A 115,343-nucleotide genomic window follows, 5' to 3' on the forward strand; every position below is an offset into this window, starting at 1 on the left:
GCCGCCGGACCTCTTGGCGACCAGGGGGCGACGGCCAAGAGGGCGACGACCGGGGACGGGGCCCGGCCGCTCCCAGCCCGTGGCCGCTCCCGGCCCGCGGCCCCGCCCGGCCCGCTCCCCGGCGCACGGCCGCCCGGAGACCGGGGCCCGGGACCGGCGGCGAGGACGGTCCGGGGGTGCGCTTACCCTCATGGGGACCCACTTCCGCCCCGAGGACGACCGTCGTGAGCCCCAGCCCCTCCGCGGCGCCGGACAGCCCGGAACGCGGCGCAGCCCGCACCGCCGGCGCCCGCGGCCGGCGCTGGACACCGCCGTGGCCGCTCGACCTCGCCCGCACCGTGGGCGTGCTGCGCCGCGGCCCGGGCGACCCCGCCTTCCGCACCGAACCCGACGGGTCCGTGTGGCGGGCCAGCCGCACGCCCCTCGGTCCGGGCACCCTGCGGCTCGCGCGGCTCCGCACGGGCGAGGTCGAGGCGCACGCCTGGGGCCCCGGAGCCGCATGGCTGCTCGACGGCGTGCCGGCCCTCTGCGGCGCGGAGGACGAGCCGGAGCGGTTCACCCCCCGCCACCGCCCGGTGTACGAGGCGCACCGCCGCCACCCCGGCCTCCGGCTCGCCCGCACCGGGCTCGTCCTCGAATCCCTGATCCCGTCCGTTCTCGAACAGAAGGTCACCTCCGACGAGGCGTACCGCGCCTGGCGGATCCTGCTGCGGCGGCACGGCGAACCGGCCCCCGGCGCCGGGCACATGCGGGTCATGCCCGACCCCCGCGGCTGGGTGATGCTGCCCTCCTGGGAGTGGCACGCGGCGGGTGTCGACGGCAAGCGCTCGGCGGCGATCGTACGGGCCGCCCGCGTCGCCCGCCGGCTGGAGGAGGCGACCGCCATGGATCTCGCCGCGGCCTCCGCGCGGCTCCAGCTCATCCCCGGTATCGGCCCCTGGACGGCCGCCGAGGTCCTCCAGCGCAGCAACGGCGCGGCGGACGCGGTCACGGTCGGCGATCTGCACCTGCCGGGGATCGTGGGCTACGCGCTCACCGGCGCCCGCGGCACCGACGACGCCCGGATGCTGGAGCTCCTCGCCCCGTACGCCGGACAGCGCCACCGGGCCTGCCGGCTGATCCTGCTGTCGGGGCGCGTGCCGCCGCGGCGCGCCCCCCGTTTCCCGGTCGGCGACATCCGCCGGCTCTGAGCCGCGCCGGTACACGACTCACCGCGCCCACGACTCACCGCGCCCCACGCGGGCCGCGCCGTACGGCCGGACCCGTCATGCCACCGGCCCCCGCCACGGCACCGCGGCCCCGCACGCGGGCATCGGGCCCGGCGCCCCGTCAGCGCACCTCGACGAACGCCCCGGCGTCCCGCGCGGGCCGCTCGCGGGGCGGGGCCGCCGGGTGGCCGACCGCCACCGCGCCCATCGGATCCCAGTCCGCGGGCAGCCCGAGCACGTCCCGGACGACGTCCCGGCAGAACATCGTGGACGAGACCCAGGCCGAGCCGAGCCGTTCCCCGGCCAGCGCCACCAGGAAGTTCTGCACCCCGGCCCCGGCCGCGACGACGAACATCTCCCGCTCCGCCGTGTTCCGCCGTTCGTCCGGATAGGTGTGCGAGCCGTCCATCACCAGGCACGGCACCACCAGATACGGCGCCCGGCGCAGCACATCGCCCCGCCGGATCCGCCGGGCGATGCTCTCCTCCGGGAAGCCGTCTCCGCGCAGGTCGGCGATCCAGGCTTCGCGCATGGCGTCCAGCAGTTCGACGCGCGCGCTCTCCGACTCCAGCAGCACGAACCGCCACGGCGTCGTGTGGTGGGGTGCGGGCGCCGTCACGGCCGCCGCCACCGCCCGGCGCACCGCGGCCCCGTCCACCGGTTCGGCCGTGAAGTCGCGGACGGTGCGCCGCAGCGTCACCGCCTCCCGTACGGCCTCGGAGGTGCCCAGCCGGAACATGTCGTCGGCGGGATCGCGCACGAGTTCCCGCGCGCCCCGTTCCGGCTCCGCCGCCCCGCCCGCCCCGCCCGCGCCGTCCGTCAGCACATGCGGCAGCCCGCGGACGACGGCGACGGGCAGCCCGCCCGCCTTGCCCTTCACCAGGTCCCCGGCGGCGGCCAGTTCGTCGGCGGTCGCGGTGACGGTCGCGCTGAGCCGGTTGCCGTGCGCGTCCTCCCCGCCCCGCAGATCGTCGAGGACCCGGACCCCGGCGGCCCCGATGGCGACATCCGTGAGACCGGTCCGCCAGGGCCGGCCGAAGGTGTCGGTGACCAGCACGCCGACGTCCACACCGAGGGCCTCCCGCAGCCCGTCCCGGATCGCGCGTGCCGAGGCGTCCGGATCCACGGGCAGCAACAGCACGGTGCCGGAAGGGGTGTTCGAGGCGTCGACGCCGGCCGCGGCCATGACCAGACCGTGCCGGGTCTCGGTGATCCGCAGCGGCCCCCGGCGGGCCACCACCCGTACGGTCTCCGCGTCGATGGCGGCCTCGCGGTCCGCGGCCTCGCTGACCCGGCCCTCCGCCTTGCTGACGATCTTCGAGGTCACCAGCAGGACGTCACCGTGCGCGAGCCCCGGCATCCCGGGCGCGGTGGCGGCGTCGGCGATCAGCTTGACGAGATCGTCCCCGGTGCGCACCTCCGGTATCCCGGGCAGCGCCCAGACCCGGTAGGAGGGGCAGGAGGGGACGGCCGCGGCACCGCTCATCCCTGCACCTCCCCGGCCAGGGAGAGCGCCTCACGCGCCATGGCCGCGGTGCTCTCGCCGTCGGTCATCAGCAGCGGCACGGCGCGGCAGCGGATACCGGCCGCCTCCACGGCCTCGACGGCGTCCGCGTCGGCGGTGTCGACGAGCCAGCCGTCGAGCAGGCCGGAGCCGTAGTGCTGCGCCACGGCGGCCGCCGTGGACTCGACGCCCACCGCGGCGAGCACCTTGTCGGCCATGCCGCGCACCGGCGCACCGCCGATGACGGGGGAGAGGCCGACGACCGGCACGCCCGCGTCGGCGATGGCCTCGCGGATGCCCGGGACGGCGAGGATCGTGCCGATGCTGACCACCGGGTTGGACGGCGGGAAGAGCACGAGGTCGGCCGCGGCGATGGCGTCCAGGACGCCGGGCGCCGGCTTGGCCTGCTCGGCGCCGACGGGCACGACGGCGTGCGCGGGCATGGCCGCCCGGTGCCGCACCCAGTACTCCTGGAAGTGCACGGCCTTGCGCCCGCCCCGGGCGGCGGCCCCGTCCCCGGCCGTCCCGCCTGCTCCGGCGTCGGGGTCGTCGATCAGCACATGGGTCTCGACGCGGTCGTCGGTCATGGGCAGCAGCCGCACCCCGGGCTTCCAGCGGGCGCACAGCGCTTCGGTGACGGCGCTGAGCGGATAGCCCGCGGCGATCATCTGGGTGCGGACGATGTGCGTCGCGAAGTCCCGGTCGCCGAGCCCGAACCAGTCGGGCCCCACGCCGTACGCCGCGAGCTCCTCCTTGACGGAGAAGGTCTCGTCGGCCCGGCCCCACCCCTGCTCCTCGTGGATGCCGCCGCCGAGCGTGTACATCACGGTGTCGAGGTCCGGGCAGACCTTCAGCCCGAACAGATGGATGTCGTCACCGGTGTTACCGATGACGGTGATGTCGGAGTCGGGACTTGCCGCTTTGAGACCACGGAGAAAGCGGGCGCCACCGATACCCCCGGCCAGAACCACAATGCGCATGAGGACAGTCTGTCAGCCGAAGGCTTCCGTTGAGGGCGGTGGTGGGTGACGGGTGGGACAGTCTGTCAGCCGAAGGCTTCCGCTGAGGGTGGTGGTGGGTGACGGGTGGGACAGTCTGTCAGCCGGCCACCGTCGTGCCGAGGCAGGCCCGGGTCCCGGCGCGGACGGTGCCGGCGTCGTGCATCGGCATCTCGGTCAGTCCCGGGAAGTAGACGTGCAGGCTGACGGCCGGGACGAGGGCGTCGTTGACCACCTCGTGGACGTACCCGGGGGCGAAGACACGCTGTGCCCCGGACCCGAGCACGCGCGGCGCGCTGCCCGAGCGTTCGGTCAGCTCGCCCCGGAGCACGGTCAGCACACCGGAGGAGGGCCCGTGGCCGTGTGCGCCGCTGCCCTGTCCGGGGAGCCAGCTCAGCAGCCAGACCTCGTATCCGGGGCCGGTACGCAGCCGGTGGTACCAGCGGCTCGTGGGGTCGTACCGGACGAGCGGTGCCCAGGAGGCGTGGTCGTCGGCGACGGCGCGGGCGAGTCCGGCGAACTCGGCGACCGTGGCGGGGTGCGCGGGCGCGGGCGGCAGGAGGTGGGGGATGGCGAGCGGGTCGCCGGCGATCTGGACGTCGCTGTTCATGGGGTGTCGGGTTCCTCGGCGTAAGGAGAGCTGACGGGCTGGGGCAGGGGTGATCAGCGGTGAGGGCGGGTCACGGTGAGGATCGGCCCTGCCGGTCGGCGGCTTCCGCCGGTGGCCCGGGTGGCCGGTGGTCAGGACCGGCCGGGGGGAACGGCGGGAGCGAGCGGCGGGGTTGTTCCGCGGCGGTGACGCGCGGTGGGAATCAACAGCCGGAACGCGGTGGCGATCAACAGCCGGAACAGCGACAACAGCAGCGACGGGCGCCCGGGGCACAGCGGAGCGCGACACCGCACGAGAGGCGGGAGCGGGTCCGGGAGGGCGCGAGCGTCACTGGCATGGCACCCAGAAGACCCGGTGCGCTCCTTCCTTGTCAACCTGGGGCCCGCTGCGGAGGCGAGGGTTCACCCCTTCCGGCGACTCGGCGCGGTGAAAGGTTTGTGCACCCCGATTCGGGGACACACGGCGCAGCAGTCGCCGGGGTGCCGCCGCTGTGTTTCTGTGATCCGACTGTGATCAGCTCCGTCCCGCGGAGCCGGATGGGCAACGGGACGGCGGGTGCCGGCGTCTCTTCTGCGGAGGGGGTGATCACGTGCGGGCGCGGCGAACTGTCATGCTTTAGGACGATTTGAACACTTTCCGCAAAGCCTTGGTTCCCCAGAGTGAATAAGGGGCCCAATAGCAGATCTCGGCTTGACTGGCCCGGATCGGCACACTTGTAATTTCACTCGTGTCGTTCGGCCGTTATCGATAACGGCAGCATCACGGGGACGCAAAGACAGACAGGGGCGCACATGACCGAGCTGTTCCAGCAATTGCTGGTCGAGGAGGCGGATGAGGAGCTCGGATGGCAGGAGCGCGCACTGTGCGCCCAGACCGATCCCGAGTCTTTCTTCCCGGAAAAGGGCGGTTCCACCCGTGAGGCGAAGAAGGTCTGCCTGGCCTGCGAGGTGCGCTCCGAGTGCCTCGAATACGCCCTCGCCAATGACGAGCGCTTCGGCATCTGGGGCGGGCTCTCCGAGCGCGAGCGCCGCCGGCTGAAGAAGGCCGCCGTTTGACCGCCGGGCCCTACCGCGGATTTCCCCGGCGCCCGCGCGTACCGCACATACCCATACCGCACATACCGCGACGTCACATACGCGGACCGCGCATACGTGAACATTCCTCATCCCGCCTCCCCCGCAGCCGCGTGGGAGGCGGATCGCTGTGCGGACGGCCGGACCGGCGCCCCGCTCCGAGCCGTTAGTGTGGGGGGCCGTCCGAGACTCACCCGCCTCCTCGCGAGCGCGTGCGTCCACCGCAGTCCAGCGAACCGGGGCCCGTACCTCGATGTCCGTGCACAGCCACTCGGCGCACAGCCGGCCGGCAGCCCCCTCCGGAGCCGCCGCCCCCGAATACCCGCGGCATGTCGTCACCGCCGTACTGGTCTCCCACGACGGTGCCCGCTGGCTGCCACAGGCGCTCGCCGGACTGGTCGGCCAGGAACGCCCCGTCCAGAACGTCATCGCCGCCGACACCGGCAGCGCCGACGAGTCCGCGGCGCTGCTCACCGACTCCCTCGGGGCCGAGCGGGTGCTGCACCTCGCGCGCCGGTCCGGCTTCGGCACGGCCGTCGACGAGGCCGTCCGCACGGCCGGTGTGCTCACCCCCGACGACCTGCCGTATCTGAAGCGCCCCAGCGGCTGGGACCCGGAGACCCGCACCTGGCGCGACGACGCCTACGACATGCCCGAACTGCCGCACGGCGAGCCCGTCCAGTGGCTCTGGCTGCTGCACGACGACTGTGCTCCCGAGCCGGACGCCCTGGGCGAGCTGCTGCGGGTGGCCGACTCCTCCCCGTCCACCGCGATCGTCGGCCCCAAGCTGCGCGGCTGGTACGACCGCCGGCAGCTCCTGGAGGCGGGCGTCAGCATCGCCCGCAGCGGCCGCCGCTGGACCGGCCTCGACCGCCGCGAGCAGGACCAGGGCCAGCACGACCAGGTGCGGCCGGTGCTGTCGGTCTCCACCGCTGGCATGCTGATCCGGCGCGACGTCTGGGACGAACTCGGCGGCTTCGACCGGCGGCTCCCCCTGATGCGCGACGACGTCGACCTGTGCTGGCGCGCCCAGGCCGCGGGCCACCAGGTCCTCGTCGCCCCCGAGGCCGTCCTCCGGCACGCGGAGGCCGCCGCGCGCGAACGGCGGCCCATCGACTGCGCCGGCCGCTCGGCGGCCAACCCGCACCGTGTCGACAAGGCCGGCGCGGTCTACACGATGCTCGTCAACTCCCGCGGCGCCGCGCTGCCGTACGTCCTGCTGCGCCTGGTGCTCGGCACCGTGCTGCGCACCCTGGCCTATCTGGTCGGCAAGGTGCCCGGCCAGGCGCTGGACGAGATCGCGGGCCTCCTCGGCGTGCTGCTGCGGCCGGGGCGGATCCTCGCGGGGCGGCGCCGGCGCGGCCGCCCGGCGGTCGAACCGGCCGAGCTGCGGCCGCTGTTCCCGCCGCCCGGTGCGACGGTGCGGGCGACGGCCGAGGCGGTCGTCGGCAACTTCAGCGGCCGCTCGGAGCCCGAGCTCGCCTCCGGCGGCCGGCACGGCGCCGTCGAGTCCGGACCGGGCGGTGACGACGCCGACTTCCTGGAGATCGAACAGTTCGCCCGGCTGAAGCGCGTCGCGCGCAAGCCCGGGCCCGTCCTCTTCCTCCTGCTGCTGGTGGTCTCCCTCGTCGCCTGCCGCGGACTGCTCGGCTCCGGCACGCTCGCCGGAGGGGCCCTGCTGCCCGCCCCCGCGGACGCCTCCGGCCTCTGGGACCGCTATCTGTCCGCCTGGCAGCCCGTCGGCACCGGCGGCACCGAGGCGGCACCGCCCTACCTGGCCGTCATCGCCGCCCTGTCCACCCTGCTGCTCGGCAGCACCGGCGCGGCCCTGACCCTGCTCCTCGTCTGCTCGGTGCCGCTGGCCGGGCTGAGCGCCTACTTCGCCTCCCGTCCGCTGGTCGAGTCGCGCCTGCTGCGCGCCTGGGCGGCTGTGGCGTACGCCTTCCTGCCCGCCGCGACCGGCGCGCTGGCGGGCGGCCGGCTGGGCACCGCGGTGCTCGCGGTACTGCTGCCGCTGATGGCCCGTGCGGCCGTCGCCGCCGCCGGGGCGGCCCTGCCGTCGGGCCGCGACAGCGACGACGGCGAGCGTGACGGGGACGCGGCTCCGGGCGCCCGCCCGAGCTGGCGCGCCGTCTGGGCCTACACGCTGCTGCTCACCTTCACCACGGCCTTCACCCCTGTCGTCTGGCCGCTCACCCTGCTGCTGGGCATCGCGCTGCTGGTGACGCGCACCGTGCGCCACCAGGGCGGTACGGCCGCGTACGGGATCCGTCTCGCCCTGGTGCTCGTCACTCCGCTGGTGGTCCTCGCTCCCTGGTCGCTGTCGCTGCTGACCTCGCCGTCCGGCTTCCTCCGCGAGGTCGGACTGGAGTACGGCACCGGCTCCGCCACCGCGCTGGACCTGCTGATGGTCAGCCCCGGCGGGCCGAAGGCGGCGGGCGGGTTCCTCCTCGCCGGTGTGGTGCTCGCGGCCCTGGCCGCCCTGCTCCGCGGCGACCGGCAGCGCGCGGTCCGCACCGCCTGGGCCGTGGCGGTCGCCGCTCTGCTCCTGGCCGCGCTGTCCAACGGCTCCGCCTGGGCCGGGCCCGCCACCCTCGTCTACGGCATCGCACTGCTGTCCGCCGCCGCCGTCGGGGCGGAGAACGCGCGCGAACGCGTGGCCGCGCAGAGCTTCGGCTGGCGGCAGCCGGCCGCGGCGCTGATCGCCCTGGCGGCCGCCGCCGGCCCGCTGCTCTCCGCCGTCGCCTGGATGTACGGCGGGGCGGCCGGCCCGGTCGAACGGCGCGACCCCGTGCAGGTGCCGCCGTTCGTCGCCGAGGAGAGCCGCACCCAGGACCAGGCGCGCACCCTCGTGCTCGGCGGCGAGCCGGGCCGGGTCTCGTACACCCTGGTGCGCGGTTCGGGCGCCCGGCTGGGCGACGCCGACCTCGCCGCGGCGAGCGGCGGGGACATCCGGCTGGACGGCATCGTCGCCAACCTCGTCGCGGGCTCCGGCGCCGACCAGACCGACCAGCTCGGCGGCTACGCGGTGCGCTACATCCTCGTCCGCGACGGGGCCCCCCGCGAGATGGGCCGGGTGCTGGACACCACCCCCGGACTGACCCGGCTCAGCCAGGAGGACGGCAGTTCCCTCTGGCGGCTCGACCGGCGCGTCGCCCGCGTCACCGTCGTCGGGAACCCCGACGGGGGCGGGGGAGCGGCGGAGGACGCCGGGCCGGTCCCGGTCGCCGCCGGGCCCGTCGAGGCCCACACCTCACTCCCCGCCGGGCCGGAGGGCCGCGTGCTGCGCGTCGCCGACCGGGCCGCCCCCGGCTGGACCGCCACGCTCGACGGCAAGCCGCTGACCCCGACCACGGTGGACGAGTGGGCCCAGGGCTTCGAACTGCCCGCGAACGGCGGCCGCCTCGACCTGACGTACGAGTCGCCGCTGAGCCACACCCTGTGGCTCGGGGCACAAGGGCTGCTGGCCGTCGTCCTGGTGGTGCTCGCCCTGCCCGGCCGGCGCCGCGAGGTCGACGACGACCTGCCCGAGACCGCACCGGAGCCGGCCGTGCCCGCGCAGCCCGTGGACGGCGAGGGCCGCCGGGCCCGCAGGCTGCGGGCGGCCGCGGAGGCCGAGGCCGCGGCGCAGGGCACGGAGCCGGAGAGCGCGCCGGAGCAGCCCGTGCCGGCCGGGACCGCACCGGCCGCCGCGGCCGAGGACGACCCGTTCGAGGCGTTCGACGCCTTCCGCGCCTCCCAGGCGGCCGAGTCCGCGGACCGGGCGGCGCAGGGGGCGGATGCCTCCGGGGCACCGGCCGGGCCGTACGCGGAGGGCGTGCCGCAGCAGGTCCCGCAGCAGCCCTACGGCACCTGGGACCAGCAGAGCTACGCCCCCGGCGGCGGACAGCCGTACCCGGGGGAGCAGTACGGGGGCGAGCCGTACCAGGGCCAGGGGGAACAGCAGTACCAGGGCTATGGCGACGGGCAGTACCAGCAGTACGGCGCCGGCCAGTACACCGGTCCGTACCAGCCGGACCCCTACCAGGCCGCCCCGTACGGCGACGGCCGGCAGCAGTACGACCCGCAGCAGCAGTACGACGGGCAGCAGTACGACGGTCAGCAGCCGTACGACGGTCAGCAGCCCGGCCCGTACGGCTACCCGGCCCAGCCCTACGCCGGCGGCGATCCCGCCCGGAGTGAGACGGTCCACGGGGAGGACGGCGAGCCCGCCCCCCGCCGCGACGGGAGCGATCAGCAGTGAACCGCACCACCCTCTCCCTGCTCGCCGCCACCACGGCCCTCGCCGCGGTCACCGGGGTGGCGGCCCTGGCCGCACCCGGCGGGACACCGGATCGACCGGCGGCCGAGGCCGAACGGCTGCCCGTGGAGCGCTCCGAGCTGCTCTGCCCGGAGCCGTCCCTGTCGGAGCTGGCCGAGACCGGCTACACCTCCTTCACGCCCGAGGACGGGGCCGCCGGCTCCAAGGGCACGGCCGGACTCCTGCCCGCCGAGGAGGAGGCGGAGACCGGCGGCGGCAAGGACGGCAAGGACGGCGAGGACGGCGAGAAAGACCAGGACGAAGAGGCAGCCGAGGACGAGAACGGTGGCGAGAAGGCCGGCCCCGACCCCGTCGCCCCCCTGAAGAAGCCGGGCGCCCCCGCGGTCGCCTCCGTCTCCGGGGCCGGCGCGCCCGCCCTCATCGGTACCGCCGACGGCGCCCTCGCCCCCGGCTGGACCGCCCAGCAGACGACCGTGATCGGCTCCGGTGAGGGACGCGGCCTCCTCGGCGTCTCCTGCACCGCCCCCGACACCGACTTCTGGTTCCCGGGCACGAGCACCGCCAAGAGCCGCCAGGACTATGTCGAGCTGACCAATCCCGATGACGCCGCCGCCGTCGTCGATCTGGAGCTGTACGGCAGGAAGGGCCGGATCGAGACCGAGACGGGTGAGGGCATCACCGTCCCGCCCCGCTCCGCCACCTCCGTCCTGCTGTCCACGCTCACCTCCGAGAAGGCCGACGACGTCGCCGTGCACGTCGTCGCCCGTTCCGGCCGCGTCGGCGCCGCTGTCCGCGCCACGGACAGCGGGACGGGCAGCGACTGGCTGCCGCCCTCGACGGTGGCGGCCGGCAGCGCCGTGCTCCCCGGTATCCCGGAGGACGCGGTCTCCGTGCGGCTGGTGGCGGTGGCGACCGGCGACCGCGACGCCGATCTGAAGGTGGAACTCGCCGGACCGACCGGCTCGTTCACCCCCGCCGGGCACGAGACCCTGACCCTCAAGCGCGGCATGGTGACGTCCGTGGACCTGGACGACATCACCAAGGGCGAGCCCGGCTCCCTGGTGCTGTCCCCGGCGGACGGCGGCGACACCGCCCCGTACGCGGTCGCCCTGCGTGTCGTCCGCGGCAAGGGCGGAGACCGGGAGATGGCGTTCATTCCGGCCACCGCGCGGATCGAGGCGCGCGGTACCGCGGCCGACAACCGCGCCAAGGGGTCCGTCCTCTCCCTCGTCGCGCCCGGGAAGGCCGCCAGGGTCAAGGTCACCGCCTCGGCGGGCAGCGGGGGCGGCAAGCCGGTGAGCAAGGAGTACACGGTCAAGGCCGGTACGACGCTCAGCGTGCCGGAGCCCCCCGTCCCCTCGGGCGGCAAGGGCACCCACGCGCTGACCGTCGAGGCACTGTCCGGCGGGCCCGTGTACGCCTCCCGGACGCTCGAACGGCCCAAGGGCGGGGTGCCGATGTTCACCGTCCAGCCGGTTCCCGACGACCGGGGCACGGTCGTCGTTCCCGAGGCCGCCGAGGACCTGTCCCTGCTGATGCGCTGAGAGCAGGCGGGAGCAGATGGAAGCAGGTGGAGCAAGCGGGAGTTAGCTGAGGGCCCGGGCCGGGCGCGTCCGGCCCCGGCCCGGTCTCAGTCCTGCCCGTACCGCGGATCCACCGACTCCGGTGCCAGCCCCAGCAGTTCGGCCACCTGCTCGACCACGATCTCGTGCACCAGCAGGGCCCGCTCGTCGCGGTTCTTCGTGCGGATCTCCACCGGGCGCCGGTAGACGACGATCCTGGCCGGCCCGTCCCCCCGGGCGGAGGTCACCCGGCCCAGCGGCACCGTCCCCTCGTCCTCCCAGCCCTCGGCGCGGTCCTCGCCGCTCTCACCGAAGGACGGGACGTCCAGAACGGCGAACTCCACCTCGGAGAGCTGCGGCCAGTGCCGTTCGAGCCGCTCCACCGAGTCGTGCACCAGATCGGTGAAGGCCGCGGCGCGGCTCAGGGCGAGCGGCACCTGCGGCGGCGCGATCGGTCCGCGCATACCGCGTCCGTGGCGGTCCCGGCGCCGCGGACGGGGCTCGGAGGGGCGGGGTGGTACGGAGCTGCTCATCACCTCCGAGAGTAGCCGCCGCCCCGCCGCCCCGAGAGATGGACGAGCGGGGCCCGCACGGATCACGAACCGGCATGACCCGGATCATCCGGACAGCGGCTCCGCCCTCCGTGGTGAAACGATGTGGTGAAACGATTCCGGGCGAAGTGCCGTCAAGCGGGACGAGCCGCCGTGCCACCCCGCTCGCAAGGCCCCGCTCCGCCGGGTGCCGGCCGCAGGTCAGACCTCGCGCCCGCAGGTCAACACCCTTGTCCCCAGGGGCGCGACACGGTGGACGGGCTCGGGGAGAGTCGTCGCGGCCCGCTCAAGAGTGCGGTACCGTCCAACCTCGTGAGCCCTGTACGCCGATGTTCGCGCACCGCGTGCGGTCGTCCCGCCGTCGCGACGCTGACGTACGTCTACGCGGACTCGACCGCCGTTCTCGGGCCACTCGCCACCTACGCCGAGCCGCACTGCTACGACCTCTGCGCCGAGCACTCCGAGCGGCTCACCGCGCCGCGCGGCTGGGAGGTCGTCCGGCTCGCCGTCGACACCGGCCCGGCCCGGCCCAGCAGCGACGATCTCGAAGCCCTCGCCAACGCCGTCCGTGAAGCCGCCCGCCCGCAGGAGCGCGCCGCCGGGGCGCAGGGCGGCGCGGGCGGACCCGGCGGCCGCGAGGCCGACCCGAGAGAGGTCGCCCGCCGCGGGCACCTGCGGGTCCTGCGCTCGCCCGAGCCCTGAGCCGGACCCCGCCGCCCCCCCCCCCGGTGCGCCGCCCCGCCCCCGGGCCCGTTTCCGCACGTGTACCGTCCGGACCCCGGGCCGCCTGCCGCGTCCGGCGCCGATCCGGGTAGGTTTGTCGTTCCGATAGGACTCCCGGAAGGGGTGGGCAGTGCCCGACTTGTCGCAGATCGTGAAGGCGTACGACGTGCGCGGTGTGGTCCCGGACCAGTGGGACGAACCGCTCGCGGAGCTCTTCGGCGCGGCCTTCGCCCGGGTGACCGGGGCGGAGGCCATTGTCGTCGGACATGACATGCGGCCCTCGTCCCCCGGCCTCTCACGGGCGTTCGGCCGCGGAGCCGCCGCCCTCGGCGCGGACGTCACCGAGATCGGCCTGTGCTCGACCGACCAGCTGTACTTCGCCAGCGGCCGGCTCAACCTGCCCGGCGCGATGTTCACCGCCAGCCACAACCCGGCCCAGTACAACGGCATCAAGATGTGCCGGGCCGGTGCCACCCCCGTCGGCCAGGACACCGGCCTCGCGGAGATCCGCGCCCTCGTCGAGGAGTGGAGCGAGAGCGGCGCCCCCGCCCCCGCCGGGACCCCGGGCACCATCACGCAGCGGGACGTCCTCGCCGACTACGCCGCCTGCCTGCGCGGCCTGGTCGACCTCACGGGCATCCGCCCGCTGAAGGTCGTCGTGGACGCCGGCAACGGCATGGGCGGCCACACCGTGCCCACCGTCCTCGACGGCCTGCCCGTCGAACTGGTCCCGATGTACTTCGAACTGGACGGCACCTTCCCCAACCACGAGGCCAACCCCCTAGCGCCGGAGAACATCGTCGATCTCCAGGCGAGGGTCCGGGAGCTCGGCGCCGACATCGGCCTGGCCTTCGACGGCGACGCCGACCGCTGCTTCGTGGTCGACGAGCGCGGCGAACCCGTCTCGCCGTCCGCCGTCACGGCCCTCGTCGCCGCCCGCGAACTCGCCAAGCACGGCGGCGGAACCGTCATCCACAACTGCATCACCTCCTGGTCCGTCCCCGAGGTGGTCAAGGAGAACGGTGGCATCCCCGTGCGCACCCGCGTCGGGCACTCCTTCATCAAGGGGGAGATGGCCCGCACCGGCGCCATCTTCGGCGGCGAGCACTCCGCGCACTACTACTTCCGCGACTTCTGGAACGCGGACACCGGCATGCTCGCCGCGCTCCACGTCCTCGCCGCGCTCGGCGGCCAGCCCGGCACGCTGTCGGAGCTGGTGGCGCAGTACGACCGGTACGCCGCCTCCGGGGAGATCAACAGCCGCGTCGAGGACCAGGCCGGCCGCGCCGCCGCCGTCAGGGCCGCCTACGCCGGCCGCCCCGGCACCGAACTGGACGAACTCGACGGCCTGACGGTCACCACCGCCGACTGGTGGTTCAACCTGCGCGCCTCGAACACCGAGCCGCTGCTGCGCCTCAACGTCGAGGCACGCGACCGGGCCACCGCCGACAAGATCCGCGACGAGGTCCTGGCCATCGTCCGCGCCTGAGCGGCCCCTCGGCTGCCGGTCCTCTCCGGCCCGGCGGCCCGGCGGCCGCCCACGGACCGGGCCGGGCCGCACGCCTCGCGGTGTGCGGCCCGGCGGTACGCTGACGAGGCCGAACGCCCTCTCCCACCGCCCCGCCGGACGGGAGAGCCCACCGAAAGGGACGTCCCATGCCGCTCGAAGCCGGTCTTCTCGCCATCCTCGCCTGCCCGGCCTGCCACGCCCCGCTCCGCGAGGAGTCCGGCGGCGCGAGCACCGGCCCGTCCGGCGAGACGTCCGGCGAGACGTCCGGCGGCGAGGTAGGCACCACCGAACTGGTCTGCACCGGCTGCGGGCTGGCCTACCCGGTCCGGGACGGCATCCCCGTGCTCCTCGTCGACGAGGCCCGCCGCCCCGCCTAGGTTCCGTCCGGCGTGCGTGCCGGCATGACGCGGTGTCCGGTGCCGTGTGTCGCAGGCGGTGAAGTCAGCGGGGGCGCCCGCCCACGGGACGTGCGGGGCGTGCCCGGCCACGCGGCCGGACGCGGTGCCGGGGCCCCGCGGACCCGGCGGGAACGGCCGGACAGGCTCTAGGCTCGGACCCGCCGGTCCGGACGGACCGGCCGGACCGGGCCGGCGTACTCCCCCGAGCACGGCAGGCCCGCCGCACGGCGATCGGAGGCTCCACCAGATGCTCGACGAGTCGCTTCTCGACGCACCCGAGGCACTCGCCCGCGCCGACACCCGGGGCCTGCTGCGCGGCGCCGCCGGTTCCGGCGCCCGGGTCCGCACCGCCGCCCGGGGCGCCCTGGAGACCGGACTGGCCGACCTCAAGCCCGACGGGCGGCCGCGGAGCCTGCTGATCGCCGGCTTCGGACCGGCCACCGCCTGCGTCGCCGACCTGCTGGCCGCGCTCAGCGGCGGCAACACCCTCGTCCACCCGATCCACCCGGCCGGTGCCCTGGCCGCCCCCGGCGCGCTGCGCTGGACCCTCCCCGGCTGGGCCGGTCCGCTGGACCTGCTGATCGTCCTCACGACCGACGGCACCGAACCGGGCCTGTCCGCCCTGGTCGAACAGGCGTACCGGCGTGGGTGCTCCGTCGTCTCGGTCTGCCCGGCCGACGCCCCCCTCACCGGCGACGTCGGCGGACGGCACGGCCTGGCGGTGCCGCTCACCGCACCGGTGAACGAGACCCCGCTGCCCGGGGACGCGGACGACAGCAGCGCCTGGCCCGCCCGCCGGGCACCGGCCGGCGAGGTGTCCGGGGAGCGGCCCGGGACGGTGTGGGCGCTCCTGGTCCCGCTGCTCGTCCTGCTCGACCGGACCGGCTTCCACCCGGCGCCCCCCGCCACCGTCCAGCTCGTCGCCGACCGGCTCGACCGGACCGCCGAACGCTGCGGCCCCGCCGTCGCCACGTACAGCAACCCGGCCAAGACCCTCGCCGCCGAACTGGCCGAATCCCTGCCGCTGCTGTGGAGCGACGGACCCGTGGCCGGTGCCGCCGGCCGCCACTTCGCCCGCTCGCTCGCGGCCGTCGCGGGGCGTCCCGCGCTCGCCGCGGCCCTGCCCGAGGCCCTCACCGAGCACGCCGCGCTGCTCTCCGGCGCCTTCGCCGCGGGCGCCGACCCCGACGACTTCTTCCGGGACCGCGTGGAGGACCCCGCCGCGCTCCACGCGCGCGTGGTGCTCCTCCGCGAACAGGGACTGACGGCCGGCTCGCCGACCCCCGCCGCCCGCGAGTTCGCCCTGGCCCACGAGAGCCCCGTCAGCGAACTCGAACCCTCCGAGGGCAGCGCGCTGGAGGCGGCCGCGGAGCTCCTCGCCATCACGGATTTCGCCTCCGTTTACCTGGCGCTCGCATCCGGGGACCGATCATGAGAGGCCGGGAGCGCGCGGAAGACCCCGCACGCTCCCGGCGCCCCTGAGACCCGCCGCCGGAACCCGCCGGCCCGTACGCGGCCCGACGCCGCCACGGGCCGGCCGGCCCGTACGCGACCCCCGTACGCATCCCGCAGAAAGCACCGAGCCATGGACCGCCTCGTCAACACCGTGCGCCCCTACGCCTGGGGCTCCACCACCGCCATCCCGGAACTGCTCGGCACCGAACCGACCGGTGAGCCGCAGGCCGAACTCTGGATGGGCGCCCACCCCGGAGCCCCGTCCCGGCTGGACCGCGGTGCCGGCCCCGTACCGCTCTCCGAGGTGATCGACGCCGACCCGGCCGGCGAGCTGGGCGAACAGGTGGCCGAACGCTTCGGCCCGCGCCTGCCGTTCCTGCTCAAGCTGCTCGCGGCGGCCTCACCGCTCTCCCTCCAGGTGCATCCCGACCGCGCACAGGCGGCGGCGGGCTTCGCCGGGGAGGAGAGCCGCGGCGTCCCGGTGGACGCCCCGCACCGCAACTACAAGGACGCCAACCACAAGCCCGAACTGATCTGCGCCCTCTCGCCGTTCGAGGGCCTGTGCGGCTTCCGCCCGGCCGCCGCGACCGCCGCGCTGCTCGACGGCCTCGGCGTGGACTCCCTCAAGCCGTACGGGGACATCCTGCGCGCCGAGCCGGAGAGCGGCGCCCTCCGCGAGGTTCTCACCGCCGTCCTCACCGCGGACCGCGAGGAGATGGCCGAGACCGCCCGCCAGGCCGGGAGGGCCGCCGAACGGCTCGCCCAGAGCCCGGGCCCGCACCGCGAGACCTACGCTGCCCACGCCTCCATCGCCCGGCACCACCCCGGCGACCCCGGCGTCATCGCCGCCATGCTGCTCAACCACGTGCGGCTCCAGCCCGGTGAGGCGCTCTACCTCGGTGCCGGGGTGCCGCACGCCTACCTCCAGGGGTTCGGCGTGGAGGTGATGGCCAACTCCGACAACGTCCTGCGCTGCGGTCTCACCCCCAAACACATCGACGTGCCGGAACTCCTCCGCGTCACCCGCTTCGAGGCCACGGCCCCCGGCATCCTCCGCCCCGAGGCGGTGAACGGCGAGGAGACCTACGAGACCCCGGCCGAGGAGTTCCGGCTCTCCCGCTTCGCCCGCGCCGAGGGCGGGGCGCCCCGCCAACTCCCCTCCGGCGGGCCGCAGATCCTCCTCTGCACGGCCGGGTCGGTGCTGCTCACCGCTGATAACGGCCGCCGCCTGGAGCTCCGGCCCGGCGACTCCGCGTACGCGGCGGCGGGTGAGTCCGCCGAACTCTCCGGTGCCGGAACCGTCTTCCGGGCGACCGTGGCGCCCTGACGCCGCCGGGGCTCTCCGGGACTGCAACAATGTGCGGCCGTACCGCGGCGCCCGTGCCGCGCCACGAGGGAAGGACACACAGCACCCATGAGTGCGTCAGGCGGAACCAAGGCGATCGTGGCCGCGCTGGCCGCGAATCTGGCCATCGCGGTGGCCAAGTTCGTGGCCTTCATCTTCAGCGGTTCCTCGTCGATGCTCGCGGAGAGCGTGCACTCGCTGGCCGACTCCGGCAACCAGGGACTCCTGCTGGTCGGCGGGAAGAGGGCCCAGCGCGAGGCGACCCCGCAGCACCCCTTCGGCTACGGCCGCGAGCGGTACATCTACGCCTTCCTCGTCTCCATCGTGCTCTTCACGGTCGGCGGCATGTTCGCGCTCTACGAGGGCTACGAGAAGATCAAGCACCCGCACGAGCTGGACCACTGGTACTGGCCCGTCGGCGTCCTGGTCTTCGCGATCATCGCCGAGGTGTTCTCGTTCCGGACCGCCATCAAGGAGTCCAACGCGATCCGGGGTGAGCAGTCCTGGACCCAGTTCGTCCGCCACGCCAAGGCCCCGGAGCTGCCGGTCGTGCTGCTGGAGGACCTGGGTGCGCTCGTCGGCCTGATACTCGCCCTGGGCGGTGTCGGCATGGCCCTCGCCACCGGCGAGGGCGTCTGGGACGGCATCGGCACCCTCTGCATCGGCGTGCTGCTGATCCTGATCGCCATCGTGCTGGCGGTGGAGACCAAGTCCCTGCTGCTCGGCGAGGCCGCGGGCACGGACGCGGTCGAGAGGATCAGCAAGGCCCTGGTCGACGGCGAGACCGTCACCGGCGTCATTCACATGCGCACCCTGCACCTGGGCCCGGACGAGCTGCTGGTCGCCGCCAAGGTCGCGGTCGGGCGGGACGACACCGCCCAGGAGATCGCCGCGGCCATCGACGCCGCGGAGGCGCGCGTCCGCGAGGCCGTGCCCATCGCCCGCGTGATCTACCTGGAGCCGGACATCTACCGGGCCCCGGCCGTCAAGTAGCCCGGCGGGCACGCCGGTACGGCACCAGCACGGCGGTACGGCACCCCACGCCGGTACGGCACCAGCACGGCGACGGCCCCGCGGACCATCCGCGGGGCCGTCGCCGTCCCCCTGCGCTCTCCCCTCCGCCCCGGCACCCGGGCCGCCGGACGCGTGCGGAAGGGCTGCCGGTCAGCCGACCTCGGCCAGCACCCGCAGGATCTCCCCGGGGCCGGAGGCCTCCAGCAGCCGCTCCCGGAACCCCGGGTCCATCAGCTTGCGGGACAGCAGGGCGAGGATCCGCAGATGCTCGTCCCCGGCCGCCGCCTCCGGTACGGCGATCATGAAGATCAGCCGGGCCCCGGTGCCGTCCGGCGCCCCCCAGTCGACGCCGTCCGCCGACCGCGTGAAAGCCACCACCGGTGCGGTCACCGCGTCCGTTTTGGCGTGCGGCACGGCTATCCCCTCGCCGAGCCCGGTGCCGCCCTGCGCCTCGCGGGCCAGCACGGCCGCGGTCAGTGCCTCCTCGTCGGCCACCCGGCCGGACGCCGCCAGCAGCCCGGTCAGCTCCCGGATCGCCGCCTCCTTGCCGTCGGCGGTGATCCACTCGCGTACGGTCCGGGCGTCGAGATGGCCGGACAGCACCCGGCGGCCACCGGGGGAGGCGGCCCCCTCACCGGGTCCGGACGGCTCTCCGGGCTCCCCGGCGCCCGGCTCGGCGGACTCGTCCGGCTCCGCGCTCCCCGTCTGACGCGGGAGCGCGGCCACCCGGGGAGCCCCGCCGGTCCGGGCCGGCTCCCCGGCCCCCGCCCCGGAACGGGACGGTGCTCCGGCACTCACTCCCGTGTTCGTCCCCGTGTTCGTCCCGGCAGCGCCGCCCGCACCGGCCGCCGCCAGCGCCCGGCCCGGGACCGCCCCGCCACGGCCGCCCACCGACATCAGGCCGACGGTGACCGCCGCCGTCACCACGGTGCCGAGCAGGACCGCGAGGAAGAACATCCCCACACCGCCCACGGCGCCCAGCACCGCCACGATCGGGCCGCCGTGCGGCACGCTGTCCGTCACCGCCGCGAGCCCGGCGACGGCGCCGGCCACGGCGCCGCCGGCCATGTTCGCGGGGATCACCCGGGCCGGGCGGGCCGCCGCGAACGGGATCGCACCCTCGGTGATGCCGAAGAAGCCCATGAACAGGGCCGCGAGGCCGGTTTCCCGCTCCTGCTCGTCGTAGAACCGGCGCCGGATCAGAGTGGCCAGGCCCTGGCCCAGCGGCGGCACCGGAATGGCCGCCGCGCACATCCCCATGATCTCCGGGTTCTTCGACACCAGCCCGGCCCCGAACAGGAAGGCGGTCTTGTTGACCGGGCCGCCCATGTCGAAAGCGATCATCAGTCCGAGAAGGATGCCCAGCAGCGCGGCGCTGCTCCCGGTGAGACCGCTCAGCCAGTCGGTCAGATGCTCGAACACCCAGGAGATCGGCCGGCCGATCACATGGATGAAGAACAGCCCCAGCACCGTGGTGGCGACCACCGGGATGACGATGATCGGCATGATGGGCCGGGCGAACTTCGGCACCGGAAGCTTCTTGATCCACCGCACCAGGTACCCGGCGAGGAAACCGGTGACGATCGCCCCGATGAAACCGGCCCCCGACTCGGAGTCGTACAACGCGCCGGTGTTCGCGATCCAGCCGCCGATCATGCCCGGCACGAGCGCCGGCCGGTCGCCGATGGCATAGGCGATGTAGCCGGAGAGGATCGGGATCATCAGCGTGAACCCGATCACGCCGATGTCGTTGACCGGCTTCCAGAACGAGTCGTCCGGGATGACCAGACCGCCGTCGGCCTGCGGCGAGCCGCCGAGCGCCAGCGAGAGCGCGATCAGCAGACCGCCCACCACGACAAACGGGATCATGTACGAGACGCCGTTCATCAGCGCCTTGTAGGTGACCCCGCGATCCCTGCCGCCCGCGCCGCCCGCGCCGCCCGCGGCCGCTCCGGCGTCCTCCGGTCCGCCGCCGTCCCCGCCGGGCACCACCGGGGCGGTCCGTACCCGTTCGATCAGTTCCTCGGGATGGCGGATCCCCTCCGCGACACCGACGACCAGCACCCGCTTGCCCGCGAAGCGGCTCCGGTCGACCTCCTTGTCGGCGGCCACGATGACGCCGTCCGCCTCTTTCACGTCGTCGTCGGTGAGGACGTTCTCGGCTCCGATCGAGCCCTGGGTCTCCACCTTCATGCTGTGGCCGAGCGCCTCCGCGGCCCGGCTGAGCTTCTCGGCCGCCATATAGGTGTGGGCTATACCGGCGGGACAGGCGGTCACCGCGAGCAGCTTCAACCGCCGGTCCTCCGTTCGCTTCTCGGTGGGGGGAACAGCCGGACTGGACACTGGATCTCCTTACCGCCGTGCGGGCACGCGCCGTGCGGGGCGCGTCCTCCGGGCCTCCTGCCCGCGGAGGAGGGACACGAAATGCGCCGGGGCGGAGCCATACCGGCCCGGCCGCCGGGCAGGCGACTCCAGGGCGGGTCGAGGTTGCGCACTACGGTCGCTGCTCCAATCGGTGTAGATTCGTGACCGGACAGACGTCGCTGCTGATGGCGGTCGGTCGGGCCCTCCGGGAGCCGGCCGAGGGAGAGAGGGCCTCCGACGGACTGCGCCGCGGCCGTGGGACCCGTATGCCCTGTCGCGGATCAGCCCCATCCATCGCACTCGATTCACCGAGGAGCAGCTCGTAATGACGACAGCCGCCAACGGCCGGGACTTCAAGGTCGCCGACCTGTCCCTGGCCGCCTTCGGCCGCAAGGAGATCGCCCTCGCCGAGCACGAGATGCCCGGCCTGATGGCGATCCGTGAGGAGTACGCGGCTTCGCAGCCGCTGGCGGGAGCCCGGATCACCGGCTCCCTGCACATGACGGTGCAGACCGCCGTGCTCATCGAGACCCTGGTCGCGCTGGGCGCCGAGGTCCGCTGGGCCTCCTGCAACATCTTCTCCACCCAGGACCACGCCGCCGCCGCGGTCGCCGTCGGTCCCGAGGGCACCCCCGAGGAGCCGAAGGGCATCCCGGTCTTCGCCTGGAAGGGCGAGACGCTGGAGGAGTACTGGTGGTGCACGGAACAGGCGCTGACCTGGCCGGGCACGGTCACCGGCGGCCCGAACATGATCCTGGACGACGGTGGTGACGCCACCCTCCTCGTCCACCAGGGCGTCGAGTTCGAGAAGGCCGGCGAGGCCCCGGACCCGTCGACGGCCGACAGCGAGGAGTACGGCCACGTCCTCACGCTGCTCAACCGCACACTGGCGGAGAACCCGCAGAAGTGGACCCAGCTCGCCTCGGAGATCCGCGGCGTGACGGAGGAGACCACCACCGGCGTCCACCGCCTGTACGAGATGCAGCAGGCCGGAACGCTGCTCTTCCCGGCGATCAACGTCAACGACGCGGTGACCAAGTCGAAGTTCGACAACAAGTACGGCTGCCGCCACTCGCTGATCGACGGCATCAACCGCGCCACCGATGTGCTGATCGGCGGCAAGACCGCCGTGGTCTGCGGCTACGGCGACGTGGGCAAGGGCTGCGCGGAGTCGCTCCGCGGCCAGGGCGCCCGGGTGATCGTCACCGAGATCGACCCGATCTGCGCGCTCCAGGCCGCCATGGACGGCTACCAGGTGGCCACGCTGGACGATGTCGTCGAGACCGCCGACATCTTCATCACCACCACCGGCAACAAGGACATCATCATGGCCTCCGACATGGCCAGGATGAAGCACCAGGCCATCGTGGGGAACATCGGCCACTTCGACAACGAGATCGACATGGCCGGCCTCGCCGCGATCCCCGGCATCGTCAAGGACGAGGTCAAGCCCCAGGTCCACACCTGGGCCTTCCCGGACGGCAAGAAGATCATCGTGCTGTCCGAGGGCCGGCTGCTGAACCTGGGCAACGCCACCGGGCACCCCTCGTTCGTGATGTCCAACTCCTTCGCGAACCAGACGATCGCGCAGATCGAGCTGTACACCAAGCCCCAGTCCTACCCGATCGGCGTCTACGTGCTCCCCAAGCACCTCGACGAGAAGGTCGCCCGGCTCCACCTGGAGGCGCTCGGCGCCAAGCTGACCACGCTCCGCCCCGAACAGGCGGCGTACATCGGCGTACCGGTGGAAGGCCCCTACAAGCCCGACCACTACCGCTACTGACAGCACCGGCACCCATCCGGCGAGACGGGCCCCCGCGCACCGTGCGGGGGCCCGCCCCGTCAAGGAAGCTCCATGCCCCGCGGCCGCTACTCGCTCCACGACCCCCACGACCGGACCCCCCTCGGTGAGGAACATTTCCACTGCGCCCCCGGCCCCTCCGGCTGGCGCTACACGGCCCGGACCACCGGCCCCTCCGGCGAACCCTCCGGCTCGGTCGACCTGACCACCGACCACCTGGGCCGGCCGCTCCGGCTCGAACTCCACGCCGGGGACTGGCGTGTCCGCGGCGCCGCGCTCGACGGCGTCACCTGGGTCCGCACGGACCCCGAAGGCACCCGGGCGACCGAGGGCAACGTCCCCGCCCATGCCTTCACCGGCGCTTCCCCCGCCTTTCTCGTCGCCACGGCCCGGCTGCTGCGGCTCGCCCCCGGCGGGCCCGCCACCCGCGTCCGCCTGGTCGCCCTGACTGCCCCGGTCCTGGCCCCGCGCACCCTCGACCAGTCCTGGGCGCTGCTGAAGAGCGAAACACACCCCACCGACAACGGCCCGCTGACCGTGGACGCGTACCAGGTCACGGACCTGGACACGGGCGAAGGGCACCCCGTGCACATCGCCGGCGACGTCGTCCTCGCGGCCCCCGGCATCGAACTCGAAGACCTCGACACCCCGCCCTCGGCCTTCCCCTGACCCCGCCACGGCCCCGCGCCCCCGCAGGGCCGCACCGCACCGAGCCCTCCGGCGGGCAACGGCGCAACGACCCGCACCCAGCGCGTTCCTACCCCGGCGGCACGAACCCCGTACGAGGACCGGAACCGCCCCCGGAGCCCCCGCGACCAGCCGCGCCCTCATCGCCGGCCGCGCCACCACGGCCCGCGCTCCCACTCGCGACGCCGGCGACCCCCGGCGATCCGGCGGGAGCCGGCGCCACCACCCCGCCGGGGCCGGCCAATCCGCCCGGGCCCGGTGCCGCACCGGACGGAGCCGCCCAGCCGGACATCCCCCCGACCGAGGCCCCGCCGGGTCCCCCGGACCCGGGTTCCCCGTATCCCTGCGCCCCCGCGGCGACCGGCAGAACCCGCTGCGCGTCCCGCGTCTGCCGCTCGCTCACCACCCCCGCCAGATACATCGCGGGCGGTACGTCCGCCGGCACCGGCGCCCCCGTGGCTGCCGCGAGATCCGCCGCCAGCCGCTGCGCCAGCGGCCCGCCCACGTCCGGGTCGAGTTGGTCCATCCGGGTCAGGTACTGGCGTATCGCCAGCCACAGCGCGTCGGGCACCCGGGACAGGTCCAGCCCCGTGAAGCGCCCGTGCAGCCAGGGCGGTGCCTGCGGAACGGCCCCCGTCCGCTGAGCCGGCACCCGTTCCCGTACGACGAGCGTGCCCGCGAAGACGTCACCGAGCCGCCGCCCCCGTGCCGACACCAGTGAGGCGATCACCGCGATCACCCCGAACGTCATGATGATCTCCACGGCCCCCACCGCCCCCCGCACCAGCGCGTGCCGGAACCGGATCGGACCGCCGTCATCCCGTACCACCCGCAGACCGCACACCAGCTTTCCCAGCGACCGGCCGCGGGTCAGCGTCTCCACGGCGATCGGCACCCCCACCAGGATCAGCATGAAGGCCGCCACCGACACCGCCGCCTGCGCCGCCTCGTCCAGCGAGGACACCGCGGCGGTCAGTGCCATGGTGACGGCCACGTACAGGGCGAAGGCGACCAGCAGATCGATGACGACGGCCAGGGTGCGACTGGGCAGCTTCGCGGGACGCAACCCGAGCACCACCGCCTCACCGGTGACGAGCTCACTCACGCGGGTGTCCTCCCTCAGACCTGGAGCCGCCCGACGGCCCGGCTCTTCCCCACCAGTCTGCCGCCGCCCCTCGCCCGTCTGCCAAGCTGGGGAGCGGATACGGTCCCGAACATCCCCAGGAGCAGCGTCCATGGACCTCGATGTCTTCGTGACCGCCCACCGCGCGGAATGGGACCGGCTGGACGCCCTGCTGCGCCGGCGCGGCAAACTCACCGGCGCGGAGGCCGACGAACTGGTGGCCCTCTACCAGCGGACCGCCACGCACCTCTCCCAGCTCCAGTCCAGTGCACCGGACCCGCAGCTCACCGGTCGTCTCACCCAGCTCACCGCCCGAGCCCGCAGCACCGTCGCCGGCACCCGGCGGGCGAGCTGGCGCGATGCCGGCCGTTTCCTCGCGGCCGGCTTCCCCGCCGCGCTGTACCGCACCCGTCACTGGTGGCTGACCACGGCCCAGGTCTCCGTCCTGGTCGCGGCGGCGATCGGCTGGTGGATCGGCACCCACCCGGAGGTGCAGGCCGCCATCGGGGCACCCGAGGAACTCCGCGAGATGACGCGCCCCGGCGGCCAGTACGAGTCGTACTACTCCACCCACGCCGCCACCTCGTTCGCCGCCCAGGTCTGGACGAACAACGCGCAGGTCGCCGCCCTCTCCCTGGTGCTGGGTGTCTTCCTGGGGCTGCCCGTTCTGTGGGTGCTCCTCCAGAACATGCTCAATCTCGGCATCGGCATCGGCCTGATGTCCGGGGCCGGCCGCCTCGACGTCTTCCTCGGCCTGATCCTGCCGCACGGCCTGCTGGAGCTGACCGCGGTCTTCGTCGCCGCGGGCACCGGTCTCCGCCTCGGCTGGACCGTCATCGACCCGGGTGACCGGGACCGGCGCACAGCGCTGGCCGAAGAGGGCCGCGCGGCGCTGGGCATGGCGATCGGCCTCGCCGTGGTCCTCTTCCTCTCGGGCGTCATCGAAGGCTTCGTGACCCCGTCGGGCCTCCCGACCTGGGCCCGCATCGGCATCGGAGTGGCCGCCGAACTGCTCTTCCTGGCCTATGTGTACGTGCTCGGAGGCAAGCACGCCCGGGCGGGGGAGACCGGGGACGTGGCCGCCGCAGACCGCAGCCCCGGGCAACCCGCCGCCGCCTGATGTGCGTCGGGCCCGGCCGAAGTGCTAGCCTCCTCTTCGCCCAGGGCTCCCGTTTGACACGGGGAACGTGGGGAGGTAGCTTTACAGGGTTGCCATGACGGCTTGGACAAGCTGGTCGGCAGTCGATAAGATCACCTCCGCTCCCGGTCGAAAGCAGATCTCGACGGAGCGCCCCGATATTCATCAGCGGAAACGCAAGCCGATTAGCTTCGGCCGAAACGCGTCTGATAACGTCGGGTCAGCCGAAAGGCAAGGCCATTCCAACGGCCACTGGATACGGAATTCGGGCCGGGAAATCGGTTCGGAAAGTGTCTGGTAGGGTTGGAAACACCGAAGGGAAGCGCCCGGAGGGCCCGGAGACGGGGCCGAAGGAAGCGTCCGTTCCTTGAGAACTCAACAGCGTGCCAAAAGTCAACGCCAGATATGTTGATACCCCGTCCGGGCGGCAACTTCTGTTTGCTGCCGGGATGAGGTTCCTTTGAAACAAGTCCTTCCGTGCCACCGTTTCGGCGGTGGTGGTCGGGAGGCAATTGACAGCGAGGACGCTGTGCGCGGTCCGGATTATTCCTCCGGGCTGCGCCGCTCTTGCGTGAAGCATTCACGGAGAGTTTGATCCTGGCTCAGGACGAACGCTGGCGGCGTGCTTAACACATGCAAGTCGAACGATGAACCTCTTCGGAGGGGATTAGTGGCGAACGGGTGAGTAACACGTGGGCAATCTGCCCTGCACTCTGGGACAAGCCCTGGAAACGGGGTCTAATACCGGATACGACCATCTCGGGCATCCGATGGTGGTGGAAAGCTCCGGCGGTGCAGGATGAGCCCGCGGCCTATCAGCTTGTTGGTGGGGTGATGGCCTACCAAGGCGACGACGGGTAGCCGGCCTGAGAGGGCGACCGGCCACACTGGGACTGAGACACGGCCCAGACTCCTACGGGAGGCAGCAGTGGGGAATATTGCACAATGGGCGGAAGCCTGATGCAGCGACGCCGCGTGAGGGATGACGGCCTTCGGGTTGTAAACCTCTTTCAGCAGGGAAGAAGCGCAAGTGACGGTACCTGCAGAAGAAGCACCGGCTAACTACGTGCCAGCAGCCGCGGTAATACGTAGGGTGCGAGCGTTGTCCGGAATTATTGGGCGTAAAGAGCTCGTAGGCGGCTTGTCGCGTCGGATGTGAAAGCCCGGGGCTTAACCCCGGGTCTGCATTCGATACGGGCAGGCTAGAGTTCGGTAGGGGAGATCGGAATTCCTGGTGTAGCGGTGAAATGCGCAGATATCAGGAGGAACACCGGTGGCGAAGGCGGATCTCTGGGCCGATACTGACGCTGAGGAGCGAAAGCGTGGGGAGCGAACAGGATTAGATACCCTGGTAGTCCACGCCGTAAACGTTGGGAACTAGGTGTGGGCGACATTCCACGTCGTCCGTGCCGCAGCTAACGCATTAAGTTCCCCGCCTGGGGAGTACGGCCGCAAGGCTAAAACTCAAAGGAATTGACGGGGGCCCGCACAAGCGGCGGAGCATGTGGCTTAATTCGACGCAACGCGAAGAACCTTACCAAGGCTTGACATACACCGGAAAGCCGTAGAGATACGGCCCCCCTTGTGGTCGGTGTACAGGTGGTGCATGGCTGTCGTCAGCTCGTGTCGTGAGATGTTGGGTTAAGTCCCGCAACGAGCGCAACCCTTGTTCTGTGTTGCCAGCATGCCTTTCGGGGTGATGGGGACTCACAGGAGACTGCCGGGGTCAACTCGGAGGAAGGTGGGGACGACGTCAAGTCATCATGCCCCTTATGTCTTGGGCTGCACACGTGCTACAATGGCCGGTACAATGAGCTGCGATACCGCGAGGTGGAGCGAATCTCAAAAAGCCGGTCTCAGTTCGGATTGGGGTCTGCAACTCGACCCCATGAAGTCGGAGTCGCTAGTAATCGCAGATCAGCATTGCTGCGGTGAATACGTTCCCGGGCCTTGTACACACCGCCCGTCACGTCACGAAAGTCGGTAACACCCGAAGCCGGTGGCCCAACCCGTAAGGGAGGGAATCGTCGAAGGTGGGACTGGCGATTGGGACGAAGTCGTAACAAGGTAGCCGTACCGGAAGGTGCGGCTGGATCACCTCCTTTCTAAGGAGCACTTCTCACCCGGTTCTGCCGGGTCAGAGGCCAGAACACCGGCGAGTGTCCGGTGCTGGTTGCTCATGGGTGGAACGTTGACTATTCGGCGCATCACGGTTGCTGCTGCTAGTACTGCTCTTCGGGGCGTGGAACGCGGTGGGGGCCGGGGTGTGCCGGGCGCGCTGTTGGGTGTCTGAGGGTACGGGCTGTTTGCTTGTGTCTTCGGTTGCCGGTCCCGGTGAACCGCACGGTTGGTGTGGGTGGCGGGTGGCTGGTCGTTGTTTGAGAACTGCACAGTGGACGCGAGCATCTGTGGCCAAGTTTTTAAGGGCGCACGGTGGATGCCTTGGTACCAGGAACCGATGAAGGACGTGGGAGGCCGCGATAGGCCCCGGGGAGCTGTCAACCGAGCTTTGATCCGGGGGTGTCCGAATGGGGAAACCCGGCAGTCGTCATGGGCTGTCACCCATACCTGAACACATAGGGTATGTGGAGGGAACGCGGGGAAGTGAAACATCTCAGTACCCGCAGGAAGAGAAAACAACCGTGATTCCGGGAGTAGTGGCGAGCGAAACCGGATGAGGCCAAACCGTAGGCGTGTGATACCCGGCAGGGGTTGCGCTTACGGGGTTGTGGGATCGCACTTCGGTGGTCTGCCGGCCATCGGGCGAGTCAGAAATTGTTGGTGTAGGCGAAGGGCATGCGAAAGGCCCGGCGTAGAGGGTAAGACCCCCGTAGCCGAAATGTCAGCAACTTGCTTGTGCGACACCCAAGTAGCACGGGGCCCGAGAAATCCCGTGTGAATCTGGCGGGACCACCCGCTAAGCCTAAATATTCCCTGGTGACCGATAGCGGATAGTACCGTGAGGGAATGGTGAAAAGTACCGCGGGAGCGGAGTGAAATAGTACCTGAAACCGTGTGCCTACAAGCCGTGGGAGCGTCGCGCATCGGACTTGTCCGGTGCGTCGTGACTGCGTGCCTTTTGAAGAATGAGCCTGCGAGTTTGCGGTGTGTTGCGAGGTTAACCCGTGTGGGGAAGCCGTAGCGAAAGCGAGTCCGAATAGGGCGGTATAGTAGCGCGCTCAAGACCCGAAGCGGAGTGATCTAGCCATGGGCAGGTTGAAGCGCGGGTAAGACCGTGTGGAGGACCGAACCCACCAGGGTTGAAAACCTGGGGGATGACCTGTGGTTAGGGGTGAAAGGCCAATCAAACTCCGTGATAGCTGGTTCTCCCCGAAATGCATTTAGGTGCAGCGTCGTGTGTTTCTTGCCGGAGGTAGAGCACTGGATAGGCGATGGGCCCTACCGGGTTACTGACCTTAGCCAAACTCCGAATGCCGGTAAGTGAGAGCGCGGCAGTGAGACTGTGGGGGATAAGCTCCATGGTCGAGAGGGAAACAGCCCAGAGCATCGACTAAGGCCCCTAAGCGTACGCTAAGTGGGAAAGGATGTGGAGTCGCAGAGACAACCAGGAGGTTGGCTTAGAAGCAGCCATCCTTGAAAGAGTGCGTAATAGCTCACTGGTCAAGTGATTCCGCGCCGACAATGTAGCGGGGCTCAAGCGTACCGCCGAAGTCGTGTCATTGGCACATATACCCCTAACGGGGGTGCTGATGGGTAGGGGAGCGTCGTGTGCCGGGTGAAGCCGCGCCGGAAGGCAGTGGTGGACGGTTCACGAGTGAGAATGCAGGCATGAGTAGCGATACACACGTGGGAAACGTGTGCGCCGATTGACTAAGGGTTCCTGGGTCAAGCTGATCTGCCCAGGGTAAGTCGGGACCTAAGGCGAGGCCGACAGGCGTAGTCGATGGACAACCGGTTGATATTCCGGTACCCGCTTTGAAGCGCCAGCGCTGAACCTTCTGATGCTAAGTCCGTGAAGCCGCCGGCTGAGTCTTCGGACGAGGTCGGAGTGGTGGAGCCGACGGCCCGAGGGGGTAGTAGGTGAGTGATGGGGTGACGCAGGAAGGTAGTCCAGCCCGGGCGGTGGTTGTCCCGGGGTAAGGGTGTAGCCCGGAGGGTAGGTAAATCCGTCCTCCGTGTAAGGGTGAGACCTGATGCCGAGCCGATTGTGGTGAAGTGGATGATCCTATGCTGTCGAGAAAAGCCTCTAGCGAGTTTCATGGCGGCCCGTACCCTAAACCGACTCAGGTGGTCAGGTAGAGAATACCGAGGCGTTCGGGTGAACTATGGTTAAGGAACTCGGCAAAATGCCCCCGTAACTTCGGGAGAAGGGGGGCCATTGCTGGTGATCACCCTTGCGGTGTGAGCTGGTGGTGGCCGCAGAGACCAGCGAGAAGCGACTGTTTACTAAAAACACAGGTCCGTGCGAAGCCGTAAGGCGATGTATACGGACTGACGCCTGCCCGGTGCTGGAACGTTAAGGGGACCGGTTAGTCATGATCCGTCATGGCGAAGCTGAGAACTTAAGCGCCAGTAAACGGCGGTGGTAACTATAACCATCCTAAGGTAGCGAAATTCCTTGTCGGGTAAGTTCCGACCTGCACGAATGGCGTAACGACTTCTCGACTGTCTCAACCATAGGCCCGGTGAAATTGCACTACGAGTAAAGATGCTCGTTTCGCGCAGCAGGACGGAAAGACCCCGGGACCTTTACTACAGCTTGATATTGGTGTTCGGTTCGGCTTGTGTAGGATAGGTGGGAGACTGTGAAGCCCGGACGCTAGTTCGGGTGGAGTCGTCGTTGAAATACCACTCTGGTCGTGCTGGATGTCTAACCTGGGTCCGTGATCCGGATCAGGGACAGTGTCTGGTGGGTAGTTTAACTGGGGCGGTTGCCTCCTAAAGGGTAACGGAGGCGCCCAAAGGTTCCCTCAGCCTGGTTGGTAATCAGGTGTTGAGTGTAAGTGCACAAGGGAGCTTGACTGTGAGACCGACGGGTCGAGCAGGGACGAAAGTCGGGACTAGTGATCCGGCGGTGGCTTGTGGAAGCGCCGTCGCTCAACGGATAAAAGGTACCCCGGGGATAACAGGCTGATCTTCCCCAAGAGTCCATATCGACGGGATGGTTTGGCACCTCGATGTCGGCTCGTCGCATCCTGGGGCTGGAGTCGGTCCCAAGGGTTGGGCTGTTCGCCCATTAAAGCGGTACGCGAGCTGGGTTTAGAACGTCGTGAGACAGTTCGGTCCCTATCCGCTGTGCGCGTAGGAGTCTTGAGAAGGGCTGTCCCTAGTACGAGAGGACCGGGACGGACGAACCTCTGGTGTGCCAGTTGTCCTGCCAAGGGCATGGCTGGTTGGCTACGTTCGGGAGGGATAACCGCTGAAAGCATCTAAGCGGGAAGCCTGCTTCGAGATGAGGACTCCCACCCCCATGAGGGGTTAAGGCTCCCAGTAGACGACTGGGTTGATAGGCCAGATATGGAAGCACTGCAAGGTGTGGAGTTGACTGGTACTAATAGGCCGAGGGCTTGTCCTCAGGTGCTCGCGTCCACTGTGTTGGTTCTGAAACAACGAACTGTGTTGCCGTCCGGTTCGTATGGTTTCATAGTGTTTCGGTGGTTATAGCGTGAGGGAAACGCCCGGTTACATTCCGAACCCGGAAGCTAAGCCTTTCAGCGCCGATGGTACTGCAGGGGGGACCCTGTGGGAGAGTAGGACGCCGCCGAACAATTCTTGAGAATGAAGAAGCCCTGTGGGGGACTCCGGTCCCCCACAGGGCTTTTTGTGTGTGTGGAGTTGTTCTCCGGGTTCGCCAACCCTCGTGTGGGATGGCGGAAGACAGCATGGGGCGGCGGGCGGGCGTGGTTCTGTTCTCGTTCGCCGGTCCCTCAGAGGCGGCCGGCTGCCTTGAGGGCGAGATAGGCGTCCGCCAGGGCGGGAGCGAGCTCCTCGGGGGTGGCGTCGACCACGGTGACGCCGTGGCGGCGGAGCCGGTCTGCTGTACGAGTTCGCTCCGCCTGTGTGCGGGTGCCGGCGGCTGCTTGGTAGACGGCTTCGACGGTGCCACGGGTTTCGGTCATCTGCTGGATGCGGGGGTCGGCCACCGCGGCCAGCAGAACCGTATGACGGTGCGTGAGTTGGGGCAGTACCGGTAGCAGGCCTTCCTCCACGGGGGCGGCGTCCAGCGTCGTCAGCAGCACGATCAGCGAGTGGCGCGGGGCGGTCCGCAGGGCGGCGGCGGCCAGACCCCGGGCGTCCGTCTCGACGAGTTCGGGTTCCAGGGGGGCCAGAGCGCCGACCACGGCCGGCAGGAGGTCGCCGGCTGTGCGGCCCTGTACGGAGGCGCGGACGCGGCGGTCGTAGGCCAGAAGACTCACCTGATCCCCGGCCCGGCCCGCCAGGGCGGTCAGAAGCAGGGCGGCGTCCATGGCGGCGTCGAGCCGGGGGATGTCCCCCACGCGGCCTGCCGAGGTTCTTCCGGTGTCGAGAGCCAGGAGGATGTGGCGGTTGCGCTCCGGGCGCCAGGTGCGGACGGCCACGGACGACTGGCGGGCCGTGGCGCGCCAGTCGATGGAGCGGGTGTCGTCACCGGGGACGTATTCCCGGAGGCTGTCGAACTCGGTTCCCTCACCGCGGGTGAGGAGACTGGTGCGGCCGTCCAGTTCGCGGAGTCTGGCCAGCTTCGCGGGGAGGTGCTTGCGGCTGGGGAACGGAGGCAGGACGCGGAGGCGCCAGGGCACCCGGTGATGGCCCTGCCGGGCGGCGAGCCCGAGCGGGCCGTAGGACCGTACGGTGACCCGGTCGGGCCGGTGGTCGCCGCGGCGCGTGGGCCGGAGCGGGGTGGTAATGCGGCGCTGTTCGCCGCCCGGGACGGTCAGCCGGTGGCGGGTCAGGGCCGTGGTGTGCTGCGTGGGCAGCACACTGGGGGGCCACGCGTCGCGGACGAGGGCGCGCAGCGGGCGTCCCGCGGGGTTGGTGACGGTGAGATGGGCGGACGCCTGTTCGTCGAGCCGAACTGACGTCTCACCGGATCGGGTGAAGTGCAGCTTGCGCACTGGCGCGGCGAGTGCGAGGTCGCCGAGAATTGCCAGCAGCAGGGGGATGTTCACGAGGAGCAGCCCGGTGGTGCTGGGCATCAGCAGGCCGGTGACCAGGGCGCCGAGAGCGGCGATCAGAGCTGTTCGTCCGGTGAGAGCCATGGTTCCTCGCGCCGTTCAGCGGGGGACGGGGACGTTGGCGAGGATCGCCTGGATCACCGAGTCGGGTGTGATGCCCTCCATCTCCGCCTCCGGGCGGAGCTGGACCCGATGGCGGAGTGTGGGCAGGGCCAAGGCCTTCACATCGTCGGGGATGACGTAGTCGCGTCCGGTGAGCCAGGCCCAGGCCCGAGAGGTCGACAGCAGAGCGGTGGCGCCCCGCGGGGAGACACCGAGTGAGAGGGAGGGGGAGTTCCGGGTGGCACGGCAGATATCGACGACATAACCGGTGATCTCGGGGGACACGGACGTGCCGGCGACGGCGGCGCGGGCCGCTGCCAGATCGGCGGCGTTCGCCACCGGGCGGAGGCCGGCGGCCTGCAGATCACCCGGGTTGAATCCCTGTGCATGGCGCATGAGCACGTCCATCTCGTCCTCGCGGGACGGCAGGGGCACGGTCAGCTTCAGCAGGAAACGGTCGAGCTGGGCTTCGGGCAGCGGGTAGGTGCCCTCGTACTCGACGGGGTTCTGCGTGGCCGCCACGAGGAACGGCTCGGGCAGGGGTCGGGGGACTCCGTCGACGGTCACCTGGCGCTCCTCCATGGCTTCCAGGAGCGATGCCTGGGTCTTGGGCGGAGTGCGGTTGATCTCGTCGGCGAGCAGCAGGTGGGTGAAGACGGGACCGGGCTGGAAGGAGAACTCGGCTGTGCGCGCGTCATAGACCAGGGAGCCGGTGACATCGCTGGGCATGAGATCGGGGGTGAACTGGACGCGTTTCATGTCGAGTTCGAGCGAGGCCGCCAGGGCGCGGACGAGCAGGGTCTTGGCGACTCCGGGCACGCCTTCGAGCAGGACGTGGCCGCGGCACAGTAGCGCGACGACCAGGCCCGTGATGGCCGGATCCTGGCCGACCACGGCTTTGGCGATCTCGGTCCTCAGCGCCTCCAGGGAGGCACGGGCGCTGTCGGCGGTCGGGGCACTCACGAGGTGGTGTCCTTTTTCTTGGTGGGAGCTGCGTCAGGAGGTGCGGTGGGAGAAACGGGGGTGCCTGCGGTGACGGTCCGTTCGAGGCGGTCCAGTTCGTCGGCGAGGCGGATGAGGGACTGGTCGTCGGGTGGCACCGGCCCGAAGAGCAGCGTGGGGAGATCCGGGCCGGTGTCGGGGACATGGGAGGCCAGAGCCGGGCAGAGCACCTCGGGATGGTGGGCCCGGGCGGCGGCCACACCGACGACCGGGGCCAGCCGAGTTCTGGTGGCGGAGCGGAGGATCTCGGCGGCGCGGTCCCGGGCGCGAGCCTGGTGGTACAGGCGGGCCCGGCCCTCGGTGGTCTCCGAGGCCCTGATGGTGACCGGAAGCCGTTCCGGGGTGAGCGGTCCCAGGCGCCGGGCCCGCCAGAGCGCGGTGAAGACGGCCGCGATGCCCAGTTGCGCCACTGCCCAGTTCCAGCCGGAGGGCAGGAGTTGGAGGAAGCCGCGTTCTTCGCCGTCGGATGCGGCGTCGTCGAGCGAGGGGAGATACCAGACCACGTGGGCTCGGGAGCCCAGGAGTTGCAGGGCGAGGGAGGCGTTGCCGCGTTCGGCGAGCCGGTCGTTGAAGAGGATGTCGGGTGAGCCGAGCAGGACGGTGTCGCGGTTGTCGGTGTCCGGGAGCCGGACCAGGGTCGGCAGGCCGTCGCTGAGGTAGCAACTGTCGGCGTCGGGCGCCGTCGAGGAGGGGGCGTAGCGGATGCCGCCGAGTTCGGCGTCTCCGGCCCGGCGGGCGGCGGGGAGGTCGCAGTCCGGGGAGCGGGGGGAGACCTCGGCCGGTTCGGCCACCTGCACGGCCGGTGCCAGGGTGCGGGTGGCGGCGGGCCCGGGGGCGAGGAGCACGGTGCGCACCCCCGGTGCGGTGGCCGCGTTCCTCAGGGCCTTCCGCCGACGCTCGGTGAGGAGGTCGGGGTTGGTGATCAGCAGGGTGGTGTCCGGACCGGTCGCGGCGGCGGCCTCTGCGGTGGTGGTGACCACGGTGGTCCGTACACCTCGGTCGGCCAGCAGCTCGGCGACGGCGCGGCTGCCGTAGCGGTCCGCGGAGCGCGGGTCGAGCCGGCCGTGCTGTTCACCGGAGCGCACGGCGGCGAGGGCGATGCCCGCCAGTACGAGAACGGCGAGGGCGAGCAGCAGGCCGCGGGAGCGGGTCCAGAGCTGGTGGGCGGTGGGAGTGGCCGAGGTCCCGGCGGCGGCTGTCCGGCTCATGCGGCTCCCCCGGGTCCGGACCCGGCGCCGGCCGCGACGGGCTGCGGTTTGCTGCGCCGGAGGTCGGCGTCCAGGTCCCGCAGCCGGCCGTAGACCTCCGGAGTGCCGGGGCGCCCGCCGTAGGTGATGTCGTCGAAGTCCCGGGCCGCGGTGCGCAGCCGGGCCGCGTGGCCGGGCAGCGGACGTCCCGCCTCGGCGGCGGCCTCGTCGGCGGTGCGGCCGGGGCGCGGGTCGAGCACGGCACGCTCCTCCAGGGACCGGACGAGGGCTCTCATCCGTTCCCGCACGGCCAGGTCCCATTCCTGGGCGGCGGCATGCTGTTCGGCGGCCGCCCGGTGTTCGGCGGCGCTCCGCGGCCGGTCGTCGAAGAGTGGCGCCGCGCCGGCGGGGGCGCGGTGCAGCGGGCCGAGTCGCAGACGGAGCGCCACGACGAGGAGGAGGAGTACGGCGATGACGACGGCCAGGCCCACCGGGCCGCCGGGGGTCACCCCGGCGGCGGCGTTGAAGAGGGTGTCGAGCCACTCCCAGAAACGGTCGAGGGCGCGCCGGAGGAGGCTCGGCTGGTGCTCCTGGTACATCCGCTTGGAGAGTTCGTCCTCCGCCGCCTCGCGGGCGGGCAGACGCGGGATCCGCACGGGGACGTCGTCCTCCGCGCGGATCCCGTACCACGTCGCCGCGAGACCGCCCGCTGCCGCGATCACCGCATCAGCTCCCCGGGGTGGTTTCGTCGGCCCGGCCGTCTCCCGGGCCCGGTGTGCCGTAGCCCGGACCCCGTGTGCCGTAGCCGGGGAGGCCGGCCGCGCGGCCCAGTTCCAGGTCGAGGGCTTCCCGGCGGATCCGCTGGTCCATGTAGAGGAGAGCCGTGACACCGGCGCTGATGGGGAAGGTGATGGTCGAGCTGATCACCGCGCCGATGCCGAGGACGATGAGGAAGAGCCAGCCGGTCTCCGCGGTCTCGCCGGCCATCCAGTCGGTGGCGCTCTCGCCGCCGACGACCACGGCGATCAGACTCGTCGGGATCTCGATGACGGCCGCGACGAACAACAGCAGCACCAGGGTCAGCAACTGGATGCCGAAGACCCGCCACCACGCGCCCCGGACGAGCTTGGCGGAGCGGCGCAGGGAGGCGATGACGCCCTGCCGTTCCAGCATGAGGGCGGGTGCGGCCAGGCTGAAGCGGATCCAGAGCCAGACCGCGAGGACGAGGGCGGCCAGCCCGCCCGCCAGGGTGAGAGCGGCTGCGGCGTCGGTGGGGTCGGCGGCGGTCAGGATGAGCCCGGGTGCCACCGCCACGGCGCTGATCGCCAGGATGATCAGCGGGATGAGGAAGAGCAGCCCGAAGAGGCGCAGGAGCTGGGGGCGTGCGCTGTGCCAGGCGTCGCCGGTCGTGACCGGGCGCCCGAGGACGGCCCGGCTGACGACCATGGTCAGCATGGCGGTGGCGATGATGGTGCCGAGCATGCTGACGAATCCGGTGACGGCGCTGCCGGTGAGGGCTCCGCTGAGGGCGTCGAGGATCTCGTCGGGGGTCGGAGCGGGGTCGTTCTCCAGGGCGGCCAGCCCGGCCTGGTCGTTGAACCAGAGGCCGGTGGTGACCGTGGAGACGGCCTGGGTGATCACGGCGACGGCGAGGGAGATGCCCAGCACGGTGCGCCAGTGGGCGCGCATCGTCGAGACGGCGCCGTCCAGGATCTCGCCGATGCCCAGCGGGCGGAGCGGGATGATGCCGGGTTTGGCCACGACGGGCGGCGGGGCCCAGCCGGTGCCCCAGCCGCCCGGGGCGCCGGGGCCGCCGCCTTCCGGCGGCGGGGTCGGTCCGGATCCGGCGGGCGCGGCCCACCGGCCGCCGGGAGGCTGCTCCTTGGACCAGTTCACCGGAGGCTCGCTGCTGCTGCCGCTGCCGGTTTCGTCCCGGTCGGGGCCGGCGGGGTTCCCGCCGTCTCGGCCCGGGTCGCCGGAGGGGGCCGATCCGGGCGAGGCCCAGCCCGGAGAGTCGTTCATCATCGCTCCTTCGCGGTGCCGTCCGCGGGCCGCCCGGCGGTGCCGGCGAGTGCCGGCCCGGGCACGCGGTGACGGCCGGTTGGCTGCCATCGTGCCACGGGGCCCACCCGGCGCGGGGCGGGCCCTGCCTTCGGGAGCCGAGGGCACCTTCTGATCTCTCCATCGCACGGGCAGACTGGACGGATGGTTGATCAGAACGCGGTATTCGCGGCGGCCGGCGACCCCACCCCCCTTCCCTCGCTGCGCTGGGACGAGCCCCCGGAGGGCCCGGTGCTGGTGCTGCTCGACCAGACCCGGCTGCCGGGCGAGGAGACCGAGCTGGTGTGCACGGATGTGCCCGCCCTGGTGGAGGCCGTCCGCACTCTCGCCGTACGGGGTGCTCCGCTGCTGGGGCTCGCGGGGGCCTACGGTGTCGCGCTGGCCGCCGTACGCGGCTACGACGTGGAGGAGGCGGCCGGTCTGCTCGCCGGAGCCCGTCCCACCGCGGTCAACCTCGGCTACGGGGTGCGCCGGGCGCTGGCCGCGTACCGGAAGGTGGCCGGTGGCGGAGGCGGACCCGAGGAGGCCGGGGCCGCGGCCCTCGCCGAGGCGCGGGAGCTGCACCGGCAGGACGCGGAGGCGAGCGCGCGGATGGCGGAGCACGGGGCGGTGCTGCTGCGCGAGCTGCTGCCGGGCGGTGGCTACCGGTTGCTCACCCACTGCAATACGGGGAGGCTGGTGTCCGGAGGTGAGGGCACAGCTCTCGCGGTGGTGCGCAAGGTGCACAGCGCGGGGGAGCTGCGGCGGCTGTGGGTGGACGAGACCCGCCCGCTGCTGCAGGGCTCGCGGCTGACCGCCTGGGAGGCGGCGCGGAGCGGCATGGCGTACACGCTGCTGTCGGACAATGCCGCCGGCTCGCTCTTCTCGGCCGGTGAGGTGGACGCGGTGCTGGTCGGTGCGGACCGGATCGCGGCGGACGGGTCGGTGGCCAACAAGGTCGGCAGCTATCCGCTGGCGGTGCTGGCGCGCTACCACCATGTGCCGTTCATCGTGGTGGCGCCGAGCACCACGGTGGACCCGGAGACCCCCGACGGCGCCTCGATCGAGGTGGAGCAGCGTCCGGGGCACGAGGTGACGGAGTTCGTTCCGCCCCAAGTCCCCGGCGGCGCACGGGAAGCGGGTATGGGCATACCGTTGGCCCCGTTGGGGACTCAGGCGTACAATCCGGCCTTCGACGTCACTCCGCCGGAATTGGTGACGGCGATCGTCACCGAGCACGGTGTCGTATCGCCCGTCACGGGGGACGCAATCGGGGACCTGTGCTCCAGGTCACGCCAGGTCACGATCAGCTAATGGGATGATGTCGGTATGAAGGGACGCGTTCTCGTCGTCGATGACGACACCGCACTGGCAGAGATGCTCGGCATCGTGCTGCGCGGCGAGGGCTTCGAGCCGTCGTTCGTCGCGGACGGTGACAAGGCTCTGGCCGCTTTCCGCGAGACCAAGCCCGATCTGGTGCTGCTCGATCTCATGCTGCCCGGCCGGGACGGCATCGAGGTGTGCCGGCTGATCCGGGCCGAGTCCGGGGTGCCGATCGTCATGCTGACGGCGAAGAGCGACACCGTCGATGTGGTGGTGGGCCTGGAGTCCGGCGCCGACGATTACATCGTCAAGCCGTTCAAGCCCAAGGAGCTGGTGGCGCGGATCCGTGCGCGGCTGCGGCGCTCCGAGGAGCCCGCGCCGGAGCAGCTCGCGATCGGCGATCTGGTGATCGACGTGGCGGGTCACTCGGTGAAGCGGGACGGGCAGTCGATCGCGCTGACCCCGCTGGAGTTCGATCTGCTGGTCGCGCTGGCGCGCAAGCCCTGGCAGGTCTTCACCCGGGAAGTGCTGCTCGAACAGGTGTGGGGCTACCGTCACGCCGCGGACACGCGGCTCGTCAATGTGCATGTGCAGCGGCTGCGCTCGAAGGTCGAGAAGGACCCGGAGCGGCCGGAGATCGTGGTGACGGTCCGTGGTGTCGGATACAAGGCGGGACCAGGCTGACATGGCCGGGCACGGTGCTGCTCCGGAGCGCAACGAGGGGCGGCCCGTCGATCCGGTGGGCAGGATCTCGCTCTACGACCGCCTCCGGCAGGGCGGCGGGCTGCTGCAGGACGGGGCGCCGGGCGGCCCCGTCAACCCGCTGCTGCGGATGGTCCTGCGCTGGGTGCGGCGGCCGCTGCTGGCGGCGCTCAGGCTGTGGCGGCGCAACATCCAGCTGCGGGTGGTGGCGAGCACGCTGCTGATGTCGCTCGGTGTCGTCCTGCTGCTCGGCGTCGTGGTGATCGGCCAGGTGCGCAACGGGCTCCAGGATGCCAAGACCAGTGCCGCGCAGTCGCAGGCGGCCGGTGGTTTCCGGGTGGCCCAGAACAAGGCGGACGCCGATGCCCGCGGGGAGCCCGGCGCCACCGCGGGCAGCCGGGTCCAGCTGAACTCCGGCGTCTGGCTGACCGACCTGGTGCAGCAGCTCGCGAGCGGTGGCCAGGGCGTCTACTCCGTGGTGGCGCTCGGCTCGGACACCGAACAGCCTTTCGTGGACGACAGCTCCGGCACCCGTGCGCCTCGATCCTCCGGCGATGTCCAGCCCGAGGAGAGCGTGCCCCAGGCGCTGCGGGACTCCGTCGACGCCGAGCCCGGCACGTACATGCAGCACACCCGTATCGTCCGGAGTTCCGGGGCGGGGGAGCCGGCGCTCGCGATCGGCAAGCAGCTCAACGACGTCAACGGCAATCCGTACCAGCTCTACTACCTCTTCCCGTTCACACAGGAGGAGAAGTCGCTGAGCCTGGTCAAGACGACGCTGGCGACCGCGGGCGTGTTCGTCGTCGTGCTGCTCGGCGCCATCGCCTGGGTGGTGGTGCGGCAGGTCGTGACCCCGGTGCGGATGGCGGCGGGGATCTCGGAGCGGCTCGCGGCCGGCCTGCTCCAGGAGCGGATGAAGGTCACCGGCGAGGACGATATCGCGCGGCTCGGTGAGTCCTTCAACAAGATGGCGCAGAACCTCCAGCACAAGATCCAGCAGCTGGAGGAGCTCTCGCGGATGCAGCGGCGTTTCGTCTCCGACGTCTCGCACGAGCTGCGCACCCCGCTGACGACCGTCCGGATGGCCGCCGAGGTCATCCATGATGTGCGGGAGGACTTCGACCCGGTGACCGCGCGCTCCGCGGAACTCCTCCGCGGCCAGGTGGACCGCTTCGAGTCGCTGCTGTCGGATCTCCTGGAGATCAGCCGGTTCGACGCCGGAGCGGCGGCCCTGGAGGCCGAGCCGATCGATCTGCGGACCGTGGTCGACCAGGTGATCGAGGGGGCCGAGCCGCTCGCCGAGAACAAGGGCAGCCGCATCGTCGTGCGCGGGGCGGAGCAGCCGGTGATCGCCGAGGCCGATCCGCGGCGGATCGAGCGGGTGCTGCGCAATCTCGTCGTCAACGCCGTGGAGCACGGTGAGGGGCGCGATGTGGTGGTGCGGCTGGCAGCCGCGGGCGGCGCCGTCGCCGTGGCCGTACGGGACTACGGCGTCGGGCTCAAGCCGGGCGAGGCGACCCGGGTCTTCAACCGCTTCTGGCGGGCGGACCCGGCCCGTGCCCGGACGACCGGTGGAACGGGACTCGGCCTGTCGATCGCCGTCGAGGACGCGCGGCTGCACGGGGGCTGGCTGCAGGCCTGGGGCGAACCGGGCGGCGGCTCCCAGTTCCGGCTGACGCTGCCGCGCACGGCCGACGGTACGCTCCGCGGCTCGCCCATCCCGCTGGAGCCGGAGGACTCCCGGCGCAACCGGGAGCAGGCGCAGGACGGCGCCCCGGCGGAGCAGGGAGCCACCCGGGCCGCCGCCCCGGGGGCGACGCCCGCGCCGCGCCCCGCGCCGGCGGTGGCGGACCCCGCGGCGCTTCCGGGCAGCGGCACCCGGGTCGTGGCCCGGGGCGAGGGCGGGCGGCCGACGGCAGGGCGGGGGGCCGGTACCGGCGGCCGGCGGCAGGGCAGGGCTGACGACGATCGGGAGGACGGCTCGGGTGATGCCTGACCAGCGTCGGTGGGGACGGAGGAGGCCCGGCGGCCCGGTGCGCGCAGGTGCGCTGGTGCTCTGCGGGGGACTGCTGGCCGGGTGCGCCTCGATGCCCGACAGCGGCGGTGTGCGCCAGGTGGACGTGTCCCAGCGGGCCGACGCCGACGCCCAGGTACGGGTGTTCGGGTTGCCACCGCGGAAGGGTGAGCTGCCGGCCGACATCGTGCGGGGCTTCCTGGAGGCGACGACCAGCGACGAGGCCGACTTCCGCACGGCGCGGCAGTATCTGACCAAAGAGGCGTCACGGCGCTGGCGGCCCCTCTCGGTGACGACGGTGCTGGCCGACGGGCCCGTGCCCCGTATGGATCCCCGGGCCGGCGACCGGCAGGACGACTCCGCCGTGGCGGTCCTCAGCGGCGATCAGATCGCCTCGGTCGACCAGGACCAGGCGTACCGGCCGGCGGAGGCCGAGTACGAGACGCGGGTGCGGCTGGCGAAGGTGGGCGGCGAGTGGCGGATCGACCAGCCGCCGGAGGGGCTCGTGCTCGGCCGCTCCGACTTCGAACGGATCTACCGTCCTGTCAACAAGTACTACTTCGCGGTGCCCGGCTCCCAGGAGGACAGCGGGACCGGCGGGGACGTGCTGGTCGCCGACCCCGTCTATCTGCGGAAGCGCATAGGAAAGCGCGAGGATCTCGTCACCTCGACCGTCAAGGCGCTGCTCAAGGGACCGAGCAGCTGGCTCGACCCGGTGGTCGAGTCGAAGTTCCCCGCGGGGTCGCGGTTGGCCGACGAAACGCTCTCACTGGACGACTCCAACGGGCTGAGGGTCCGGCTCAACGACCGCGGTGCGCGGGTGGGCCCGGTGCAGTGCAACCAGATGGCCGCGCAGCTCCTCTTCGCCGTGCAGGATCTGGCATCGGCCCAGGTCAGCCAGGTGGATCTGGTTGATCCGAAGGGGGCGCGGCTGTGCGTGGTCAACCGCGGCCAGGCGGACGCGTACGCCCCGGCTGGGTTGCGGGAGCCGTCCGAACGCCAGTACTTCCTCGACGCCCGCGGGCGGCTGGCGAGCCTGCCGCCCGGCGGTGAGGTGCCTTCGCTGGTCGCCGGTCCCTTCGGGGACGGGCAGGTGGCGTTGCGGTCGGTGGCGGTCGCCCGCAGCGAACGGCTGGCGGCCGGTGTCTCGCAGGACGGGCGCTCGCTGTACATGGCGCCGATCGAGACCGGGGCCGAGCCCGGTGAGGTGCTGCTGCGCAGCCGGGCCGGCCGGGCGGAGGACGGGCTGTCCCGGCCCAGCTGGGACGGGAGCGGCAATCTGTGGGTCGCGGACCGTGACCCGGAGAGCCCGCGGCTGCTGTATCTGGCCCGGGGGGCGGAGGAACCGCGGGAGATCGTGGTCCCCTCCCTCGGGGACGGACGGATCGAAGCGCTCCGGGTCGCCTCGGACGGCGTGCGGATCGCGCTGGTCGTGCAGCGCGGTGAGCGCACCTCCCTGGAACTGGGCCGGATCGAACGGACGGGCGGCGGACCCGGGACGCCGCCGCTGTCGGTGAACGACCTGCGCCCGGTGACCCCGAGACTGGAGCACGTGGAGTCGGCGTCCTGGGCGGGCGTGAGCCGGCTGGTGGTCGTCGGCCGCGCCTCCGGCGTGCAGCAGTTGCAGTACGTGCGGACGGACGGCTCGGCGGTGAACACGCCGCCCCTTCCGGGCGCCAACGGTGTGACGGCGGTGGCGGCCTCCGAGGACGAGAACAAGCCGCTGCTCGCCGACTCCGAGGACGGCATCGTCAGGCTCCCCCCGACGGGTGCCAACTGGCAGCTGGTGACCGAGAAGGGATCGGAACCGGTCTATCCGGGATAACGGGAAGCCGCCGCCCGGGCGGGGGCGCCTCCGGGGTTTTCCACAGGGGTGGCGGGGCCGCCGGGACGCGGGGCAGAGTGATCGCCGTGCGGGAGTGGTGGCGGGAGATCACGGAGCTGGTGCTGCCGGCCGACTGCGCGGGGTGCGGCCGGGCGCGCACCGCGCTGTGCGGCCGGTGCCTCATGGCGCTGACCGGGCGGCCCGCGGCCCCGGTGCGGCCGGTGCCGTCGCCGGCGGGACTGCCGCAGGTGCGCGCCGCCGCGCCGTACGGGGGCGAGGTGCGGTCCGTGCTGCTCGCGCACAAGGAGCGGGGGGCGCTGTCACTCGCCCGGCCGCTGGGCGCCGCGCTCGCCGGAGCCGTCCCGCGGCGGGTTCCGGGGCGTGAGCCGTGGCTGCTGGTGCCGGTGCCGTCGGCGCGCCGTTCGGTGGCGCGCCGGGGCCACGACCCCACGCGCCGTATCGCCCTCGCGGCCGCCGCGGTGCTGCGGGGCGCGGGACGGCCGGTCCGGGTGGTGCCCGCACTCCGGCACCGGCGGAGGGTCGCGGACCAGTCCGGGCTGCCGGCGAGGGCCCGGGCCGCCAATCTGGCAGGCGCCCTGGAGGTGGCCGGGCCGGCGGGGGAGCTGCTCCGGTCGGCTCCGGTGGTTCTGGTGGACGACCTGATGACCACGGGCGCGTCGCTGGCGGAATCGGCACGTTCGGTCCGCTCGGCGGGCGGGAAGGTGGTCGGTGCGGCGGTGGTCGCGGCGCCGCCCAGCGCCTTCCGGAGCCGTGCCCGGGCCCGCGGTGCCGGACCGGAACCGACTCCGGGCGCGCGTCGTTACAGGTGAGAGAGGCGATCCGGGCGGGAGAGGAACGGCGCACCCGGAAGAGACGGAGGGCGCAAAGGGGTGCCATCCCCCGTTCGGGCGAGTTATGTTCGGTTCTGAGAGGTGGCGGGATTTATGCCACTTCTGGCGGGTTTTGGTGTGACCCGGCGAGGACAGGTGCGAGTCAGAGCATGACCGCCGACCCGGAGCCGACGGGGTGTTGATCTTGTCGGCTGGGGAGGAGGAGGTGAAAGCCGCAGCGCCCGGCTCCACGCCGTGGTGGTGCGGCAGACGCAGTGCCGGACGGGCCCCGTCCCAGGGGCGGCCGTCCGGACCGAGGGCAAGAGGGATGCGCTCCGCCCCGAGCGGGGCGACCCGGAACGGAGTTCTGCGTGGACATCGTCGTCAAGGGCCGCAAGACCGAGGTGCCCGAGCGCTTCCGCAAGCACGTGGCCGAGAAGCTGAAGCTGGACAAGATCCAGAGGCTCGACGGCAAGGTGATCAGCCTCGACGTCGAGGTGTCCAAGGAGCACAACCCGCGGCAGGCCAACCGCTCCGACCGGGTGGAGATCACTCTCCGCACCCGCGGACCGGTGATCCGGGCGGAGGCCGCCGCCGCCGATCCGTACGCCGCGCTGGACGCGGCCACGGCGCGGCTCGACGCCCAGCTGCGCAAGCGGGGTGACAAGCGCCGGGTCCACCGGGGGCCGGGCCGCACGCCGACCAGCGTCGCCGAGGCCACCGCACCGCTCGCCGAGCATCTGAACGGCGGCACCGCCGTGACGGCCCCGCCCGAGGAGACCGTCCCCACCAAGCGGATCGGGTCCCTCGAGGTCCAGGGCGACGGGCCGCTGGTGGTCCGCGAGAAGACCCACACCGCGGCCCCGATGAGCCTCGACCAGGCGCTCTACGAGATGGAGCTGGTCGGGCACGACTTCTACCTGTTCATCGACGCCGAGACCAAGCAGCCCAGTGTGGTCTACCGCCGCCACGCCTACGACTACGGCGTGATCCACCTGGAGTCGGACCCCATGGTCTCCGAACCGCCGAGCGGCGCGGGCGGCGCGCTGGGCGGCTGACCCGAGGCCCGCGTTGGCGCGGTGACCGATCATGCCCCCGGGAGCGTCCGTGCGCCCCCGGGGGCTCCAACGTGCGACCGCGGAGGCACCGTTCCACCGCCCGGGCATGGAATCATGGCGAGGCGGTCAACCCGCCGTTCGCCAGGATGGGTTGGCCCGGCACGCGATCGAGGGCCATGCCCTCGGGGGGAGGAACCATGGCGGACAGCTTCGGGCCCGTGACCGGAGGAGACGGCGAGGATGCCGTCGAAACCGGTGCGGACGCGAACGGGTCGCGCAGCGAGCCCATCCGGGTCCTCGTGGTGGACGACCACGCCCTCTTCCGGCGCGGGCTGGAGATCGTCCTCGCTCAGGAGGAGGACATCGAGGTCATCGGCGAGGCCGGGGACGGCGCCGAGGCGGTGGAGAAGGCGGCCGATCTGCTGCCCGACATCGTCCTCATGGATGTGCGGATGCCGAAGCGGGGCGGTATCGAGGCCTGTACGTCGCTGAAGGAGGTGGCTCCCAGCGCGAAGATCATCATGCTGACGATCAGCGACGAGGAGGCCGATCTCTACGAGGCGATCAAGGCCGGGGCCACCGGCTATCTCCTCAAGGAGATCTCCACGGACGAGGTGGCGACGGCCATTCGCGCGGTCGCGGACGGGCAGTCGCAGATCAGCCCCTCGATGGCCTCCAAGCTGCTCACCGAGTTCAAGTCGATGATCCAGCGCACCGACGAGCGCCGGCTGGTGCCCGCGCCCCGGCTCACCGACCGCGAGCTGGAGGTCCTCAAGCTCGTCGCCACCGGCATGAACAACCGGGACATCGCCAAGGAGCTGTTCATCAGCGAGAACACCGTGAAGAACCATGTGCGCAACATCCTGGAGAAGCTGCAGCTGCACTCCCGGATGGAGGCCGTGGTGTACGCGATGCGGGAGAAGATCCTGGAAATCCGCTGAGCGGCGGGCCGGCGCCGGCCCGTCTCCCGCTCTTCCCTCTCCCCGTCCCTCCCGGGGGTGCCTCCCTCCGCGGGCTCAGCCGGTGATCTCGGCGAGGGCCTCCGCCAGCGGAGCGGCCAGCTCCGGCGGATCGGTCCGTTCCACGCGCACCCGGGTGCACCCCACCCACGAGGCCGCCTCGGCCAGCGCCTCCGCCATCGGCCGCACCGCCCGCCCGCTCAGCAGGGAAAGCTGCCGGGCGACGAGGGTGGTGCCCTCACGCGCCGGGTCCACCCGGCCCAGCAGCCTTCCGCCGGACAGCAGCGGCATCGCGAAATAGCCGTGGATCCGCCGCGGCCGGGGAACGTATGCCTCCAGCCGGTGGGTGAAGCCGAAGATCCGCTCGGTGCGCGGCCGGTCCCAGATCAGCGAGTCGAACGGGGAGAGCAGGGTGGTGCGGTGCCGCCCCCTCGGCGGGGTGGTGAGCGCCGCCGGGTCCGCCCAGGCCGTGCCCGGCGGCCGGCCGGAGGAGGGCCGTGAGCCGCCGCGGGCGGCGGGGGGCCTGCCCCAGCCCTCGACGGTCACCGGGACCAGCCCGGAGTCGGCGAGGACCTCGTCGACCTGCTCGGCCCTGAGCCGGTGGTAGTCGGCGAGGTCGGCGCGCGTGGCCACGCCCATCGCCGCACCGGCCTGGGCGACCAGCCGGCGCACGCACGCGCGGTCGTCGAGGTCGTCGTGGAACAGGGTGTCCGGTATGACGCGCTCGGCGAGGTCGTACACCCGCTTCCAGCCGCGGCGCCGGGAGCAGACCACCTCGCCGGTGTCGAGCAGCCACTCCACCGCGATCTTGGTCTCCGACCAGTCGTACCACTCACCGCCGTTCTTGGCGCCGCCCAACTCCGAGGCGGTCAGCGGGCCGTCGTTCTTGAGGCGGTCCCGCACGGCGGCGCAGGAGCGCTCGGAGTCCTCCATGACATGCCAGCGGTGGCCGCGCGCCGCCCGGGCGCGGCGCCGGAAGGCGAGGTGCGGCCACTCCTCGACGGGCAGGATGCAGGCGGCGTGGGACCAGTACTCGAAGGCGTGCGAACCGTCCCAGTAGGCCGACTCGACGGTTTCCCGCCCGACCGCTCCCAGCCGTGCGTACGGCACCAGTTCGTGTGAGCGGGCCAGCACGGAGATGGTGTCCAGCTGGACGGCGCCCAGGCTCCGCAGCACGCCGCGGACTCCGGCGCGGCGGTCCGGGGCGCCGAGCAGCCCCTGGGCGCGCAGCGCGATGCGGCGGGCCTCGTCGGCGGAGAGTTCCAGAGCGGGTGCGGGCAGGCTCGTCATGCCGGGCACCCTAGAGGCATCCACTGACATCGCGGCGGGCGCGGAGTGCCCGCGGGTGTTCCCGCTTCCGGAAACGGCCCGTGCTCCCGGCACCTTCCGGGCGGTCCGGACGTTGGGTCATCGGAGCGAGTGCATGCCTTCGTGGCGACGGACCTCCCGATGCGGGTGTGTCCTGACTTACGATGGCCGTTGCGGCGAGGCCTCACCTCGTCGTGCCCTCGCACCCGACCGTGCCAGGCCCGACCGGCAAGGAGACCACCCCAAGTGTCCGTCTTCAACAAGCTCATGCGTGCAGGCGAAGGCAAGCTCCTGCGCAAGCTGCACCGTATCGCGGGCCAGGTCAACTCCATCGAAGAGGATTTCGTCCATCTCTCCGACGCCGAGCTGAGGGCGCTGACCGACGAGTACAAGGCGCGGTTCGCCGACGGCGAAAGCCTGGACGACCTGCTCCCGGAGGCCTTCGCGACGGTCCGTGAGGCGGCCAAGCGCGTCCTCGGCCAGCGGCACTACGACGTCCAGATGATGGGCGGGGCCGCGCTGCACTTCGGCCATGTCGCGGAGATGAAGACCGGTGAGGGCAAGACCCTCGTCGGCACCCTCCCCGCCTATCTCAACGCGCTCTCCGGCGACGGTGTCCACCTGATCACGGTCAACGACTACCTCGCCGAGCGCGACTCCGAGATGATGGGCCGGGTCCACAAGTTCCTGGGCCTGTCCGTGGGCTGCATCCTCGCCAACATGTCGCCCGCGCAGCGCCGCGAGCAGTACAACTGCGACATCACGTACGGCACCAACAACGAGTTCGGCTTCGACTACCTGCGCGACAACATGGCGTGGTCGAAGGACGAGTTGGTGCAGCGCGGGCACAACTTCGCGATCGTCGACGAGGTCGACTCGATCCTCGTGGACGAGGCCCGTACGCCGCTCATCATCTCCGGCCCCGCCGACCAGGCCACCAAGTGGTACGCGGACTTCGCCAAGCTGGCCACGCGGCTCACCAAGGGCGAGCCCGCCAACCCCCAGCGCGGCATCGAGGAGACCGGCGACTACGAGGTCGACGAGAAGAAGCGCACCGTCGGCATCCACGAGGCCGGTGTCAGCAAGGTCGAGGACTGGCTGGGCATCGACAACCTCTACGAGTCGGTCAACACCCCGCTCGTCGGTTACCTCAACAACGCCATCAAGGCGAAGGAACTCTTCAAGAAGGACAAGGACTACGTCGTCATCGACGGCGAGGTCATGATCGTCGACGAGCACACCGGCCGTATCCTCGCCGGCCGCCGCTACAACGAGGGCATGCACCAGGCGATCGAGGCCAAGGAGGGGGTGGACATCAAGGACGAGAACCAGACGCTCGCCACGATCACCCTCCAGAACTTCTTCCGCCTGTACAACAAGCTCTCCGGCATGACCGGTACCGCCATGACCGAGGCGGCCGAGTTCCACCAGATCTACAAGCTCGGCGTGGTGCCCATCCCGACGAACCGCCCGATGATCCGGCTCGACCAGTCGGACCTGATCTACCGCACCGAGGTCGCCAAGTTCGACGCGGTCGTCGAGGACCTCGTCGAGCGGCACGAGAAGGGCCAGCCGGTTCTCGTCGGCACCACCTCCGTGGAGAAGTCCGAGTACCTCTCCCAGCAGCTCAGCAAGCGCGGTGTGCCGCACGAGGTGCTCAACGCCAAGCAGCACGACCGGGAGGCGACGATCGTCGCCCAGGCCGGCCGCAAGGGCTCCGTCACCGTCGCCACGAACATGGCGGGCCGCGGTACGGACATCAAGCTTGGCGGCAACCCGGACGACCTCGCCGAGGCGGAGCTGCGCCAGCGCGGGCTGGACCCGGTGGAGCACCCCGAGGAGTGGGCCCAGGCGCTGCCCGCGGCCATGGAGAAGGCCGAGGCGGCCGTCAAGGCGGAGTTCGACGAGGTCGTGGGCCTCGGCGGGCTGTACGTGCTGGGCACCGAGCGGCACGAGTCCCGCCGTATCGACAACCAGCTGCGCGGCCGCTCCGGCCGTCAGGGCGACCCGGGCGAGTCCCGCTTCTACCTCTCGCTGGGTGACGACCTGATGCGGCTGTTCAAGGCGCAGATGGTCGAGCGCGTCATGGCGATGGCCAACGTCCCCGACGACGTGCCGATCGAGAACAAGATGGTCACCCGCGCCATCGCCTCCGCCCAGTCGCAGGTCGAGCAGCAGAACTTCGAGACCCGCAAGAACGTCCTGAAGTACGACGAGGTCCTCAACCGGCAGCGCGAGGTCATCTACGGCGAGCGCCGCCGGGTCCTGGAGGGCGAGGATCTGCAGGAGCAGATCAAGCACTTCATGGACGACACGATCGACGCCTACATCCACGCGGAGACGGTCGAGGGCTTCGCCGAGGACTGGGACCTGGAGCGGCTGTGGAGCGCCTTCAAGCAGCTCTACCCGGTCAAGGTCACCATCGAGGACCTGGAGGACGCGGCCGGCGACCGGCTCGGGATCACCGCGGAGTTCATCTCCGAGATGATCAAGGAGGACATCCACGAGCAGTACGCGGCCCGCGAGGAGCAGCTCGGCTCCGAGATCATGCGGGAGCTGGAACGGCGCGTGGTGCTGTCGGTCCTGGACCGCAAGTGGCGTGAGCACCTCTACGAGATGGACTACCTCCAGGAGGGCATCGGCCTGCGCGCGATGGCCCAGAAGGACCCGCTGGTCGAGTACCAGCGGGAGGGTTACGACATGTTCACCGCCATGATGGACGGCATCAAGGAGGAGTCCGTCGGCTACCTGTTCAACCTGGAGGTCCAGGTCGAGCAGCAGGTCGAGGAGGTTCCGGTGCAGGAGCGGCCCGAGGCGGAGGGCAGGCCCTCGCTCGCCAAGGAGCCGCAGCCCGTCCCCGCGGTGTCCGGAGCCGCCCCCCGCCCCGAGATCCGCGCCAAGGGCCTGGAGGCGCCGCAGCGTCCGGACCGGCTGCACTTCTCCGCCCCCACGGTGGACGGTGAGGGCGGTGTGGTCGAGGGCGACTTCACCAACGACGGGCCCGCCCGTTCCGAGTCGGACGGGATGACCCGCGCCGAGCGCCGCAAGGCCCAGAAGGGCCGCCGCCGCAAGAAGTGACGCCGCCGCCCCGCCGTGCGGGGCGGGCACACCGGGGCCGGGCACCGTGAGGTGTCCGGCCCCGGCCCGTGTCCGGCGGGCTCCCGGCCCTCTTACCGGCGTGCTCCCGCCGTCTCCCGGCCCGCGCCTCAGGTCCCCATTCCGCCGCGCGCGGCCGGGACGCCGGGTTCGGGGCCCAGTTCCACGGCGGAGCAGCGCCAGCGGCCGTCGCGGCCGTGCTCCAGCCGGAAGGCCAGCGCCTGCACCCGGTCGCCGGTGAGGACGCGCGCGTAGGCCTCGATGACGCCCGGACGCGGCCGGTACTCGTCGCAGCGGCCGACGACGGGGACCGGCCGGGTGCCCCGGACGGAGGTCCGGGGCGGGGCGAGCGGTGCCCGCGGTGCGAGCCGTACCAGCTGTTCGTAGGCCGGGCCCGCGGTGTGGCCGAGCATCCAGTGGACCGGGCGCTGTCCGCTGAGGGTCAGCAGCAGGCGGTCCGCGAACCAGTAGCGGGGCAGCAGTTCGCGTTCCCGCCGCCGGCGGGCCGTCACCCCCGGAACGGTGCCCGTGGGGGCGGGGCCGCGCGGATCGCGCCGGGCCGGCGGGCCGCTCCGTCCCCGGCCCGGGCCCGTCGGGCGGCGTCCCGTTCCGGCCGTACCGATCCTGTCCATACCGATGCCCCGTTCTGTCGGCGCCCGGCTTCTACCGGGCGGTAACTTCGCTCCGCCGAGACTTCTAACGGCCGCGGGGAGCGGTGCGCAACCGCGCGAACCGGCGGGACCGGAGCGCGCGGAGATTCACCTATCAGAGTGAGTGCACGCTGCTGAGCTGGGACTTTGCCGTCCCGTCGAAGCCGGAAAGGGGCTGGAGGGCGGTCTGCGGCGGGCCGCCCCGGCAATCCGAAAGAGGACGCCGCCCGTATGCTGGCCGCACCGTCAGCCAGTGCCCCAGGAGAAACGGCAGCCATGCGCGTCTATGTCCCCACCACCCTGCCCGGACTCGCCGAGGCCCGGCGGGCGGGCGAACTGGGCCCTGCCCCGCTGGACGCCTACGCCGTCACGCCCGCGCTGCGCGAGTGGTACGTCTCCGAGGACGTCGAGGAACTGGAGTACGCGGCGCTGAGCCGGGCCGCGCAGGCCTCGCTGAGGCTGCTCGCCATCGACCCCCGGGCGCCCCGCCGCAGGCTCGTGGTGGCCGTGGACGTCCCCGACGGCCTCGTCACCGCGGACCCGGACCGGGCCCTGGACTCCGCCGCCGTGGGCGAGGTGCGCGTCCGGGCGGCCGTACCGCTGACGAAGGCGGCGGCCGTCCACATCGACGCGGAGGACGCCGAGCCGGACGTGGCGGCGGCCGCCGCCGCCCTGGGCGCGGCCGACCGGGGGGACGAGGACGCGCGGTTCACGGTGGACGGCGCCGAGGACCACGAACTGCTCTGGTACGCCACCCAGGAGATCGAGCACCTGCTGGACTGACGGGTCCGGGTGCCGGGTCCGGGTTCCGGGGCCCAGGGGGACGGGGAGCGGAGCGGAGCCAGAGCCGGAAACGGCGGGCCGACGGCCGCGCCGGGCCGGCGCCGGCTCGCGGTGACGGGGCGGGGCGGCCGGGCGGCCGGTTGACCGGTTGGCCGGAAACCCCCTGGCCCGGGGCCGTTTCCGGTGCCCGGCCGCCGCGTTGTCGGTGCCCGCCGCTACCGTCGGGGCATGGGACAGCGGACGGCCCACATCGTGTGGGACTGGAACGGCACTCTCTTCCACGACATCGAGGCCGTGATCGAGGCGACGAACGCCTCGTTCGCGGAGTTCGGCCTGGAGCCGATCACCCTGGAGCGGTACCGGGAGCTGTACTGCGTGCCCGTGCCCCGCTTCTACGAGCGGCTGATGGGGCGGCTGCCCACCGACACCGAGTGGGAGAGGATGGACGCGGTCTTCCACCGGCACTACTGGGCCCGCGCGGGGAGCGCCGGGCTGACCCCCGGTGCCAAGGAGCTGCTGAACCGCCGCCGGGCCGACGGGCACACCCAGTCGCTGTGCTCCCTCGCCCCGCACGAGCACCTGGTGCCGATCGTGCGGAACCACGGCATCGAGGAGCACTTCACCCGCGTGGACGGCCGCCGGGGCCCCTCCCATGTGGGCAAGGCCGAGCAGATGGTGAGCCATCTCACGTCGCTGGGCGCGATACCGGCCGACCGTGTCGTGGTGATCGGTGACGCGCTGGACGACGCCGTGGCGGCCCGCCACATCGGGGCGCGGGCCGTGCTCTACACCGGTGGATCGCACAGCCGGGGCAGTCTGGAGCAGGCCGGGGTGCCGGTCGTGGACACGCTCGACGAGGCGGTGGAGGCGGCCGAGGCCCTGGTCGGCTGAGCGGGCCGGGAGCCGGCCGGCGCACCGGCCCGGCCTGCCGCCGGGGCGGGTGAACCCCCTGAACGGGCGTACGGATCGTACGGGTTGGGCCGGTACGGTCCCGTGCGCCCGCGTGCGCCGGGGCGGGGGTCCCGCCGGCCTCGGCGCTGCCCGCGGTATGCGCCGTCCAACCCACCGGCCGGGGTCGGGCGGCCGTCCCGAATGCCCCCGGTGACCCCCGCTGTCACTGTCCACAACGTCAAATTTCGCCCCGGTCTTCTGAATAATCGGCTGATGACCCAGCCCGTGTGCGGAGCGATAGCCTGGGGCCGTGATCTGCGCGATATCCCGCGGGGGCAGCGCCGCCCCCTCGTCCGGCCGTCGCCATCGGGGCCCGAACCCGTGGCGCGGGCCGGCGGCGGTACCGCGCCCCCCGGTGCGCCGCGGCGATGCCCGCGGCGCCGGATCGCGGCAGCGGCCCCAGCGGCCGACCATGGCCGGTAACGGACCGGTCCTCTCTTATCCCGGCATCAGGCCGGACGCGACGCGATCCTCCGTGTTCCCCGCGTCGCGGCACACCGTCACCCTCACCCACGTCACGCAACGGCGCGCGACAGGAGCCTGAACGACATGCAGAACAAGCTGGACGAAGCCAAGGCCGAGCTGCTCGCCCGAGCAGCCCGGGTCGCCGAGAAGAGCCCGGCCGGAGGCGGACAGCCGGCCGGTTTCCACCGCGACGGAATCCTCGACGAGGAGGCCCTCCGCGCCTACCTCCAGCGCTACTACCGGCACACCGCGGCGGAGGACCTGGTCGACCGCGACCCGGTCGACGTCCTCGGCGCGGCCCTCTCCCACCTCCGGCTCGCCGAGAACCGCCCGCAGGGCAAGGCGAACGTCCGGGTGTACACCCCCACCGTCGAGGAGAACGGCTGGACGTGCAGCCACTCCGTGGTGGAGGTGGTCACGGACGACATGCCCTTCCTGGTCGACTCCGTCACCAACGAGCTGTCCCGCCAGGGCCGCGGCATCCACGTCGTCGTCCACCCGCTGGTGCCCGTCCGCCGCGACGTCACCGGCACGCTGATCGAGGTCCTCGACCCGGGCCGGGCGCCCGGCGAGCGCACGCTCGACGCGCTCTCCGAGTCCTGGATCCACGTCGAGATCGACCGCGAGACCGACCGCGCCGACCTCAAGCAGATCACCGCCGATCTGCGCCGGGTCCTCTCCGACGTCCGGGAGACCGTCGAGGACTGGGAGAAGATGCACGGCGCCGCGCTGCGCCTCGCGGACGACCTCCACACCGAGCCGATCTCCGAGGACGTGCCCCCGCAGGACGTCGAGGAGGCCCGGGAACTGCTCCGCTGGCTGGCCGCCGACCACTTCACCTTCCTCGGCTACCGCGAGTACGAGCTGACGTCCGTGCCCGGCGAGAGCGGTGGCGAGGAGGACGCGCTGCGCGCGGTCCCGGGCACCGGGCTCGGCATCCTCCGCTCCGACCCGAACCACCGGCGCGACAGTGAGGGCAGGCCGGTCTCGTCCTCGTTCAGCCGGCTGCCGGCCGACGCCCGGGCCAAGGCCCGTGAGCACCGGCTGCTGGTGCTGACCAAGGCGAACAGCCGGGCCACCGTGCACCGCCCCTCCTACCTCGACTACATCGGGGTCAAGAAGTTCGACAGCCACGGCAACGTCATCGGTGAGCGCCGCTTCCTCGGCCTCTTCTCCTCCGCCGCGTACACCGAGTCGGTCACCCGCGTGCCGGTGGTCCGCCGCAAGGTGGCCGAGGTGCTCTCCGGCGCGGGCGTGGACGCCGACAGCCACGACGGCCGCGACCTGCTGCAGATCCTGGAGACCTACCCGCGGGACGAGCTGTTCCAGACCCCGGTCGGCCAGCTCCGCTCCATCGCCACCAGCGTGCTCTACCTCCAGGAGCGCCGCCGGCTCCGCCTCTACCTGCGCCAGGAGGAGTACGGCCGCTACTACTCGGCCCTGGTCTACCTGCCGCGGGACCGCTTCAACACCACCGTCCGGCTGCGGCTGATCGACATCCTCAAGGAGGAACTGGGCGGCACCAGCGTCGACTTCACCGCCTGGAACACAGAATCGATTCTGTCCCGGCTGCACTTCGTCATCCGGGTCCCGCAGGGCACGGAGCTCCCCGACCTGACGGAGGCCGACGCCGAGCGGATCGAGGCACGCCTGGCCGAGGCCGCCCGCTCCTGGACCGACGGCTTCTCCGAGGCGCTCCACGCCGAACTGGGCGAGGAGTACGCCGCCGAGCTCGCCCGGCGCTACGGCGACGCCTTCCCCGAGGGCTACAAGGCCGACCACTCGCCGCGCAGCGCCGTCTCCGACCTCCAGCACCTGGAGAAACTCACCCCGGGTGAGCGGGACTTCGCGCTCAGCCTGTACGAGCCGGTGGGCGCCGCCCCGGGCGAACGCCGTTTCAAGATCTACCGCACCGGTGAGCAGGTCTCGCTGTCCGCGGTGCTGCCCGTGCTCCAGCGGCTGGGCGTCGAGGTCGTCGACGAACGCCCGTACGAGCTGCGCTGCGCCGACCGCACCACCGCCTGGATCTACGACTTCGGGCTGCGGATGCCGAAGACCGACGGCGACTACCTCGGCGACGACGCCCGCGACCGCTTCCAGGAGGCGTTCGCCGCCGTCTGGAAGGACGAGGCCGAGAACGACGGCTTCAACGCGCTGGTGCTGAGCGCCGGACTGACCTGGCGGCAGGCCATGGTGCTGCGCGCCTACGCGAAGTACCTGCGGCAGGCGGGCTCGACGTTCAGCCAGGAGTACATGGAGGACACCCTCCGCCACAACGTCCACACCACCCGGCTGCTCGTCAGCCTGTTCGAGGCCCGGATGGCCCCGGAACGGCAGCGGGCCGGCCGCGAGCTCACCGACGGGCTGCTGGAGGAACTGGAGGGCGCCCTCGACCAGGTGGCGAGCCTGGACGAGGACCGCATCCTGCGCTCCTTCCTCACCGTCATCAACGCCACGTTGCGCACCAACCACTTCCAGCATGCGGATGGTGGAAGCGGCAAGGGGGGCCGGCAGGCGGATGGTGGAAGCGGCAAGGGGGGCCGGCAGGCGGAGGGTGGACGCGGCGAGCGGGATGCGGACACCGGCCGCCGCTGGCACGGCTACGTCTCCTTCAAGCTCGACCCGCAGGCCATCCCCGATCTGCCGGCACCCCGCCCCGCGTACGAGATCTGGGTCTACTCGCCCCGCGTCGAGGGCGTCCACCTCCGCTTCGGCAAGGTGGCCCGCGGCGGGCTGCGCTGGTCCGACCGGCGCGAGGACTTCCGCACCGAGATCCTCGGCCTGGTCAAGGCGCAGATGGTGAAGAACACCGTCATCGTGCCGGTCGGCGCCAAGGGCGGCTTCGTCGGCAAGCGGCTGCCGGACCCGGCCGTGGACCGCGACGCCTGGCTGGCCGAGGGCATCGCCTGCTACAAGACTTTCATCTCCGGTCTGCTCGACATCACCGACAACCTCGTCGGCGGCGAGGTGGTCCACCCCGAGGACGTCGTCCGGCACGACGGGGACGACACCTACCTCGTCGTCGCCGCCGACAAGGGCACCGCGTCGTTCTCCGACATCGCCAACGAGGTCGCCACCGCCTACGGCTTCTGGCTCGGCGACGCCTTCGCCTCCGGCGGCTCCGCGGGCTACGACCACAAGGGCATGGGCATCACCGCCCGCGGCGCGTGGGAGTCCGTCAAGCGGCACTTCCGCGAGCTGGGCCACGACACCCAGACGGAGGACTTCACGGTCGTCGGCGTCGGCGACATGTCCGGGGACGTCTTCGGCAACGGCATGCTGCTCAGCGAGCACATCCGCCTCGTCGCGGCCTTCGACCACCGGCACATCTTCCTCGACCCGGACCCGGATGCCGCCGTCTCCTACGCCGAGCGGCGCCGCCTCTTCGAACTGCCGCGCAGCTCCTGGGCGGACTACGACACCTCCCTGCTCTCGCCCGGCGGCGGGATCCATCCGCGCTCCGCGAAGTCCGTCCCCGTGAACGCGCACATCCGGGAGGCGCTCGGGATCGAGGCGGGGATCACCAAGATGACCCCGGCCGAGCTGATGAAGGCCATCCTCAGCGCACCCGTCGACCTGCTGTGGAACGGCGGCATCGGCACGTACGTCAAGGCGGCCTCGGAGAGCAACGCGGATGTCGGCGACAAGGCCAACGACGCCATCCGCGTCGACGGCCGGGACGTGCGGGCCAAGGTGATCGGCGAGGGGGGCAACCTCGGCGCGACCCAGCTCGGCCGGATCGAGTTCGCCATTCACGGCGGCCCGGACGGCACCGGCGGACACGTCAACACCGACGCGATCGACAACAGCGCCGGGGTGGACACCTCCGACCACGAGGTGAACATCAAGATCCTGCTCAACGCGGTCGTCGCCAACGGCGACATGACCGTCAAACAGCGCAACAAGCTGCTCGCCGAGATGACCGACGAGGTCGGCGCCCTGGTACTGCGCAACAACTACGCGCAGAACGTCGCGCTCGCCAACGCCGTGACCCAGGCGCCCAGCCTGCTCCACGCCCACCAGCGCGCCATCCGCCGGCTGGAACGCACCGGCGACCTGGACCGGGCGCTGGAGTTCCTGCCCGCCGACCGGCAGATCAAGGAACGGCTGGCGAACAGCCGCGGCCTCACCCAGCCGGAACTGGCCGTGCTGCTCGCCTATGACAAGATCACCGCGGCCGAGGAGCTGATCGGCACCGATCTCCCGGACGACCCGTACCTCCAGCGGCTGCTGCACGCCTACTTCCCGCAGGCGCTGCGGGAGCGGTTCCCGGAGCAGATCGACGGGCACGCGCTGCGCCGCGAGATCGTGACCACCGTGCTGGTCAACGACACGGTCAACAGCGCCGGCACCACTTTTCTGCACCGGATGCGGGAGGAGACCGGAGCCTCGACGGCGGAGGTCGTCCGGGCGCAGACCTCAGCCCGCGCGATCTTCGGCCTGGGTTCCGTCTGGGATGCGGTGGAGGCGCTGGACAACCGTGTCCCGGCGGTCGTCCAGACCCGGATCCGGCTGCACTCGCGGCGGCTGGTGGAGCGCGGCAGCCGCTGGCTGCTCAACAACCGCCCGCAGCCGCTGGAGATCGCCGAGACGATCGACTTCTTCGGCGAGCGGGTGGAGGCCGTCTGGTCCCAGCTCCCCAAGCTGCTCAGGGGCGCGGACCTGGAGTGGTACCAGGCCAACCTGGACGACCTGACCGCCGCGGGGGTACCGGGCGAGCTGGCCGCGCGGGTGGCGGGCTTCTCGTCGGCGTTCCCGACGCTGGACATCGTGGCGATCGCGGACCGCAACGACAAGACGCCGCTGGACGTCGCCGAGGTGTACTACGACCTCGCGGACCGGCTGCGGATCAGCCGGCTGATGGACCGGATCATCGAACTGCCGCGCTCCGACCGGTGGCAGTCGATGGCCCGCGCCGCCATCCGCGAGGATCTCTTCGCGGCGCACGCGGCGCTCACGGCCGATGTGCTCGCGGCCGGCAACGGCACCTCGACGCCCGAACAGCGTTTCGACGCCTGGCAGCGGAAGAACAGTGCGATCCTGGCCCGCGCGCGGGCCACGCTCGATGAGATCCACGGCTCGGACTCGTTCGATCTGGCCAATCTCTCCGTGGCGATGCGCACCATGCGGACGCTGCTGCGCGCACACCGCTGACGGGGGTGTCGCGGACGGGGCCCGGCTCCGCAGCGTGGGGGCGGTCCGGCTCGCGCCGGGCCGCCCCGCGCGGCGTTTCCGGGGCCGCGCCCGGTCCGTGCGGGGTCGTGCGGGCCGGTGCGGGGCGCCGTGCCCGTTCCGTTCCCCCGCGCGGATCTGCCCGGCTCTCCGTACGATGGGACGGCGGATGATCCCGTTCTGTCCGTGTCCGGCCCGTCCGGAAGGCAGGGATGAGCATGACGACCGGAGAGGGAAGGCGGACCCCGGACGTCTCGGTGATCGTGATCGTTTACAACGACGCCGACCGCCTCCCGGCCGCCGTGCGGTCCGTCCTCGCGCAGACGCTGCACGCCGTCGAGGTCGTGATCGTGGACGACCACAGCACCGACGGCTCCCACGAGACGGCCCGCCGCCTGGCCGCCGCCGACCCGGACCGGGTGCGCGTCTGCCGGCTCCCCGCGAACAGCGGTGGCTGCAGCGCCCCCCGCAACCGCGGTATCGAGGAGGCCCGGGCACCCTGGCTGATGTTCCTGGACAGCGACGACGAGCTGCCCCGGCACGCCTGCAAGTCCCTGCTGCTCACCGCCGAGCGGACCGGTGCGGACTTCGTCACCGGCGAGGTGACCCGGCTCTACGAGGAGTCCGGCACCACCGGTCTGTGGTACCCGGACCTCTTCGCGGACGAACGGGTCGTCGAGGGCATCCGGGAGGCCCCGGAGTTCTTCTTCGACCACCTCTCCACCAACAAGCTCTACGCGGCCGGCTTCATCGCCCGCCACCGGCTGCGCTTCCCCGAGGGCATCCACTACGAGGACCAGCTCTTCTCCGCCCGCGCCTTCACCCTGGCCCGCCGGTTCGCCGTGGTCCCGTGGCCCGTCTACACCTGGCGCCTGGCGGCCGACCCGGCCCGGCCGTCGATCTCCTCCAGCCGCCACCGCATCCGTAACGTCGTCGACCGGATCGCCGTGGCCCGGATGATCGACGCCTTTCTGGCGGAGAGTGGCAACGCCGATCTGCGCCCCGCGAAGGACCGGAAGTTCCTCCATCACGACTTCCGCCTCTATCTCGGAGACCTGGCTTTCCGCGGTCCCGGGTGGACCGCGCGCTTCGCCGCCGAGACCGTCCCCTACCTGGACGGCCTCGCCCCGGAGGCGGTCGCGTCGCTCCCGCGCGACGAGCGCGTCTGTCTGCGGCTGCTCCGCGAGGGCCGGTACGCGGAGGTGCGGCAGTGCGCCCGGGGGCTCGGACGGCCGGGCATCGCGCCGCGCCACGCGGTACGGGACGGCGCCGGGCGGACGTACTGGGGCGCGCGGCTCCCGGACGCGGGGACGGACGCGGCCGCCGACCTGGACATCACCGAGTGGCGGCTGACGGAACAGCCGTTCGGCGGCGGCCGGATACGCCACGAGGCCGAGGACCTGGCCCCCGACGGGCCGCTGCTCCGGCTGCGCCTGCGCACCCACGACCCGGCGGGGCTGCTCACGGACACCGCGGGAACGCCGGGCCGGGAGGACGGGCTGACGGCCGAGCTGTGGCTGAGCGCCGGCGGACCGCCGCTGAAGGTCCCCTTCCGCTACCGGCGGGCGGAGCCGGACGAGCCCGGAACGGCCGTCGCAGCCGCCCCTTCCGGCACCACCGGCACCACCGGCACCACTGGCGGCGAGTACACCGCCGAGATCGCCCTCGACCCGCGCCGTATCCCGCTGCGGGCCAAGGGCTTCGCCGGCCGCCGCCACCCGGTGGTCGTCCTCACCCGGCACGGCCTCAGCCGCCGGGACCCGCTGCTGGCCCCGCTCGATCTGCGTCCCCTGCGGACGGCGCTGCCCCGGGCCGGACCGCTCGGCGGCCACGAGCTCCGCGTCGTCTGCGAGGACCGCGGCGCCGGGCGGCTGGAGTTCCGCTGGCGGCGTGGAGGCGCGCTCCGCCTGGCGGCCGAGGTGGCGCCCCGGCTGGGCCCGGTCCACCGCGAGGCCCGGCGGCTGCTGCGGCGGCTGTCGGGTCCCCGGCTGAAGGCCATGGTGGAGCGTGAGCTGTGGCGGCTCCCGGTCGACCGGCACCTGGTGCTCTTCGAGGCGATGGAGGGCGCCGGTTACGCCGACAGCCCCCGTTACATCCACGAGGAGCTGGTGCGGCGCGGGCTGCCGTACCGGAGCGTGTGGTCGTACGCGGGGGACCGCTCGTCCTTCCCGCCCGGGGTGCCGCTCGTCCGGCGCGGCAGCTGGGCGTACGTCCGTACGCTCGCCCGGGCCGGGTTCTGGGTGGACTCGCACGGCATCCCCTCCGTCTACGCCAAGCGCCCGGAGACCCGCTATCTGCAGACCTGGCACGGCCAGGCGCTGAAGCACATGGGCTTCGACACCCCCGAACTGCGGCTGGGCGGCGAGGAGCGGCGGCGCATCCACCGGGACATGGTGGCCCGCTGGGACGTCCTGATCGCGCCCAGCGAGGAGTTCGAGCGCACGTTCGTCCGGGCCAACGGCTACACCGGTGAGCTGCTGCGCTGCGGACTGCCCCGCAACGACGTCCTGGTGCGCTGGAACGAACCCGCGCAGCGGGCCCGGGCGGCCGCGGCCCGCGACCGGCTGCAGATCCCGGACGGCCACCGGGTGCTGCTCTACGCGCCGACCTTCCGGGACGGCCTGCGGGGCAGCGGCGACTCGATCCGGGTGGACCTGGCGGAGCTGGCCGAGGGGCTGGGCGAGGAGTGGACCGTGGTGGTCCGCCCGCACGCCTACGACCGGTTCGCCGTGCCGCCGGAACTCGGGCACGCGGTCCGGGACGGACGGGGCTTCACCGACGTCAACGACCTGCTGCTGGCCTCCGACGCGCTGGTGACGGACTACTCCTCCCTGATGTTCGACTACGCGGCCCTGGGACGGCCGATCCTGCTCTTCACCGACGACTACGAGGAGTACAGCGGCGGCTCGCGCGGAACGTACTACGACCTGCCGGACATCGCTCCCGGGCCGATGCTCGGGACCACCGCGGAACTGGTGGCGGCGGTACGGGACCTGGACCGGGTGACCGGGGAGTGGGCCGCGGCGTACGCCCGCTTCCGGGCGAAGTTCGCCTCCCGGGAGACCGGACAGGAGAGCAAGGCCGTGGTCGACCGGTTCTTCGAGGGGGGCGCACCGTGAGCGGCGGCGCGGGTGCCGGCGCACACAGCGGCGCACATGGGGGCGCACGCGCCGGAGCCCGCGCGGCGGCCGGGGCGCGCACCGTCTTCCTCGTGGGCATCGACGTCGACTCGATGGGCGGCTCGCAACGCGTCCTGCACACCCTCGCACAAGGGTTCGGGGAGCGCGGGCACCGCACGGAGCTGATCGGCATCCGGCCGAGCCCGGAGCCGTACCGCTACCACACCGACCCCGCCTACCGGCACACCACGCTCTACCCCGCCCCCGCGGCGCCCCTCCGCCCGGCCCGCAGTCTCACCGAACGCCTCGGCCCCACCCGGCTGCTGGAGAGCCGGGCGCGCCGCGCGGAGCGCGACCGGGCCCGGGAACGGCTGGCCGCCCGGTTCGCCACCGCCGGCCGGGGCTACGTCATCATCGGCTCGCCCTGGGCCGTGGACTGGCTGTCCGCCGTCGACCGGCCGCACCTCAAGGGCATCGGCCAGTACCACGAGTCGTTCGCGCAGGCACGCGCCTCGGCGAACCTCCGGCTGATCCTGCGGCACTACCCGGAGCTGGAGAAGTCCCTCTTCCTCAGTGAGGGCGACGCCGCCGACTTCCGCCGGCAGCGGCTGCCGAACGCCGCCGTGATGCCCAACCCGCTGCCCTTCACGGCCCCCGCGCCCGCCCCGCTCGACACCCGGCGGATCGGCGCCGTCGGCAGGCTGGAGGAGATCAAGCGGCTGGACCGGCTGATCGACGCCTTCGCGGAAATCGCGCCCGGCCGGCCCGGCTGGGAGCTGCACCTCTTCGGCGACGGGCCGCTGGAACCGGAGTTGCGCGGGCGGGCCGCCCGGCTCGGCTGCGGGGAGCGGGTCGTCTTCCGGGGCAGCGTGCGCGATGTGGCCGCCGCCTACCGGGAGCTGTCCGTGCTGGCGCTCACCAGCGAGCGCGAGGGGCGCCCGATGGCCGTGGCGGAGGCGGCCGCCTGCGGGGTGCCCGCCGTGAGCTTCGACCTCTCGGCCGGGGTGCGGGAACTGGTCGCCGACGGCCGCACCGGCAGGCTGGTGCGCCCCGGCGACCAGGAGGCGTTCACCGCCGCGCTGCGCGAACTGGTGGCGGACGACGCGCTGCGGGAGCGTTTCGGGCGCGCGGCACGGGAGCACGTCGCCCCGATCGCGCTGCCGGCGGTGCTCGACCGCTGGGAAGCCCTGTTCGACGAGATCGACCGCTGAACGGACGGCGAAGGAGCCGTAGGCGAAGCCGGCACGGGGAGCGGGGCGGGACTCACCACCGCTCGGCCAGCCCCCGCCGCAGCGCCCGGCCGGCGATACGGAGCGCGCTGCGCGGCCCGCGCGCCACCCGCAGCGCGAGTGAGCCGCCCGCCGCCTCGAACGGGTGCACCAGCAGCAGACCGTTCAGGCCGGCCGCCACACCGCGGCGCGGCAGCGGACCGGCGGCCCGCACGCCGGTGTAGAGGGAACCGCCGTCCGCACAGTGGATCCTGACCCGGACGTCCCAGATCTCCGGCGTTCCGCCGCGCCCGCCGGCGGAGGCGGCCGGTCCGGCGGTGCCCGGGGCGTCCAGGCCGAGCAGGACCTCGGCCGTCCAGGACGGGGCCGCGGTGTCGTCCCGGGTGAGGAGGGCGTTCCGGGCCAGTCCCAGACGGCCGTCGTCGCGGTGGCGCAGCTCGACGTCCACGGTGACCGGGCCCCCGGCGGCCATCAGCCGTCCGTACAGCTCGTGGACGCGCAGGACGAGCCGCAGCCGGGTCCGGGTGAGGCCGAGGGCGCCGGTGCTCCCGTCCCCGCTCCGGACACCGCTTCCGCTTCCGTTTCCGTCGCCGCGGCCTCTGCTGCCGGTGCCGCGCTCGTGCGCGCGGAGCGTGCCGTCGACCGTCACCGGCAGCCGGTGCAGGGGTGTCCCGTCCACCCGGTCGAGCAGGACGGCCGGCAGATCGATCGCCCACACCGGCCGGCCGTTGACCCGCGCGTACGGGGGCAGCAGCCGGGCCGGGTGGACGGCGAGCCCGGCCAGCCGCTCCACGTCGCGGGGGTGATCGGCGGCCGCGATCACCCGGGCGCTCCACCGGGCGGGCGCGCGGGCGGCGAGCAGGTCCTCCTCGCCGAACGACTCCAGATGCTCCCGGGTGAGGTCCCACCAGGCGAGACGGTGGTCCTCGTCTCGCCGGCCCAGTTCCCGCAGGTATATCCGCAGGTCGTGGTCGAGGAACTTCACCCGGGCGGCGTGGGCCAGCCGCCGCTGCCCGGCCAGTTGCAGGGTGTCCACGGCCAGCCGGTGCGCCGTCAGCCGGGCCCGCCAGCCGTCCACCCGGTTCCGGTCCAGCGAGATCGAGGGCCGGGCGGCGGTGCGGCGGACGTGCCAGATGTAGACGGTGTCGGGGATGACGGCGATCCGGGGGCGGGCGGCCAGCACCCGGGCGGTGAAGACGAAGTCCTCGTAACGGAACGGGCCTTCGGGGAAGGTGATGCCGTGCGCGGCGAGGAACGCCCGGTCGTACAGCTTGTTGACGCAGAGAGTGTCGCGGACCAGGCGCGGCTGCAGCTCCGGCGCGTCGTGGACCGCCTCGCCCAGGTAGAGAGCGCGCTGCCAGCGGGTGTCGCGCCGCAGCGGCAGTTCGCGCCGGAGGCAGGCGCCCGCGACGACCGGCGCCGCGTGCCGGAGGGCGGCCCTGAGGAGAGCGTCTGCGGCGCCCGGCGGCAGCACGTCGTCGCTGTCGAGGAACATCACGTACGGGGCGGTGGCCTGCCGCAGCCCGTCGTTGCGGGGGCTGCCGCAGCCGCCGCTGTTGACGGTCCGGTGCCGCACCCGCAGCCGGGGCTCGTGAGCCGCCATCCGGTCGAGGAGGGCACCGGTGCCGTCGGTGGAGGCGTCGTCCACGGCGATCACCTCGCGGACGGCGGGCCCCTGCGCGAGGGCCGAGCCCACCGCCGTCCTGATGTGCGCCGCGTCGTTGTAGCCGATGACGATCACACTGATCTGCGCGGCGGGTACCGGCGGCGGCATATCGGCATCCATGGGGACAAAGTTATCCGCCGTGGTAGCGGATCCGGCTTGAGCGCGGCCGGTGGCGGCTCGTCGCCGGGCCTCAGGGGCGCGCGTTCGGGAGTGACGGCTGGGGACCGACCAGGAGTTCCCTCTCATGGGTCAGTGCGGACCGTGCAGAGAGGGGATGTGGCCGGATGGTACGGCGGGCGCCGCCGGCGAGCATGCTGCTTCCAGGGTGGCGGCGACGGCCTTGAAACGCGACCAGACGATCTTGCCGAACGGCTGGCGGCTCTCGACTCCCCAGGCATCGGCGAGCATCTCGACGAGCAGCAGCCCGCGGCCGGAGGCGTCCGCCGGGCCCGGGTGGTGGACGTGCGGCCGGTGACTGTCGCGGCGAAGGCTGCGGCTGTCGTGCACTTCGAGGTGTACGACATTGTCGTCGTTGCTCAGCATGACGAGGAAGCCGCGTCCGGGCTCCGTTCCATGGACGAGCGCGTTGGTGGCCAATTCGGAGACGCAGAGCCGGACATCGTCCGAGAGCCTGTCCAGTCCCCAGGACGACAAGGTGGCGGTGGTGAACTCGCGTGCCAGGCCGACGGACTGGGGCCTGGCGTCGAAGTACTTCTGTGTCCTCAGTTCGGACATGGCCGGATCTCACTTTCGGGTCGGGGTCCGCGCCGCGGTGGTGCATGCGGCCGGTGCCGTCGGCCAGACGTGGCACGGGAGTCAAGACTGATCCGCCCGGGTTGGCGCAGGTAGTGAGAGGTGCCCGCCCTCAATGGGCGGGTTCGACGCCCCCAGTGGGCGGTCGGTCCGCCCATGGCGGAGAGGTCTCATGGCGTGCCGTGGCAAGCCCGAACTCGTTGGCCATCACAGGCGGACCGACCTGACGCCGCCTTGTGCCCGAGGGGGAGTCGACCGGTGAGATCCCAAGTGAGACAGCAGCCCAGAGCGGTCCACGACGTGTCGTGCGGCAGATCACTGCGCGAGCGGACCCTGGGCCGGGCCGGGTCGCCCGATCCCGTGCCCCAGGCCCTGGCCGCGCAGGTGGCCGCCGAGATCGAGGACCACTGCGGCCACCGCCGTCTCAAATGCCGCTGCCTGGCCATGGGCTGGACGGTCGCCCAGGCTGTCGCCGCCGCCCACCAGTTGGTTGAGGATGAGTGCTTGGCCAAGGTGGGCCTCTCCGAACGCTCCTGGAAGGACTGGGAGGCCGGCCGACTGCCCAGCCCCGACTACCAGGATCTGCTGTGCCGCTTGTTCGCCACCGGCCCCGTCGAGTTGGGGTTCGCCCACGACTACTCATCCGCTCCTGCGACGGATGGATCCAGTCCGCTCTGGAGGGGGCACGGCCCGGATGGAACACTCTCCGAAAGGGAAGCAGCCCAAGCGGGTGCAGGCCCGCGGACCTTCACGGAGGTGGAGGCAACGAAGCGACGCGACGCGGTGAAACTCGCCGGACTGGCCATGGCCTCCCCGGCCGCCGCGGCAAGGATTCTTGATCAGGCCGCCGCCGAGGCCATGGAGTTCACCCGCCAGGCCGAGGCGACCTCACTCGGCTCGGGAACTCTGGATCACCTCGACCTTGCTGTCACCGAGTTCAACCGCGCGTACTCCCTGAAGCCGCCCAAGGCGGTCTTCGACGCGGTGATGGACTACCGGCGCAAGGTCGCCGCTCTCCTCGCGGGCCGACACACCCACCAACAGGAACGTGAACTGCTGACGTTCGCCGGCTGGTTGTCCGAGCTCTTGGCCTGGCTCGCGCACGACCTCGGAGACGCCCGCACCGGTCTGGCCTTCGCCACCGACGCGTTCGTCCACGGAGAGCAGGCCGGCCACGGCCGGCTGTGTGCATGGGCGATGGACGCCGCCGCCTCCATCAACCTGTATGAACAGAGGCCCGGAAAGGCGCGCAATGCTGCGCTTAAGGGTCTCAGCGGGGCAGCGGCACCCCATCCGCTGACCGTGCGGCTCCATGCCCAGGCCGCACGCGCTGCCGCCGCCGACGGTGACGCGGACGGCTTCACCACCGCTTTCCGAGCAGCCGAGGACGCCTATGGGATTCTGCCGCCGCGGTCACCCCGCCGCTTCGGCCTGGACGTACTGCCCCTGGCGGACTATGCGCTGACCTCCTACTCGGCGACCTCGTTCATCTGGCTCGGTCAGGCCGAACAGGCCCGGCAGTACGCTGAACAGGCTCTGGCAACCTACGAGTCGGCGCCTGAGGCCTCCCGGTCCCCGAGCCGCGAAGCCATCGCCCGCATCGACCTCGCCCTCGCCCATGCCCTCCTCGGTGACTCCGACGCCGCCGTCGCTCTCGGTCACCAAGCCCTCGACTCCACCCGCGTGGTCGACTCCGTCCGCCACCGGGCCGGTGACCTGACCGCGTTCCTGGCCCGCCGCCATCCCGGCCGGGAGGCCGTCGAGACTTTGCGTGAACGGCTGGTGGCAGTCGGCGCTGCCGCTCGCGCCGTCACAGCCCCAGCACAAGAACCCGAAGGAGGTGTCACGTGACCGGCATGTACCAGCCTGCCGAGTATTCCCTCGGCATTCGGAAGCCCTACTTCGACCTCATCGCGTCGGGCGCGAAGACCATCGAGGTGCGCGTCGGCTATCCCAAGATCCGCAGGATCACCGCCGGGGACATGCTGCGCATCACGTGCGCGGACCAGGCGCTGACCACCCGCGTCACCGCGGTGACGGAATACGACTCCTTCACCGCGATGCTGGACGCCGAGGACCCGGCCGTAATCGGCGGACCCGGCATGACCCGCGACCAGCTCCTCACCGCGATCCGGGACATCTACCCGCCCGATAAGGAAGCCCTCGGCGTCTTCGCCCTTCAGCTCACCCGCACCCGTGCGGGACACCCCGTCTCCGGCGACGGTGACCTGGGAGACACAGCGTGACGGACGACCAGCGGACGCTCACCGAGGACCAGCGGCGGCAGGCCGAGTTGCTCTGGGACTATCACCAGATGCACCACCAGGTCAGGCAGGTCGATGCCGCGATCGGGCTGGGCAGCCACGACCTTGGTGTACCCGCGTACTGCGCCCGCCTGTATCAGGCCGGGCTCTTCCCGACCCTGGTCTTCACCGGCGGCCCCAATCCCACCGTCCCGGAGCGGTTCCCCCGCGGTGAGGCCGTCCACTTCCGGGAGCACGCCATCGAACTCGGCGTTCCCGACGAGGCGATCCTGGTGGAGCCCAGGGCCCGCAACACCGGCCAGAACATCACGTTTTCCCGCGAGGTCCTGGCCGGTGCCGGGATCACGGTGAACAGCGTGATGCTGATCTCCATGCCCTACATGGAGCGGCGCTCCTTCGCCACGGCGCGCAAACTATGGCCGGAGGCTGAGGTGATCTGTGCTTCGGAGCCGCTGGTATTCGACGGCTACCTCAAGAGCATCGGCGACGAGAAGCTCGTCACCGACCAACTCGTCGGCGACCTCCAGCGGGTGATCGAGTATCCCCGGCTCGGGTTCGCCATCGAACAGGACGTCCCGGGGGACGTGCGTGCCGCTTTCGAGTCCCTCGTCCGCGACGGTTTCACCGGCCGCCTCATCCTCTGAGCTCCCGCCTGCGGACGGCCCCGCGGGCCCGCTTCCGCAGTGGGTACCGGAGCGGCCAGTACCCACTGCGGTGTACGGAGCGAGTGCCGCTACTTGACGGCGCCCGCCATCACTCCGTTGACGAACTGGCGCTGGAAGGCGAAGAAGACCGCCAGCGGGATCACCATCGAGACGAAGGCTCCCGATGCCAGGACGTCGATGTTGTTGCCGAACTGGCGTACCTGCTGCTGGAGCGCCACGGTGACCGGCGGTGAACCCGGGTCCGCGAAGATCAGCGCCACCAGCATGTCGTTCCAGACCCAGAGGAACTGGAAGATGCCCAGCGAGGCGATCGCGGGGCCGCCCAGCGGCAGCACGACCCGGGTGAAGAGCCGGATCTCGCCCGCTCCGTCCAGCCGTGCCGCCTCCAGCAGTTCGCGCGGGATCTCCGCGAAGAAGTTCCGCAGCAGGAAGACGGCGAACGGCAGGCCGAAGGCGACGTGGAAGAAGACCACACCCGCGAGCGTCTGGAAGAGCCCGAGGCTGTTGAAGAGCTTCGACACCGGGATCAGCGCCACCTGCACCGGCACCACCAGCAGGGCCACGACCGCCATGAACACCCAGTCCCGGCCCGGGAAGTCCAGCCAGGCGAAGGCGTAGCCGGCCAGCGCGCCGATGACGATGACGAGCACCGTGGACGGCACCGTGATCGCCACGGTCGTCCACAGCGAGGTGGTGATGTCCTCGTTCCCGAGCAGGTTGGCGTAGTTGTCCACGGTGAGCTGCGCGGGCTCGGTGAAGACCGTCCACCAGCCGCTGGTGGCGATGTCCGAGGTCTCGCGGAGCGAGGAGACCAGCAGGCCGATCGTCGGCGTCAGCCAGAACAGGGCGATCACCAGCAGCACGGCCTGCACCAGCCCGCCACTGGTACGGGCCGCCAGCCGCGCGACGAGCGAGGGCCTGGCCGGACCGGACGGCCCGGACGGCCCGCGCGGGCCCGGCGCGCTTCCCGTCTTCGCCACCGCCGGGCCGCTCCGCTCCGCCGAGCCCCCGGGGCCCGTATCCGTCGAGGCGCTCACGGGCGTCGCTCCCTTCGCATGCGGCGGATGTTGAAGGCCATCACCGGTACCACCAGCAACAGCAGGACCACGGCGATCGCACTGCCGACGCCCTGTTCGGCGTCGGTGCCGAAGGACAGCAGATACAGCTGGAGGGCGAGGACGTTGGCGTCGTTCTGCGTGGCCCCCGGCGCCAGGATGTAGACGAGGTCGAAGATCTTCAGCACGTTGATCATCAGGGTGACGGTCACCACCGCCAGCACCGGTGCCAGCAGCGGCACCGTCACCTTGCGGAAGACCTGCCACTCGTTGGCCCCGTCCACCCGGGCCGCCTCCATCAGCTCGCGTGGCACGCTCGCCAGCCCCGCCCCGATGAGGACCATCGCGAAACCGGCCCACATCCAGATGTAGCTGCCGATGATGGCGGGGGTGACGAGGTTGGGGCCGAGCCAGTTGATGCCGTTGTACGCCTCGGTGAAGTTCGAGCCGGGGAGCCGCAGCTGGGCCCCGGCCGCGCTCGCGGGCAGGCTGTACGTCCCGTCCTCGCCGGACTCGGCGCTCGCGACGACCTCGCCGTCCCGGACCGCCTCGACCTTCACCCCGGCCAGGGCCTTCTCGTCGCGGTCGATCACCCCTGCCTCGCCGCCCCCGCCGGGCGTGAAGTCGAGCCAGACGGTGCCGGTGACCTTGTCCCCGTCCGGCTCGGCGGCCACGGCCTCCGCCGCGTCCTTCGGTATCTCGGCCGGGGGGATGCCGACCAGCGGCAGCCCGGCCGGGTCCCCGGCCCGTACGGTCTCCTCGGTGGTGAAGGAGCCGCCGGCCGTCTTCTCGATGCCCGTGTTCGGCCGCGGCCGGGCGCCGGGATAGGCGGAGGACTCGGAGAAGGTGTCGTGGATGCCCGTCCACACCGCGTTGGCGACCCCGCGCTCCGGGTCCTGCTGGTAGACGAGCGTGAAGATGATGCCCGCCGCCAGCATGGAGATCGCCATCGGCATGAAGACGATCATCTTGAAGGCGGTGCCCCAGCGGACCCGCTCCGTCAGCACGGCGTAGATCAGGCCGAGTGCCGTGGAGACGGCCGGGGCGACGATCACCCAGACCAGGTTGTTCTTGAGCGCGGTGCGGGTGCCGGGGTCGGAGAACAGCTCGCCGTAGTTGTCCAGGCCGACGAAGGCGGTGCCCTCCGTGTCGAAGAAGCTCCGCACCACGGAGTACCCGATCGGGTAGACCACGAGCGCGGCCAGCAGCACGAGCGCGGGCAGCAGGAAGCACGCCGCGATCCAGGCCCGGGCGCCGGCCACGCCCTTCTTGGTGACGGGGGGCGGGGCGCCGGGTGTGGCGGCGCCCCCCGCGGTCGCTGTCGTCATCGGTCGCGGCCGCCCGTCAGTTCTTGTAGGCCTTGGCGGCTTCCGCTTCCAGCCGCTTCTGGGCACCGGCCACGTCGTCGGGGTTCTTGAGGAAGTCCTGGAGCGCCTTCCACTCGCCCTCGCCCTTGGTGCCGCCGAAGGAGGCAGGCGCCTGGTCGGACATGTCGAAGCGGAAGTCGTCGCCCGCGTCGACGAGGGCCTTGGCGATGTCCCGCTGGACGTCGTCCGGGTAGGCCTTGAGGTCCAGTTCCTTGTTGGGCGAGATGAAGCCGCCGGCCTTCGCCCAGATCTCGGCGGCGTCCGTGGAGGCGAGGAAGGTCAGCAGGGCCTGCGGGCCCTTGCCGTCCTTGAGCGCGACGGCCACGTCCCCGGCGCTGACCACCGGGGACTCCTCGCCCACGGCCGGGAACGGGAAGACCTTGGCGTCGGTGCCGATCTCCGCCTTGGTGTCCGAGGAGATGTTGACGGCCACGAAGTCGCCCTCGAAGACCATGGCGGCCTCCGGCGCGTCACCGCCGGCGAAGGTCTGGGTGACGGACTTCGGGAACTCGGTCTGCAGTGCGCCCTGCTGGCCGCCCGCGATCAGTGTCTTGTCGCCGAACAGCTCGCCGAGGGTCTCCAGCGCCTCCTTGACGGAGGGGTCGGTCCACTTGATCTTGTGCTCGGCGAGCTGGTCGTACTTCTCCGGGCCCGCCTGGGAGAGATAGACGTTCTCGAACCAGTCGGTGAGCGTCCAGCCGTCCGCGCCGCCGACGGAGACCGGCGCCACCCCCGAGTCGGAGATGGTGCGGGCGGTCCGGAGGAAGTCGTCCCAGGTGCCGGGCTCCTCCACGCCCGCGTTCTCGAAGGCCGCGGTGTTGTACCAGATGAGGGACTTGTTGGCGGCCTTGAAGTAGACGCCGTACTGCTTGCCCTCGTGGGCGCCGAGATCGCGCCAGCCCTGCGAGAAGTTCTTCTCCAGCTGCTCCTGCGCCTCCTCGCCGGCCGGCTTCAGCTCGCCCTGGGCCGCGAACTGCTTGAGCGCGCCGACCTGCGGGAGCAGCGCGATGTCCGGCGGCTGGCCTCCCTCGATCTTCGTGCCGAGGAAGGTGGAGATGGAGTCGCCGGTCGGGACGAACGAGACCTCGGCGCCGGTCCGCTTCTCGAACTCGTCCAGCACGGCCTTGAAGTTCTTCTGCTCCGCCCCCGTCCAGACGGCGGCCACCTGGAGCTTCTCCCCAGTGAGCTTCGGCAGGTCGACGGTGACGGCGCTCTTGCCCTCACCTCCGCTCTCGCCGTCCTTCCCGTCGTCTCCGCCTCCGCCGCAGCCCGCGGCGGTGAGCGCCAGCGCGCTCGCGGTGACGGCGGCCAGCACGGCCCGTGTGGTGCGTCGTGTGTGACTGCCTGCGGAGCGCGCTCCGCGTGCCGCTCCGTTCGCGGTGGTGAGAGTTGTGCGCATTGTGCCCGACCTCTCCTGGGTCCCGCGTGGGCCCCACCCGTGAACCCCCGTGAGGGGGCCGGCCCGTGTGCGGCGCCCGCAAGGCGGACGACCGCACGGGGCTCGTCCCGTACGTACTGTGCGACAGTCCTATGCCCCGGAGGAGAGCGGTCGCAATACCGGGACGGTGATCAACTGACCGATTGTGACCGGGCCGTGATGGGCAGTCAGACTTGTTGAACGCGCGTAGGGGATGGCACCCGGAAACCCGTTCGGGCAGGGCGGTCGCGGGGTACCCGGACCCTTTTCACGCGGTGAACGGTTCCCGGGGACGAGCGGGCGGACCGCGGCCCGGGCGGAGTGCGCCGGCAGCAGACACCCGGGGGCGGCCGGCGGGGCATGTACGGGGCCGGGCGCGCCCCGCGCCCGTGCCGGTCGCACCGGGCCCGGCCCGCCGCTTCCGCGCCGAGGGCCGGGCCGCGGAGGGCCGCGGCGGGCCGCGGCGGGCCGCTCGGCGACGGCGGGCCCGGGCCCCTGTCAGACCAGCGGCGGAGCCGGGGCCGCGTCGGCGGACTCGGCCGCCCGCTGCAGCGCGCTGGCCAGCAGCGCCAGGTCGGTCGGCCCGTTGCCCAGTTCGCGGAGCGGGCGGCGCGTCGGGGGGTCGCCCATGCGTTCCCAGTCGAGCGGCACCACTGTTGGACGCTGGGTGGCCGTCCGCGGGATGCGGCCGGTGACCCGGCCGGCCTGGAACCAGACGACCGAGCCGTCGGGGCCGGTCAGCCGGCCGCGCCCCGCCGTCGCCCCGGCCTTCTCCGGCCCGTCGGTCACGGCGGGCAGCACCTCCAGGGAGACCCGCAGCCCGGCGGTCTCCGCCGCCGCGGTGCCGGCGGTGCGCTCCGGATGGCCGGTCGCCGCGATCAGGTGGACCCCGAGCCGGGCACCCTCCCGGGCCACCGCCTCCAGCGCCCGCACCACGGAGCCGGCCGCCGGGCGGCCGGTGCTGCCGAGCGCGGGCGACAGCAGGGCGTCGAAGTCGTCGACGAGGACCACCAGCCGGGGCAGCGCCTCCGGACCGGCCGCCGCCCGGGCCTCCGGCTCCGCCCCGGCGGCCGCGCCGTTCCGCGCACTCCCGGCCGGGGCCGGCACCGCACCGGCGGGTGCCGCGGCGGTGCCTCCCGGCGCGCCACCGAGGGGACTTCCGTGCGTTCCGGCCGGGCCGGCCCCCGCGGCCGGGGCGCCGCCCTCCCCGGAACGGCCGCCGCGGACCCGGAGCTTCAGCGTGCCGCTGGACTCCGGCTCCAGATCACCGCTCCGCCGGTCTCCGCCCGGGCGCTCCGCCGCACGCCGCGCGGGCCGCTCCGCACGGCCCGCCCACCGGGTGTGCCACCCGGAGAAGTCCAGCCCGTCCAGGAGTTCGGCCCGCCGTTTCAGTTCCGAGCTGAGGGCCTGGGCGAAGGCCCGCATCCGCACCGGGTCGACACCGGTCACATACGTCGTCACATGCGGGAGGTCCGTACAGGCCCGGAGGCCCTCGCCGCGGGCCTCCGGCTGCGGGGATCGCAGCCCGCCGCCGTCCACCAGCGCCATCGCCAGCCGGTCGGGCCGGTCGGCCGCCGCCAGCGAGGCGGCCAGCGACCGCAGCAGCTCCGTCTTGCCGCTTCCCGCGCCGCCCTCGACCAGCAGATGCGGGCCCTCCGCCGCCACGTCCACGGTGAGCGGGCCGTGCGGTCCCGCGCCGAGCACCGCGCAGAGCTGCCCGCCCGGCGGAGTCCCGGGGTCGGCCGCGGCGGCCCAACGGGCCGTCAGGGAGGCGGGGGTGGCGCGGGCCAGCCCCAGCTCGTCCAGCAGCCGCGCGGCACGCGGCAGCGTCACCGCCACCCGCCGCGATCCGCCCGGACCATGTGCCCCGGCCCCGGTGTCCGGCAGCCGCAGCGGCGCGAGCGACCGGGCGAACCGCTCGGCCCAGGCGGTGGACACGGCGTCGGCGACCGCGGCCGTGCCGTTGTCCGGCACCCCGGGACGGCGACCGCCCGGGGTGCGCTCCACCGGCACCGCGCGGGACGCGATGCCGTGGGTGTCCGCCGGGTCGCCGGAGGGCGGACCGCCGGGCCCGGCGGGGCCCGCCGCCGTGCCGTACGGGGCGGCGAGGTCCGCCGCCGTGCCGTACGGGGCGGCGTGGCCGTGCGCCCCGTGGCCGCCGTACGCGGCCACGGCGGAGCCCGCGGCGGGTGCGGCCGGGCCTCCCGGTCCGTGCGCCCCGCGCCGGTCGGCGGGAAGGTGTATCAGCCGGAGCGCCGTGGCCACCTCACCGCTGAGCATCGCCACCGCACCGCACTCCCCGAAGGCCGGGGACACCGCGCGGGCCGTCTCGAAGTTGGCGAGCAGCGGAGCCGCGGGGGAGGCGGCCGGGGTCTCCACCGCGCAGAGGAGATGGACCCCGGCGGCCGGACCGGCGCACGCCAGCCGGGCCGTGGCCCCCCGCAGCTCCGGGGAGCCGGGATCGCCGTCCAGGACGACCACGGTGTACGGGCCGTCACCCCGGGCCGCCGGGCCGCCGGTGCCGTGTCCGGCCGCCCCGGGGGGCGGGGCCTCCTCCACCTGGCGGGCCAGCTCCGCGATCCGGGCGGCGGCCTGCTCGGCGTCGTAGGCGAGCAGCAGGCGGCAGTCCTGGCCGTGGGCCGGACGCAGCTGCGGCAGCCAGCCGAGCCAGGCCCAGTCGGCCATCCGGTCCCGCAGGTCCCGCGCCGGGTCGGCGCTGATCAGGACGATCTCCAGGGTGGCGGGGGAGTGCAGCGCGGCGAGCTGCGCGACGACGGAGCGGGCCAGCCCGGCCAGCCGCGCCCGCGGACCGGCCAGGCCCAGCGAACCGGCCTGCCGCAGCCCGACGGTGACGGGGAAGGAGGGCACCCCCGCGCGGTCGGCCGTGCCGAGCCGCACCACCAGGGCGTCGGGGTGTCCGGGTCCGCGCTCCCACAGCCGCGGACCGGGGCCCAGGGCGGTGAGCAGGATCTCGGAGGGGTCGGGCCAGCGCCGGTGCAGCGCGGCGGCAGCGGCGGCGGACGGACCGAAGGCACCGGCCGGACGGCCGGGCCCGGCGGGCCCGTCCTGGGCGCGGCCGCCGGCCAGGCGGCGGGCCCAGGCTCCTATGCCGCGGCCGCGGCGCGCGGCGCGGCGGTCCGGCTCGCCGCCCTCGCCGGGCCGCGCACCGGGACGGCCGGCGCCGTATCCGCCCGCGGGGGGCGCCCCGGCGGAGGCGCCGGGCCGGACCGGGCCGGGCGCGGGCGCACCGGGCGGCCACGGGGGCCTCTCGTCGCCGGAACCGGAACCGGAACCGGAACCGCGGAAGGCACCGCTGCCCTCGGCGGCGCGGGTCTCGCCCGCGGGGCGCCCGTACGGGTGGGGGACGTCGCCGTGGCCGGTCACCGTGTGGTCCCGGGGGCCGTCCGGGCGCTCGCCGGGCGAGTACGGGGCCGGCTCCCCGCCGGGGCCCCGCTGTCCGGGCAGCCGCGCCCGGCCGGGCGGCTGCTGCGGGCCGTACCCGGCGCCGCTGTACCCGGATTCGCCATATCCGGGCTCGCCGTGCCCGTGTTCCGCGTACCCCGGCTCCCCGGGGTTGCCGGGCTGTTCACGGGCTCCGTGCCCGCCGGATCCGTGTCCGTCCGGCCCGTTGCCGGCCGGTGCGTGCTCGCCGCCCCGGCCGTAGGGGCCGCCGTGCGCGGACCCGCCCGGACCCGCGGTGCCGGACGCCGCGGTCGCGTCCCGGGCGGCCTCCGGGGCCGGGGCCGCGGTGGGGGCCCGGCCGCCGGCGACGGCAGGGATGCCGCCGGGCAGCTCGACCCGGAGCCGGCCCTCGCCGTCCGGCGCCACCGGGAGCGAACCGGGCAGCACCGCCGGCCGTCGCACCGCCCCCGGTCCGGTGGGGGAGTCTGCCGGAGGGTCCTCACCGGCGTCCGCCGCGGACTCCAGCCGCAGCGCCGATTCCCCGACGCGGAGCAGGGCACCCGGCGGCAGCGGCCGGGGCCGGCCGTCCACGGGCGCGCCGTCGACCGCGGTGCCGTTGGTCGAGCCGAGGTCCGCGACGGTCACCAGGCCGTCCCCGGCGAGCGTCACCGCGCAGTGCAGCCGGGAGACGTCGGGGTCGTCGAGCGGGACGTCGGCGTCGGCGGAGCGGCCGATCCGGATCTGCCCGCCGTGCAGCAGATGGACCCCGCCCGCGTCCGGCCCGGCGACGACGTGGAGCCGGGCGGTGCCCCGCGCGGCCGTCTCCTGGGCGATGCCGGGGTGCAGTCCGGGCTCGACCGGGGCGTGCAGGGAGAGCACCGCGCCGTCGACGAGCGGCGGTTCGCCCAGCAGGCGGTGGCGGCTGTCGAGCCGTTCGGAGCCCGCGTACAGCACCACGGAGGCCGAGTTCTGCGCCGCGCCGCCCGCACGGGTGCCGGAAGCGCCGGGGACGGCGGGCTCCGCGCCGCGCCCGGGCTCCGCGACGGCGGCCACGGCGGCCGCGAGGCCGCCGGCCACCGCGGCGAGCGCCGTTCCGGCGGGGGCCGTGACGAGCACATCGCAGGAACGCGGGGCGTGGCCGCTGAGCGGCCCGAGGACGGTCAAGCGAATCTGCATCGCCGTCAGCGGTCCCTTCCGCCCGGACGCGGCAGGGGCCCGGTCCGTCCCCCGCCCGTGCACGGGCGCTCGGCACGTACAGGTCACCACAGAGCGCGGGGCCCCCGCCCCCCGCTCCTCCGTGCGTGGGTGCATCCTCGCACCTGCCGGTGACATCCTGCCCGGTGACCGCCGTTATTCGATCTTGAATCGTCCCTGTCCGGCCAAAAAGCGCCGCACAGGGCGTCGGCGACGGCATCCCCTGTCACCCGGAGGACCGATTGCGCCCCATTCCGGTCGACTTCCGTCGGGCCCGCCCGGAAGCACCGGCTCCGCCCCCGGGCCGGACGGCCCCGCGTCGCCCCGGGCCGGGCCGGACCGGGGGACACCGGGCAACCATCGGCGCGGCAGCCGCGTCCTCCCGGTACGGGTCGCGGCGTGTCCGTCCGTACCGGGAGGGAACCGGAGAACAGCCGCAGGACCCGCCGCCCGCCCGTAACACGGCACTAGAGTGGGGCGGAACGGCCCCGTGGAGTCCCTCCGCGGAACGAGGCCCGGTACCAGGACGTAGGGAGCGCATGACGTGCGGCCGGTAGGCAGTAAGTATCTGCTCGAAGAGCCGCTCGGCCGCGGGGCCACCGGCACCGTCTGGCGGGCCCGGCAGCGCGAGACGGCGGGCGCGGAGGCGGCGGTGGCCGGGCATCCCGGCGAGGCCGTGGCGATCAAGGTCCTCAAGGAGGAGCTGGCGCACGACCCCGATGTCGTGATGCGCTTCCTGCGCGAGCGGTCGGTCCTGCTCCGGCTCACCCACCCCAATATCGTCCGCACCCGCGACCTCGTCGTCGAGGGCGATCTGCTGGCCCTCGTCATGGACCTGATCGACGGCCCGGACCTCTTCCGCTATCTGCGCCAGAACGGCCCGTTCACACCGGTCGCCACCGCCCTGCTGACCGCGCAGATCGCCGACGCGCTCGCCGCCAGCCACACCGACGGCGTCGTCCACCGCGACCTCAAGCCCGCCAACGTCCTGCTGGCGACCGGCCCGGGCGGCGAGATGCACCCGATGCTCACCGACTTCGGCATCGCCCGGCTCGCGGACTCGCCCGGCCTCACCCGCACCCACGAGTTCGTCGGCACGCCCGCCTACGTCGCGCCGGAGTCCGCCGAGGGCCGCCCGCAGACCTCCGCCGTCGACATCTACGGCTGCGGCATCCTCCTCTACGAACTGGTCACCGGCCGTCCGCCGTTCGCGGGGGAGACGGCCCTGGAGGTGCTGCAGAAGCACCTCAGTGAGGAGCCGCGCCGCCCCACCACCGTCCCCGAACCGCTCTGGACGGTCATCGAGCACTGCCTGCGGAAGAACCCGGACGAGCGGCCCAGCGCCGTCAACCTCGCCCGCGGCCTCCGCACGGTCGCCGCGGGCGTCGGCGTGCACGCCAATCCCGCCCAGGCTGAGGCGGCCCTCGGCGTCGCCGCGCTGCTCGCGCCCGACCCGGCGCCCGCGCCCGTCCCCGGCACCACCGCCGGCCACGGCGCGGGAGCCGCCGGCGGCGGGGACGCCGACCCGACGCAGGTGCTGCCGTCCGGCGCGAGCGCCTGCGACCCCAACGCGCAGACGGCCTTCCTGCCCGCCGGCAGCGGGCCCGGCGGCCCGGACCACGCCGGCGCCACCCGCGCGATGCCCCCGGTGCCGCCGGGTCCGCCCGGCGCGGGGGACGGCCAGGACGGCGAACACCCCTGGCAGACGCAGATGCGCGCGGCCCGCGACCGCAACGAGCAGACCCAGGTCCAGTACCTCGATCCGGACGAGGACCCGCTCCGCCGCCGCCCGCAGCGCCGCCCGGCCCCGCAGCAACAGCAGCAGCCGGCCCCCTACGCGCCGCCCCCGCAACCGCAGCAGCAGCCCCGGCCCCAGCCGCGCCGGGAGCCCCGCCGCCGGCAGGAACCGCAGCCCCAGCGGTACGCGCCGCCGCCCCCGCCGGCCCCCGCGCCGCGCCGCGAGCCGCGCCCCCGCAGCGCCAATCCGATGCGGATCCCCGGGCTCGGCTGTCTCAAGGGCTGCCTCTTCACCATCGCGGTCTTCATCCTGGCGGGATGGCTCGTCTGGGAGTTCACCCCGGTCCAGAGCTGGGTCGCGGAGGGCAAGAGCTTCTGGCAGGCGACGACCGACGGCATCGGCCAGGTCGTCGACTGGATCTCGGAACTCGGCCAGGCGTCCGAGCAGCTCCCCGACACCTCCGACATCAAGGCCCCCGAACTCGACCCGGGCGCCGGCCAGTGACACCGGCCCGGCCGCAACATCTCCACGACTGTGGAGACTTGTCGACTTACGGGACCCGATTTACCGCGCAGAAGTGATGGTTGGCCCCATCCTGGGCAGCGGACACCCCGGTGGCCGCGTAGCTTGGTGTCCCACGCCTGCCCTCCGCGCGGAGGGCATGACACGTCGGAGCAGTCTTGGCACGCAAGATCGGTAGCCGGTACACCGTCCACCAGATCCTCGGGCGGGGGTCCGCCGGGACGGTGTGGCTGGGCGAGGGGCCCGAGGGCCCGGTCGCCGTCAAACTCCTGCGCGAGGACCTCGCCTCGGACGAGGACCTCGTCGAACGCTTCGTCCAGGAGCGCACCGCGCTCCTCGGCCTCGACCACCCCCGGATCGTCGGCGTCCGCGACCTCGTCGTCGACGGCAACGACCTGGCCCTCGTCATGGACCTGGTGCGCGGCACCGATCTGCGCACCCGCCTCGAACGGGAGCGCCGGCTGGCCCCGGAGGCCGCCGTCGCCATCGCCGCCGACGTGGCCGACGCCCTCGCCGCCGCGCACGCCGCGGGCATCGCGCACCGCGACGTCAAGCCGGAGAACATCCTGCTCGACATGGAGGGCCCGCTCGGCCCGGGCGGCGCCCACCCGGCGCTGCTGACCGACTTCGGCGTCGCCCGGCTCGTCGACTCCCCCGCCCGCACCCGCGCCCTGCGCTCCGGCGCCGGCGCCGCACCGGTCCCCCGCACCGCTCAGGGACCCCGCGCCGGGCAGGCCGGCGCGGCGCGGAACATCATCGGCACCCCCGACTACCTCGCCCCGGAGATCGTCGAGGGCCTGCCGCCCCGCGCCTCCGTCGACATCTACGCCCTGGCGACCGTCCTGTACGAACTGCTGGCCGGTTTCACCCCGTTCGGCGGCGGCCACCCCGGCGCCGTGCTGCGCCGCCATGTGACCGAGACGGTGGCCCCGCTGCCCGGCATCCCCGACGAGCTGTGGCAGCTGCTCGTCCAGTGCCTGGCCAAGTCGCCCGCCTCCCGGCTGCGCGCGGCCGAGCTGGCCGGCCGGCTCCGGGAGCTCCTGCCCGGCCTGGCCGGGCTCCCACCGCTCGACGTGGACGAGCCGGACGGCGAACGCGCCGGGGACGACCCCGGGGAGGAGCGGGCCGAACCCTTCCGCTCGGTCCCCGAGCAGCCCCGCCGCGGCGCCGTGCCGCTGGTCTACGGCTCCGCGCCCGATTCCGGACGGGACACCCACACCAGCATGCGCGTTCCCACCGAGGACGAGCTCGCGGGCGGGGCGCACGGCACCGCGCGGGTGCCCCGCAGGCCGGGCGAGCCCCGGCCCGGTTCGGCCCGCCGCCGGGCGGAGGCGCTGCGCCGCCGCCGGATCCGGCTCGGCGTGGTCGTGGCGGGCCTGGTGGCGGTGGCCGGGCTCGGCGGCTGGCTGGCGGCCTCGGCCGACGGCGCCGTCACCGGCGACGGCCCCCGGCCCGCCGGGGGCGGGGGTACGGAACACTCGGCGCCCCGGGCCCCCGCCCGGGGCGGGCCAGCCGTACCCGCCGGGGCGGCCCAGGCCACCGGAGCCCCCTGAGCCGCCGCGGGCACCCCGTACCCGCCTCTGCGTGGTCTCCGGCCGGAAGCCGTTAGGCTGGGGGCGTGGCAGTCGTCGATGTATCCGAAGAGCTGAAGTCCCTCTCCTCGACCATGGAGTCGATCGAGGCCGTCCTGGACCTCGACCGGATGAGGGCCGATATCGCCGAGCTGGAGGAGCAGGCGGCGGCCCAGGACCTCTGGGACGACGTCGAGAACGCGCAGAAGGTCACCAGCAAGCTGTCCTATCTGCAGGGCCAGCTCCGCCGGGCCGAGGAACTGCGCGGCCGGATCGACGACCTCTCCGTCCTGTTCGAGCTGGCCGAGTCGGAGGACGACGCGGACACCCGCGAGGAGGCCGAGAACGAGCTCCGCTCGGTCCGCAAGGCCGTCGAGGAGATGGAGGTCCGCACCCTCCTGTCCGGCGAGTACGACGCCCGTGAGGCGCTGGTCAACATCCGCGCCGAGGCCGGTGGCGTGGACGCCGCCGACTTCGCCGAGCAGCTGCAGCGGATGTATCTGCGCTGGGCCGAGCGGCACGGCTACAAGACCGAGGTCTACGAGACGTCCTACGCCGAAGAGGCTGGGATCAAGTCGACGACCTTCGCCGTCCAGACCCCGTACGCCTACGGCACCCTCTCGGTCGAGCAGGGCACGCACCGTCTGGTGCGCATCTCGCCGTTCGACAACCAGGGCCGCCGGCAGACCTCCTTCGCGGGGGTCGAGGTGCTCCCGGTGGTCGAGCAGACCGACCACATCGACATCGACGAGTCCGACCTGCGCGTCGACGTCTACCGCTCCTCCGGGCCCGGTGGCCAGGGCGTCAACACGACCGACTCCGCGGTCCGGCTGACCCACATCCCGACCGGGATCGTCGTCTCCTGCCAGAACGAGCGCTCGCAGATCCAGAACAAGGCCAGCGCCATGAACGTCCTCCAGGCGAAGCTGCTGGAACGCCGCCGGCAGGAGGAGCAGGCCAAGATGGACGCGCTCAAGGGCGAGGGCTCGGGCTCCTGGGGCAACCAGATGCGCTCCTATGTGCTGCACCCGTACCAGATGGTCAAGGACCTGCGCACGGAGTACGAGGTCGGCAACCCGCAGGCTGTCCTCGACGGCGACATCGACGGCTTCCTGGAGTCCGGTATCCGCTGGCGCAAGCAGCGCGAGAAGTAGCCCGCCGGACGGCCGCCGCGAGCGGTTCCGGGGGCTGTGCGGAGAAAGAATGTGAATGCTCAACTGCCGTCTCATGGGCGGCAGTTGCCGTTTTCGTCACAGTCCTGAGCGTGGCCCCGGCGCAAGTGGTCACGCAACGGACATAGCGCGCTCAACGCGCTTGACGCTGCTGTGAATCTTGGGAAGGGTGACGCTCGGCATGCCCATGTCTGGGCGCGGGCGCTAAGGGGCGGGCGGAACGAGAGTCCCGCGTCACTCCTACCCATGACGACCAACAGCCCATGCATGGCTGCTCCACTGACGAGATCAGCTACTGGGGGTAGCAGCTAGATGACGAAGAAGACGCGGTTGCGCGTTGCGCGCATAACCGCCGGCGCGGTGATCGCTGCCGGGGCCTCCCTGACCGCCGCGGGCGCCGCACAGGCCGTCGGCGTGGACGTTCAGATCGGCGGGCTCAGCACCAAGGCCTCCGTGGAGGAGGGGAACGTCGAGGTCAGCATCCAGGGTGACGAGCCCGACCCCTGCGACGTCCTCCCCTCGGAGTGCGAGGACGGCGGCGCCGGCAACGGCGGCACGGACGGTGGCGCTGACGGCGGTGCCGACGGCGGTGCCGACGGCGGTGCCGACGGCGGTGCGGACGGCGGTGCCGATGGTGGCGCCGATGGCGGTGCCGATGGTGGCGCTGACGGTGGTGCCGATGGCGGTGCGGACGGTGGCGCCGACGGCGGCGGCATCGGTGGCGGGATCGGTGGTGGCATCGGCGGCGGTGACGGCGGTGCGGACGGTGGCGCCGACGGCGGCGCGATCGGTGGCGGGATCGGCGGTGGCATCGGCGGCGGCGACGGCGGCGGTGACAACGGCGGCTCCGGCGACAACGGCGGCACCGGCAACGGCGGTGGCACCGGTGGCGGCGACGGCGGCGGTGACAACGGCGGCTCCGGCAACACCGGCGGCACCGGCGGCAACGGTGGCTCCGGCAGCACCGGCGGCAGCACCGGCGGGGGCAACAACCCCGGCCCCGACACCGGCGGCAACGTCGACACCGGTATCGACACCGGCACCGACACCAACAACATCGGCGCGCAGCCGGTCGAGCAGGGCGAGGCCAAGGAGGAGCTGGCCGAGACCGGCGCCTCCGAGACCGCGTTCCTGCTGATCGGTGCCGCGACGATGATCGCCGGTGGCATCGGCTTCCGCTTCCTGCCGCAGATCGTGGCCGGCCGCGGCGGCGCCGCTGCCTGACCGGGTGGTCCGCACGGTCACCGGGCACGGCACACGCCCGCCACAGGGCACCTGAGAACGGGCCGAGGGCCCCGGAACGCAGCCGGCGTTCCGGGGCCCTCGGCATGCGCGCGGGAGCCGTTCAGGGCGCGTACGGGCAGAGCCGCCGGGAGCGGGCCGGAACGCGGCCCCGGGCCGGAGCCCGGGTCGTCCGGGTGCCCGCCTGCCCGCCGTCTGTTTCGCCCGCCCGCCGTCTACGCGGTCTGGTGCGCCAGCAGGGCCACGGCCACGAGCGTGACCAGCAGGGCGATCAGTGCGGCCGGGGAGAGTCCGGCGAAGAGGCCGTTCTGGTGCTGGAGCCGCTCTCTGCTGGCACGGCAGACGGCGCAGCGCCCCTCGTTCACCGGGCCCGCGCAGTTGGCGCACACCAGTCGGTCGCATGTCATGCGATCTCCTCCTCACTGGGGCCAACGCCCGGGGGAGCGCTTCCGTTCCCCATACCACTGTGCCAGCTTCCCGGCGATCCGGCGCACCGGGAAGCGCACTTGGAAGGGCCGGGGGACCACCGGTGGCGAAGCCGTGCCGCTATTGCCGGGTTTATTCCCGATGGTGCCGTGAATCGGCGCTCATCGGAGGGCGACGACTGCACGACTCCGCCGGGTTCGCGTATGGTCACGCTCACCGGCGGGCGCCGCAGCTGGGCTGTACGGCGTTCCGCGTCCCCTCTTCTCTACAAGGCCGACCGTGGTGCACCCGTGATCCGATTCGACAACGTATCCAAGTCCTACCCCAAGCAGACGAGGCCCGCGCTGCGGGATGTCTCGCTGGAGGTCGAGAAGGGCGAGTTCGTCTTCCTCGTGGGCTCCTCAGGCTCGGGCAAGTCCACCTTCCTGCGGCTGCTGCTCCGCGAGGAGCGGGCGACCCATGGCTCGGTGCACGTCCTGGGCAAGGACCTGGCACGGCTCTCCAACTGGAAGGTGCCGCAGATGCGGCGCCAGCTGGGCACCGTCTTCCAGGACTTCCGGCTGCTCCCCAACAAGACGGTCGGGGAGAACGTCGCCTTCGCCCTCGAAGTGATCGGCAAGCCGCGGGCGCAGATCCGCAAGACGGTCCCCGAGGTCCTGGACCTGGTCGGGCTGGGCGGCAAGGACGACCGGATGCCGGGCGAACTCTCCGGCGGTGAGCAGCAGCGGGTGGCCATCGCCCGGGCGTTCGTCAACCGCCCGATGCTGCTGATCGCGGACGAGCCGACGGGCAACCTCGACCCGCAGACCTCGGTCGGCATCATGAAGCTGCTGGACCGGATCAACCGGACCGGTACGACCGTGGTGATGGCGACCCACGACCAGCAGATCGTCGACCAGATGCGCAAGCGCGTCATCGAGCTCGAGAAGGGCCGGCTGGTGCGCGACCAGTCGCGCGGTGTCTACGGCTACGCGCACTGAGTGACCACACCGTAGCCGCGGGCCACACCCTGAAAGGACATCATGCGCGCCCAGTTCGTCCTGTCGGAGATCAGCGTCGGTCTCCGTCGCAATCTCACGATGACCTTCGCCGTCATCGTCTCCGTCGCCCTCTCGCTCGGCCTGTTCGGCGCCTCCCTGCTCATGCGGGACCAGGTCGACACGATGAAGGGCTACTGGTACGACAAGGTCAACGTCTCGATCTTCCTCTGCAACAAGAACGACGCGGAGAGCGACCCGAACTGCGCCAAGGGCGCGGTCACGGCGGACCAGAAGAAGGAGATCGAGGCCGAGCTGCAGAGGATGCCGGTCGTCGACACCGTCCACCACGAGTCGAGCGACCAGGCGTACAAGCACTACAAGGAGCAGTTCGGCGACTCCCCGTTGGCCTCCTCGCTCACCCCGGACCAGATGCAGGAGTCGTACCGGGTCAAGCTGAAGGACCCGGAGAAGTACCAGGTCATCAAGAGCGCCTTCTCGGCCCGTCCCGGGGTGCAGGCGGTGGAGGACCAACGGGATGTGCTCGACAACCTCTTCAATCTGCTGAACGGCATGAACATCGCGGCACTCGTCGTGATGGCGCTGATGCTGATCGTGGCGCTGATGCTGATCGTCAACACGGTGCGGGTCTCGGCGTTCAGCCGGCGCCGGGAGACCGGCATCATGCGGCTGGTCGGGGCGTCGAGCTTCTACATCCAGATGCCGTTCATCATGGAGGCCGCCATCGCGGGCCTCATCGGCGCCGTCTTCGCCTGCGTGCTGCTGGTGTTCGGGAAGTTCTTCCTCGTCAACAACTGGCTGGCGGAGCGGATCGACCTCATCAACTTCATCGGCTGGGACGTGGTGCTCGCCAAGTTGCCGCTGGTGCTGGCGATCGGCCTTCTCATGCCCGCGATCGCCGCTTTCTTCGCTCTGCGCAAGTACCTCAAGGTGTGATGTTCGTCCAAGCCGCCGTACGGCCAACTCCCCGTACGGCGCTTCGGCGTCGCCTAGACTCACCGGCATGTCGGGCTCGTCGATGTTCGTCCCGCCCCGCCGCCTCCGCCGCGGGGCCGCCCTGACCTTGGTCCTCGGCAGTGTCCTCGTCACCGGCGGCGTCTCCGGCATCTGGCAGGACGACACCCGGGAGCACGTGTCCGTACGGGCCGATGCGGTCGCGGACACGGCCGGTGAGGGGCCCGACGAGGCCGCCGTCGCCGAGGCGGCAGCGGCGGCCATGGCCGCGGGCGAGTCCGGGACCGACGCCGCCGAGGAGGTCGTCAGCCGCAGCGGCGACCGCTGGTCCGCCGTCTACAGCGCCGGGGAGTACGAGGGCCTGCGGCAGAGCCTGGACGGCTGGTACGTCGGGGTCGGCATCTGGGTGCGGCACGACGCCGAGGGACGGATCGAGGTGGCGCGGGCCCTGCCCGGCAGCCCCGCCGACCGCGCCGGCATCAGACCCGGCGACGGGCTCCGCGCCATCGACGGCGAGAAGACCGGCGGGCAGCCCGTCACCGAGGTCGTCGCCCTGCTGCGCGGCGACGACCGGGGCGCCGGGGAGGGCTCCTCCGTCGAACTGGACCTGGAACGCGGTGACCGCCGCTGGCGGGAGACCCTGACCCGGACCAGGCTGGCCGCGGAGAGCGTCACCGTCCGGACCGCGGCGGACGGCACGACCCTGATCGAGGTCGGCTCCTTCACCAAGGGGTCCGGCGAGGAGGTCGTCCGCGCGGTGCGGAAGGCCCGCGACGGCGCGGGTGTGCTGCTCGACCTGCGGGGCAACCCCGGCGGACTGGTCGGCGAGGCGGTGACCGCGGCCTCCGCCTTCCTCGACGGCGGCCTCGTCGCCACCTACGACGTGCACGGCGAGCAACGGGCCCTGCACGCGGAGGAGGGCGGCGCCGGCAGCGGGGTGCCGCTGGTCGTCCTGGTGGACGGCGGCACCATGAGCTCGGCCGAGCTGCTGGCCGGCGCGCTGCAGGACCGGGGCCGGGCGGTCGTCGTCGGGACGGAGACCTTCGGCAAGGGCTCCGTGCAGATGCCCGAGGAGCTGCCGGACGGCTCGGTGGCCGAGCTGACCGTCGGCCACTACCGCACCCCCTCCGGGCGGTCCGTGGACGGCGAGGGGATCACCCCCGACCTGGTGGCCCGGGAGGGCGCCGAGGAGCGGGCCCGGACGGTATTGACTGGCCTCGCGGGTGGCTCGTAGTGCGAGAATGGCCGCGCTATGGCAAAAACCAACAAGGCTAAAGAGAAGGCCAGGGAGTCGGGCCGCAAACTGGTCGCGCAGAACAAGAAGGCGCGGCACGACTACACCATCCTGGACACCTACGAGTGCGGTCTGGTGCTGACCGGCACCGAGGTCAAGTCCCTGCGGCAGGGCCGGGCGTCCCTGGTGGACGGCTTCGTCCAGCTGGACGGCGGCGAGGCCTGGCTGCACAACGTGCACATCCCCGAGTACACGCAGGGCACCTGGACCAACCACGCGGCACGGCGGAAGCGGAAGCTGCTGCTGCACCGCGAGGAGATCGACAAGCTGGAGCGCAAGTCGCAGGAGAGCGGGCACACCATCGTCCCGCTGCAGCTGTACTTCAAGGAGGGCCGGGCCAAGGTCGAGATCGCGCTGGCCAAGGGCAAGAAGGAGTACGACAAGCGGCAGACGCTGCGCGAGAAGCAGGACCGGCGCGAGACGGACCGGGCGATCTCGGCGGTGCGGCGGCGCCAGCGGGCGTGAGATGCCGGCGGACGGTCCGGCGGGCGTCCGGCGGGCGTGACGGCCGGAGGTCCGAGGACGCCGGCGGGCCCGGGACGGGCCGCGGGTGGCGCGGATCACGCTCTCCCGGTGCCGGGCGGGAATGATCTGGCTCCCGCGTCGGTTGTTGACGTACGATGGACCACAGCGCCACCGGGTGTTCCGCACCGGGTGTGCTTGTCAAATCAACATGGGGATGATCGGTTTCGACAGCGGATGTCGAAGCAGGGGAAGCGAGCCGAGGAAGCGGCAATGATCTCGTAAACCATATGTCGCAAAAAATAATCGCCAACACCAAGCGCGATTCCTTCGCCCTCGCTGCCTGATTTAACAGACAGCGACTCTGCGGAGTGTCAGCCCGGGCTTGATCCCGTCCCGGAACCTGGCATCAGCTAGGGATCTAAACCACCGGCCCCGGCCACGGGGGCCGGTGGGAAATCAAACAGTGGCTGAGCCCGTCGGAGACTTGTTCGCGTGATCTCCGGGGCCGAGAAAATCGCAGCGAACTGCGCTCGGAGAAGCCCTGTTTCCGCACCGTTGGACGCGGGTTCGATTCCCGCCATCTCCACCATCCCATGCGCCGAAGGCCCCGCTGATCCAGCGGGGCCTTCGGCGTTGTACGGGTACGGGCCGGTGCCGTGCGCCGTGCGCGCGGTCTCAGCCGGGAGCGGAGGCCGTCTCCGTACGGGGGTCCAGCTCCCGGTGCGGCCGGGACTGCCACAGCGCCCACTCGGCACTGATGTCCCCAGCGGTGCGCAGCAGGAGCGGCAGATGCTCCCGCAGCAGCTTCTCGGCCGAGGTCTCGGCGGCATGCACGGTGACGTTCATGGCGGCCCGGACGGTTCCGGTGCCGTCCCGCACGGGGACGGCGACGGAGCGGACCCCCGGAGCCAGCTCCTCGTCCGCCAGCGCCCAGCCGCGGGCGCGCACCTCGGTGAGCTCCTCGTGCAGCCGCTCTTGAGTGCTCCGGTCGTTCTCTCCCGGCAGGCCGGAGCGGCTGGGCAGGGCCAGCGCGGCCGCCAGCTCGGCGGGGGAGAGGGCGGCGAGCAGCACCTTCCCCTGCGAGGTCCGGAGGGCGGGGAACCGGGTGCCGATCTCCACCCGCAAGGCGATGATCTTGGGTACGGAGACCCGGGCCACGTAGACGATGTCCGAACCGTCCAGCTGGGCCATGGACGAGGACTCGCCGGTGCGGGCGACCAGCGACTCCATGTGCGGCCGCGCGATGTCCCAGAGGCCGAGGGCCCCCACATAGGCCATGCCCAGGGTGAGCACCTTGGGGGTCAGCTGGAAGGCGCTGCCGGAGGACCGGACGAAGCCCAGCTCCTCCAGTGTCAGCAGCAGCCGGCGGGCTGTCGGCCGGGCGAGCCCGGCCGCGGTGGCCACCTCGGTGAGGGACATGCTGCGGTGGTCGGTGTCGAAGGCGGCCAGCACGTCCAGCCCGCGGGCCAGGGACTCGACGAAGTCCGGCCCCGCCCCTCGTCCAGCCATCTCCCTGCCTCCCGTGATCGTGTGGCCCGCGGTGCCCGCTCGGCGACCGCCCGTCCCGGGGGAGCCTACGGCCTCGGCGGGACGGTACGGGCACCCGGTGGCGGCCGCCGGGGCCGCTCAGCCACCGGAGTCCGGCTCACCGAACACGGTGCCCCGGGCGCCGCGCGTGGAGTCCGACTTGTACTCGGTGTACTGGTACGGGTTGTCCAGCACCTCGTCGTCCGGCAGGTCGGGGTCCATGCCGGCGGCCCACGCCTCCTCGCCCAGCGCCGACCGCAGATGCTCCACGGTCGCCTCGGCGGTGCGCCGCACGGCCGGCAGATCGGCGCCGACCAGCCGGTGCGCGTGCTTCACCACCCGGCCGTCGACCAGCACGGTATGCACATCGCCGCGCTGCGCCTGGAACACCACGTGCCCGTAGGGGTTGAGCAGCGGGAACGAGACCGGTGAGGCGTCGTTCCGGATCAGCACGACGTCGGCCTTCGCCCCCGGTTCCAGCCGGCCCAGGTCGTCCCGGCCCAGGGCGCGGGCGCCGCCGCGGGTCGCCCAGTCGACCACCTGCTCGGCCCGCAGATGGACATGGGTCACCGTGTCGCCGCGCGTATGGGCCTCCAGATGTTCCCGTGACCGGTCGGCGCCGAGCGTGGTGCGCATGGCGGTGAAGAGGTCGCCGCTCCACCAGACGCTGGTGTCCATCGACAGGGACACCGGAATGCCGTGCCGGCGGACCTGCCAGGTGGGCGGGTAGCCCTGGCCGGCGCTCTGCTCGGACTCGGTGGAGACGGACACGGAACCGCCGGTGGCGGCGATCCGGTGGTAGGCGTCGGCGGTGAGCGTCGCCGCGTGGACATAGACGGTCTCCGGGGTCATGAAGCCGTTCTCGTACATCAGGCGGATGCCCGTGTCGTCGGTGGCCCCCCAGACCCCCGCGTGGGTGGTGACCGGCAGTCCGAGCTCGCGGGCGGCCTCGAAGGCGGCCTTCTCCGGGAAGGCGGGATCGCCCGTGACGTCGAACGCGAGCTGGAAGCCGAGGAGGTCGCCCTTCCCGGTGCGGCTCCGATCGAGGAAGGACCGGACGGCGGGGTCGGCGGTCCACTCCCACGGCGCCGCGTGGATGTTGCCGTAGGCGAGGACGAACCGGCCGGGGACCGCCCGGAGGGCGTCGACGGCGGCCTCCGCGTGGTCCACGGTCCGCAGGCCGTGGGACCAGTCGACCGTGGTGGTGACCCCCGCCTCCAGCGCTTCCCAGGCGGAGAGCAGGTTGCCGGCGTACACGTCCTCCGGGCGGAAGGCCCTTCCGTGCTCCAGGTAGTACCAGACGAAGTACTGCGTCAGCGTCCAGTCGGCGCCGTAACCGCGCATGGCGGTCTGCCACATGTGCCGGTGGGTGTCGATCATGCCCGGCATGACGATGCCCCCGCGGGCGTCGATCTCCCAGCAGCCCCCGGGGACGTCGAGGCCCCGGCCGACCGCGGCGACGCGATCGTCCACCACCAGGACGTCCGCGCCGGTCAGAACGGTGCGGGCGTCGTCCATGGTCAGCACGGTGCCGCCGCGGAACACCACCGGCCGGCCGGCCGCCGGCACCTGGGCTTCGGGGTGGGACATCTCATCCTCCACAGGGTCGGCCGGTGTGGCGGACGGATGTCCGTATGCCGGTCGCGGACTTGGTGCGGCCACTCTGGAACGGCCGGTGGGGCCTGTCAAGAGTCCGGCACCGCGTGCTACCCGTTCGTGTGCCTCCCTTGACAGCCCTGCAGAGCCGCGCCGAGACTGGGCCGGAGTTGAGCGGACGAGTGTCCGTGCAGCGGACAAGCGGAATCGGACGCGTCATACGCCGAAGATCGGAGAACAGCCGTGCCCGGTACAGAGCCCCGCCGCGGCCCCCTCTCGGGGCTGCTGGTGGCCGACTTCTCGCGGATCCTCGCCGGCCCCTACGCGACGATGCTCCTGGCCGACCTCGGCGCGGAGGTGGTCAAGGTCGAGGCCCCCGGCGGCGACGACACCCGGTCCTGGCAGCCACCGGTCCGGAACGGCGTCTCGACGTACTACCTGGGAATCAACCGCAACAAGCGCTCCATCGCGCTCGACCTCAAGGACCCCGGTGACCTCGCGGCGGCCCGCGAACTCGCCCGGCGCGCCGATGTGTTCGTCGAAAACTTCAAGCCCGGCGGCCTGACCCGCTTCGGACTGGACTACGACACGGTCGCCGCCGGCAACCCGGCCGTCGTCTACGCCTCGATCAGCGGCTTCGGCAGCGGCCCGGAAGGCGCCGCCCTGCCGGGCTACGACCTGATCGTCCAGGCGATCTCCGGGCTGATGAGCCTCACCGGGGACCCGGACGGCCCGCCGTTCCGTGCGGGCATCTCCGTCTTCGACGTGATGGCGGGGCTGCACGCCACCATCGGCGTGCTGTCCGCCCTGCACGCCCGCCGCGACAGCGGCCGCGGCCAGCACGTCGAGGTCAATCTGCTGTCCTCGGCCCTGTCGGGGCTGGTCAACCAGACCAGCGCCCATGTCGCCGGGGGCGTCGTCCCGCACCGGATGGGCAACAGCCATCCCAGCCTCTTCCCCTACGAACCGCTGCCCTGCTCGGACGGCGACCTGATCGTCACGGCCGGGAACAACGGCCAGTTCCGCCGGCTGGCCGAGGTCCTCGGCGTCCCGGAGCTCGCCGACGACCCGCGGTTCAGCCGCAACGAGGACCGCACGGCCAACCGGGCGGAGCTCCGCCCCCTGCTGGTGGAACGGCTCCGCACCCGTACCCGGATGGAGTGGTTCCGCGACATCATCGCGGCCGGTGTCCCCTGCGGGCCGATCAACACCATCGCCGGCGGTGTGGAGTTCGCGCGCGAGGTCGGGCTCGACCCGGTCGTGACGGCCGGCGAGGGCCCGGACGCCGTCCCCTCCGTACGGAACCCGATCACCTTCTCCGAGACCCCGCCCGAGTACCGGCTGCCGCCGCCGTCCCTCGACGAGCACGGCGCCGAGATCCGCCAATGGCTGTCCGCACCGGCCGGCGCGGCCGCCACCGACGAGGAGTCCCCCGCATGACCGGCACCGACGGCGTCCCCGCCTTCCCCACCTCCCTCGGCACCTCCACGGCCGAGGAGATCCGCCTCCTGGGGGAGGACCTCTCCGCCGACCTCATGGGCAAGGTGGGCTTCGGCGAACTGGCCTTCTGGCTGGTCGCCCTGCGCCGCCCCACCCCCTCGGAGACGAGGGTCTTCGAAGCGGTGCTGGTCGCCCTCGCCGACCACGGGTTCACCCCCACGGCGATCGCGGCCCGGCTGACCTATCTCTCGGCCCCGGACTCGCTGCAGGGGGCGATCGCGGCCGGACTGCTGGGCGGCGGCTCGCGGTTCCTCGGTGTCACCGAGGACTGCGGCGGCTATCTGCGCGACGTCCTCGACCGGCATGAGGGCCCGCTCCCCGGGGACGACGCCGGCTGGGACGCCCTCGCCCTGGCCGCCGTCACCCGGACCCGTGAGGCCGGGCAGTACGTCCCCGGCCTCGGGCACCCCGTCCACAAGACGCGGGACCCGCGGACCCCGGTGCTGATCGGCATCGCGGAGGAGGAAGGGCTGCGCGGGCCCCACCTCCGGCTCTTCGAGGCCATCGGCCGGGTCCACGAGCAGGTGCTCGGCCGCAGGCTTCCGCTGAACGGTGCCGGGGTGTGCGGCGCGGCGCTGGCCGATCTGGGGCTGCCGGTGGAACTGCTGCGCGGATTCGCCCTGCTGGCCAGGGCCGCCGGCCTCCTCGGGCAGATAGCCGAGGAACGCCGCCGCCCCATCGGCATGGACGCCTACCTCACCGTCGACCGCAACGCGGTCTACACCGCCCCCTCCGCCGATCCCGGCCCCGACCCGTCGCGCTGAGCCGCCCCGACCCCGAGGAGTACACCCATGGCCACCGTCGCCGCGGTCATCGCCTCCACCCACCACCCCTTCTACTACCGGGCCAGTACGGCCACCGGCGACGACCGGCCGCCGTTCGCCGACGCCTGGGTCGCCAAGATCGAGGCGTTCCGGGAGACCCTGACCAGGGCACGGCCCGATGTCCTGGTGATGGTGGGCAGCGACCACTTCCACCAGTTGTGGCTGGACAACATGCCGCAGTTCCTGGTGGGCAAGGCGCCGTTCTTCGACGCCAACTTCCACAACGAGGAGCGGGAGTTCGGGCTGCCGCGGATGACGCTGCGCGGAGAGGAGCGGCTGGCCGCGCACATCCTCCGCAAGGGCCTGGACGCCGACTTCGACCTGGCGTTCAGCAACGAACTGCGCATCGATCACAGCATCACGTGCCCGATCATCACCCTGCGCCCGCAGGCGGATCTGCCCATCGTCCCGATCTACACCAACATCTTCGCGCCACCGCTGCCGCAGCCCAGACGCTTTGTGCAACTGGGCCGCACACTGCGCCGGCTGGTGGAGTCCTGGCCCGAGGACAAGCGGGTGGCGATCATCGGCACCGGCCACCTCTCCCTGGAACTGGGCGGTCCCCGCCAGTTCGGCGAGCACGGCCCGGACCCGGAGTTCGACCGGAAAGCGGTCGAGTGGATCGCCAACAGCGACATCGAGGGCTGCCTGTCGGAAGTGACCCTCGACAGTCTTCACCATCCGGGCAACGCCACCCACGGGTTCATGGACTTCATGCTGATGATGGGCGTGGCCGGCGAGGGCGCCAAGGCCGATCACGTCGACACCCTCGACCTCTTTCACACGATGGAGGCGTACTTCACCTGGTATCCGAACGGAGTCCCGGCATGAGCAAGTACCTGCTCGACAAGTTCCTCTACACCGTCGACCGCGACCCCGAACTGGTGGAGCGCTACCGCGAGGATCCCGCCGGGCTGGTGACCTGGTGGGAGGGGGAGATGGCGGGCAAGCTGCTCAACTGCGTCCCGGACGAGCGGACCACCTGGTTGGCGTTCACCGAGGAGGAGCGCCGGGCGCTGCGCGAGCACGACCATGTGGCCCTCTTCGAGATGGGCGCGCACCCCTTTCTGACCCTCACCCTCTTCATCGCGATGTTCGAGCGCGACCACGGACCGCTGGAGTATCAGAAGGCCTACGGCAGAGCCATGCGGCACATCTCCCTGCCCTACCCGGACATAGCCACCTGAGCCGGTGCGCGGGGCCCGCGCGGTACGGCGCTCACACCCGCCGCAGCCGGGGGAGTCCGGCCAGAGCGGCCGGCAGCGCCAGGGTCCCGGCCGCGACCGGGGCCCAGTAGGCGGCGGGGGCGCCCCACCGTTCGACGAACTGACCGCCCGCCGCCGCGCCCGCCGCGATGCCGGTCAGCAGGCCGGTGTAGGCGGTGGTCATGCCCTCGTTGAGCCGGCCGTCCGGGACGAGACGCTGGACCAGCGACATCCCGGTGACCATCGTCGGGGCCGTGGCCATGCCCGCCACGAACAGCAGCACGGCCAGCAGCGGCAGGCTCCCGGCGGCCGTCAGCGGCAGGGTGCAGACCGTCATCGCCGCCACCCCCGCGGCCAGCCGCACGGCGGGGGCTCCGGACAACCGGAGCGCGCCGAACGCCAGCCCCGCCACCCCGGAGCCGGCCGCCTGGAGCGCCAGGACGAGACCGGCGGCCGCCGAGCCACCACTGAGCGTCTGCACGGCCGCGACCGTGGCGACCTCCAGGGAGCCGAAGAGGGCGCCGGTCGCCGCGAACACGAGGAGGAGGGCGGGGAAGCCGGGCGCCCGCAGCGGGCCCCGGGACATGCCCGGCGTTCGCTTCCGCACGGGCGGCTCGGTGCCGCGCCGGCCGGCGAAGAGCAGCATGCCGCCGGTGAGGAGCACGGCGGCGGTCAGCAGCCCGGCCTCCGGGAACACCGCCGTGCACAGCACCATCGCGAGGGCGGGGCCGAGCATGAAGCACAGCTCGTCGACGACCTGCTCGAAGGAGTTGGCCGTGTGCCGGGCCTCGGCATCGTCCCCGTGCAGGGCCGCCCACCGGGCCCGGGTCATCGAACCCACGCTCGGAATACCGGCGTTGCCCGCGCAGCACAGGAACAGCGCCCAGGCCGGGGCGTCGTAGCGGACGCACAGCAGCATCGCGGCCGTGCCCAGCGCGAAGACGAGGGTGGCGGGCACGGCCACCCTGGTCTGCCCGAGCCGGTCCACCAGCCGCCCGAGCAGGGGGCCGGTGACGGCCGTGACGGTGACGTTGACCGCGGAGACGGCCCCGGCCAGGGCGTAGGAGTCCCGGACGAGGGCCAGCATGACGACCGTGGAGACCCCGAGCATGGAGGTGGCCAGCCGCCCGGGGAACGCCGCGAGTGTGAAGGCGAGCGCCCCGGAGGGGGCGAAGAGACGCCGGTACGGGGAGAGCGGCCCGGGCCGTCCTCCGCTCCTCGGCACCGGCGCGCCGGGATGGCCGGGGCCGGAGCCGCCGGTCCGACTGCCGGCACCGCCGCCCGCCCGGCCGGGGCCCGTCGCGGCCCCTCTCGACGTCACCCCACCGGTGCCCGCCCCACCGGTCCCCGCTCCACCCGTCCCGGCCCCGCCTGTCCCGCCCTCGCCGTCCCCGGCGGTTTCCGGGCCCCCGGCTTCGCCGGTCCGCACCGTGGCGCCGGCCGGAACGGTACGGGCCCGGGGCGTGGGAGGGATGCCCGGCCGGGACGCCGTCCGGCGGGGCACCACGGGGCGCGAGGCGAGGAAGAGGATCACCCCGCCACGGTGGCGCCCGGCATCCGCCGGGGTCCAACACTTTCTCGCTCGCATTCACGCACCTGCGTTGTCAGACTGTGCGGATGCCCCGGGACGCCGACCCCCGCCTGCTGCGCGCCTTCGCCGCCGTCGCCGACGAGTTGCACTTCACCCGCGCCGCGGCCCGGCTCTATGTCGCCCAGCAGGCGCTCAGCCGCGACATCCGGCGGCTGGAAAGGGTGCTCGGCACCGAACTCTTCGTCCGCACCACGCGCAGCGTCGAACTGACGGCCGCGGGGAAGCGCCTGCTGCCGTACGCGCGGCGCGTGCTGGAGGCCCACGACGACCTGATCGCCGCCTGTTCCGAGGCGGAGGCGGACCGGCCGCTGCTCGTCGACATCGGGGAGCGGGTGGCGACGGGCAACCTCGTCCTGGAGGAGGCCCGCCGGATCGCACCGGCCGCCGGCCCGGAGTTCTATGCCTCCTGCCACGCGGGGCTCACCGGCGCCGCGGCCGACCTCCTCGCGGGCCGGCTCGACGTGTCGTTCGGCCGGATCGCCGGCCTCGACCCGGCCGTCCGCGCCCGTCTGGCCCATCTGCCCGTGCGGTACGAGCCGATGGCCGTGGTGCTGCCCGCGGCCCACCGGCTCGCGGCACTGCCCGCGGTGCCGCTCGACGCGCTCGCCGGTGAGACCGTCTACGCGGCGGCGGGCAACGACGCGACCGCCGAGTGGACCGGTCTCGCCGAGCGGCTCTTCGCCGGCCGGGGCATCGCCGTCGCCCCGCCGCTGCCGCCGATCCGGGGCCGGGACGAGTTCACCCGCGTGATGGGCAAACTGGGCTGGCCCGTCCTCGCGACCTCCCAGTTCATCGAGATGCCCGGCACGGTGCTGCGGCCGCTCACGGACCCCGTGCCGCTGTCACCGGTCGCGATGGTGTGGCGCCGTGGAATCCGTCACCCGGGACTGGGTTTTCTGCGGACGGCGGCGGCAGCGCTCGCAGCCGGACACGCGTGGCTCGTCAAGCCCTCCGGATCATGGCTCCCGGACGCGGACGAAGCCGCCATGTCCCGCTGACCGGCCGTCCCCGGGCGGCGGCCCGCACTCACCGCCCGGGGGCGCGGCCGCCGGCGCTCACACGGAGCGTGACCGCCGGGTGAGAGCAAGGTTGCGTGACGGTCACCTGACGCCACGGCCGTGAAACGCGCCGTCCCTAGCGTCGGACGCACGGAGCCGGCTCGAACCGGCCCGGTTCCCGAAACCTGTGGAGGCGTGATGACTGCCGCGACGACCGCGCACAAGGGAGGCCGCTGGATCGAGCGGTGGGATCCCGAGAACGAGGAGTTCTGGGAGGCGGAGGGGAAGCACATCGCCAAACGGAACCTGATCTTCTCGGTGATGTCCGAGCACATCGGCTTCTCGGTGTGGAGCATGTTCTCCGTCCTCGCCCTGTTCATGGGGCCCGAGTACGGCGTCGACCCGGCCGGGAAGTTCTTCCTGGTGGCGGTCGCCAGCCTGGTCGGCGCGACGCTGCGGGTGCCCTACGGCTTCGCGGTCGCCCGGTTCGGCGGCCGCAACTGGACGATCTTCAGCGCGGCGATGCTGCTGGTGCCCACCACCGCGCTGCTGATCGTCATGGAGCCCGGCACCTCGTACTCGACCTTCATGCTGGTCGCGGTGCTCACCGGCGTCGGCGGCGCCAACTTCGCCTCCTCGATGACCAACATCAACAGCTTCTACCCGCTGCGTCTCAAGGGCTGGGCGCTGGGGATGAACGCGGGCGGCGGCAACATCGGCGTCGCCGTGGTCCAGCTCCTGGGCCTGCTGATCATCGCGATCGCCGGCGCGGCCAACCCGCGCGTCCTGCTCGGCGTCTACATTCCGCTGATCATCGCGGCCACCGTGTGCAGCGCGCTCTACATGAACAACCTCGGCCCGGTGAAGAACGACGGCGGAGCGGCCAGGGAAGCCGTCAAGGACCGTCACACCTGGATCATGTCCTTCCTCTACATCGGCACCTTCGGCTCCTTCATCGGCTACAGCTTCGCCTTCGGGCTCGTGCTCACCGCCCAGTTCGGCCGCACGCCCCTGCAGGCCGCCTCGCTGACCTTCATCGGCCCGCTCCTCGGCTCGCTGATCCGCCCGGTCGGCGGGAAGCTGGCGGACCGGCTCGGCGGCGCCCGGGTCACGCTGGTGAACTTCGTGCTGATGACGGCGGCGGTCGGCGTGGTCGTCACCGCCTCGTTCCAGGCGTCGCTGCCCCTGTTCATCGGCGGCTTCATCGTCCTGTTCGTCCTCACCGGCATCGGCAACGGCTCCACCTACAAGATGATCCCGGGCATCTACCGGGCCAAGGCCACGGCCAAGGGCCTCACCGGCGAGGCGGCGGACGTCTACGCCCGGCGGCTGTCCGGTGCCTCCATGTCGCTCATCGGCGCCATCGGGGCGTTCGGCGGCCTCGGCATCAACCTCGCCCTGCGCCAGTCCTTCCTCACCTCGCAGTCCGGCACCACGGCCTTCGTCTTCTTCCTCGGCTACTACGTGGTGTGTTCCGCCGTGACCTGGGCCGTATACCTCCGCAAGCCGGCGGCCGCCGCGGAGCCGGCCGGCCACGCGGAGCGGCCGCAGCGGCAGCCCGTCTACGCCGAGGTGTGAGCCCGGTGCGCGCGGTCCGGCGACAGCCCCGGGCCGCGCGCACCGCCGTCCCCGCGTAACACCGGGGAAATCCCGCCGAACCGACAAGGACACCGGGGCTTGGGAAGATGGGGGTACGGCCCGGCCGCCGCCGCACGCGGACGGACCGGGCGGCGGAGGCCCCGCCCAGGCCGACCGGACCGAGCAGGAACCCCCAGCTGAGCGAGGCAGACCCCATGCAGGACCCGACCCCGCAGCCCTCACCGCCGGCCCCCGGCCGCCCGGGCGGCCCGGAGCCGGACGCCCCCGGGCCCGCCCCCACGGCCGCCGGCGCCGCACCGCCCCGGGGACGGCCCGGCTCCCCGACCGCCCCCGGCTCCCCGACCGCCCCCGGCCCGCTGGCCGGTTTCACCGTCGGCATCACCGCCGCCCGGCGCGCCGAGGAACTGGGCGCGCTGCTGGAGCGCCGGGGCGCCACCGTGCTGCACGCCCCCGCCATCCGCATCGTGCCGCTGCCGGACGACACCGAACTGCTCGCCGCCACCAAGGACCTGATCGCCGACGCCCCGGACATCGTCGTCGCCACCACGGCCATCGGCTTCCGCGGCTGGATCGAGGCCGCCGACGGCTGGGGGCTCGGCGAGGAGCTGACCGCCCGGCTGCGCGGGGTGGAACTCCTCGCCCGCGGGCCCAAGGTGCGCGGCGCCATCCGCGCCGCCGGGCTGACCGAGACCTGGTCGCCGGCCTCGGAGTCGATGGCGGAGGTCCTGGACCGGCTGCTCGCCGAGGGCGTCGCGGACCGCCGGCTGGCCGTACAGCTGCACGGCGAGCCGCTGCCCGGCTTCGTGGAGGCGCTGCGCGAGGCGGGCGCCGAGGTCGTCGGCGTGCCCGTCTACCGCTGGCTCCCGCCGGAGGACATCGGCCCCGTCGACCGGCTGCTGGACGCCACGGTCGCCCGCTCCCTGGACGCCGTCACCTTCACCAGCGCGCCCGCCGCCGCCGGACTGCTCGAACGCGCCCGCGACCGGGGCCTGCTGGAGCCGCTGCTGGAGGCGCTCCGCCACGACGTGCTGGCCGCCTGCGTGGGACCGGTGACGGCGATGCCGCTGCTGGAGCACGGCATCCAGGCCGTGCGCCCGGAACGCTTCCGGCTCGGCCCGCTGGTGCAGCTGCTCTGCCGGGAACTCCCGGCCCGCGCCGGTGTGCTGCCGGTCGCGGGCCACCGGCTCGACATCCGGGGCCACGCCGCCCTGGTCGACGGCGAGCTGCGCGCCGTGCCGCCCGCGGGCATGGCGCTGCTGCGGGCGCTGGCCCGCCGCCCGGGCTGGGTGGTCTCCCGGGCCGAGCTGCTGCGCGCGCTGCCGGGGGCGGGGCGCGACGAGCACGCCGTGGAGACGGCGATGGCGCGGCTCCGTACGGCGCTGGGCACGCCCAAGCTGATCCAGACGGTGGTCAAGCGCGGCTACCGGCTGGCGCTGGACACCGCGTCCGACTCCAAGTACGGCGAGAACGAGGGCCCTTGACCTTCGGGACGGGGCCCTCGGCCTTCGGGACGGCCCGGTGGCGGCGGGCGGCCGCGTTCTAAGCTCGAGCCATGTCGCATCAGCAGCCACCCGCCGGTCCGGCGGACCACCACCAGGGGCAGGGATACGGCCGGGGCCACGTTCCGCCGGTCCCGCCCGCACCCGGGGCCGTGTCGCCGTATCCCGGCGGCCCGGCTCCGTATCCCGGCGGCCCCGCGCCGTATCCGGGGAGCCCGTCCGCCGGGTACGGCCCCGTCACCGGGCCGCCGCCGGGTTATCCGGGGCAGCCGGGTCATCCGGGTCCGGGGCAGCCCGGGTACCAGGGATACCCCGGCCATCCGGCTCAGCCGTACGCCGCCGTACCCGTGCCCGTGACCATGCCCGGCGTGCTCCGCGCCGCCCAGGTGATCCTCTTCGTCGCCATGGGCCTGGCGGTCGTCGGCGTCGTGGTCGTCTCGTCGCTCCGGGGCGCCGAGGCCTCGGGCCGGATGATCGGCTCGATCCTCCCGCTCATCGGCGCCTTCGTCTGTGCGCTCCGCTTCACCAACGGGGGCGGCGGAGTGCGGATCACCGCCATCGTCTTCACGTCGCTGATGATCCTCTTCGGTCTGGGACAGGCCGGGAACGGCGATCCGAGCGGTCTGGGCTGGGCGCTGTTCTTCGCCACGCCCGCGCTGGTGCTGCTCTGCCTGCGGCCCTCCAGCGCCTGGTTCGACCGCCCCCGGCAGTACGGCTGACGAGCGCACGGCGCCGGGGGCGCGGCCGGCCCCGGCGCACCGGTCGCCGGTACCCGCCCCCGCTCCCGTACGGGCCTCCGGAGCGGTCCCGGCCCGCCGCCCGTCCGATGGGTCCCGTCGCACGCCTGTGCTTGCGGGCCCCGGGCGGGCACTCTGGGGGGAGGACATCCCCCCACTGTGCGCACGCGGGCGCACGGCACGCTCCGAAGGAGTGACCGGACCATGGCGGCGGCGGCCTCCGGCGACCCGAGATTCGACACCGGCCGGCTCTGTCTCGATCTGGTGGCCACGGCCGCCGGGCCTCCGCGCGGACCGGGGGAGCGGGTGGAGCCGGCGGAGCGCCTCGACGGGCCCGAACGGCTGGGGGTCTGGCTGGTCCGGTCCGGGCTGGTCCCGCCGGGCACCGCGCTCGCCGCCGACCAGGACTGGCTCGACCGGTTCCGCGAACTCCGCGAGCTCCTCCGCCGCCTGGTCCGCGCCCAGTTGGACGGTGCTCCGGCGGACCCGGCCGAAACCCCCGGCCCCGGCTCCGGCCCCGGCTCCGGCTCCGGCCCCGCCCCCGCCTCTTCCCTCGGCCCGGACCTGGACCGGCTGAACGCCCTCGCCGCCCCCGCGCCCTCCGTCATCAGCGCCGTACCCGGCCGGGACGGCACCCTCGTCCGTGCCCTCGACGGCGGCCCCGGCTGCGCGGCGCTCCTCTCCGATATCGCGCGCGACGCCATACGGCTGCTCACGGACCCCGTGGCCCGGGGCCGGCTGCGGGAGTGCGAGGGCGACTCCTGCTCCCGGGTCTATCTCGACACCTCCCGGGGTCGGCGCCGGCGCTGGTGTTCCAGCGAGATCTGCGGAAACCGGGAGCGGGTCGCCCGCCACCGCCGCCGCTCGACGGCCCGGAGGTCCCGGCCGTCCGCCGCGACCCGGTCCTCCTCCGCACCGGGCGCCACCACCACCGCCGCCACCACCGCCACCGCCACGGCATCCGGACAGAGTTGACCAACTCCCCCCGAAATGCCCGCGCTTCGGCGGTCGTCCTGCCCGCGCCCGCCGCCGGCGAAAGTTTTCCGCCGGGGTTTGAGCAGCCCCGCCGCGGCCTCCGTAACTGTGGGGGAAGCGCAGGCCGGACGGGGGCGGCCGGAGAAAGCGGAAGGCCCGCTCAGCGCTTCGGCGGAGAACTCCCGGGGGGAGAGACGTCACATGCGCACCACAAGTCGCCAGGGGTTGCCGGGGAAAGCCGGGATCGCCGTGCTCGCGCCCAGGGCGACGGGGTGCGACGCGGAACGACAAGGACGGCTATGAAAGCGGCGACATTGGAAGCTCCTCGGACCACTGATCGGTCCCCCACGCAGGTGGTCCGAGGACTGGGCGGGGTCCCGTCGCAGACGAGGGCTGCGGGGCCCCGCCCGACCGACGGGCAGTTCGAGGCAGTTGGCGTAGGCATTTCCCCTGAACAAGCTCTCGACCGGGAGGTCCGGGTGCGCAAGGATGCGGCCGTGTCCCAAGATCGTCCTTCCAGGACCCGGCACCGCGCCGAGCGATCCCGCTCCGATGAGCCGGTGCCCGACGAAGAGCTGATGCGCGTCATCTACCGTGAGCACGCCGGCCCGTTGCTCGCGTATGTCCTCCGGCTGGTGGCGGGCGACCGCCACCGTGCCGAGGACGTCGTCCAGGAGACGCTGGTACGGGCCTGGAAGAATGTGCACCGCCTCAACCGGGCCACGGGTTCGGTGCGGCCCTGGCTGGTCACCGTGGCCAGGCGTATTGTCATCGACGGTCACCGGAGCCGGCAGGCCCGTCCGCAGGAGGTCGATCCGGCTCCTCTGGAAGTCATGCCCGCGGAGGACGAGATAGACAAGGCACTCTGGCTCATGACGCTCTCCGACGCTCTGGGCGACCTCAGCGACGCGCATCGCGAAGTACTTGTCGAGACCTACTTCAAGGGCCGTACCGTGAACGAGGCAGCCGAGACCCTCGGCATACCGAGCGGGACCGTGCGGTCCCGTGTCTTCTACGCGCTGCGCTCCATGAAGCTCGCACTCGAAGAACGAGGAGTTAGGGCATGACAGCGCCGCCCGAGCGCAATTCGGAGCACGAGGCCGTCGGCGCCTACGCCCTGGGCATTCTTGACCCGGGGGAAGCCGAGCGCTTCGAGCTGCACCTGGCGGGGTGCAACTACTGCGCCGCGCAGCTCGACGAGTTCATGGGGATCGAGCCGCTGCTCGCCAGGCTCGCCGAGACGCCGGCCGCCGTCCCCGACCCCGCCGTCCTGCACACCAAGCCGAGCCCCCAGGTCCTGCCGAAGCTGCTCGGCGAGGTCAACGCCCACCGGCGCAAGATCCGCCGGCGCGGCCGCTACATGCTCGCCGCCGCGGCGGCCCTCGTCCTCGGCGGTCCGCCGGTCGCGGTCTGGGCCACGGCGGGCGGTTCCGACGGCGGCTCCGGCAACCCGCCGGTGCAGGCCGTTTCGGCCCAGGCGGCCTGGCAGGCGATGGACACCAAGGTCTCCGGCACCGACCCGGGCAGCAAGGTCTCGGCCACGGTCGCGACCGCGCAGAAGCCGCACGGCACCAACGTCGTTCTGGAACTGAAGAACGTCAAGGGCCCGGAGAAGTGCAGCCTGTTCGTGATCTCCAAGAACGGCAACGAGGAGGTCGTCAGCTCCTGGTCGGTGCCGAAGTGGGGCTACGGCATCCCGGACAGCCCCGACCCCAAGGGGAAGGACCCGCTCTACGTCTACGGCGGTTCCGCCATGTCCGTGAACGAGATCGATCACTTCGAGGTCCGCACCTTCGACGGGGAACGGCTGGTCACGGTCAAGAACTGACCGGCCTCCCCGCGCCACCCCCCACACCCGCCCCCCACCCCGCCCCCACGGCGCCCCCGCCCCCACGGCACCCCCCGCCCCCCGTTTCCCACGGCCCCCCAGCCGTTCCCCTCCCGCTCCCGCTCCCGCCCCGCCCCCGGCGCCCCCCGCCGCCCTCCCCGTCCGCACCCGCGCGGACCACTCGGAGATCCAGGTGCGCGGAGCACCCCCTTCGCGTACGGTTGACGGCTGCCCAGCACGTCAGAAGGGGGCCCGGGTGGCCGCGCACGAAGCCACGGTCGATTCGGTACGGGACCGCGAGACCGGTGTCGAACAGGATCATCTCGACCAGGTGTACCGAAGGCTGGAAGAGAAGATCCACGAAGCCGAGTTCCTGATGGCCGACGCCGCCCGCCGCGGCCAGGTCGGCACCCCCGGCGCACTGGCCGAACGGGACGCCCAGGTCTTCCGCGCCGGCCTCCACCTCAACCGGCTCAACAGCGAGTTCGAGGACTTCCTCTTCGGCCGCATCGACCTGCTGGAGGGCAAGGACGGGGAACGCGGCCCGGACGGCGCCTTCACCTCCGTCGAACCCGCCGACGGCGCCGTGCGCACCGGCGAGGACGGCCGGACGTACGCCGAGATCGCCGAGACCCTCCACATCGGCCGGATCGGCGTCCTGGACGCCGACTACACCCCGCTCGTCATCGACTGGCGGGCCCCCGCGGCCGCCCCCTTCTACCGGGCCACGCCGGTGGACCCCGGCCGGGTGGTGCGCCGCCGGGTGATCCGGAGCAAGGGGCGCAAGGTGCTCGGCGTCGAGGACGACCTGCTCCGCCCGGAGATGACCGCGACCCTCGGCGGCGAGGAGCTGGCGGTGGTGGGCGACGGCGCGCTGATGGCCGCCCTCGGACGGGCCCGCAGCCACACCATGCGGGACATCGTCTCCTCGATCCAGGCCGAGCAGGACAAGGTCATCCGGGCGCCCGCCGCCTCCGTCACCGAGGTCGGCGGCGGCCCCGGCACCGGCAAGACGGCCGTCGCGCTGCACCGCGCCGCGTACCTGCTCTACCAGGACCGCAGACGCTACGCCGGCGGCATCCTCGTGGTCAGCCCCACCCCGCTGCTGGTCGCCTACACCGAGGGCGTGCTGCCGTCGCTGGGCGAGGAGGGCCAGGTGGCGATCCGCGCCCTGGGCTCCCTGGTGGACGGGGCCGAGGCCACGGTCTACGACGAACCGGCCGTCGCCCGCGTCAAGGGCTCGGCGCGGATGCAGGCCGTGCTCCGTCGCGCGGCCCGCGGCGCCCTGGAACCGGTCCGCCCGGATTCGCCTCCCGGCGGTCGCGGGGGCCGCCCGGGCGGCCAGCTGTCGTTCGAGGACCCGGAGGCCGGACCGGACGGCGCGGAACCCGCAAGCCCGCCGTCCGGCCGGCTGCGCGTCGTCGCCTTCGGGGCCCGCGTCGAACTGGGCCCGCAGGAGCTGCGGGAGATCCGGCGCACCGCACTCGGCGCCACCACCCCCGTGAACCTGCTCCGCCCGCGCGCCCGCCGGCTGCTGCTGGACGCGCTGTGGGCGAAGTCCGGCGCCGCCGGGCGGCACAGCGGCGACCCGGAGCTGGCGGCCGAGGCCCGCGAGGCGTTCGACGAGGACATCTCCGGCGAGCCCGGGTTCCACGGCTTCCTCGACGCCTGGTGGCCCGAGCTCACCCCGCGCGGCGTGCTGGCCGCGATGGCCGACGAGCGGCGGCTGGGCCGCTGGGCCCGGCGCGTCCTCCAGCCGGGCGAGGTCCGGCGGCTGGCCCGCTCGCTGAAGCGGCTGGGCCCGGACGGCCGGGGCCCCCTCTCCGTCCACGACGTGGCCCTCCTGGACGAGCTGCAGACGCTGCTGGGCAGCCCGTCCCGGCCGCGGAAGCGCGAGCTGGACCCGCTGGAGCAGCTCACCGGCCTGGAGGAGGTCACCACCTTCGCCGACCGCTCCGCCCGCCGCCGCTCCGACCGGGCCGTGGAGGAGCGCACCGAGTACGCGCACGTCATCGTCGACGAGGCGCAGGACCTCACGCCCATGCAGTGGCGCATGGTGGGCCGCCGCGGCCGGCACGCCACCTGGACGGTCGTCGGCGACCCGGCACAGTCCTCCTGGTCCGACCCGGAGGAGGCGGCCGGGGCGCGGGACGAGGCGCTGGGCAGCCGGCCGCGCCGGCGGTTCACGCTCACCGTCAACTACCGCAATCCGGCGGAGGTCGCCGAGGTGGCGGCGAAGGTGCTGGCGCTGGCGATGCCGGGCATGGAGCCGCCGGAGGCGGTCCGCTCCACCGGTCTCGTACCGCGCTTCGCCGTGGCGGGCGGCGACCTGGGCGCCACCGTCCGCGAGGAGGCGCGGCGGCTGCTGGCGGAGGTGGACGGCACGGTCGGCGTGGTCGTCGCCATGGACCGCCGCGAGGAGGCCCGGGCCTGGCTGGCCGGTCTGGGCGAGCGGGTGGTGGCGCTGGGCAGCCTGGAGGCGAAGGGACTGGAGTACGACGCCACGCTGGTGGTCTCGCCGGCCGGGATCGCCGACGAGTCCCCGGCCGGGCTGCGGGTGCTGTACGTGGCCCTGACCCGGGCCACCCAGCGGCTCACGGTGCTCTCGGCGGAGCGGGACGCTCCGGACACGGACGGAGTCCCCGACCTGCTGCGGGAGTGACCGGGAGTGGCGCGGCGGCCCCGGGGAGGGTGCGCGGGCGGGCGGTGCCGGAGTGCCGCCCGGCGGCCGGGGAGCGGTCCGGGAAAAGCCGTGGCCGGAGGGAATGGCCCGAGCCGGGGGGAGTGTTACCTTGGATGTGGCACCGGCTCGATCCAAGCCCCCGGGCCCAACCATAGTCGCTTCGAGCGACCACTTGCCGCGAGGCGAGCATGGCGGGCCGGTGTCGCACACTTCCGTTCGCAGGGCGTCTCTCCTCCCCGGAGAGGCGCCCTGCGGCGTCCCCGGCGGAAGGCCCGGGCACGGTTCTCCGGCCCGGCCGTCCGGCCGTCCGGACGGCGCGGTACCGGCCGCGGACCCCCGCGCCGACCACATCGTGGAATAATCATTCCAATCCCGTCCTCCAGTTACCGGCTACCGATCGGTAAATGGCACGATCGGGCAGCGCGCCCCCGGCCTTCCGCCCTTCTCCGGCGCGCCAGGCGAAACCGGAACAGCAGAGGAAGTCCGCCATGGCAACGGCGCCCAGCGTCTCCTACTCGATGACGGTCCGGCTGGAGGTTCCCGCGAGCGGGAGCGCCGTCGGCCGGCTCACCACCGCCGTGGAGTCCCACGGCGGATCGGTGATCGGCCTGGACGTCACGGCCTCCGGCCACGAGATGCTGCGCATCGACGTCACCATCGGCGCGACCTCCACCGACCACGCCCAGGAGATCGTCGAGCAGCTCCGGCAGATCGAGGGCGTCACCCTCGGCAAGGTCTCCGACCGTACGTTCCTGATGCACCTCGGCGGCAAGATCGAGATGTCGTCGAAGCACCCCATTCGCAACCGCGACGACCTGTCGATGATCTACACCCCGGGTGTGGCCCGGGTCTGCACGGCCATCGCCGAGAACCCCGAGGACGCCCGCCGCCTCACCAGCAAGCGCAACAGCATCGCCGTCGTCACCGACGGCTCCGCCGTCCTCGGCCTGGGCAACATCGGCCCGATGGCCGCCCTCCCCGTCATGGAGGGCAAGGCGGCCCTCTTCAAGCGCTTCGCGGGCATCGACGCCTGGCCGCTCTGCCTGGACACCCAGGACACCGACACCATCGTCGAGGTCGTCAAGGCCATCGCCCCCGGCTTCGCGGGCATCAACCTGGAGGACATCTCCGCCCCCCGCTGCTTCGAGATCGAGGCCCGGCTCCGCGAGGCCCTGGACATCCCCGTCTTCCACGACGACCAGCACGGCACCGCCATCGTCGTCCTCGCCGCCCTCACCAACGCCCTGCGCGTGGTGGGGAAGCGGATGGGCGACGTCCGGGTGGTGATGTCCGGTGCGGGCGCGGCCGGCACGGCCATCCTCAAGCTGCTCCTCGCCGCCGGGGTGAAGCACGCGGTGGTCGCCGACATCCACGGCGTCGTCCACGCGGGCCGCGAGGACCTGGTCGACGTCGACCCGGACTCCCCGCTCTGCTGGGTCGCGAACAACACCAACCCGGAGGGCGTCACCGGCACCCTGCGGGAGGCGGTCCGCGGCGCGGACGTCTTCATCGGCGTCTCCGCCCCCAACGTGCTGACGGGCGAGGACGTGGCCGCGATGGCCGACGGCGCGATCGTGTTCGCGCTCGCCAACCCCGACCCGGAGGTGGACCCGGCCGTCGCCCGCCGGACCGCGGCCGTGGTCGCCACCGGCCGCAGCGACTTCCCCAACCAGATCAACAACGTGCTGGTCTTCCCGGGTGTCTTCCGCGGTCTCCTGGACGCCCAGTCGCACCGGGTGGACACGGACATGCTGCTGGCCGCCGCCGGAGCCCTCGCCGACGTGGTCGCCGAGGACGAGCTCAACGCGAACTACATCATCCCCAGCGTCTTCAACGACCGGGTCGCCGGCGCCGTCGCGGGAGCCGTCAGCCACGCCGCCAGGACCGTGGGAGCGGCCGGGTCGACTGTGACAGGTGCCACGAAGGGCTAGGGGGCGGCGCGTCGCGGAGCCCCCGGCTCGTACGGCATGCATAGGGTGACGGGCAGCCAAAACTGCCGCAAACGCCCCGAAGCGGCCCTGCCGCGCGCCTCCGGGGCGGAACGCGGAGCACCACCACGGTGGAGCGCCGGCGCTCTCCGTGCGACTTCGCAGGGCGCCGGATTGGCTTTAACGCCGCAGGTACGGGCAGGATGCGTAACCGGGCGCGAGGGTCTGCCAGCAGACCCGGGTCCGGGGACTGTCCGAGGGCCCTGGCAGCATCGGCTTCGATCTCACGCCTCATTGGCACGTAGAACACGGGAGTACATATGAACCGCAGTGAGCTGGTGGCCGCTCTGTCCGAGCGCGCCGAGGTGACCCGCAAGGACGCGGACGCCGTCCTCGCCGCGCTCGCCGAGACCGTCGGCGAGGTCGTGGCCAAGGGCGACGAGAAGGTCACCATCCCCGGCTTCCTGACCTTCGAGCGCACCCACCGTGCCGCTCGCACCGCACGCAACCCGCAGACCGGCGACCCGATCGAGATTCCGGCCGGCTACAGCGTGAAGGTCTCCGCCGGTTCCAAGCTCAAGGAAGCCGCCAAGGGCAAGTAAGGACGGCAGCACGGAGGGCGGCCACCCCGGGAGGGGGAGGCCGCCCTTCGCCATGTCCGGAGCGTCGGGCCCCCGGGGAGGGCGGTGCCGGGGGTGTGCCGGGGTTCAGTGTTTGCGGGCGCCGTTGGGGAGCTCCACGTCCGCGCCCAGCGCCCTCAGCTTCTCCATGCTGTGCCGTCCGGGGGGCCGACCCCCGGGCCCCCAGGGAGGGCGGTGCCGGGGGTGTTCCGGGGTTCAGTGTTTGCGGGCGCCGTTGGGGAGCTCCACGTCCGCGCCCAGCGCCCTCAGCTTCTCCATGAAGTTCTCGTAGCCGCGGTTGATCAGGTCGATGCCGTGCACCCGGGAGGTGCCCTGCGCCGCCAGCGCCGCGATGAGGTACGAGAAGCCGCCCCGGAGGTCCGGGATCACCAGGTCGGAGCCCTGCAGTTTGGTCGGGCCGGAGACGACCGCCGAGTGCAGGAAGTTCCGCTGGCCGAACCGGCAGGCGGAGCCGCCCAGGCACTCCCGGTAGAGCTGGATGTGGGCGCCCATCTGGTTCAGCGCCGAGGTGAAGCCCAGCCGCGACTCGTAGACCGTCTCGTGGACGATGGAGAGCCCGGAGGCCTGCGTCAGCGCGACGACCAGCGGCTGCTGCCAGTCGGTCTGGAAGCCGGGGTGCACGTCCGTCTCCAGCGCGATGGCGTTGAGCGGTCCGCCCGGGTGCCAGAAGCGGATGCCCTCGTCGTCGATCTCGAAGGCGCCGCCGACCTTCCGGTAGGTGTTGAGGAAGGTCATCATCGAGCGCTGCTGGGCGCCGCGCACGTAGATGTTGCCGTCGGTGGCCAGGGCCGCGCTCGCCCAGGAGGCCGCCTCCAGGCGGTCCGGGAGCGCCGCGTGGTTGTAGCCGCCGAGCTTGTCGACACCGGTGATGCGGATCGTCCGGTCGGTGTCCATGGAGATGATGGCGCCCATCTTCTGCAGGACGCAGATGAGGTCCTCGATCTCCGGTTCCACCGCGGCGTTCGACAGTTCGGTGACGCCCTCGGCCAGCACGGCCGTCAGCAGCACCTGCTCCGTCGAGCCGACGGACGGGTAGGGCAGCCGGATCTTGGTGCCGCGCAGCCGCTGCGGGGCCTCCAGGTACTGGCCGTCCGCACGCTTCTCGATCGTCGCGCCGAACTGCCGCAGCACCTGGAAGTGGAAGTCCACCGGCCGGCCGCCGATGTCGCAGCCGCCCAGGCCGGGGATGAAGGCGTGGCCGAGCCGGTGCAGCAGCGGGCCGCAGAAGAGGATCGGGATGCGCGAGGAACCCGCGTGGGCGTCGATGTCGGCGACGTTGGCGCTCTCGACGTGGGACGGGTCGAGGATCAGCTCGCCGGCCTCGCCGGGGCGGACGGTGACACCGTGCAGCTGGAGCAGCCCCCGCACCACTCTGACGTCACGGATGTCCGGGACATTGCGGAGCCGGCTGGGTTCGCTGCCGAGCAGTGCGGCGACCATGGCCTTGGGCACGAGATTCTTCGCGCCGCGGACACGGATCTCGCCCTCCAGCGGGGTTCCGCCGTGGACAAGCAGGACATCGTCGGTGCCGGTCATGGATCTCGCGTTCCTGGAGTGGGACTGGGACCAAACCCACATGGTAAGCGCCATCAGGACCCCCGCCGTAGGGCCGGGAGGGGTAGTGCCAGGTCGTCCGCAGGTCATGGGTTTGTCACAACACGTACCGTGCGTCTACCACGTCTCAGCGTCACGAAACGGGCCGGAGACGGGCCCCCGGTCCCCGGGTGGGGGCGCGCCCCCGCTGCCGCCGTACGCCCCCGCGGAACCCCGTCCCCGTCGCATTGTGGACTCCCCGAGGGGCCCCTCCGTGCGGGATCATGTCGGCATGACGGAGGTGTCCTCGCTCACCGGGCGGCTGCTGGTCGCGACGCCGGCACTGGCCGACCCCAACTTCGACCGTGCGGTGGTGCTGCTCCTCGACCACGACGAGGAGGGCTCGCTCGGCGTGGTCCTCAACCGGCCGACCCCGGTCGACGTCGTCGACATCCTGGAGAACTGGGCGGATCTGGCCGGTGAACCCGGAGTCGTCTTCCAGGGCGGTCCGGTCTCGCTCGACTCCGCGCTCGGCGTCGCCGTGGTGCCCGGCGAGAGCGCGTCGGCGGTCGGCGGCGGGCCGCTGGGCTGGCGGCGGGTGCACGGCGCGATCGGCCTCGTCGACCTGGAGACCCCGCCCGAACTGCTGGCCGCGGCCGTGGGCAGCCTGCGGATCTTCGCCGGATACGCCGGCTGGGGACCGGGCCAGCTGGAGGACGAACTGGCCGAGGGCGCCTGGTACGTCGTGGAGTCCGAACCGGGTGACGTCTCCTCGCCCGCCCCCGAGCGGCTGTGGCGCTCGGTGCTGCGCCGGCAGCGCAGCGGCCTGGCGATGGTCGCCACCTATCCCGACGACCCGACCCTCAACTGAGGGCGCGGGCCGTGCCCGTGACCGCCGGGGCCGCGCGACGCCTCAGGGGGCGGGACGCGTACGGCGCGCGGCGGTCCTCGTACCGGTCCCGGCCGGGCCCCCGCGCCGTTGTCCCGGGGTCCGGCGGCCCGCCGTTTTTCCCGGCGTCGGGCATGGGGCTCTCCGTCCCGCCCCAGTACCCTGGGGACCCATGAGCACTCTTGAGCCCGAGCGCGGGACAGGGACCGGCACCCTTGTAGAGCCGACACCCCAGGTGTCGAACGGCGACGGCGACCACGAGCGCTTCGCCCATTACGTCCAGAAGGACAAGATCATGGCGAGCGCGCTCGACGGCACCCCCGTCGTGGCGCTCTGCGGCAAGGTCTGGGTCCCCGGCCGCGATCCGAAGAAGTACCCGGTCTGCCCCATGTGCAAGGAGATCTACGAATCCATGGGCGCGGGCGGCGACAAGGGCAAGGGCGGCAAGGGCGACGGCAAGTAGCCCGCCGGCCGCCACCACCGGTCCTGCCGCGGCCCGGCGGGCGTGTGCCTCGTGCGCGCCCGCCGGGCCGCACGCGCGTCCGCGGGCGGGCGGGACGGCACGGACAGCACGGAGTGCCGCCCCGGCGCGGCCCGCTCGCTTCCCCGCCGGAGTCCGCCGCCGGTCCCTCGGACGTCCGATCGACCGGCTTGCCCCGATCGTGTGAGCCGCGGGCGAGACGCGAACGTGAGCGGAACGCTCTGGAACGGTTGATCCGATCAAGGCGTTGGCACCGTAAGGTTCCGCGATAAGTGGTAAACCACTCGCGCGGGTGACAGCTCCTGCACGCGGGCCGACGCCTGCCGGAGGCGGGAACCGACCCTTCGCCGCCCCTCGCGCAGCGGGGCCGCGAAGATGTGCCAGAGTTGCCACGTCCGGGCTGTGAGCACGTACCGTACGGCGGAACAGGCGGGACACCGGGAAGGGGCAGCTGGGTTGACCACGCACGCACCGCAGGCGGCGCGAACGGTGATGCTGCCGTCCTCGCTCGACGAGGCCGTGGCGGCGCTCTCCGCCCTGCCGGCCGCCGTGCCCGTCGCGGGCGGCACGGACCTCATGGCCTCGGTCAACTCCGGCCTGCTGCGCCCCGCCGCACTCGTCGGCCTCGGCCGGATCAACGAGACCCGCGGCTGGCAGTACCAGGACGGCCACGCCCTGCTCGGCGCCGGACTCACCCACGCCCGCATGGGCCGCCCCGACTTCGCCGCCCTCATCCCCGCCCTCGCCGCCGCCGCACGCGCCGCCGGCCCGCCGCAGATCCGCAACGCCGGCACCCTCGGCGGCAACATCGTCACCGCCGCGCCCACCGGCGACTCCCTGCCCGTGCTGGCGGCCCTGGAGGCCACCCTGATCATCGCCGGGCCGGAGCACGCCCGCCGCGAGATCCCGGTCAGCCACCTCCTCGCGGGCATGGAGATGCTCCGCCCCGGCGAACTCGTCGGCTGGGTGCGGGTACCGCTGCTGCACGCCCCGCAGACCTTCCTCAAGGCCACCGGCCGCACCGGCCCCGGCCGGGCCACCGCCTCCGTCGCCCTCGTCCTCGACCCCGCCCGCCGCAGCGTCCGCTGCGCCGTCGGCGCCGTCGCGCCCATGCCGCTGCGGCCGCTGGAGGCCGAACGCTGGGTGGCCGGGCTCATCGACTGGGACGGCGAGCGCGGTCTCGCCCCCGAGGCCTGCGCGGCCTTCGGCGAGTACGTCGCGGGCGCCTGCATCCCGGACCCCGCACCGGGCGAGGACGGTTCCGAGGCGCCCGCCCTGCCGCCGGCCGTCCTGCATCTGCGGCGTACGGTGGCCGCACTGGCCCGCCGAGCTCTGGGGAGGGCGCTCGCATGACCAACGACCAGCCGCAGCACCCGCAGGGGCCGTACTCCGACGAGGAGGAGCGGCCGTCGGGAGGCTGGCGGCCGACCGCGCAGAGCGGCGAGTACGACTCCGAGGCCACGGCCTTCGTCCAGCTCCCCGAGGGACTGCTCGACCCGTCCGCCGGCCGCGAGCCACTGGCCGCGCCCGGCCAGGGCTACGCGCCGCCGCCCCTGGAGTCCGCGTACGGCGAGCCGCCGGAGGGCGGCCAGTGGACGATGCCGTACACCGATCCCGGCGGCGGGCAGCAGTACCCGTGGCATCAGCCCCACCAGCAGGCGCAGCAGCAGGGGTTCGGGCAGGAGCACGAGCAGGGCCACGAACAGGGTTATGAGCCGGGCCACGACCAGGGCGGCCACGGGCAGGGCCGGGAGACCGGCCGGCCCGGAGAGCAGGGCCGGGAGACCGGCCGGCCCGGGGAGGGCGCGGGTCACGGCGGCGAGCAGCACACGGGCGCCTGGAGGGTGCCGCCGGCGGCCGACGACGCCCCCGACGAGTCCGGGGAGTATCTGGTCGGCGGTGCCGCGGCGCCCGCGCCCGGACCGTGGAGCGCCACCGGCGCCGCCGCGGGTGACCGGTGGGACCGGGGCGGGGCCCCCGGCGGACAGGACGGGCCCGGCACCGGCGTCCAGCCGGTCCGGGACGACGGCCCGCCGCACCCGCAGCAGTGGGGCGGGGCGCCGGGCGTGCCGCAGGCGCCCGCTCACCGGCACGACCGGCCCGGCAACGCCCCGGCGCCGGGCGACACCTGGTCCGACGCCTGGGAACGGCCCGCGCCCGCGGGCGCCCCCGGCCCCGTCCGGGACACCGACGGCGCCTGGGGAACCCCCGGTGGCGGTACGGCCGGTGGCCCCGGGGAGGGCCCCGGCGCGGACGCCCCCGGAGCGGCCCGGCCCGAGCAGTGGTCCGTGCCCGGCGCGCAGGAGACCGGCCCGGCCGGCGGCCCCGGCCCGTACGGCGGTAACGGCGGTGACGGCCGTGATGGCGGCGACGACCGCGGCGTCCGCGCGGACGCCGGTACAGCTCCCGGCACCCCCGCCCCGTCCGGCGCGGGGGAGAACGCCCCGCCCGCACCTTCCGGCGACTGGCACCCCGGAGCCCCGGACGGCACCCCGGCCGACAGGAACGGCGCGGACCGCACCGGCACCGCCCCCGGACACGGCGAACGGCCCCGGGACGGGGAGCAGACGCCCGGAGAACGGCCCGCGGCCGGGCACCCCTCCGGCGGGGACGGCAGCGACGGCGGCACCGGCACCGCGCCGGACGGCCCCGGCGGCCCGGCCGGTTCCGAGGAGCGGGACGGGTCCGACGCGCCCCCCGAGATCATCCTCGACGCGCACAGCGAACACCCCTACGCCTCCTACGTCCTGCGGGTCAACGGCATAGACCGCCCCGTCACCGACGCCTGGATCGGCGAGTCCCTGCTCTACGTCCTGCGGGAGCGGCTGGGCCTGGCGGGCGCCAAGGACGGCTGCTCGCAGGGCGAGTGCGGCGCCTGCTCCGTCCAGGTCGACGGCCGGCTCGTCGCCTCCTGCCTGGTGCCGGCCGCGACCACCGCCGGCTCGGAGGTCCGTACCGTCGAGGGGCTGGCCGCGGAGGGCACCCCCTCCGACGTCCAGCGGGCCCTCGTCGCCAACGGCGCCGTGCAGTGCGGCTTCTGTGTGCCCGGCCTGGCGATGACCGTGCACGACCTGCTCGAGGGCAACCACGCCCCGTCCGAGCTGGAGACCCGCCAGGCGCTCTGCGGCAACCTCTGCCGCTGCTCCGGCTACCGGGGCGTGCTCAACGCGGTCCGCGAGGTCGTCACCTCCCGCGCGGAGTCGGCGGACGCCGCGGCGCAGTCGGCGGCCGACACCGAGGCCGCGGCGGCGGACGCGGAAGCACGGGCCGCCGGGGGGACCGCCCCGGAGCAGGCCGCCGGAGGATACCCCCAGGACGCCTACCCGGGGCCGTCGTACGCGGCGCAGCCCTACGCCGGGCAGCCCTACGACGAGCAGGCACCCGGCCCGGGCGGCCACGGCAACGGCCACGGCGAGTACGGCAACGGCCGCGGCGAGTACGGCAACGGCACCGGCCACGGTGATTACGGCGACGGCACCGGCCACGTCCCCGCGCAGGCCACGCACGACGGCCCCCGCATCCCCCATCAGCCGGGTCCGCCCGGCAACGGCACCCCCCCGCCCGGAGGCCTCGCGTGACCCCCCCGCGCGCCACCCCCCGTTCCCCCCTCCCCGCGCCCGCGCCCGCCCCCGGGCCCGTCCGCGTCCCCCACCTCCCCACTCTCCCCTGCGGCAGCGGAAAGGCAGCGTGAGATGACCGGTCCCGACGCGGCCACCGCGAACCCGGCGGGCCTGACCGCACCCGCCGGCGGCGGCGCGCTGCCCGCCGAGGAGCCGGCACCGCACGGTCTCGGCTCCTCCCTGCCGCCGCACGACGCCTTTCCGAAGACGGCCGGCACCTTCCCGTACGCGGCGGACCTGTGGGCCGAGGGCCTGCTGTGGGCCGCCGTGCTGCGCTCGCCGCACCCGCACGCCAAGATCCTCTCCATCGACACCTCCGGCGCCACCGAGATGCCCGGCGTGCAGGCCGTCATCACGCACGAGGACGTCCCCGGCGACGCCAACCAGGGCCGCAAGGTGGCCGACCGGCCCGTCTTCGCCAAGGACCTGGTCCGCCACCACGGCGAGCCGATCGCCGCCATCGCCGCCGACCACCCGGACACCGCCCGGCTGGCGGCCGCCGCGATCGCCGTCGAGTACGAGGTGCTCGAACCGGTCACCGACCCCGAGAAGGCGTTCGAGGCCGAACCGCTCCACCCCGACGGCAACCTCATCCGCCACATCCCGCTGCGGTACGGCGACCCGGAGATCGCCGGCGAGGTGATCGTCGAGGGCCTGTACCGGATCGGCCGCCAGGACCCGGCGCCCATCGGCGCGGAAGCCGGACTCGCCGTGCCCCGCCCCGACGGCGGCGTCGAGATCTACACCGCCTCCACCGACCCGCACGCCGACCGCGACCTGGCCGCCGCCTGCTTCGGCCTCCCCCCGGAGCAGGTCAAGGTCGTCGTCACCGGCGTGCCCGGCGCGATGGGCGACCGCGAGGACCCGGGGGTGCAACTGCCGCTCGGGCTGCTGGCGCTGCGCACCGGGCGCCCGGTGAAGATCGCCGTCAACCGCGAGGAGTCCTTCCTCGGCCACGCCCACCGCCACCCCACCCTGCTCCGCTACCGCCACCACGCCGACTCCGAAGGCCGGCTGGTCAAGGTGGAGGCGCAGATCCTGCTGGACGCGGGCGCGTACGCCGAGGCCTCCTCGGAGTCACTGGCCGCCGCGGTCGCCTTCGCCTGCGGCCCGTACGTCGTGCCGCACGCCTTCGTCGAGGGCTGGGCGGTGCGCACCAACAACCCGCCGTCCGGCCATGTCCGGGGCGAGGGCGCCCTGCAGGTGTGCGCCGCGTACGAGGGCCAGATGGACAAACTCGCCGCCAAGCTGGGCCTGGACCCGGCCGAG

The 115,343-nt window shown here is 72.9% G+C and carries 80 protein-coding genes, 3 rRNA genes and 1 other RNA gene (1 of these 84 running past the window's edge); 60 read left to right on the forward strand and 24 right to left on the reverse strand.

Going from position 1 to position 115,343, the window contains the following annotated elements; genetic code table 11:
• The first annotated feature begins 224 nt into the window (after positions 1–224).
• On the forward strand, positions 225–1,190 hold the full coding sequence (locus LIX60_RS19340) for a DNA-3-methyladenine glycosylase (protein ID WP_374117883.1): 966 nt from the start codon (positions 225–227) through the stop codon (positions 1,188–1,190).
• 139 nt (positions 1,191–1,329) lie between these two features.
• Here the strand turns inward: LIX60_RS19340 and LIX60_RS19345 are convergent, their stop codons facing one another.
• The 3 genes from LIX60_RS19345 to LIX60_RS19355 form a co-directional block, all read right to left on the reverse strand.
• A complete protein-coding gene (locus LIX60_RS19345) occupies positions 1,330–2,694 on the reverse strand; it encodes a coenzyme F420-0:L-glutamate ligase (protein WP_227959595.1) in 1,365 nt (454 codons plus the stop codon).
• On the reverse strand, positions 2,691–3,692 hold the full coding sequence (cofD, locus tag LIX60_RS19350; RefSeq protein WP_227959596.1) for a 2-phospho-L-lactate transferase: 1,002 nt from the start codon (positions 3,690–3,692) through the stop codon (positions 2,691–2,693). The genes LIX60_RS19345 and cofD overlap by 4 nt, the downstream gene beginning before the upstream one ends.
• Before the next feature lie 118 nt (positions 3,693–3,810).
• Complete coding sequence (locus tag LIX60_RS19355) at positions 3,811–4,320, reverse strand: cysteine dioxygenase family protein (protein WP_227959597.1); 510 nt, start codon at positions 4,318–4,320, stop codon at positions 3,811–3,813.
• A 791-nt stretch (positions 4,321–5,111) separates the two neighbouring features.
• Here LIX60_RS19355 and LIX60_RS19360 point away from each other — a divergent pair.
• The 3 genes from LIX60_RS19360 (at position 5,112) to LIX60_RS19370 (ending at position 11,198) form a co-directional block, all read left to right on the forward strand.
• On the forward strand, positions 5,112–5,375 hold the full coding sequence (locus tag LIX60_RS19360; protein WP_004952403.1) for a WhiB family transcriptional regulator: 264 nt from the start codon (positions 5,112–5,114) through the stop codon (positions 5,373–5,375).
• A 271-nt stretch (positions 5,376–5,646) separates the two neighbouring features.
• Positions 5,647–9,636 carry a glycosyltransferase family 2 protein gene (locus tag LIX60_RS19365; RefSeq protein ID WP_227959598.1) on the forward strand — a complete coding sequence of 1,330 codons (3,990 nt, stop codon included), beginning with the start codon at positions 5,647–5,649 and terminating at the stop codon, positions 9,634–9,636.
• The gene (locus LIX60_RS19370; RefSeq protein ID WP_227959599.1) at positions 9,633–11,198 is read left to right on the forward strand and encodes a DUF5719 family protein; all 1,566 of its coding nucleotides are present in this window, start codon (positions 9,633–9,635) and stop codon (positions 11,196–11,198) included. Before LIX60_RS19365 ends, LIX60_RS19370 begins: the two co-directional genes overlap by 4 nt.
• Before the next feature lie 86 nt (positions 11,199–11,284).
• Here LIX60_RS19370 and LIX60_RS19375 read toward each other — a convergent pair whose 3' ends face one another.
• Positions 11,285–11,749 carry a metallopeptidase family protein gene (locus LIX60_RS19375; protein ID WP_227959600.1) on the reverse strand — a complete coding sequence of 155 codons (465 nt, stop codon included), beginning with the start codon at positions 11,747–11,749 and terminating at the stop codon, positions 11,285–11,287.
• Between the two features lie 270 nt (positions 11,750–12,019).
• On the opposite strand from LIX60_RS19375, the gene LIX60_RS19380 reads away from it, so the two are divergent.
• The 6 genes from LIX60_RS19380 (at position 12,020) to LIX60_RS19405 (ending at position 18,191) form a co-directional block, all read left to right on the forward strand.
• Positions 12,020–12,469, forward strand: coding sequence for a DUF3499 domain-containing protein (locus tag LIX60_RS19380; protein WP_227959601.1), 450 nt, complete (start codon positions 12,020–12,022; stop codon positions 12,467–12,469).
• Between the two features lie 151 nt (positions 12,470–12,620).
• Complete coding sequence (locus LIX60_RS19385) at positions 12,621–13,979, forward strand: phosphomannomutase/phosphoglucomutase (RefSeq protein WP_227959602.1); 1,359 nt, start codon at positions 12,621–12,623, stop codon at positions 13,977–13,979.
• Between the two features lie 167 nt (positions 13,980–14,146).
• Positions 14,147–14,377 carry a Trm112 family protein gene (locus LIX60_RS19390; RefSeq protein WP_227959603.1) on the forward strand — a complete coding sequence of 77 codons (231 nt, stop codon included), beginning with the start codon at positions 14,147–14,149 and terminating at the stop codon, positions 14,375–14,377.
• A 268-nt stretch (positions 14,378–14,645) separates the two neighbouring features.
• Positions 14,646–15,833 carry an SIS domain-containing protein gene (locus LIX60_RS19395; protein ID WP_227959604.1) on the forward strand — a complete coding sequence of 396 codons (1,188 nt, stop codon included), beginning with the start codon at positions 14,646–14,648 and terminating at the stop codon, positions 15,831–15,833.
• 150 nt (positions 15,834–15,983) lie between these two features.
• Entirely contained in the window at positions 15,984–17,180 is a 1,197-nt protein-coding gene (gene manA, locus LIX60_RS19400) for a mannose-6-phosphate isomerase, class I (RefSeq protein WP_227959605.1), read from the forward strand.
• Positions 17,181–17,267: 87 nt separating this feature from the next.
• Positions 17,268–18,191 carry a cation diffusion facilitator family transporter gene (locus tag LIX60_RS19405; RefSeq protein WP_308101609.1) on the forward strand — a complete coding sequence of 308 codons (924 nt, stop codon included), beginning with the start codon at positions 17,268–17,270 and terminating at the stop codon, positions 18,189–18,191.
• Positions 18,192–18,362: 171 nt separating this feature from the next.
• Here LIX60_RS19405 and LIX60_RS19410 read toward each other — a convergent pair whose 3' ends face one another.
• A complete protein-coding gene (locus LIX60_RS19410; RefSeq protein WP_227959606.1) occupies positions 18,363–20,555 on the reverse strand; it encodes a fructose-specific PTS transporter subunit EIIC in 2,193 nt (730 codons plus the stop codon).
• Between the two features lie 346 nt (positions 20,556–20,901).
• Between LIX60_RS19410 and ahcY the strand changes: the two genes are divergently transcribed.
• Together ahcY and LIX60_RS19420 are read left to right on the forward strand one after the other, a co-directional pair.
• Positions 20,902–22,359 (forward strand): adenosylhomocysteinase, encoded by a 1,458-nt coding sequence (gene ahcY / locus LIX60_RS19415; RefSeq protein ID WP_019711661.1) that lies wholly within the window; start codon positions 20,902–20,904, stop codon positions 22,357–22,359.
• Between the two features lie 72 nt (positions 22,360–22,431).
• Positions 22,432–23,046 (forward strand): hypothetical protein, encoded by a 615-nt coding sequence (locus LIX60_RS19420; protein WP_227959607.1) that lies wholly within the window; start codon positions 22,432–22,434, stop codon positions 23,044–23,046.
• Positions 23,047–23,134: 88 nt separating this feature from the next.
• On the opposite strand, the gene LIX60_RS19425 is transcribed toward LIX60_RS19420, so the two are convergent.
• A complete protein-coding gene (locus tag LIX60_RS19425; RefSeq protein ID WP_227959608.1) occupies positions 23,135–24,169 on the reverse strand; it encodes an RDD family protein in 1,035 nt (344 codons plus the stop codon).
• A gap of 130 nt (positions 24,170–24,299) precedes the next feature.
• Here LIX60_RS19425 and LIX60_RS19430 point away from each other — a divergent pair, with 130 nt between their 5' ends.
• The 4 genes from LIX60_RS19430 (at position 24,300) to rrf (ending at position 31,053) form a co-directional block, all read left to right on the forward strand.
• On the forward strand, positions 24,300–25,307 hold the full coding sequence (locus LIX60_RS19430; protein ID WP_227959609.1) for a stage II sporulation protein M: 1,008 nt from the start codon (positions 24,300–24,302) through the stop codon (positions 25,305–25,307).
• 597 nt (positions 25,308–25,904) lie between these two features.
• A 16S ribosomal RNA gene (locus tag LIX60_RS19435) occupies positions 25,905–27,430 on the forward strand.
• A gap of 305 nt (positions 27,431–27,735) precedes the next feature.
• Positions 27,736–30,861: ribosomal RNA gene (locus tag LIX60_RS19440) — 23S ribosomal RNA — on the forward strand.
• Positions 30,862–30,936: 75 nt separating this feature from the next.
• A 5S ribosomal RNA gene (rrf, locus tag LIX60_RS19445) occupies positions 30,937–31,053 on the forward strand.
• The 16S, 23S and 5S rRNA genes sit together here, the layout of an rRNA operon.
• A 160-nt stretch (positions 31,054–31,213) precedes the next feature.
• On the opposite strand, the gene LIX60_RS19450 is transcribed toward rrf, so the two are convergent.
• Genes LIX60_RS19450 through LIX60_RS19470 form a run of 5 tightly spaced genes read right to left on the reverse strand, consistent with a single transcriptional unit; the run spans position 31,214 to position 36,753 of the window.
• Positions 31,214–32,524, reverse strand: a complete 1,311-nt coding sequence (locus LIX60_RS19450; RefSeq protein ID WP_227959610.1) for a DUF58 domain-containing protein — start codon at positions 32,522–32,524, stop codon at positions 31,214–31,216.
• A gap of 15 nt (positions 32,525–32,539) precedes the next feature.
• Positions 32,540–33,505 carry a MoxR family ATPase gene (locus tag LIX60_RS19455; protein WP_227959611.1) on the reverse strand — a complete coding sequence of 322 codons (966 nt, stop codon included), beginning with the start codon at positions 33,503–33,505 and terminating at the stop codon, positions 32,540–32,542.
• Entirely contained in the window at positions 33,502–34,752 is a 1,251-nt protein-coding gene (locus LIX60_RS19460) for a DUF4350 domain-containing protein (protein ID WP_227959612.1), read from the reverse strand. The genes LIX60_RS19455 and LIX60_RS19460 overlap by 4 nt, the downstream gene beginning before the upstream one ends.
• Positions 34,749–35,450 (reverse strand): DUF4129 domain-containing protein, encoded by a 702-nt coding sequence (locus LIX60_RS19465; protein WP_227962834.1) that lies wholly within the window; start codon positions 35,448–35,450, stop codon positions 34,749–34,751. The genes LIX60_RS19460 and LIX60_RS19465 overlap by 4 nt, the downstream gene beginning before the upstream one ends.
• 7 nt (positions 35,451–35,457) lie before the next feature.
• The gene (locus LIX60_RS19470) at positions 35,458–36,753 is read right to left on the reverse strand and encodes a hypothetical protein (RefSeq protein ID WP_227959613.1); all 1,296 of its coding nucleotides are present in this window, start codon (positions 36,751–36,753) and stop codon (positions 35,458–35,460) included.
• A 183-nt stretch (positions 36,754–36,936) separates the two neighbouring features.
• Here LIX60_RS19470 and mtnA point away from each other — a divergent pair, with 183 nt between their 5' ends.
• The 7 genes from mtnA (at position 36,937) to LIX60_RS19505 (ending at position 45,464) form a co-directional block, all read left to right on the forward strand.
• Positions 36,937–38,085, forward strand: coding sequence for an S-methyl-5-thioribose-1-phosphate isomerase (mtnA, locus tag LIX60_RS19475; protein ID WP_227959614.1), 1,149 nt, complete (start codon positions 36,937–36,939; stop codon positions 38,083–38,085).
• A 15-nt stretch (positions 38,086–38,100) separates the two neighbouring features.
• On the forward strand, positions 38,101–38,778 hold the full coding sequence (gene mtrA, locus LIX60_RS19480; protein WP_019711651.1) for a two-component system response regulator MtrA: 678 nt from the start codon (positions 38,101–38,103) through the stop codon (positions 38,776–38,778).
• 1 nt (position 38,779) lies between these two features.
• A complete protein-coding gene (mtrB, locus tag LIX60_RS19485) occupies positions 38,780–40,792 on the forward strand; it encodes an MtrAB system histidine kinase MtrB (RefSeq protein ID WP_227959615.1) in 2,013 nt (670 codons plus the stop codon).
• Between the two features lie 37 nt (positions 40,793–40,829).
• The gene (locus tag LIX60_RS19490) at positions 40,830–42,635 is read left to right on the forward strand and encodes an LpqB family beta-propeller domain-containing protein (RefSeq protein ID WP_227959616.1); all 1,806 of its coding nucleotides are present in this window, start codon (positions 40,830–40,832) and stop codon (positions 42,633–42,635) included.
• A gap of 86 nt (positions 42,636–42,721) precedes the next feature.
• On the forward strand, positions 42,722–43,465 hold the full coding sequence (locus LIX60_RS19495; protein ID WP_227959617.1) for a ComF family protein: 744 nt from the start codon (positions 42,722–42,724) through the stop codon (positions 43,463–43,465).
• Between the two features lie 371 nt (positions 43,466–43,836).
• A complete protein-coding gene (hpf, locus tag LIX60_RS19500) occupies positions 43,837–44,523 on the forward strand; it encodes a ribosome hibernation-promoting factor, HPF/YfiA family (protein WP_227959618.1) in 687 nt (228 codons plus the stop codon).
• Between the two features lie 197 nt (positions 44,524–44,720).
• The gene (locus LIX60_RS19505; RefSeq protein WP_019711647.1) at positions 44,721–45,464 is read left to right on the forward strand and encodes a response regulator transcription factor; all 744 of its coding nucleotides are present in this window, start codon (positions 44,721–44,723) and stop codon (positions 45,462–45,464) included.
• A gap of 75 nt (positions 45,465–45,539) precedes the next feature.
• Here the strand turns inward: LIX60_RS19505 and LIX60_RS19510 are convergent, their stop codons facing one another.
• A complete protein-coding gene (locus tag LIX60_RS19510) occupies positions 45,540–46,802 on the reverse strand; it encodes a winged helix-turn-helix domain-containing protein (RefSeq protein WP_227959619.1) in 1,263 nt (420 codons plus the stop codon).
• 234 nt (positions 46,803–47,036) lie between these two features.
• Between LIX60_RS19510 and secA the strand changes: the two genes are divergently transcribed.
• Positions 47,037–49,868, forward strand: a complete 2,832-nt coding sequence (secA, locus tag LIX60_RS19515; RefSeq protein ID WP_227959620.1) for a preprotein translocase subunit SecA — start codon at positions 47,037–47,039, stop codon at positions 49,866–49,868.
• Positions 49,869–49,996: 128 nt separating this feature from the next.
• On the opposite strand, the gene LIX60_RS19520 is transcribed toward secA, so the two are convergent.
• Positions 49,997–50,398 carry an Rv3235 family protein gene (locus LIX60_RS19520; RefSeq protein ID WP_227959621.1) on the reverse strand — a complete coding sequence of 134 codons (402 nt, stop codon included), beginning with the start codon at positions 50,396–50,398 and terminating at the stop codon, positions 49,997–49,999.
• Between the two features lie 414 nt (positions 50,399–50,812).
• Here LIX60_RS19520 and LIX60_RS19525 point away from each other — a divergent pair, with 414 nt between their 5' ends.
• The 5 genes from LIX60_RS19525 to LIX60_RS19545 all read left to right on the forward strand — a co-directional run bounded on the left by LIX60_RS19525 (position 50,813) and on the right by LIX60_RS19545 (position 62,237).
• Positions 50,813–51,319 carry a hypothetical protein gene (locus tag LIX60_RS19525; RefSeq protein ID WP_227959622.1) on the forward strand — a complete coding sequence of 169 codons (507 nt, stop codon included), beginning with the start codon at positions 50,813–50,815 and terminating at the stop codon, positions 51,317–51,319.
• A 228-nt stretch (positions 51,320–51,547) separates the two neighbouring features.
• Complete coding sequence (locus LIX60_RS19530; protein WP_227959623.1) at positions 51,548–52,210, forward strand: HAD family hydrolase; 663 nt, start codon at positions 51,548–51,550, stop codon at positions 52,208–52,210.
• Positions 52,211–52,819: 609 nt separating this feature from the next.
• Positions 52,820–57,889: an NAD-glutamate dehydrogenase gene (locus LIX60_RS19535; RefSeq protein WP_227959624.1), complete on the forward strand. Its 5,070-nt coding sequence runs from the start codon at positions 52,820–52,822 to the stop codon at positions 57,887–57,889.
• Positions 57,890–58,125: 236 nt separating this feature from the next.
• Positions 58,126–61,026, forward strand: a complete 2,901-nt coding sequence (locus LIX60_RS19540; protein WP_227959625.1) for a CDP-glycerol glycerophosphotransferase family protein — start codon at positions 58,126–58,128, stop codon at positions 61,024–61,026.
• 92 nt (positions 61,027–61,118) lie between these two features.
• Complete coding sequence (locus tag LIX60_RS19545) at positions 61,119–62,237, forward strand: glycosyltransferase (RefSeq protein WP_227959626.1); 1,119 nt, start codon at positions 61,119–61,121, stop codon at positions 62,235–62,237.
• 52 nt (positions 62,238–62,289) lie between these two features.
• Here LIX60_RS19545 and LIX60_RS19550 read toward each other — a convergent pair whose 3' ends face one another.
• Both LIX60_RS19550 and LIX60_RS19555 read right to left on the reverse strand, forming a co-directional pair.
• Complete coding sequence (locus tag LIX60_RS19550; RefSeq protein WP_227959627.1) at positions 62,290–64,041, reverse strand: glycosyltransferase; 1,752 nt, start codon at positions 64,039–64,041, stop codon at positions 62,290–62,292.
• A gap of 129 nt (positions 64,042–64,170) precedes the next feature.
• The gene (locus tag LIX60_RS19555; RefSeq protein ID WP_227959628.1) at positions 64,171–64,656 is read right to left on the reverse strand and encodes an ATP-binding protein; all 486 of its coding nucleotides are present in this window, start codon (positions 64,654–64,656) and stop codon (positions 64,171–64,173) included.
• Positions 64,657–64,944: 288 nt separating this feature from the next.
• Here LIX60_RS19555 and LIX60_RS19560 point away from each other — a divergent pair, with 288 nt between their 5' ends.
• From LIX60_RS19560 to LIX60_RS19570, 3 genes are read left to right on the forward strand one after another with little or no spacing between them, the layout of a single operon-like run.
• Positions 64,945–66,525 (forward strand): tetratricopeptide repeat protein, encoded by a 1,581-nt coding sequence (locus LIX60_RS19560; protein ID WP_227959629.1) that lies wholly within the window; start codon positions 64,945–64,947, stop codon positions 66,523–66,525.
• Positions 66,526–66,530: 5 nt separating this feature from the next.
• A complete protein-coding gene (locus LIX60_RS19565; protein ID WP_227962835.1) occupies positions 66,531–66,920 on the forward strand; it encodes an ASCH domain-containing protein in 390 nt (129 codons plus the stop codon).
• The gene (locus LIX60_RS19570) at positions 66,917–67,582 is read left to right on the forward strand and encodes a YdcF family protein (protein WP_227959630.1); all 666 of its coding nucleotides are present in this window, start codon (positions 66,917–66,919) and stop codon (positions 67,580–67,582) included. The genes LIX60_RS19565 and LIX60_RS19570 overlap by 4 nt, the downstream gene beginning before the upstream one ends.
• An 89-nt stretch (positions 67,583–67,671) precedes the next feature.
• On the opposite strand, the gene LIX60_RS19575 is transcribed toward LIX60_RS19570, so the two are convergent.
• From LIX60_RS19575 to LIX60_RS19590, 4 genes are all read right to left on the reverse strand, one after another.
• A complete protein-coding gene (locus LIX60_RS19575) occupies positions 67,672–68,583 on the reverse strand; it encodes a carbohydrate ABC transporter permease (RefSeq protein WP_227962836.1) in 912 nt (303 codons plus the stop codon).
• Between the two features lie 53 nt (positions 68,584–68,636).
• A complete protein-coding gene (locus LIX60_RS19580; protein ID WP_227959631.1) occupies positions 68,637–69,986 on the reverse strand; it encodes a carbohydrate ABC transporter permease in 1,350 nt (449 codons plus the stop codon).
• Positions 69,987–70,002: 16 nt separating this feature from the next.
• Positions 70,003–71,424 carry an ABC transporter substrate-binding protein gene (locus LIX60_RS19585; protein ID WP_227959632.1) on the reverse strand — a complete coding sequence of 474 codons (1,422 nt, stop codon included), beginning with the start codon at positions 71,422–71,424 and terminating at the stop codon, positions 70,003–70,005.
• Between the two features lie 516 nt (positions 71,425–71,940).
• A complete protein-coding gene (locus LIX60_RS19590) occupies positions 71,941–76,020 on the reverse strand; it encodes an FHA domain-containing protein (protein ID WP_227959633.1) in 4,080 nt (1,359 codons plus the stop codon).
• Between the two features lie 562 nt (positions 76,021–76,582).
• On the opposite strand from LIX60_RS19590, the gene LIX60_RS19595 reads away from it, so the two are divergent.
• From LIX60_RS19595 to LIX60_RS19610, 4 genes are all read left to right on the forward strand, one after another.
• The gene (locus LIX60_RS19595; protein ID WP_227959634.1) at positions 76,583–78,280 is read left to right on the forward strand and encodes a serine/threonine-protein kinase; all 1,698 of its coding nucleotides are present in this window, start codon (positions 76,583–76,585) and stop codon (positions 78,278–78,280) included.
• Between the two features lie 176 nt (positions 78,281–78,456).
• Positions 78,457–79,851 carry a serine/threonine-protein kinase gene (locus tag LIX60_RS19600; protein WP_227959635.1) on the forward strand — a complete coding sequence of 465 codons (1,395 nt, stop codon included), beginning with the start codon at positions 78,457–78,459 and terminating at the stop codon, positions 79,849–79,851.
• A 65-nt stretch (positions 79,852–79,916) separates the two neighbouring features.
• Entirely contained in the window at positions 79,917–81,023 is a 1,107-nt protein-coding gene (gene prfB / locus LIX60_RS19605) for a peptide chain release factor 2 (RefSeq protein ID WP_227959636.1), read from the forward strand.
• A gap of 330 nt (positions 81,024–81,353) precedes the next feature.
• Positions 81,354–82,265: a hypothetical protein gene (locus LIX60_RS19610; protein ID WP_227959637.1), complete on the forward strand. Its 912-nt coding sequence runs from the start codon at positions 81,354–81,356 to the stop codon at positions 82,263–82,265.
• 233 nt (positions 82,266–82,498) lie between these two features.
• Here the strand turns inward: LIX60_RS19610 and LIX60_RS19615 are convergent, their stop codons facing one another.
• On the reverse strand, positions 82,499–82,690 hold the full coding sequence (locus LIX60_RS19615) for a hypothetical protein (RefSeq protein WP_019711626.1): 192 nt from the start codon (positions 82,688–82,690) through the stop codon (positions 82,499–82,501).
• 309 nt (positions 82,691–82,999) lie between these two features.
• On the opposite strand from LIX60_RS19615, the gene ftsE reads away from it, so the two are divergent.
• The 5 genes from ftsE to ssrA all read left to right on the forward strand — a co-directional run bounded on the left by ftsE (position 83,000) and on the right by ssrA (position 87,009).
• A complete protein-coding gene (gene ftsE / locus LIX60_RS19620; RefSeq protein ID WP_039824235.1) occupies positions 83,000–83,689 on the forward strand; it encodes a cell division ATP-binding protein FtsE in 690 nt (229 codons plus the stop codon).
• 42 nt (positions 83,690–83,731) lie between these two features.
• The gene (gene ftsX, locus LIX60_RS19625) at positions 83,732–84,643 is read left to right on the forward strand and encodes a permease-like cell division protein FtsX (RefSeq protein ID WP_019711624.1); all 912 of its coding nucleotides are present in this window, start codon (positions 83,732–83,734) and stop codon (positions 84,641–84,643) included.
• A 67-nt stretch (positions 84,644–84,710) separates the two neighbouring features.
• Positions 84,711–85,895, forward strand: coding sequence for a S41 family peptidase (locus LIX60_RS19630; RefSeq protein WP_227959638.1), 1,185 nt, complete (start codon positions 84,711–84,713; stop codon positions 85,893–85,895).
• Positions 85,896–85,913: 18 nt separating this feature from the next.
• The gene (gene smpB / locus LIX60_RS19635) at positions 85,914–86,420 is read left to right on the forward strand and encodes an SsrA-binding protein SmpB (RefSeq protein ID WP_227959639.1); all 507 of its coding nucleotides are present in this window, start codon (positions 85,914–85,916) and stop codon (positions 86,418–86,420) included.
• A gap of 210 nt (positions 86,421–86,630) precedes the next feature.
• Positions 86,631–87,009: a transfer-messenger RNA gene (gene ssrA, locus LIX60_RS19640) on the forward strand.
• Positions 87,010–87,095: 86 nt separating this feature from the next.
• Here ssrA and LIX60_RS19645 read toward each other — a convergent pair.
• Positions 87,096–87,929, reverse strand: a complete 834-nt coding sequence (locus tag LIX60_RS19645; protein ID WP_227959640.1) for an IclR family transcriptional regulator C-terminal domain-containing protein — start codon at positions 87,927–87,929, stop codon at positions 87,096–87,098.
• A 117-nt stretch (positions 87,930–88,046) separates the two neighbouring features.
• Complete coding sequence (locus LIX60_RS19650; RefSeq protein WP_227959641.1) at positions 88,047–89,537, reverse strand: amidohydrolase family protein; 1,491 nt, start codon at positions 89,535–89,537, stop codon at positions 88,047–88,049.
• 249 nt (positions 89,538–89,786) lie between these two features.
• On the opposite strand from LIX60_RS19650, the gene LIX60_RS19655 reads away from it, so the two are divergent.
• From LIX60_RS19655 to LIX60_RS19670, 4 genes are read left to right on the forward strand one after another with little or no spacing between them, the layout of a single operon-like run.
• The gene (locus LIX60_RS19655) at positions 89,787–90,983 is read left to right on the forward strand and encodes a CaiB/BaiF CoA-transferase family protein (RefSeq protein ID WP_227959642.1); all 1,197 of its coding nucleotides are present in this window, start codon (positions 89,787–89,789) and stop codon (positions 90,981–90,983) included.
• Positions 90,980–91,807: a citryl-CoA lyase gene (locus LIX60_RS19660; RefSeq protein ID WP_227959643.1), complete on the forward strand. Its 828-nt coding sequence runs from the start codon at positions 90,980–90,982 to the stop codon at positions 91,805–91,807. The genes LIX60_RS19655 and LIX60_RS19660 overlap by 4 nt, the downstream gene beginning before the upstream one ends.
• Before the next feature lie 27 nt (positions 91,808–91,834).
• A complete protein-coding gene (locus LIX60_RS19665; protein ID WP_019711617.1) occupies positions 91,835–92,698 on the forward strand; it encodes an extradiol ring-cleavage dioxygenase in 864 nt (287 codons plus the stop codon).
• On the forward strand, positions 92,695–93,054 hold the full coding sequence (locus LIX60_RS19670) for a hypothetical protein (RefSeq protein WP_043469739.1): 360 nt from the start codon (positions 92,695–92,697) through the stop codon (positions 93,052–93,054). The genes LIX60_RS19665 and LIX60_RS19670 overlap by 4 nt, the downstream gene beginning before the upstream one ends.
• A gap of 31 nt (positions 93,055–93,085) precedes the next feature.
• Here LIX60_RS19670 and LIX60_RS19675 read toward each other — a convergent pair whose 3' ends face one another.
• Positions 93,086–94,297, reverse strand: a complete 1,212-nt coding sequence (locus tag LIX60_RS19675) for an MFS transporter (RefSeq protein WP_227959644.1) — start codon at positions 94,295–94,297, stop codon at positions 93,086–93,088.
• Positions 94,298–94,689: 392 nt separating this feature from the next.
• On the opposite strand from LIX60_RS19675, the gene LIX60_RS19680 reads away from it, so the two are divergent.
• The 10 genes from LIX60_RS19680 (at position 94,690) to LIX60_RS19725 (ending at position 107,512) form a co-directional block, all read left to right on the forward strand.
• A complete protein-coding gene (locus LIX60_RS19680) occupies positions 94,690–95,661 on the forward strand; it encodes a LysR family transcriptional regulator (RefSeq protein ID WP_227959645.1) in 972 nt (323 codons plus the stop codon).
• A 198-nt stretch (positions 95,662–95,859) separates the two neighbouring features.
• On the forward strand, positions 95,860–97,239 hold the full coding sequence (locus tag LIX60_RS19685) for a NarK/NasA family nitrate transporter (protein WP_227959646.1): 1,380 nt from the start codon (positions 95,860–95,862) through the stop codon (positions 97,237–97,239).
• Positions 97,240–97,454: 215 nt separating this feature from the next.
• On the forward strand, positions 97,455–98,741 hold the full coding sequence (locus tag LIX60_RS19690; protein WP_227959647.1) for a uroporphyrinogen-III synthase: 1,287 nt from the start codon (positions 97,455–97,457) through the stop codon (positions 98,739–98,741).
• Between the two features lie 365 nt (positions 98,742–99,106).
• On the forward strand, positions 99,107–99,478 hold the full coding sequence (locus tag LIX60_RS19695) for a hypothetical protein (RefSeq protein WP_227959648.1): 372 nt from the start codon (positions 99,107–99,109) through the stop codon (positions 99,476–99,478).
• Positions 99,479–99,700: 222 nt separating this feature from the next.
• Entirely contained in the window at positions 99,701–100,471 is a 771-nt protein-coding gene (locus LIX60_RS19700; protein WP_227959649.1) for an ABATE domain-containing protein, read from the forward strand.
• A gap of 479 nt (positions 100,472–100,950) precedes the next feature.
• Positions 100,951–101,538: a sigma-70 family RNA polymerase sigma factor gene (locus LIX60_RS19705; protein ID WP_030549204.1), complete on the forward strand. Its 588-nt coding sequence runs from the start codon at positions 100,951–100,953 to the stop codon at positions 101,536–101,538.
• Positions 101,535–102,299: an anti-sigma factor gene (locus LIX60_RS19710; RefSeq protein WP_227959650.1), complete on the forward strand. Its 765-nt coding sequence runs from the start codon at positions 101,535–101,537 to the stop codon at positions 102,297–102,299. Before LIX60_RS19705 ends, LIX60_RS19710 begins: the two co-directional genes overlap by 4 nt.
• Positions 102,300–102,555: 256 nt before the next feature.
• Entirely contained in the window at positions 102,556–104,961 is a 2,406-nt protein-coding gene (locus LIX60_RS19715; RefSeq protein ID WP_227959651.1) for a UvrD-helicase domain-containing protein, read from the forward strand.
• A 509-nt stretch (positions 104,962–105,470) separates the two neighbouring features.
• Positions 105,471–106,913 carry an NAD-dependent malic enzyme gene (locus tag LIX60_RS19720; RefSeq protein WP_227959652.1) on the forward strand — a complete coding sequence of 481 codons (1,443 nt, stop codon included), beginning with the start codon at positions 105,471–105,473 and terminating at the stop codon, positions 106,911–106,913.
• Between the two features lie 317 nt (positions 106,914–107,230).
• Positions 107,231–107,512 (forward strand): HU family DNA-binding protein, encoded by a 282-nt coding sequence (locus LIX60_RS19725; protein ID WP_019711607.1) that lies wholly within the window; start codon positions 107,231–107,233, stop codon positions 107,510–107,512.
• Between the two features lie 234 nt (positions 107,513–107,746).
• On the opposite strand, the gene murA is transcribed toward LIX60_RS19725, so the two are convergent.
• On the reverse strand, positions 107,747–109,087 hold the full coding sequence (gene murA, locus LIX60_RS19730; RefSeq protein WP_019711606.1) for a UDP-N-acetylglucosamine 1-carboxyvinyltransferase: 1,341 nt from the start codon (positions 109,085–109,087) through the stop codon (positions 107,747–107,749).
• 289 nt (positions 109,088–109,376) lie between these two features.
• Here murA and LIX60_RS19735 point away from each other — a divergent pair, with 289 nt between their 5' ends.
• The 5 genes from LIX60_RS19735 to LIX60_RS19755 all read left to right on the forward strand — a co-directional run.
• Positions 109,377–109,955 (forward strand): YqgE/AlgH family protein, encoded by a 579-nt coding sequence (locus tag LIX60_RS19735; RefSeq protein ID WP_019711605.1) that lies wholly within the window; start codon positions 109,377–109,379, stop codon positions 109,953–109,955.
• 190 nt (positions 109,956–110,145) lie between these two features.
• On the forward strand, positions 110,146–110,436 hold the full coding sequence (locus LIX60_RS19740; RefSeq protein WP_078650063.1) for a DUF3039 domain-containing protein: 291 nt from the start codon (positions 110,146–110,148) through the stop codon (positions 110,434–110,436).
• 474 nt (positions 110,437–110,910) lie between these two features.
• Positions 110,911–111,807, forward strand: coding sequence for a xanthine dehydrogenase family protein subunit M (locus LIX60_RS19745; RefSeq protein WP_227959653.1), 897 nt, complete (start codon positions 110,911–110,913; stop codon positions 111,805–111,807).
• On the forward strand, positions 111,804–114,032 hold the full coding sequence (locus LIX60_RS19750; RefSeq protein WP_227959654.1) for a 2Fe-2S iron-sulfur cluster-binding protein: 2,229 nt from the start codon (positions 111,804–111,806) through the stop codon (positions 114,030–114,032). Before LIX60_RS19745 ends, LIX60_RS19750 begins: the two co-directional genes overlap by 4 nt.
• Positions 114,033–114,146: 114 nt before the next feature.
• Positions 114,147–115,343 carry the 5' portion of a xanthine dehydrogenase family protein molybdopterin-binding subunit gene (locus tag LIX60_RS19755; protein ID WP_227959655.1) on the forward strand. It continues 1,143 nt past the right edge of the window, so 1,197 of the gene's 2,340 nt are visible here — the first part of the coding sequence; it begins with the start codon at positions 114,147–114,149; its stop codon lies beyond the right edge, outside the window.

This window comes from Streptomyces sp. S07_1.15 (genome assembly GCF_020739505.1).
Classification (GTDB): domain Bacteria; phylum Actinomycetota; class Actinomycetes; order Streptomycetales; family Streptomycetaceae; genus Streptomyces; species Streptomyces xinghaiensis.

Bases quoted from the DNA above. Each gene is read 5' to 3' on its own strand.
- LIX60_RS19690 (WP_227959647.1), top strand. From the start codon at position 97,455: ATGCAGGACCCGACCCCGCAGCCCTCACCGCCGGCCCCCGGCCGCCCG.
- LIX60_RS19685 (WP_227959646.1), top strand. From the start codon at position 95,860: ATGACTGCCGCGACGACCGCGCACAAGGGAGGCCGCTGGATCGAGCGG.
- LIX60_RS19450 (WP_227959610.1), bottom strand. From the start codon at position 32,524: ATGGCTCTCACCGGACGAACAGCTCTGATCGCCGCTCTCGGCGCCCTG.
- LIX60_RS19510 (WP_227959619.1), bottom strand. From the start codon at position 46,802: ATGTCAGTGGATGCCTCTAGGGTGCCCGGCATGACGAGCCTGCCCGCA.
- LIX60_RS19505 (WP_019711647.1), top strand. From the start codon at position 44,721: ATGGCGGACAGCTTCGGGCCCGTGACCGGAGGAGACGGCGAGGATGCC.
- LIX60_RS19735 (WP_019711605.1), top strand. From the start codon at position 109,377: ATGACGGAGGTGTCCTCGCTCACCGGGCGGCTGCTGGTCGCGACGCCG.
- LIX60_RS19550 (WP_227959627.1), bottom strand. From the start codon at position 64,041: ATGGATGCCGATATGCCGCCGCCGGTACCCGCCGCGCAGATCAGTGTG.
- mtrA (WP_019711651.1), top strand. From the start codon at position 38,101: ATGAAGGGACGCGTTCTCGTCGTCGATGACGACACCGCACTGGCAGAG.
- LIX60_RS19555 (WP_227959628.1), bottom strand. From the start codon at position 64,656: ATGTCCGAACTGAGGACACAGAAGTACTTCGACGCCAGGCCCCAGTCC.
- LIX60_RS19680 (WP_227959645.1), top strand. From the start codon at position 94,690: ATGCCCCGGGACGCCGACCCCCGCCTGCTGCGCGCCTTCGCCGCCGTC.
- murA (WP_019711606.1), bottom strand. From the start codon at position 109,087: ATGACCGGCACCGACGATGTCCTGCTTGTCCACGGCGGAACCCCGCTG.
- LIX60_RS19360 (WP_004952403.1), top strand. From the start codon at position 5,112: ATGACCGAGCTGTTCCAGCAATTGCTGGTCGAGGAGGCGGATGAGGAG.
- LIX60_RS19590 (WP_227959633.1), bottom strand. From the start codon at position 76,020: ATGCAGATTCGCTTGACCGTCCTCGGGCCGCTCAGCGGCCACGCCCCG.
- LIX60_RS19645 (WP_227959640.1), bottom strand. From the start codon at position 87,929: ATGGCTGGACGAGGGGCGGGGCCGGACTTCGTCGAGTCCCTGGCCCGC.
- LIX60_RS19390 (WP_227959603.1), top strand. From the start codon at position 14,147: ATGCCGCTCGAAGCCGGTCTTCTCGCCATCCTCGCCTGCCCGGCCTGC.
- LIX60_RS19610 (WP_227959637.1), top strand. From the start codon at position 81,354: ATGACGAAGAAGACGCGGTTGCGCGTTGCGCGCATAACCGCCGGCGCG.
- LIX60_RS19585 (WP_227959632.1), bottom strand. From the start codon at position 71,424: ATGCGCACAACTCTCACCACCGCGAACGGAGCGGCACGCGGAGCGCGC.
- LIX60_RS19375 (WP_227959600.1), bottom strand. From the start codon at position 11,749: ATGAGCAGCTCCGTACCACCCCGCCCCTCCGAGCCCCGTCCGCGGCGC.
- LIX60_RS19660 (WP_227959643.1), top strand. From the start codon at position 90,980: ATGACCGGCACCGACGGCGTCCCCGCCTTCCCCACCTCCCTCGGCACC.
- LIX60_RS19530 (WP_227959623.1), top strand. From the start codon at position 51,548: ATGGGACAGCGGACGGCCCACATCGTGTGGGACTGGAACGGCACTCTC.
- LIX60_RS19565 (WP_227962835.1), top strand. From the start codon at position 66,531: ATGTACCAGCCTGCCGAGTATTCCCTCGGCATTCGGAAGCCCTACTTC.
- LIX60_RS19535 (WP_227959624.1), top strand. From the start codon at position 52,820: ATGCAGAACAAGCTGGACGAAGCCAAGGCCGAGCTGCTCGCCCGAGCA.
- ftsX (WP_019711624.1), top strand. From the start codon at position 83,732: ATGCGCGCCCAGTTCGTCCTGTCGGAGATCAGCGTCGGTCTCCGTCGC.
- manA (WP_227959605.1), top strand. From the start codon at position 15,984: ATGGACCGCCTCGTCAACACCGTGCGCCCCTACGCCTGGGGCTCCACC.
- LIX60_RS19460 (WP_227959612.1), bottom strand. From the start codon at position 34,752: ATGAGCCGGACAGCCGCCGCCGGGACCTCGGCCACTCCCACCGCCCAC.
- LIX60_RS19665 (WP_019711617.1), top strand. From the start codon at position 91,835: ATGGCCACCGTCGCCGCGGTCATCGCCTCCACCCACCACCCCTTCTAC.
- LIX60_RS19630 (WP_227959638.1), top strand. From the start codon at position 84,711: ATGTCGGGCTCGTCGATGTTCGTCCCGCCCCGCCGCCTCCGCCGCGGG.
- mtrB (WP_227959615.1), top strand. From the start codon at position 38,780: ATGGCCGGGCACGGTGCTGCTCCGGAGCGCAACGAGGGGCGGCCCGTC.
- LIX60_RS19700 (WP_227959649.1), top strand. From the start codon at position 99,701: ATGGCGGCGGCGGCCTCCGGCGACCCGAGATTCGACACCGGCCGGCTC.
- LIX60_RS19650 (WP_227959641.1), bottom strand. From the start codon at position 89,537: ATGTCCCACCCCGAAGCCCAGGTGCCGGCGGCCGGCCGGCCGGTGGTG.
- LIX60_RS19615 (WP_019711626.1), bottom strand. From the start codon at position 82,690: ATGACATGCGACCGACTGGTGTGCGCCAACTGCGCGGGCCCGGTGAAC.
- LIX60_RS19365 (WP_227959598.1), top strand. From the start codon at position 5,647: ATGTCCGTGCACAGCCACTCGGCGCACAGCCGGCCGGCAGCCCCCTCC.
- ahcY (WP_019711661.1), top strand. From the start codon at position 20,902: ATGACGACAGCCGCCAACGGCCGGGACTTCAAGGTCGCCGACCTGTCC.
- smpB (WP_227959639.1), top strand. From the start codon at position 85,914: ATGGCAAAAACCAACAAGGCTAAAGAGAAGGCCAGGGAGTCGGGCCGC.
- LIX60_RS19525 (WP_227959622.1), top strand. From the start codon at position 50,813: ATGCGCGTCTATGTCCCCACCACCCTGCCCGGACTCGCCGAGGCCCGG.
- LIX60_RS19540 (WP_227959625.1), top strand. From the start codon at position 58,126: ATGACGACCGGAGAGGGAAGGCGGACCCCGGACGTCTCGGTGATCGTG.
- LIX60_RS19750 (WP_227959654.1), top strand. From the start codon at position 111,804: ATGACCAACGACCAGCCGCAGCACCCGCAGGGGCCGTACTCCGACGAG.
- LIX60_RS19580 (WP_227959631.1), bottom strand. From the start codon at position 69,986: ATGACGACAGCGACCGCGGGGGGCGCCGCCACACCCGGCGCCCCGCCC.
- cofD (WP_227959596.1), bottom strand. From the start codon at position 3,692: ATGCGCATTGTGGTTCTGGCCGGGGGTATCGGTGGCGCCCGCTTTCTC.
- LIX60_RS19710 (WP_227959650.1), top strand. From the start codon at position 101,535: ATGACAGCGCCGCCCGAGCGCAATTCGGAGCACGAGGCCGTCGGCGCC.
- LIX60_RS19430 (WP_227959609.1), top strand. From the start codon at position 24,300: ATGGACCTCGATGTCTTCGTGACCGCCCACCGCGCGGAATGGGACCGG.
- LIX60_RS19720 (WP_227959652.1), top strand. From the start codon at position 105,471: ATGGCAACGGCGCCCAGCGTCTCCTACTCGATGACGGTCCGGCTGGAG.
- LIX60_RS19345 (WP_227959595.1), bottom strand. From the start codon at position 2,694: ATGAGCGGTGCCGCGGCCGTCCCCTCCTGCCCCTCCTACCGGGTCTGG.
- LIX60_RS19355 (WP_227959597.1), bottom strand. From the start codon at position 4,320: ATGAACAGCGACGTCCAGATCGCCGGCGACCCGCTCGCCATCCCCCAC.
- LIX60_RS19740 (WP_078650063.1), top strand. From the start codon at position 110,146: ATGAGCACTCTTGAGCCCGAGCGCGGGACAGGGACCGGCACCCTTGTA.
- LIX60_RS19725 (WP_019711607.1), top strand. From the start codon at position 107,231: ATGAACCGCAGTGAGCTGGTGGCCGCTCTGTCCGAGCGCGCCGAGGTG.
- LIX60_RS19405 (WP_308101609.1), top strand. From the start codon at position 17,268: ATGAGTGCGTCAGGCGGAACCAAGGCGATCGTGGCCGCGCTGGCCGCG.
- LIX60_RS19470 (WP_227959613.1), bottom strand. From the start codon at position 36,753: ATGAACGACTCTCCGGGCTGGGCCTCGCCCGGATCGGCCCCCTCCGGC.
- LIX60_RS19395 (WP_227959604.1), top strand. From the start codon at position 14,646: ATGCTCGACGAGTCGCTTCTCGACGCACCCGAGGCACTCGCCCGCGCC.
- LIX60_RS19670 (WP_043469739.1), top strand. From the start codon at position 92,695: ATGAGCAAGTACCTGCTCGACAAGTTCCTCTACACCGTCGACCGCGAC.
- mtnA (WP_227959614.1), top strand. From the start codon at position 36,937: ATGGTTGATCAGAACGCGGTATTCGCGGCGGCCGGCGACCCCACCCCC.
- LIX60_RS19420 (WP_227959607.1), top strand. From the start codon at position 22,432: ATGCCCCGCGGCCGCTACTCGCTCCACGACCCCCACGACCGGACCCCC.